Raw genomic sequence first — 88,364 nt, 5'->3', positions numbered from 1 at the left:
GATGGTGTCCCCTGGCGTGGTGTAGGTTGGTTTGGGCCGCCACGCATTTCCCGGCACTGCCGGTGTCGGATCAGCCGGCCAGGGGCGGCAGGCTGATGAGGGGATCATCGCTCATCTGGCTCATTGTTTCCAGTGTCATGTAGCGGGCGCGCTGGACGGCCCACTCATCGTTCTGTTCGAGCAGTAACGCGCCCACGAGGCGCACGATGGCGTCATCATTGGGAAAGATGCCCACGACATCGGTGCGCCGCTTGATTTCGCCGTTGAGACGCTCGATTGGGTTCGTGCTGTGCAATTTGGTCCGGTGTTCGCGTGGGAACGACATGTAGGCCAGAACATCAGGCTCGGCCTCATCGAGCAGGGTGGCCAGCTTGGGCACCTTGGGTCGGATCTGATCGGCGACGGCGCGCCATTGCGCACTGGCCGCCTTTGGTGTTTCCTGCGCAAAGGCCGTGGCGATGAAGGCAGAGACGACACGGCGCCCGCTCTTTCCGGCATGGGCAAGAACGTTGCGCATGAAGTGAACCCGGCATCGTTGCCAAGTGGCGCACAACACCTTGCTGACGGCCGCCTTGATCCCTTCGTGCGCATCGGAGATCACGAGCTTGACCCCACGTAGCCCCCGCCGGGTCAGCTTGCGCAGAAACGCTGTCCAGATCGGCTCGGCTTCCGAGGTCCCGATCTCCATGCCCAGAACCTCACGCCTGCCATCACTGTTGACGCCGATGGCGATAATGGCGGCGACCGAGACGATACGCCCACCGCGGCGCACCTTGAGGTAAGTGGCATCAATCCACAGATAGGGCCAGTCACCCTCGATGGGGCGATCGAGGAAGGCTTTGACCTTATCGTCGATCTCTTCGCACAGCCGGCTCACCTGACTTTTGGAGATGCCGCCCATCCCCATGGCCTTGACCAGATCATCGACTGATCGGGTGGAAATGCCCTGGATGTAAGCTTCCTGGATAACTGCGGTTAGAGCCTTCTCGGCCATGCGGCGCGGCTCCAGGAAGGTTGGGAAATAGGACCCTGTCCTCAGCTTGGGAATGCGCAGCTCGACAGTGCCGGCGCGTGTCTCCCAGTCTCTGTCGCGATACCCATTGCGCTGGGCCAGGCGATCGGAGCTCTTCGCTCCATAACCAGCGCCTGTGGCAGCGCCCACTTCCATCTCCATCAGGCGTTCAGCGGCAAAGCCGATCATCTCACGCAAAATATCGGCGTCGGGGGTCTGTTCGACCAGAGCGCGAAGGTTCATCATATCGGTGGTCATCGGTGGTCCTTTCGGATTGTGGCTTCAACAACCCGACATTACCGGAAAACCGCCGGTGACCACTCTCCTCAGAACCTACACCACCTCCAGGGACACCATCCGCTCAGGAGCCGGGATGCAGCAGATTGGGTCGTGGCAAGCGCCCGCGCAGCGGCAGTGATCTGCCCTGCATCCTCAAGCGCAACGATCAGGCGCAGATGCGACAACTTCAAACCGCGTCTGATCAGATAATCGGCCTCATGGCCGCGTGAAGCATCATGATCTTCCATACGGTGCCACGATATCAACTTTGCGATATCTCTAACAGCTAATATCGTTTGAACAGCATGTGAAATTTCAATTATCACCGTTCATGCTTTCAGCGATGGGGGAGGACCCGTGAGCACTATAAATTATCTGACCCGGATCGAATTTGGAGAGGGTGCAATCGGGCAGCTGCCAGCCCTGATCGATGATCTGGGCATCAGCCGGCCCATGATTGCCTCCGACCGGGGCCTTCTTGCCACGGGCATGGTCGAAAAGATTGCCGGGTTGCTCAAAGCGGACGCCGTCATTTTCTCCGATACGCCGGCAAACCCCACCGAAGAGGCCATCAACCAGGCCTATGCACTGTTCCAAAGTGCCGGCTGCGACGGCGTGATCGGGCTCGGGGGCGGGTCGTCGCTGGATCTTGCCAAGGCCGTGCGCCTTTTGTCGAGCCATGAGCCTCCGCTTGCCCAGTATGCTGTGGTCGAGGGCGGGCTGTCCCGCATCAAGCCAGGGATGTGCCCCATGATCGCCATCCCGACCACGTCCGGTACCGGTTCAGAGGTCGGCCGGGCGGCCATCGTCACCACTGCAGACGGGCGCAAGCTTGGTATTCTCTCCCCGCACATGCTCCCGACCATCGCCCTGTGCGATCCCCAGCTCACCTACGGGTTGCCTGCGGCCCTCACTGCGGCCACCGGCATGGATGCCATCTCCCATTGCCTCGAGACCTTCATGGCCTCGAGCTATAATCCTCCGGCGGACGCCATCGCCATCGATGGATTGGCGCGTGGAATTGGCACGATCGAGCGGGCGGTCGCCGATCCAGGCGATGTCGACGCGCGCCGGGACATGATGATGTGTGCGCTTGAGGGGGCCATGGCCTTCCAGAAGGGACTGGGCGCAGTCCACGCTCTGACCCATGCGTTGGGTGCCGTCAAATCCCTCAACCTGCATCACGGGACGCTCAACGCCGTCCTCATGCCGGCGGTCCTGCGGTTCAACAGGGGCGAGATCGGGGAAAAGTGGAGCCGGCTCGTGGACCTGCTCGGCGGCGACCCCGACGTCGCGATCAGCCAGCTCAACGCCCGACTGGACATGCCGTCCGGGCTTGGCGTCATGGGCGTCACCGAGGCGATGCTGGAGGTGGTCTCTCAGAACGCGATGAAGGACCATTGCCACCTCACCAATCCGCGCACCGCAACGCAGCAGGACTATATCGACCTGCTCGAGCAAGCTATGTGAGGCGACCGGCGCGGCGGATTTCAAGCCGCGCGTCGAGGGAAAATCGACGATCTGATGCTCTCCCGGTTCCATCAGAACAGGAGCTGCAGCCCAAGGCAGGCGCTCAGAGGGCCGGCGTCAGAAGCGGCTTACCCTCGAAGTGCGCCGAAAGGTTGTCGATGACGAGTTGCCCCATTGCCCGTCTCGTCTCGTGGGTCCCCGATCCGTGGTGCGGCTGCAACAGCACGTTTTCCAGCGCCAGGAACTGGGGATCGATTGTCGGCTCGTTCTGGAAAACGTCGAGCGCCGCCCATCCTAGCGTGCCTGACGTCAGTGCTGCGAGAAGGGCGGTTTCATCCACATTCGCGCCACGCGAGATGTTGATGAGCATGCCTTGGGGCCCAAGGGCTGAAATGACCTTCTCGTCGACGATGTGACGGGTCTGGGCCCCCGCGGCAACGCTCACGAACAGAAAGTCGCTGTGAGCGGCGAGCTTTTCGGGCGTATCGAAATAGGTCCAGGACGCGTCGGCCTGCGCTTTGGCGGCGCGGGAATAATATCCGATGTCCATGTCGAAACCCAATAGCCGGCGTCCGATGCTTTCACCGATCCGCCCCAGTCCCAGAATTCCGGCCTTGCGGCCCTGGACGCGGTTCGACAGAGGGAAGGGCCGCTCCGCCCATTTGCCCTCGGTCACCCAATGGTGGGCCGGAACCATGCTTCGGCCAAGGCAAAGCATCATGCCGACGGCCAGGTCGGCGACGTCAGCGGTCAGGACGTCTGGCGTGTTGGTCACCTTCACCTGATGGTCGCGACAAGCTTTGACGTCTACCGGATCATAGCCGACGCCGAAGACCGAAATCAGTTCCAGCGCCTGGCAAGCCTCTATCAGGCTGCGGCTGGCGCCCACTTCCCCATTGGTCGCAATCGCCCGGATCTTGGGACCGACGTCATCGAGCAGGGCGGATGGGTCCGCGGCATCGAAATAGCGATGCACCTTGAACCGCTGCTCGAGTTGGGCCTGTATCGCCTCAGGGTAACGGGAAACCTGCAGGATTTCTGGTGTCGACACGCCTGTTCTCCTCCTCCGAACTGTTGATGATATCGATATCAAATGGGGGGCGGACTGGCTAGAGACCGTGTATCGCTTCACTGGTCCCCAATCGGCGGAGAACGCGGGTTTGCTGCGGGCAAATTCTGCTCAAATTTGCTGATTTCAGGCATGGCGATCCGTGGGTGCGGGCTGGATGTTGATATCGATATCATGTTAGGTCTTTTCCAGCCGAGGGAGGGAGTTCCATGACAGCAGTGCAGCCGCAGGCAACCGAAGTTGAAATCGACGACGACAACGCGATCCACGCGATCCATCATCGTCCGCAGGCAAACCTGACCACATTCGTGTTCGCCAACTCGATGGGGGCGTCGACCGAGGTCTGGGAGCCGGTCATTGCGCCATTGCTGCGCGAGAAGGGATACGGCACGCTCAGCTTCGACTACCGCGGGCAGGGCAAGTCGAGATATGGCGCAACGGCCTTGCTTGAGCCCGATGAGATCATATCGGATATCGGGCTCGTCTGTGAACGCCTGCAGCCCCAGCGACCGGTCCTCGTCGGCCTCTCGATTGGAGGCATGTTCGCCGCACGGGCCTGGCTCGCCGGCACCCGCGCGGAAGGTCTTGTTCTGATCAACACCCTGCGCAAGCCCACTGCACAGACCGAATGGATCAACACCCTTGAGGACCGGCTGATCGCGATCGGCGGAACCGAGCTTTTGTTCGACGTGCTCCGCCCCGTCCTCTCGGGGCGCGATGAACTTGAGCGGATGCGCCCCAGCCATCTCCGTGAAGGGGGATATTATACTGCACCGCCGCCCGACAACCCGCGCCTGCGCCTCGCCCATGGCGTCCACAAGGCCGACTGGGCGCTGCCCTATGAGGCCCTTATGCTTCCGACGCTGGTCCTGACCGGCCTTCACGACCGGCTCTTTCGGATTCAGGAGGATGTCGACGAACTCGCTGCCCGGCTGCCCGACGCGACCGTCATCACGTTCCCCGATGGCGGGCACGGTCTGCAGGCAGAGCATCCCGAACGCTTCGTCTCTGCGCTCACTGCGTTCTCGGCGAGAAAGCTTGGGGCCTAGAGCGTTCCCAGGCAAAGGCGCAACACTTTTCCGGTTCGGAAACGCGACAGATCAAGAACTTGCAGCTCCTGTTCTGACTCGACCGGAACAGGAACTCTCGCAAAGCCACCAACAGGGAGACCAGCATGTTCATTCGCTGCGCCTTTTTCCGGGGCACGGTCAGACCCGGATGCGCCCAGGCGTTCGATGAGATCGTCGAGACGACCATGGTTCCGCTGTGGCGCCAGTTCCCGCGCGTTCGCGATGTGCGCGTGATGAGACAGGTGGAAACCGATGCGCAGGATCATCCGCTCCCGCTGGTGCTCGTGATGGAGTTCGAGACGCGCGAGGACATCGCCGCAGCGCTGGCCTCCGATGCCCGGGCCCGCAGCCGGGAGGCGTCAAAAGGGCTGCTGGAGCTGTTCGATGGCGAGGTCTTTCACACCGTCTTTTCTGCCGACCGCCACCAGCCCTCCTAGATCAGGCCTCGCGGCCTAACTCGAGTCGCGGATCACAAGGCGCGGCTTGAGCCTGATTTCCTGCTGCAGGCCCTCGGTCTTGAGCATGCGGACAATAACCTCGGCCGTCTGCGCGCCGATCTCAGCCGCGTTGACGTCGATCGTTGTGATCGAGGGCACGCACTGGGCCGATATGTCGTAGGCGCCGAACCCCGCGATCGCGATGTCCTGGGGGACCCTGATCCCCTTGCGCTGGCATTCTGTCAGGGCCCCGAAGGCCGCTAGGTCCGACACGCACATCACAGCCCGTGTGTCCGGCCATTGTTCAAGCAGCCGACGCATTGCCAGGGCGCCTTCCTGCATCGTGATCGGGGGGCGGGCGGGTATCGTGCGCTCAGCCGAGAGCCCCCACTGCTCGAGCGCCTGAACGAAACCGCGCTTGCGGTCGTGCCCCCGGGTGTCGCGCAACGTATCGCCGCCGATATACCCGATCTTGCGATAGCCACGGTCGATGAAATGGTCGACCACCAGCCGGGACGTCTCCGCGTTGGAAAACCCCACCACCGTGTCGATGGGGTCGGGGGGAAGGTCCCACGTCTCCACCACGGGTACGCCGGCATTGTTCAACAGCCGCCGCGCCCGGTCGGTATGGGTCCCCCCGGTCACAACCAGCGCTTCGGGCCGCCGGGTCAGCATCTGGGCGATCAGCTTCTCTTCCTGCTCGACCAGATAGTTGGTGTTGCCCAGCAGGATCTGAAGGTTGTGCACCTCGATCCGCTCGGACATCGCCCTGAACGTCGCGGCGAAATTGGCATTGTCGAGCGACGGGATGAGCATGGCGACGAAGCCCGATTTCCGCGACGACAGTCCCGCCGCAGTGCCATCGAGCACATAGCCCAGCTCTTCGGCCGCTGCCCTCACGCGAGCCCGGGTGACCCGGCTTACGGCACCATCGTCCTTGAGCGCCCGCGATACGGTCATGGGAGCGACATTCGCCAGCTTGGCCACGTCAACCATTGTGGGCGGTTTTCGCCGCATGAGGTCTCTGCGCAATCGAGTTCGTTCCGCTAGCAAGGCGTGACTCTTGCCAGATTATCGCCCCCCTGACCAGTGCTCTCGACGGTGCGGGCCGATGGCGCGACAGTTGTTCAGCGCCAACGACGACACACCAGCACCGCAGACCCTAATCCCCGATCGGATGCAGTGGGTCGGTAATCTCGGAGGTGGCAAGGCTCTGGCGTACGCGCCGGAGCGGTTCGAGGACGGCAGGGCCGATGGTCTGGGCTGCGGACATCGCCATCACGTCGAGCACGGCGAGCAGCGCATAGCGGCTCGAGGTGGGCTTGTAGAGGTTGCCGTCCTCGTGAAAATGGAAGGGCACGAGGATATCGGCGGTCTCGGCCAGCGGGCTCTCGGGCACCGTCACGGCGATCGTCGTCGCGCCGTACTGCTTGCCGATCGAGACGGCATCGTTGACCGACCTGATCCGCCCGGAAATCGAGAATGCGATGATCAGCGAGCCATGCGTCGCCACCGAGGCGCTCATGCGCTGGAGCTGGGGGTCGATATAGGGGCAGCAGTTGAGCCCCAGCCGGAACAGCCGGTTGTGCATTTCGGTCGCGGCCATCGAGGAGTTCCCGCCTGTCCCGTAGATCATGATCTGCTTGGCCCCGGCGATGGTCTTGCCCAGCGCGTCCACATCCACATTGGTCAGCGCCACGCTGATCAGGTCCAGCGCGGCATGGGCCCGGCTGCACACTTCGGACGTGATCTGGGTGGACGTGTCGGGCCTGCCGCCGGGCTCGACCTCGCGCAGATAGGCCCCGCCGATGGCCAGCGCCTGGGCCATGTGCACCTTCATCTGCCGCGTGCCTTCAAAGCCGAGCGCCCGCGCCAGCCGGGTCACGGTCGGCTCGCTCACCTCGGCCCGCCGCGCCAGCTCGGTCACCGAAGCATGGGTGGCAAAGTGCAGATCGCCCAGGATCGCATCGATCAGCCGGGTTTCGGCGCCATGCCCGTGGCCGCGCCGCGACTTGAGCCGCACGATGATGTCGACATGCCGCTCCGGCCTTCTGCCTTGGCTCATGGGCCCAGCCGCTCTCCCGAGTCAGCGGCAAAGACGTGCACGTGCTCGGGTGCGGCATGGAGCGTGAGCGTGTCCCCGGGCCTGGCCTCCAGCCGGTCACGGAACACGCAGCGGATCGGTTCGCCCTCCATGGTGCCGAAAACCAGCGTTTCGGGCCCTGTCGGCTCGATCACCTCGACGCGCAGCGAAAGCGCGCCATCCGGAGCCACCCGATAGTTCTCGGGCCGGATGCCGATCGAGACCTTTTGGTCATCCTCGGCCGCGATGGTGCCGAGAGCCAGTTCCGCGCCGCTCTCGAACACCGCCTTGCCGCTACCCTCGGCCTTGTACCGGGCCGGCAGAAAGCTCATCGCCGGCGAGCCGATGAACCCGGCAACGAACTTGTTGACCGGGCGGTCATAGAGATCGAGCGGCGCCCCGACCTGCTCGATCCGCCCTCCCTGCATCACCACGATTCGGTCGGCCATGGTCATGGCCTCGATCTGGTCGTGGGTCACATAGACCGTCGTCGTCCCCAGCTTCTGGTGCAGGGCCTTGATCTCGGTGCGCATGGCAATGCGCAGCTTGGCGTCGAGGTTCGAGAGCGGTTCGTCGAACAGGAATACCTTTGGATCGCGCACGATCGAACGCCCCATCGCCACCCGCTGGCGCTGGCCGCCCGAAAGCTGGCCCGGGGCCCGGTCGAGATAGGCGTCGAGGTTCAAAATCGACGCGGCGCGCTTGGTGCGCTCTTGGATGCGGTCGCGGCCCTCGCCCCTGATCCGGGGGCCGAAGGTGATGTTCTTGCGCGCCGACATATGCGGAAACAGCGCATAGGACTGGAACACCATCGAGATGTCGCGCCGCTGGGGCGGAAGGTCGTTGGCCAGTTGCCCGTCAAGCAGCATCTCGCCGCCGCTGATCTCCTCGAGCCCCGCGATCATGCGCAAAAGCGTGGACTTTCCGCAGCCCGAGGGGCCGACCAGCACCACGAACTCACCATCGGCCACGTCCAGCGACAATTCCGGTATGACCGTGACCTTGCCGAATTGCTTGTTGATGTTCTTGAGTTCAAGCTCAGCCATCATTCATCCTGTCTGGTGCGATCGCGTCTAGAAATCCAAGGTTCGATGCCATCAGCCCGCAATCGACCGGCAGGGTGATGCCGGTGATGGCACTGGCCAGCGGCGAGGCGAGAAAGGCTGCGGCATGGGCGACTTCCTCGGGCTCGACCATGCGTCCCATGGGGTAGAGCCGGGACACGGCTTTGCCCACGTCGGGATCCTTTTCGAACCTGTGGTCCCAGGCCATGGTGCGGATCGAGGCCGGTGCAATCACGTTCGAGCGGATCCCGTGAGCTCCGTACTCGGTTGCAATGCCGCGCGACCAGGCTTCCAGCCCCCCTTTTGCCGCCGCATAGGCGGGGTTGCCGAAATGGGCGTGGGCGTTGACCGAGGAAATGAAGATATAGGCGACCGGATCGGTCTTGGCCTTTTCGACAAGCGCAGGCAGCAGCAGGCGCGACAACCGCATGGAGGCTCCGAGGTTGATGTCGAGCTCGAAGGCCATGCTTTGGTCGTCAAGCTCATCGAACGTTTCCGCCCGCGTCCATCCCAGGTTGCTCAGCACGACGTCCGGAGCGCCATCGGCGAGGATCGCATTGATGGTCTCTCGCGTGGCGCCAAGATCGGTGAGATCGACCGTATGAATCTCACCGGCGCCGATGCCCGCGAGCGCCTTGCCGTCGATATCGAGTGCAATCACATGCCCGCCGGCCCGCGAAAACACGCGCGTCAGCGCCTTGCCCACGCCTCCCGCCGCGCCGGTCACCACGATCCGCTTACCCGAAAAATCAATCATGCAATGCGCCATCCATTGATTGGTCAGAGTGAGCGGAGCTTGTCAGGCGTTGTGAAAGAAATCAACACGGGTTTGGATTTTCACTTGCATTCCTGTGTCAGTATGAAAAAAAATGACAGGCATCGTCATGCAGGAGATTGCGTCTTCGGACGTGGCCCTTGCAACCTAAGGAGAAAACTCATGTCTCTCGATGCCATCAAGAAGGCGACGTTGGCCGGCGCGGCGCTCTCGCTCATGGCCGGCGCGGCGCAAGCCCAGAGCGTCCGGGTCACTGTCGCCGAGTACAGCTCGCTGACCGGTCCCTATTTCCAGGAAGCGGCTGCCGCGTTCGAGGAAGAAACCGGCACTGCGGTCGAAATTGAAGTCGTGCCGTGGGACGTGCTCCTCCAGAAGCTGACCACCGACATTTCCGGCGGTGTCAATGCCGACCTCTCGATCATCGGGACCCGCTGGCTGATCGACTTCGTGTCCGAGGGCATTGCCGCCCCGCTCGATGACATGATGGACGCGGATCTGACGGACCGGTTCATCCCCGCCTTCCTCGAACCTTCGGTTATGGACGGCCAGACCTATGGCCTTCCCATCGCCGCCTCGGCGCGCGCCATGTACTACAACACTGAGCTGATGGAAGAGGCCGGGGTCGAGGCTGTGCCCGAGACCTGGGAGGAGCTCGTCGCTGCCGCCGAACAGATCAGCGCGCTCGATGACGAGACCTTCGGCTTCGGCTTGCAGGGCAATGAGATCGAGACCGACGTCTATTTCTACTACGCGCTATGGTCCTATGGTGGCGAGCTGATCGAGGAAGACGGCACCTCGGGCCTCGACAGCGAGGCTGCCTACGAAGCCGCCGCGCTTTACAAGTCCATGATCGACGAGGGCCTGACCCAGCCGGGCGTAACGTCCTATTCGCGCGAGGACGTCCAGAACCTGTTCAAGCAGGGTCGCGTCGGCATGATGATCACCGCGCCGTTCCTGTCCAACCAGATCGCGGACGAAGTGCCCGATCTTCCCTATGGGGTTGCCGCCATCCCGGCCGGGCCCGACGGGGATCGCGGCACCTATGGAGTAACGGACTCGATCATCATGTTCGAGAATGCCCAGAACAAGGAAGGCGCGATGGAGTTCCTCAACTTCATCTTCTCGCCCGAATGGCGCGTCCGCTTCTCGGAGGGCGAGGGATTCCTGCCTGTGCTCACCGCCGTGGCTGAGGATCCCGCCTTTGCCGAGGATCCCGATCTGAGCCAGTTCACCGGCCTTCTGCCCGACGCCCGGTTCGCACCGGTCATCCCGGGTTGGGAGGAAATCGCGGCGATCACTTCAGACGCGCTCCAGACCATCTATCTCGGTGACGGCGAAATCGAGCCCACGCTCAATGAAGCCGCCGAGCGCATCAACGCCATTCTGCAGTAATGGCCGGTCCCCGGAGCAGCGGGCGTGTCCATCGGAGGTGAATTTCACCTCCGCAACGCAGCGCCCAATATGCCGGGGTCGATACCTTCCCGGGCAGGCTTAGCAAGGCTATGCCCGATCATGGATCCCCGCCTGAACGCGACGTTCGGGCGGGGGCACCCGACGCCACACCGGATATGATCAGATCTGCTGCACCACGCATCGAGACCGATACCCCGAGAGCAGCGCGATCAACAGCCAGGACCGCATGAACCGATCGATCCTCGTCAATCCCTATGTCCTCATTGCTCCAGGGTTTCTCCTCGCGGCATTCATCATCTTGTGGCCGCTCTACGAACTGGGAACGATCGCAACCCACGAGGTCAACCGCTTCGGCCAGTTGCGCGGCTTTTCCGGCCTCGACAATTTCATGTCGGTCATACGGGATCCCGAATTTCTCGGCGCCCTTGGCCGGACCGGCATCTGGACGCTGGCCATCGTCGGCGGCGCAATTGTGATCGGCCTGCCGGTCGCCATGATCCTCAATGAGGACTTCTATGGTCGCAGTGTCGCCCGCGTCATCGTCATGCTGCCCTGGGCGGTATCGCTCACCATGACCGCCATCGTCTGGCGATGGGCGCTCAATGGCGAAAGCGGCATGCTCAATTCCGGTCTGCGCGCTGTCGGGGTGCTGGACGCAAACGTTCAATGGCTCGCACAGGCCGCAACGGCCTTTCCGGTCCAGATCATGATCGGGATTCTCGTTACGCTTCCCTTCGCGATCACGATCTTTCTCGGTGGCCTCTCCTCGATTCCCGACGATCTTTACGAGGCGGCCAAGCTTGAGGGCGCCAACGGCTGGCAGATTTTCCGCGAGATCACGCTGCCGCTGCTCAAGCCCTTCATCAACATCGCCGTGGTCATGAACACGATCTACGTGTTCAACTCATTCCCCATCATCTGGGCCACTACCCAGGGCGGACCGGCCAATTCCACCGACATTCTGGTCACTTACCTCTATAAGCTGGGCTTCCGTTTCGGTCGGCTGGGCGATGCCTCGGCGCTTTCGATTATGATGTTCGCGCTGCTCTTGCTGTTCACCATCATCTATGTGCGGCTGGCCATGAGGGGAGAACGCTCATGAAGCTGACACGTAAGTGGAAGCGCACGATCGTATCCTGGGCCCTGCTCAGCCCGCTGATCGTCCTCGTCCTGTTTCCCTTTGCGGTAATGTTTTTCACCGCGGTCAAGCCGCCGGGAGAGGTTCTCCAGCCCACCTGGTGGCCCAGCGAATTCGTGTGGTCCAATTTCGTGACCATGTGGGACGCCACCAATTTCGGGCGCGCGCTCTGGAATTCGGTCTATGTGGCGTTTCTCTCCACGGCAATTGCGCTGGTGGTCTCCATTCCCGCCGCCTATGCCATGAGCCGGTTTCGCTTTGCCGGGCAGGGATTCTTCCGCCAGTTTCTCCTCGTTTCCCAGATGCTCAGCCCCATCGTTCTGGTGATTGGGCTCTTCCGGCTGGTGGTCTGGCTCGGGCTGCTCGACAACGTCAATTCGGTGGTGTTCGTTTATGCGGCCTTCGCCGTCGCGTTCAGCGTCTGGATGCTCCAGAGCTATTTCTCCACCATTCCCAAGGACCTCGAAGAGGCCGCTTGGATCGAGGGCGCAAGCCCCTGGCAGGCTCTGGTCACCGTATTCCTCCCGCTTGCCCTTCCGGCGATGACCGTCACAGCGCTCTTTGCGTTCATCAACGCCTGGAACGAGTTCGTCATCGCATTGACCATGCTGCGGTCCCAGGACAGCTACACGCTGCCCATCCAGGTGTTCTCGCTGGTCGCGGGCCGCTACACGGTCGAATGGCACCACGTCATGGCAGCCGCCTTCGTGGCGACCCTGCCGGTGGCACTCGTCTTCGCATGGCTCCAGCGCTATCTGGTGCGAGGTCTGGCGCTCGGCGCGGTCAAATAGCGCCGAGCGGAGAGAGAATGGATTGAAATGTGGGTCAGGCCTCGTCGCGCACTGCGTGGCAGGCCTGGCCGATCCAGTCCAGTCGCGGTTCCGGGATCAGTCCGTAATTGTAGAAATTCAGCCCGTTGCAGCCGGCGGCTTTCGCCGCGCGTGCCCGCCCTTCGAGCTGGTCGCCAGACCGGGTCTCGGGGTAAAACACCCGCAACCCGCCGATCAGCCACTTATCAGGCCCGATCAGCGCCCTCATGGCGTCGACCAGAGGGGTGATCTGGGCTGTTTCAAGGTCATAGAGCGACACCAGCAGCCCGTCGCAGGCCGCAGCGACCTCGCCATTGTCGATCCCCTCGCGCCACCCCTGCGCGCCCGAGATCACCACGATCGCGCTCTCGGGATGCGCCGCTGCCTTGATTTCGCGAACCAGTCCGGTCACTGGCGTTTTCCGCCATTCGAGGTAGGACACGAGAGCCTCATGGTCGGCGAAAGCCGCAATCCCCTTGGCTGGAAAACCGGGGAACTGCACCTCGGGCACCGCCCGGTCGCAGGCCGCTGAGATCATGGCCTTGGCCTCCCGCTTTGCCGCCTCCGCATCGACCCCGGCAGCGCCCGCCGCCGACACGCAGTGCGCGCAAAAGCAGATCGAGAGCAGGAATTCGTCTTCCGGGTTCAGCCCCATCCCGTCCTTCTCATGGTGATAGCCGTGGTCGAATCCCATGAACCCCGGCGTTTCCAGCTCCACGACCCGGGGAAGATACCGATGCGTCAGGTCCGCGACCAGGCCAGTCGCATAGGCGCGCACCGCGGGGCTCGAAGGGCAGAGGCTGAAATAGTTCGGGTCCCCGAAGGCGCTGCGCGTGACATGGCCAGGATGGGCCATGCCCAAACGCGTATTATGCAGGCACACCGTCCAGGACGAGGGCGCGATCCCGCTGGCTTCGCGCTGGCCATCGATCCGCGCCATCATGTCGCCGGCCTCCCCGACATGGTCGGCGACTAGGGGCGCGATCTCCTTGTCCGCCCAGATGGCCGCATCGGGTTTGAAATAGACGGTCCCATCCTGTGGGAAATAGGATTTGCGCTTCGGACTTCTGGGCTGCAGGAAATGGCCCGCATGGTAGGATGCGCTCAGGCTGACCGAATTGACCCCCAAGCGGTCCCGGGCTTCTTGGATGAAGCCATCGAAGCCCACATCGGCGATGTCCCAGGGATAGGTCCAGATCGAGAGGTGCATGGCGCCATCCTTTTCCAGTTTCGGTTAAGGCTCTCCCAGCCCCAGCGGGTCGGCGACCCTTGGCCAGATCGAGCGGGTCATTTTGCGGTAATCGGTTTTCGCCGGATCGGTAGGGTAGGTCGAGGGCGCCTCGAGATAAACGATCGCGCGCGACACCGGCTCGAACCCGGCGAAAAAGTGGTTGGTCGACTTGATGAGCAGGACGCGCTTGGCGGCGAAATCGATGCCCATATTGGAAAAGATGTCCGGCTCGTAGGTCTGGGTCCGGCTCGAGATCAGGATGATGTCGATCTCGGTGCCCACGATCCTCACCGTTGCCGCGCGCCCCAGCGTCACGCGCGAACCGCGAAAGCTCTGCCAGCCCTCCTGGCTCAGATGGGTGATCTCCACATACAGGTCGAGCGGGGCACCGGCCAGCGCGCTGGCCTTGCCGCCAATCCGCATCTCCAGGCGTCCGCCAAGCCCGGCCGCATGCGCGAACTGCACGGCGATCGGGTCCCAAATCGTCGCCACCCCAATGCTGTCGAAGCCGTTCTCGATCAACGCGCCGAGCACATGGGTGCCGTCGCCCGCACACCCGCCGCCCGGATTATCCCAGACATCGGCGATGGTCACGGGCTTGTCCCTGGCCGTCTCGATCAGCGCGGAGACCTTCTCCAGCCCCGGTGCGATCGGCAGGATGTCCATGGAGGTCTTGCCGCGCAGGCGATAGAGTTCTTCCCCGAGCCTCTGGGCCAGAGCGTCGCCTTTCTCCGGCGCATCGTCCGAAACCACCAGAATCCGCGTGCCCATCTCCGGAACATCGCCAGCCATGAAACCATGGATCACCGAGATCGAGAGGATGTCGTCCTCTCCCTCGAGCGCGCGAATGCGATCGACGAAAGACCGCATGGGCTCCTGGCTGGTCGGATAGATGCCGATCATCTGGCAGTCGAACACCGACATCTTCGGGCTGATCTCTCCGCGCATCGCCCTGAGGCTGAGCCCGACCACATGTTCGCCGCGCTCGAAAAAGTCCGTGTGCGGGAACTCCAGAAACGCCGCCGCAAGATCGAGAGCCTCGAGCCGCTTGGGCGTGAGATGACTGTGCGGATCAAATTCGGCGGAGACAAAAACGTCCCGGCCCACCAATGCGCGGATGCGCGTGAGCAGGTCACCCTCGCAGTCGTCGTAGCCCTGGGCCACCATCGCTCCGTGCAGGCCAAGGATAACTCCGTCCACCGGCAGCGCTGCCTTGAGTTGATCGAGGATTTCGTCGCGCAACTCCTCATAAGTCTCGTGCTTGACCAGCCCTGCGGGCTCCGCCCAGCTCGAGGAGCCTTCGATCACCTCGAGACCTTCTGCATCGGCGATGGTGCGCAGGATCAGGACCGGCGACGAACAGAGTGTCGGGGTCGCGGGGTGCTGGCCGGGTCCGGCATAGAACGCCGCCTCGAAGGCCGCACGATCTGTTGGCACCGGAGAAAACGTGTTGGTCTCGGTGGCCAGCGAGGCCGTGAAGATACGCATGCAACGCTCCGTTTGCGGGCCGTCCCCGGGATGAGTGGAGAGGGGATCCTGAGGCCGGGTCAGCCGCTGTCGTCCGGGGCGGGTTCGGCAGACCTGTGTTCAATGTAATATCTTGACACATAGGTGCCTTCAAGGCTGCCAGGGTGGCAAAAATGTATGTTTTTTACATAAGCGAATTCTGTCATTTCGCTCTTGGCGACGGTCCCCCGCGCCCAAAACTCGAGGACACGCAACGGCCGGTGCCCTTCGAGCGACTTCACCGCTTTTCCCCGCAGCCATTGCTCATGCACGGGAATGATGCGAAACCAAGGGATACACGATCAGAATATGAATGGAGCGGAGGCAGCGGGCGAGCATGCGCGCTGAGCGAGTGTTTGCATGCGCACTGAACGGACCGAAGAGATAACCGAAAGGAATACCAATGGCAGACAAGAACCCCGATAAGGGCTACGTAGCGATCCTTGGCTGGTCGCTGAACGCCATCGATGCGATCGATCGCTTTGACCGGCGCTATGTGATCGTGGCGCCGCCCTGGGCCGAAGAATACGCCAAGGCCAACGATATTCCTTTCATCGCCTGGGATTTCGACCGGCTCAACGAACGCTCCCATCAGATCGCGCAGATTCTCAAGGATGAGGGCTGCGATGTCGCCATTCCCCTCTATGAAGAGACCGTGGAATGGGCAGGGGCAATCAACTCGGTGCTGCTCGGCAACCCCCGGTTGCTGGGCCAGTCGATGCTGTTCCGCGACAAGTCGCTCATGAAGCGTCGCGCGCAGCTGGCCGGCATCCGGGTGGGCATTTTCGAGGAGGCCGACAACCACGCCGACGTCATCCGATTCCTCAAGCGGGTCAATCAGACGCTGCTCAAGCTCGATGGCGACGTGAACGACCCGATCCATTTCAAGGCGTTCGATAAGGCCGGTTGCCTGGGCCACCGTACGATCCGCACCGTCGAGGATGTCGATTCAATCTCCAGCGACGAGTTTCCCGCCCTGCTCGAAAGCCATCTGGACGGATGGGAGTTCGCGGTCGAGGCCTGGATCAAGAACGGCAAGATCCAGTTCCTCAACATCTCTGAATACGTGACGCTCGGCTATTCGGTGTTCGTGCCGGCCACGCCCGAACTGGAATCCTGGCGCACCAAGATCGAGGCGGAGATCAACAAGCTGATCGAGGCCTTCGAAATCGATTCCGGCTTCATCCACCCCGAGTACTTCGTGACCAGTGACGGCACCATGTACTTCGGTGAAGTGGCGTATCGTCCCCCGGGCTTCAATGCGCTGGAGTTGATCGAGCGAGCTTATGGGTTCAACGGCTACCAGGGAATTGTGCTCGCCTTCGATCCCAAGACGACGCAGGAAGAGCTGGACGCCTTCTTTCCCACGCCGGTAAAGGATGCCAAGGGCTATGCCGGTTGCTTTGGCGCCTATCCCCGCCGCCGTGTGGTCGAGCATATGCAGATTCCGGAAGAAACCGAGAAGCACCCGTATTTCGAGTTCCATGAACTCTCCCAGCCCATGGAGCAGAAGGTGACCAAACGAACCGCCTTTGGAACCCATTGGGGGCTGGTCTACTTCTTTGGGGATGACCCGCACCGTCTGCGTGATCTGCTCAAGGCGCAGGAGGAACTTGATTTCTATGTATAAACTGCGCGCTGGCCGGCACCTATGACCGGTGCCGAACACGGCGGTGAACCCGAGCGCCTGGCTGCCATTCTCGAAGGCGCGTTGTCCCGGCTCGAACAAGCGCGGCCGTTTGCCAAGGCCCGGTATCAGACCCAGGTGCTCGACGTGGCAGGCCGCCTGTTGGCGTGTCCCGATGGGATAGACCGGTTGCACGCTCTGGCGCCGCGGATCGACGCGGCCGGCATATTTGTCGGCTCCGACTGGGATGCGCCGGCCAATCTTCTGCCCGGCCTCGTCTCGGGGACACTGGAGTGGGGCACGCCCACAGCTGTCGCGGCCGAGGCCATCAGCCTGCTGCGGCTGCTGGCGGTTGCCGAGGGCCAGGCGCAGCACCCCACTATCCATGCCGCAGCAGCCCGGCGCTTCCTGACCCAGGTTCTTGCGCTCAATCTGCGCAGGTTCTTTGGGGCGACCGATGAGGCGACGCGCGCCACGGCCGGGCGGCAGGGCACGATAGAGGCGCTGTTGCGGTATCTCGTCGACCATGTGGGCTTTCAGGACGTTACGGGCGAACTGGTCACGGAGATCTGGCGCATCCTGCGCCAGCGCCCGATCCAGGTCGCCCACGTCAAGGACATGATCTCTCAGATCGCGATCACGCTAAGGGATCGCGGCAGCGACATCGGCGACAAGAGGCTTGGTGCGGATCGCCTCGTCTCGGCGCTTTTCGGACCGACGATTGCGTGCATGGACGACCCGGGACTGGGCCCCTATTGCGAGCGGCTGGCCGCCATGGACGAGAACGATCTTCGCCATGAAGCGCAGGGTCTTGCGCGGGCAATGCACGACACCGGCCTTGTCTCCGACTATCATGCCGCGTTCCTGCTCTGGGTGCTGGACACGGACCATGACGGACTGGCGCCGGAAGCGCTGGGTCTGGGCAATACGGGCCGCGACTGCTGGCGGTGCCATCGCGGCCTCGCCATCGAGCTGATCCGTCGTGCGGTGCGTCCTGAGACTGCGCAGGCGCTCTATGGCCTGTCGCTTTTGCTCGACCGCGGCATTCTGCATCATCCCCCTATCGTGCCGGCCCTCCGGCGCCAGCTCGCGCTCGTACCCTGCCCGCCGGTGGCCGAGCGGCTGTCTGCCGCTGCCCTCCATGCCGTGCCGCCCGCAGACCTGTTGCTCGCGGGCTGCATCATGGTGCTCGGCCAGCCGCTGGGCGTGGGCCAGGGCGCCAATCCCACCTGCCAGTCGGCGCGGGCCATCGCCATGTGGGCCCTCAATGATCCGGACTATCTGCTTCATCTGGTCGCCCAGGCCGCGCGGCTGGATACGGTGTCCATGCACTTCGAAGGACGCGCCATCGACTCTGCCGATCTGCCCGCCGGCCTTGCCGCCGGCGCACCGCTCGACGCCGATCCGGTGTCCGTGGTGCTGGTCCACCATCTCGATCGGATATACGCGGAGATGGGGCGCCTTTGCGCCGACCGGAGCGGCGATCCCCACATCTGGATCAACCCGGAGTTTCATGGCTGGTGGGTCGGCCGCGCCTGCGCGGTAGCTGTTGACGTGCCCACCGGCGCGCTGGCCGGAATCGAGGATTTCGTGGGCCGCTTTCACGCCGCATACCATCCTGCCTTCAATGGCGGCGAACCGGTGACGCACCCCCAGCCCGCAGGGATAGCTGCCACCGATGCCGGTGGGCGCTTCGTCGGCTGGCACGCGATCACCATACTGCGTGTCGCTCCGGACCAGGACGATGAGATGCGCGTGTACTTTTACAACCCCAACAACGATTCAGGTCAGGACTGGGGTCAGGGCGTCGTCGTTTCGACCCACGGATCGGGCGAGCGCCCCGGCGAAGCTTCACTGCCGTTCGAACTTTTCACCTCGCGTCTTTATCTGTTCCATGAGGACAGGCTGCGCCCGGATACGGCCAATCGGCCGCCCGCCGATGTTCTGGCGCGCACGGCAGATCTGGCCCGCCACAGCTGGAGCGCGGGACGCGATGAGATCGGCGGCGACGCCATCACGCGTCTGGCGTCGGTCGAGTCGACGTGAATTGATAGGGCTTTCCGGACGCGAAATACGTTTCCGGGCAGGAAACGCCAGAAAGCAAGAGCTTGGAGCTCCTGTTCCGATCCAATCAGAACAGGGTAGGCTCTGAACCGAATTTCTGGCATCGGGTCCGGAGCGGATGCACCTTTCGAGCGTTGCCTGCAGGGTACGCCGAAAGATCAACATCAGGAGCTTGTCTCGCATGCGCGTTTTCTCCAATCCCGTCGGGGCCGGTCTGCTTTGGTTCGATAACATCGCCACAGCCGACGGTACCCCGGTTGGCTATGACCCGCAGGCACGGGAATTCCTGCCAGCGCCGCCGTTCTGCGTGAACCGCAATGTGATCGGGTGCAACTGGATTGCGCCCGAACCGGGCGCGTTTTGCAGATCCTGTGCAATGACGGCGCTCGCGCCGGACACAACGATTGCCGATGCTGTAGGCAATTGGGCAAAGACCGAAGCCGCGAAGCGTTGGGTGCTCGACAATCTCGGCCGCTGGCACTGGTTCCGCCCCGAGGATCCGGGCGTCCGCCCGGTCTTTCACATGCTGGCCGAAGGCGTCACCCCGGTCGCGATGGGCCATGCCGATGGTGTGGTCACCATCAGCGTGGCCGAGGCCGATCCGGTGCTCAGCACAACGCGCCGCGAAGCCCTCGATGAGCCGTTCCGCACCATGATCGGTCACATGCGCCATGAGATCGCACATATGCTGTGGTGGCGTCTAAGCCTGCGGGACGATTTCCTCGATGCCTTCCGCGCCATGTTCGGCGACGAAAGAGAGGACTATGCGGCGGCCCTCCAGCATCACTATGGCGATGGACCGCCGCCCGATTGGAACCAGCGCTTCCTGACCGCCTACGCCTCCGCGCACCCCCACGAGGACTGGGCCGAAACCGCCGCCCATTTGCTGCATCTGACCGACATCACAGACAGCGTCGTCGCGGCAGGCTTCTCGATGCCGGAGCTGCCGTTTGCCGGCTGGGATCCTTATGCCGAGCCGGATGCAGACCGGCTGATCAGCATCGCGGTCTCCCTCGTTGCCGGGGTCAACCACGCCAATCGGTCCATGGGACTTTCAGACATCTACCCGTTCGTGCTCTCCGATACGGCAAGGCGCAAGCTTGCCTTCGTGCACGACTGGCTGCGCAGGGGGGCTCAAGGACGGTGAGCAAACCGAAGACCTGTTTCCGCCAGTCGTCTGAAGCTTGGCGCCACCCCGCAGCTACGAAAGGTTCGGGCTTGGTTTGGTAGTTTTCTATCCCGCGCTTGCGTTCGGGACCACACGTGTGAGGATATGCTCGATCTCGTCGGCGGCGGCTCTCAGCGGCACTTCGAGACCGGTGAGGGTGTCCAGCGGCGCGCGCTGAAGCGGTAGCGAAAAGCTGATATACATCGTGGGCAGACCCGGCGCGTTGATCCCCACCGCTATGCAGCGCACTCCGAGATAGGCTTCTTCGAGGTCGAGGGCATAGCCGTCGGACCGCACCTTCTCGACCCGCCTGACCAGATCCTCGCGCGAGGTGAGGGTATGGGGTGTGGTCGGTGGCAGGGTGTCGGGCAAGGTCTCAATAATGGCATCGTTGCCCGGCATCGCGAGCATCGCAAGACCACCGGCAGAGGCATGCAACGGATTGCGTCGGGTCGGGAGCGGCGCTAGTCTGACCATCTGGTCGACCGGGTCGACCCGGTCCAGGATCAGTTCTTCCTGTCCATCGAGAACTCCGAAATGGCAGGTTTCGCGCCAGTCTGCCACCAGCCGGCTCAGCGTGGGCTTCACCAGCCGGGTCAGGTCTTCGGCGCTCGCCGCTGCGGCCGCGGCGATCTCAAGGACTGCGAGCCCGATTGTATAGCGTCCGCTCGATGCATCGCGGCGTAGGAAGTGCATCGTCTCGAGTGTGCCGAGGATTTTGTGCAACGTGCCCTTGGGCAGGCCATGGGCACGCTGGAGCTCGGAAAAGCTGCGGGGTTCGGCGCTGTGGGTCACGTCAAGCAAAAGGCGCAGTGCGCGGCCCACGCTGCCGCCGAAATCGGCTTGCCGTGACATGTCGTCGTCCGTCGTGGGGCGCATGGGTCGGGGCTCGGATGGTGTAGCCATAGGCGGTCCTTAGCTTTTCTCAGCGGAGATGCCCGCAAGGGCGGCGCGGGCGAGCGAGATGTCCTCCTGGGTAGATGCGCCGCTCACACCGAGACCGGCGATAGGGCGGTCGCCCGACACCACGCAGACGCCGCCGCCGAGTGCCACGTATCGACCACCGGCAACGCTAGACAGGGTGTGCAGCGCACCGCCCGGCTGGTCAAGCGGGGTTATGGCCTCGGTGTCCATGCCGATAGCCGCAGCGGTGTAGGCCTTGCGCTGAGCCATCTCGAGCGAAATCAGGATCGCGCCGTCCATCCGGCGGAGCAAGACGATGTTGCCGTGCGCATCAATCACACAGGTCGTGACCAGCAGGCGGCGCGCTTGCGCCTGGGTTTCGATGATGGAGGCCAGCCGGTCGGCGAGCTCGAGCAGGGGCATGGCGGGGTCCTTGGAATGAATGCTGTCGCAGGGATTCGAGTTTGCTATTGCGAACATGGTTCGCATATGAGAACCTTGCATGCAAGGATGACATTCGGGCCCGACCCGGTGCGCAAGGAGTGAGGGAGGAGGACGTGATGAAATACGCGTTCAACACATGGTGCTACAGCAGTTTCCCCAGTTGGCTTCCGGCCTATCCGCTCGACACGGTGATCGATCGGTTGGCCGACATCGGATACGACGGAATCGAAATCGGGTGCGCGGCACCCCACGCCTGGCCCGACTATCTCGATGCCCCATCGCGTTCAGCGATACGCGAAAGGCTCGAGGCACGCCGGCTTGCGGCCGCTTCCCTGCTCCCTGCGCCTGGCGGCGGGCCGGGCGCCAACCCTGCCTCAATCCTGGAGCGGGAGCGCGACTGGACCCGCGAACATTACAAAGCGGTGGTGGATCTTGCGGCTGATCTCGGCGCGTCGAGGGTGCTCTATATCGCCGGCTGGCAGATTTCCGGGGTCACCCGCAGCCAGGCATGGGCCTGGAGCCTCGAAACCCTTAAGGCCGTGGCAGCCCATGCCGAGACCAAGGGCGTCACCATCTGCGTGGAGCCAACGCCAGCCGATTCCAATCTCATCGAAACGCCCGATCAGGCCCTCGAAATGATGGATGCGGCCGGACATTCCAATATCAAGGTGATGTTTGACACCTTTCATGCGCTCTACCGCAATGAAGACCCGGTAGATGCCGTCAGGCGCATGGGCAGCCATCTCGATCACGTGCACATGTCCGACCATGACCGGCTGGCGCCGGGAAGTGGGGGCATGGACTTTCGTCCGGTGATGGAAGCGCTGCTCGAAGCCGGGTTCGAGGGCTTTGTGACCATGGAAGTAGGCTTCACCGCTCGGTCGGCTCATCCCGACTCGATCGCGCGCCGGTCGTTCGAGCACCTGCGCGGGCTCGAAAGCCAGCTTCTCGGGCAGGGGAGGTGATCGCATGAAGATCGGCTGTCATTGCCAGACCTGGGGCGGCGTGCATGGGCATCCTGCGGGGGTGGGGTCCATCAAGGACATGGTTTACCGCGCAAGGCCTCCATTTGCCCGCGCAACCAAGGAGATTCGGCTGGTCGGCTTCGAAGGGATCGAGGCCTTCGACGGCGATGTGATCGAATGGCATCAGGCACGCTTGGATGTCGCGGCGACAGGGCTGACCCTGAGCGGAGTCTACACCGGAGGGCAGTTCATCTATCCGGACGCATGGGCCGATGAGCGCACCAAGTTCGAGCGGGTCATAGATGCCGCGCGGGCCTTGGGCGCGCGTAATCTCGTGGTCGGGGGCGGCGCGGTTCGTGCCAACGGCGTCGGGCCCGATGATTGCGCGATGATGGCCGACCGGCTCGACGAGCTCGCGGGGATAGCAGACCGGGCCGGGCTGGTAGCGCACTTCCATCCTCACCCCCATCCCGACGGATACAACCAGGATCAGGTCGAGAATATTCTCGGGCGGACAGCCATCGGGCTGTGCCCCGATCTGGGCGTACTTGCCAAGGGGGGAGTCGAGCCGGTCGACTTTTGCAGGAGGTACGCGAGCCGCATCAGCTATCTCCACCTCAAGGACAGTCGGAATGGGCAGGACATTGAAGTAGGGCAGGGCACCGTCGATATCGAAGGCGTCGTCTCGGCCCTTGTCGATGCCGGCTTCGATGGCTGGGTGGTCGCCGAACTCGATGCTTCAGAGAGCACGCCCTTTGCCAGTGCTCAAGCCATGCATCGGCACATAGAGACCAGACTGATTCCGATCGCGAGGGGGACAAGAGCATGAAAACGCTGCGTTTCGGGTTCATCGGTGCCGGCTTCATGGGCAAGGCCCACGCTCAAGCCATCCGCGCCTTGCCCATCTGCTTTCCCGATCTGGAGGTGGATCTTCAACTGCAGGCGGTCGCCGCATCGAGCGCCGCTACGGCCAAGGTGGCTGCACGGCGTTTCGGTTTTGCCGAAGTGGAAGAGGACTGGCGGACGCTGATCGCACGCGAGGACATCGACGTGGTCTCGATCCTTACGCCCAACCACCTTCACCATGAGATGGCGCTGGCCGCTGCTGCAGCCGGCAAGCACATCCTGCTCGAAAAGCCTATGGCGATGACCGTTGCCCAGTGCGAGGAGATGGAAGCCGCCGCACAAAAGGCGGGCGTGCGCACCATGCTGTGCTTCAACTACCGGCGGACGCCTGCCGTGATCCATGCCCGTGCGGTGATCGATCAGGGCTGGTTGGGACGACCCCGCGCCTTTCGGGGGCGCTACCTTCAGGACTGGCTGGCCGATCCGGACGCTCCGGTCAATTGGCGGCTTGCAGGCAGTTCCGCCGGCAGCGGCACGCTTGGGGACATCGGCTCCCATGTGGTCGATTTTGCCCATTATCTGCTGGGCGATATCGATCGGGTGAGCGCGATGCTGCGCACGTGGGTTGCCGAGCGCCCGAGCGATGGCGGCGGGCGTCAGGCGGTGGATGTGGACGACGAGGTCATGTGTATGCTCGAGTTTGCCAATGGCGCCATAGGCTCGATCGAGGCCACCCGCTTCGCGCCCGGCCGCAAGAATGATCTGGGGTTCGAGATCAATTTCGAGAACGGCTCGCTGGCGTTCGACTATGAGCGCATGAACGAGCTCAAGGTCTGCGATTTCCGCAGCGATGAGCCGGACTTCAAGACAATTCATCTGGGGCCGCGGCACCCCTACGGCGCCCATTTCTGGCCCATCCCGGCGCTGGGCATGGGGTACCATGAGGTAAAGATGATCGAGATCCATGATTTCGCGCGCGCCGTGGCCTTCGGGGAGGCAGTCCACCCCGATTTCGCGGACGGGGTGAGAAACCAGAAGGTGCTCGCCGCCATCCAAGCTTCGGCGGGCCATGGTGCCTGGCATGCGGCCTGAAAGGATAGATCAATGGACCTCAAAAAGATCGAACATGTCGGCGTCATGGTGTCGGACATGAACCGCTCCATAGACTTCTATACTCGAGTGCTGGGACTGTCGCTGCGCGAGCGCCGCCCGTTCCGGACCCTCGAGCTTGCCTTTCTCACCATTGGGGAAGCCGAGATCGAGTTGATTGCCGGTGAGGACCATCTGCAAGGAGATGCTCAGGTCAATCACATCGCCTTTTCCGTTTCCAGTCTCGAGGACGCGGTGGCGGCGGTCAGGCAGGAGGAGCCGGACGTGCCCTTCACCGATGCCATCGAGCTATGGCCCGGGGCGCGCTGCCTGTTCTTCCGGGGACCAGACGGGGAGCGCCTCGAATTCGTGGAGCGCCACTAGAACGGCATGATCCGAGTAAGGCAGGGGACGGGGAGGGACCGGTGAGCAAAACGCGTTTCGACATAGCGGTTCTGGGAGGAGACGGGATCGGACCGGAGGTGCTCCGATCGTCACTCGATATTATTGACGAGGCCGCGCGCCTCGCCGGTGGCTTTTCGCTCGACTACACTTGGCTTGAGGCTGGCGGGGGCTGCTACCAGAGGACGGGAGAGGCATTTCCAGGCGAGAGCCGCGCGGCCGCCCACGCCGCCGATGCCGTTCTGGTAGGGGCGATGGGGGTGCCTGGCGTCACCCATCCCGATGGAACGGAAATCGCGCCCCAGCTGGAGCTGCGCTTCGATCTCGATCTTTATGCGGGGCTGCGCCCGATCCGCTCGATCCCCGGTGTGCCGAGCGTTCTCGCCGATTCCCGGGCCAATAGCATCGACATCATGATCGTGCGGGAATCGACCGAAGGGCTGTTCGATTCAGCTGGCAAGGGCACGGTCACCGACGACACCGCTGCACGTGACTGGCTTACCGTAACCCGCCATACCTCGGAGCGACTTTTCGACCGCTGTTTCGAGCTGGCTCAGGCCCGGGCCGGCAGTGAGGGCAAGGGCAAGGTCACCTGCGTGGACAAGGCCAATCTCTTCACGGCACTTGCCTTCTTCCGCAAGATATTCGACGAGCGTGCCGCCCGCTTCACCGATATCCAAGCCGACCATGTCTACGTCGATGCAATGGCCCAAAGATTGGTTCTCGAGCCATGGGCGTTCGATGTAATGGTCATGGAAAACATGTTCGGCGACATCCTTGGCGATCTGGGTGTCGCGCTGATCGGAGGCGCCAATTATGCGCCCTCGGCCAATATCGGCGACCGCCATGGCGTCTTCCAGCCCTGTCACGGAAGCAGCACAGGGCATGCCGGAACAGGTAAGGCTAACCCTACAGCCATGATACTTTCAGGAGCCATGATGCTGGACTGGATCGGACTTGGACACGGCATGGCGGCACCCCGCGCAGCCGCAAACGCCATCGTGGGCGCGGTGGACAGTGCCTTTGCATCCGGAAATCTCACGCCGTTCGACCAGGGTGGCAGGGATGGGCTGGATGCGATCGCGCAAGCCATTGGCTCGCATCTGCGATAGCATCTTCCCGCCTTCACGTACGGGCTTGACGGACCCAGGGTGAGATGTAACAGTTATCAGTCAGCAGATGACTTATAAGTTTTGCGGTATCGGGTCAGGTAGGAGGGGCCCTTTACCGCGAAAACGGCGGCAGTCGGGACCGGGCCGGAGGGGCCCGCGGCTGCCACATTCGTAGAGACCAGAGGGAGGAGACCATGGCTCTAAGACATCTTCTAGCATCGGCGACTGCGCTCGGCACGGCACTGGCCATGTCCGGCGCCTGGGCACAGGACGAAACGGTAGATCTCGTCTACGCCACCCCCAACGCCGTGACCACACTCGAACCGACACAGGTTTCGGGATTTTCGGACCACACCGCGACTCTTGCGGTCTTCGGCACCCTGATGTTCAACTTCGACGGGCAGACCGGGGACGTCGGGTATTATCCCTATCTCGCGGAATCGGTCGAGGCTACGTCCGACACCACATGGCGCATCACGCTGCGCGAGGGCCAGACGTTCCACAATGGCGAGCCCTTGGATGCCGAAGCGGTCAAGTTCTCGCTCGACCGCATTCAGCATCCGGACTTTCCTTCGGGGCGGTATCTATCCAATGCGCCGATCGAGAGCGTGGAGGTCATCGACGAGCTAACCGTCGATGTGCACACCTCCGAGCCAATCGCAATCATGCCGGCCCGCCTGCTCAGGGCTGATGGCTACATCGTGGAGCCCGGACATTACGCCGACGAACCTCCATTTGAGAACATCAGCGAGACGGCCTTCGATCCTGTCGGTGCCGGCCCATTTCGCTTCGTCGAGCATATTCCCGACGATCGGCTGGTTCTCGAGGTCTTTGAGGATTTCGAAGATCCGCGGGGCTATGAGCGCCCCAATTACGATCGGCTCATCCTGCGGGTGATCCCCGAGACCTCCACCCTGATGGCCGAACTTCTTCAGGGCAATGTCGATATCGCGCCGATCCCGCCTGAGATGGTTCCTGTGGTCGAGAACGCCGAGAACCTGCGCGTGGTGGCCGGTCCCGATACCACACGGGCCACGTTCATCATCAATCAGGCTGCCCATCCTGCGCTCGCGGACAAGAGGGTGCGCCAGGCCATCAACTACGCCATCGATGTGGAGTCCCTGCGTCAGGCGCTCACCGGCGGCGAAGGCCAGCGCATCGCCACCCACGCCAACCCACCCAACAATCCCGACGACCTCGAACCTTACCCCTATGATCCGGACAGGGCTCGCGAACTGCTTGCCGAGGCGGGATATGAGGATGGCTTCCAGCTCGACATCGACTGGAGCACGCCGGCGGAAATCGGGCGTATAGCAGAGGCGATCGTCCCCTATCTCGAGGAGGTGGGTATCCAGGTCGGCGAGGTGCGCGAACTCGAATGGGGTTCGGTCTACATCCCGCGCCAAACCGAGGGCACGCTTGCTGCACTGCACGGCCATGGCCATGGCGGTGTGGAAATGACCGTGGAGACCGATCTGTGGACCTTCCATCCTGACCGAGCGACCAATTCCGCCAACTGGGAAGGCGAGGCCGAGGATCGGTTCGTCGAGCTCTATGATGATCTGCGCAATGCGGTCAATCCAGCAGAGCAGGAGGAGATCGGTCACGAGATCCAGCGGCTGATCCATGAAGAGGCGATTGCCGTCACCTTCTGGCAGATGCCGCGCTTCATGGCGGTATCTGACCGGGTGGGCCATTTCATTCCCTATCCCGGCAGCCACAACGAAGACTTCTGGACCATCCGGATGGCCGAGTAGCCAATTGTTGCGCGGGGGCGGCGCGGTTTGCCGCCGTCCCCGCGCACCCGGGCTCAACCTGCGGAGTCGATCGTGCACGCATTCATCATTCATCGCCTGGCTCAGGGAGCCCTCGTGCTGTTGATGGCGCTGACCGCGGCCTTCCTTCTGATGTACGTGATCGGTGACCCGGTCATAGCCATCGTGGGCGCCGAAGCGGACCGCGCCACGATAGAGAATGTGCGCCAGCTCTACGGGCTCGATCGCCCGCTTTACGTTCAGTACTTCTCGTTCCTCACAAATGCCCTGCAAGGCGATTTCGGCATGTCGGCCCGGTATCGGACCGAGGTGTTTCCCCTGATGCTCCAGCGTCTGGTCGTGTCCATCGAGATCGCGCTCCCCGCATTGGTGCTCGCCATTTGCCTCTCGATTCTACTGGGCGTGGTCAGCGCTGCCTACCGCAACAAGCTCCCCGATTACCTCGCGCGCATCGTTGCTCTGGTCGGGCAGGCGGCACCCATTTTCTGGGTGGCCATCATGCTCATCGTCATCTTTTCGCTGGCGCTGAACTGGCTGCCGGCATCCGGCAGGGGCACTTGGCAGCACATGGTTCTGCCAACCATCACCCTGGCGCTCTGGCCCACGGCCTACCTCACTCGCATCATGCGCGGCTCGATCCTCGATGTCCTGGGTTCGGACTTCATCCGCACGGCGCGCGGCAAGGGACTGGCGCCCATGGCGGTGCTGTTCAGGCACGCCCTTCGCAATGCGCTCATACCCTTCACCACCGTATCGGCCATGCAGTTCGCCACGCTCCTTGCCGGGTCGATGATCGTGGAGACGATCTTCAACTATCCCGGCCTCGGACTTCTCATGATCAACGCCATTCGCCAGCTCGATATCTCGCTGGTGGCCGGCTCAATTGCACTCACCGCCTCGATCGCGGTCGTGATGAACTTGGTCGCAGACATTCTCTACGCGGTAATCGATCCGCGAGTGAGCCGCTGATGAGCACCGCACCCATGACCCGAAAAGACACCCCCGTTTCCGGTTCCCCCAGTGCCGCCACCTCGATGGTGGACCGCGAGGACATGTCTCTCAAGCCTTCTCGCACCTGGATGCATGTCGCGCGTTCGCTCTACCGGTCCAAGCTGGCCTTCTTCAGCCTGATCGTCATTGGCATCCTGGCGCTCATTGCGATCCTTGGCGCGGCCATCGCGCCTTATCCCCCCTCCCAGCAGAACCTGCTCCACACCTATCTGCCCCCTGCATGGGTAGAAGGCGGCAGGCTCGAATTTCTTCTGGGCACCGACAATGTGGGCCGCGACATCCTTTCGCGGATGATCCCCGGCGCGCGGATCTCGCTGCTCGTCGGTGTCGCGGCCGTAGTGGTCGGCGGCTTCATCGGCACGGTGCTGGGGCTGATCGCCGGGTATTTCGGGGGCTGGGTGGAGGCACTGATCATGCGTCTCGTGGACCTGCAGATCGCCTTTCCCGCGATGTTCATCGGACTGATCGCCATGGCCCTGCTGGGAACCGGCATCGTGGAACTGATCTTCGTGATAGCGCTCGTGCAATGGGCTTATTACGCCCGGGTGGCGCGTGCCGAAACCATCAAGATCAAACGGATGGAATATTTCCACGCCGCCCGCGCGCTCGGGGTTCGCACGGTCCCCCTCATCGCCCGGCACGTGCTGCCCAACGCCATCGGTCCGCTCCTCGTGGTCGCGAGCTTCTCGCTGTCCACGGCAATCTTCTACGAGGCGGCGATGAGCTTTTTCGGGCTGGGCGTGCCGCCCAACATTCCCACCTGGGGCAACATGCTGGCCGAGTCGCGCAACACGCTCCTGCTCAACATGTGGGCGCCGGTTTTCCCCGGTCTCGCCATCACTATCACCGTCCTGGCCTTCAACCTGCTGGGCGACTGGATGCGCGATTATTTCGACGTCACCCAGCAGAACAACTGACCAACGAGAGAGACTTATGACCGAACGGCCCAACCGCGACCATCTGCCGAGGATTGAGGGAGACTGGCAAACCAGCGCTCCACTGCCCAAGGCCAGAAGCGAAATAACCGCAACCTATCTGGACGGCAGGATTTACAGCTTTGGCGGTGTCCACAAGGGCTATACGGTCGATAATGCCGAGGTGTTCGACATCAAAAGCGAGACATGGCAGCCCATCCGTCCGCTGCCCGTGCCGCTCGATCACACCATGGCCGTTGCGGTCGCTGACAAGATCTACATCCTGGGCGGATCGCTCTCGGCGACAAACGAGATTTCGGGTGACAGTGTCGAGGAGATGATGGCCGTCACCAACTGGGATTTCGCGCCCCGGACAGCCGTCTACTGCTACGACCCGGCGCTCGACCGGTATGAACGGCTCGGCCCGATGCCCCTTGCCCGGCTGGGGCACTCCGCGGTTCGCATGGGGCGTCACATCTACAGTGTTGGCGGCCAGGGGCCGAACCCGAGCGTCATGCTGCGCTATGACGTCGACGCCGATCGCTGGGACTTTCTGCCCGGCATGCCGAGCTTTCGTGAGCATCAGGCGATCGCGGCGATGGACGGCCGCATTTACGTGGTCGGCGGCCGCTGGCCCGATCCGCTGGATCCCGAGGCCACATTCATGATCGGGCAGGTCAATACCGGCGCCAACGAAGTCTACGATCCCGGCTCGATGAGTTGGGGCACGCTCGCGCCCCTGCCCACGCCGCGTGGCGCAGGATATGGCGCCGTGCTCGACGACCTGTTCTATGTCGCGGGCGGGGAGGTACTCGACAGCCCTGGCCGGCTGACCTTCGGGGAAGTCGAAGCGTTTGACCGCAACACCAATTCCTGGCTCGTTGCGCCCGATCTACCGACCCCGCGCCACGGCTTGGCTGTGGTGTCTGATGAGGACCGGCTGTTCGTGATTGGAGGCGGGCCCAAGGCTGCCTGGGACCAGACTGATGTGGTCGAGATATTCACGCCCCGCAACCGGAGGACCGCCCCATGATCGCGAAACGCCCTTTTGGACGCACCGGTTGGGATGTGACCGAGATCAGCCTGGGCTGCGGGACCCATGTCGAGGACTGGAACGCCGAGGAAGAGCGCAACTTCTCCAATACGGTGCACCACGCGCTTGATATGGGCATGAATTTCTTTGACACCGCGGACAGCTACAACACCGAGGAATGGCTAGGTAAGGCCCTCGGCGCGAGCCGCAGCGACGTACTTGTGTCTACCAAGGTCGGCAAGTTCGCTCAGGGAACGGGCCACGCGCTTTCCTATGCTATCCCCGAGCATGTTCTGCTGTGCTGCGACGCATCGCTGGGCCGGCTCAAGACCGACGTGATCGACCTCTATATATGTCACCTCGATCCCCCCGACGACGTGGATGTCTTTCTCGAGGCATTCTCCCGGCTCAAGCAGCAAGGCAAGATCCGCCATTTCGGAGCCTCGACCAACAAGCTAGACGTGCTCAAGGCAATGAACCGGGACGGTGACTGCGCCGCCTGCCAGTTGGACTACAACATGCTGGACCGCCAGCCCGAAGCCGACATCTTTCCCTACTGCAGGGAAAACGGCATCGCGACGATCATTCGCCGTCCCCTCGACAAGGGCATTCTCTCGGGTAGGCTGACCGCCGATCAGACCTTCACAGACTGGGTCCGCAAGCGCTGGAACCAAGGGGCCGAGCGCGAGGCCTACCAGCGCAAGATCGCGCAGGTTGAGGAGCTCAAGGACCTCGAGACGCCCGAGCGCACGCTTGTTCAGGCCGCGATCCAGTTCGTTCTCGCCAATTCCGATGTCAGTTGCACCATTCCCGGAGCGTCGAGGCCTGATCGGCTCGATGACTATATCGGCGCGCTCCAAACGTCACTTTCCGCCCAGGACCAGGCCCTGATCGACAGGGTTTCCGCTCCACGCGCGTTCTGATCCTTCCAATCGTCAAAGGTTGTATTCAATGCTCGATCTCAAATCCAAATCCGTCATCGATCTCTCGCACACGCTCGATCCGCGCACGGAAAAGCGCCACGTGCACGTCGAGTACGTGACGCTCGAGAACTACCCCAAGATCTTCCCCGGCTACGTGGTCACCGAGGCGGACAAGATCTACCCCATGCACACGGTGGAGTTCGCCAGCCATATCGGGACGCATCTGGAAACGCCCTATCACTGGAACAGACGTGGCCGCGATTGCGCGGACATCCCGGCCGAACGGCTGATCGGGGATGCTGTCGTGCTTGATTTACGCGACGTGGCGCCCGAAGACGAGATTACGGTCGAGCACGTCAAGGCCGCGGCCGAGAAGGTGGGCGGCATCAACAAGGGCGAGATGGTCTTCTGCCACACCGTGGACAAGACCAACCAGGAAAAGCGCGCCCCGTTCTTTTCCACCGAGGCGGTCAAATGGCTGGTCTCGCAGGGCATGAGCGTCTTTGCGGTCTGCGCGGAGATGGAAGACCTCGTGCGCTTCGGTCCCGATGGCGACTTCCCTAACCATGACGCCTTGTTTTCCCACGATTGTCTGCTGATCGAGTACGTGACCAATCTCGAGGCGCTCAAGGGCCCGCGGTTCACCGCCATCGCGCTCCCGATCAAGATCGTTGGCCTCGATTCCTGCCCGATCCGGCTGATCGCGGTCCAGTAGAATGAAAGAGGGTTCCATGCGCGCACGTTCGATCGTCGAGACCCCGGATGCCCCGGTCATGCCCATTCCTGCCTCCCAGGCGGTCGTCTTCGGGTCGACCCTTTATGCGGGGGGACAGGCCGGGTTCGACCCGGTAACCCGCATGCCGGTCTCCGACAGGTTCGACGATCAACTGCGCCAGGCCCTCACCAATTTGAGGGCGGTCGTCGAGGCAGGAGGCGGACGCCTCGAGAACGCGCTCAAGGTGACAGTCTATGTCACCCGCATCGAGGACTATTCCTCACTCAACGCCGTCTACGGGGAATTTTTTCCCGCCGAACCGCCGGCCCGCAAGGTCATCCAGTGCCAACTCCTGCCGGGGTTGCTTGCCGAAGTCGATGCTATCGTCGGGCTGCCGCCGGAATCGGGGCCCACCCAATGAACTCAGAGCAACAAGGAGGATGGTCATGACCGGATCTGGAAACGACGCTCTGATCGTCGACGCCGACTGCCACATATCATCGTCCCGTTTCGACGGGCTCGCGCTCACGGCCTCGGATCTGATTGGCCATATGGACCAGGCGGGCGTGGACAAGGCGCTGATCTGGCTCAAGCCGCCCTATGACAAGAACATCGACCCCGAGAACCGGGCCATCCACGATGCTGTAAAAGCACATCCAGGACGGTTCCTCGGCTTTGGCTGGGCCAACCCCCGGCTTGGTCTTGACCATGCCAAGGACATGGTCAAGCGCTGCTACGAGGAATACGGGCTGCTCGGAATAAAGTTCAACGGGGCGCAGGACGACTACGTTATCGACGACGAAGAGGTGGCGATGCCCGCCATCGAGTACGCCGCACGCTTTGGAAAACCGCTCGCCTTCCATATCGGAGGGGATTTTCCCGAAAATACCCACCCATACCGGCTTGGCCGGATCGCCCGGCGCTTCCCGGAAGTCAAGTTCATCCTCATCCACATTGGTGGCGCGTCTTTCCCGCCCCTGGACCGGTCCTCGATCGAGACGGCCAAGGCCAATCCCAACATTTCGGTGATTGGCAGCGCGGTCCACGAGCGCGCGATCATGGCCGCGATCGACGTCCTGGGGGCCGAGCGGGTCTGCTTTGGCAGCGACATGCCGTTCTTTCTCATGCACGCCCGCCTCGCCATGTACCGGGCCTTGCTGGAGGGCCGGCCGCAGGCCGAAATCAACGCCATACTGGGAGACAATATCCGACGGATTGCAGGCGACCTCCCCGCTGACGAGGCGAGCGCTGGCGCGTCGGCGGGGGCGAGATGACTGATCTCGTCTATGCAACGGCGCACGACGTCACCTCGCTCGAGCCGACCCAGGCCTCGGGATGGGCCGACCATACCGCGACCCTCGCGATCTTCGGCGCCCTGATGTTCAACTTCGACGGCAGCAACGGCAAGGTGGGCTACTGGCCATATCTCGCCAGTGAGGTGAGGGCGCGCGATCCGCTGAGCTGGGCGGTGCGCTTGCGGCCGGGCCTAACCTTCCACAACGGCGAGCCTCTCGATGCTCAAGCGCTGAAGTTCTCGATCGACCGCATCCAGAAGCCCGACTTCCCGTCGCGTCGATTTTTCCATTCCGCGCCGATCGAGCGCGTCGAGGTCGAGGACGAACTGACCTGCGTCATCCACACCAGCGAGCCAATCGCCATCCTGCCGGCCCGGCTGCTGCGGGCCGACGCATATCCGGTCGCGCCATCGGCTTACGGGCCTGACCCTGCGACCTCTGCCTTGACGCCCGTCGGGGCAGGGCCATTCCGGTTCGTCTCCTATGAAAAGGGCGACCGGCTCGTCCTCTCGGTCTTTGGCGGCTTTTCCGACCCGCGCGGGTTGGCGCGGCCCAATTTCGACCGTCTGGTTATGCGCGTGATCACCGATCCCAAAACGCTGGTGCACGAAATGGCGGCGGGACGGATCGATATCGCCCCACTCTCGGTCGACCAGGTCGAGGCCTTTTCCGCGATCGAGGGCGTGCGCGTCGTGTCGGCGCCCGATACCTCGCGCATGAGCTTCGAGATCAATCAGAAGGCCCATCCAGCGCTTGCCGACCGGAGGGTCCGGCAGGCCATCAATCTAGCTATCGATGTCGATGCGCTGTGCGAGCGGCTGACCGGTGGTGCCGGGCGACCGATCGCTACCCTCGTCAATCCGCCCAATGCCGATCCCGCGCTTACGCCCTATGGATACGATGTCAGGCGCGCACGAACGCTGCTTGCGGAAGCTGGCTATGGTGACGGCTTTGCCATCGAGATCGATTGGAGCACTTCGCCGGACCGCGGACAGATCGCCGAGGCGCTTGTGCCTTATCTCGAGGCCGTCGGGATCGCTGTCACAGCCGTCAACGACAAGGACTGGGCCGGCGCCTACCAGCCCCAGCAGGTCGAGGGCACCCTGGGCGGGTTGCATGCCCACGGGCATGCCGGCGTCGAGATGACTGCGGAAACCGACCTTTGGCCCATCCACCCGGGCCGGGAGGCAAACTCCACCAATTGGCAGGGGCGCGCGGCCGAGCGCTTCGTCGCGCTCTATACCGAGCTTCAAAAGGCCGTGGAGCCCGCCGAGCAGGAGCGCCTGGGCAACGCGCTTCAGGCGATTGTCCACGAGGAGGCGATCAGCGTCCCGCTCTGGCAATTGCCGCGTTATGTTGCTTTGGGCCCGCGCGTGGAAAGGTTCAATCCCTATCCGGGCGGCCACAATGAGGATTTCTGGGCCGTGAGGATGGTCGAGGGGTGAGGGGCCACATCAGGGCGTGGCCAAGAGCGGCGCGGCCCACTAGAGGAGGAACGGGCAATGGCGCAACGGCCCTTGCTGGAGGTCGAGGACCTCAAGGTGCACTTCGATACCGATGACGGCACGGTAAGAGCCGTTGACGGTGTCAGCTTCCACATCGACAAGGGCGAGACCCTGGGGGTCGTGGGCGAGTCCGGTTCGGGCAAATCTGTCACCAGCCTTGCTATCATGCGCCTTCTGTCCATGCCCCCGGCGCGGTTCGCAGGCGGCGCGATCCGGCTCGACGGGGAGGACCTGATCGCAAAGTCCGAGCCCGAGATGCGCAAAGTCCGCGGCAATGATGTCGCCATGATCTTCCAGGAACCGATGACCAGCCTCAATCCGGTGCACATGGTGGGCAATCAGATCGCCGAGGTCGTGATGCTCCATCGGCGCCAGTCGCGGGACGAGGCTTGGAGCCGGGCCATCGAAATGCTCGAACTGGTGGGCATTCCCGAGCCCGCGCGGCGCGCCCGGAACTATCCTCACGAGATGTCGGGCGGCATGCGCCAGCGGGTGATGATCGCCATGGCGCTGGCGTGCGACCCCAAGCTCCTGATTGCGGACGAGCCGACCACTGCGCTCGACGTGACGATCCAGGCCCAGATTCTCGATCTCATGCGCCGGCTCCAGAAGGAGATCGGCATGTCCATTCTGTTTATCACGCACGACCTGGGAGTGATCGCGGAGATCGCGGACCGCGTAGTGGTCATGTATGCGGGCAGGGCGGTCGAGGAAGCCGCCGTTGCCGATATCTTTGCCAGCCCGCGCATGCCCTACACGATGGGACTTCTCGACTCGATCCCGCGCCTGGGCGCCAGCGGGCTCGATCGCCAGCCTCTGCATGCCATTCCGGGTAACGTGCCCAATCCTTTGCGCCTGCCGCCGGGGTGCGCTTTCGACCCGCGCTGCCGGTACCGGGCCGAAATCTGCGCGGCGGGCGAGCCGCGCCTGGAGGATGCGGGCGGAGGACACATGGTGCGATGCGTGCGCTGGGTGCAGGTCCAGCAGGAAAGGAAGGCCGCCTCATGAGTGCAGCACAAATGACCGCTTCAGCGGACGGCCCGGCCCGCAATGCCCCGGTTCGCACCCTCCTCGAGGTCAAGAATCTCAGGAAGTACTTTCCCATCCGCGCCGGCGTACTCGGACGCACGGTCGCCAATGTCAAGGCGATTGAGGATGTGAGCTTCTCGATCGCCCGCGGAGAGGTAGTGGGACTGGTCGGGGAGTCGGGGTCGGGCAAGACCACGGTGGGCCGCACCATCCTGCGCCTGATCGAACCCACAAGTGGTGAGATCCGCTTTGACGGGGTGGACGTTGCGCGCCTGTCCAGCGAGCAGATGCGGGCCTACCGGCGCAAGATGCAGATCATCTTCCAGGACCCCTATGCCAGCCTGAACCCGCGGATGACGGTCGGCGCGATCATTGGGGAAGCGCTGTCTACCCACGGGCTCGCCAAGGGTCGCCAGCGCGAGGAGCGGGTCGCCGAACTGCTGGGGCAGGTGGGGCTGCCTGCGGCTCATATGCGGCGCTATCCGCACGAATTCTCAGGCGGCCAGCGCCAGCGCATCGGCATTGCACGGGCCCTGGCGGTTGACCCGCAGTTCATCGTGGCCGACGAGCCGGTTTCCGCGCTCGACGTCTCGATCCAGGCGCAGGTCGTCAACCTGATGAGCGACCTGCAGAGCCGGCTGTCGCTGACCATGTTGTTCATCGCGCACGATCTTGCCGTGGTGGAGTACATTTCCGACAGGGTCGTGGTCATGTATCTGGGCAGGGTGATGGAGGTCGCGCCCGCGCGCAAACTTTATTCGAACCCGGTCCATCCCTATACCGAAGCTCTTCTCGAAGCCGTGCCGGTACCCGATCCCACCCGCAAGCGCACCGGAACTCCCTTGCAAGGGGACATCCCCAGCCCGATCAACCCGCCCTCGGGGTGCGTATTCCGCACACGCTGCCCCATAGCGGTGGCGGAATGCAGCCAGCAGGTCCCTCCGCTCGAGGAGGTGTCGCCGGGACACTTCAAGGCCTGCATCCGGCGGTAAGAAACGCCTGCCGGACGTGTCACCTGCAGTCGGTCGTTGCGACACATCAAGGACTTGGAGCGCCAGTTCTGATCCCGTCCGAACCGGAAATACTCGCGCTCAGGCAGACCTGGGCTCTACCCAGTCGCCCAGTTCGCGCTCGGTCTCCTGGGCCTGCAGGCTCTGGGACCAGCCTTCGTAGCTGTTCTGGATGGCCGCGAGGAGCTTTTCCGCGTCGCGCGCCTTGAATGCTTCGAGAATGGCTCGATGATCGGTCGCAGCCACGTTCGGCCGGTCCTGCATCGATTTCTCGATCGATCCGCGGAACAATTCGAGGATCGTGTTGCCGATGCTGATCATATAGGGGTTGCGTGTTGCCGCGAGGATCACGCGGTGGAAGGCGAGGTCGTCATCGGCCGTCTGGCAACTGTTCCTGATGTTGCTTTCCAAGCGTTCTACAGCGGCCTCCAGGGCAGCAAGATCCTCCGGGCCAGCCTTTTCCATTGCACACAGGCTGTAGCTGGGCTCGACAAGCTTTCTGAACTCGATCAGTTCGGTCGGCGTGCCGTCTTTTAGGAGCAACTGGAAGATCAGGGGCGTGAGCATATCGGGGCCGGGCTCGGACCGAAGGACAGTCCCGTGCCCTTGCCGGATTTCAACGGCGCCGACGGCCTGCAACATTTTGAGCGCTTCGCGGATCGAGGTCTTGCCGACCCCAAGACTTGCCGTCATCTCGACTTCCGAGGGAAGGGTATCGCCCGGCGCGATCTCGCCGTTGATGATGGCCTGCTTGATGCGATCCAGCACGAAACTCACAACGGACTGGCGCTGCGGAGCTGCGGAAAGGGCCGGATACCTGGAGTCGATCTTGTTCATAGTGCTTTTCAATCGGTCGGTTGTGGCGAGCCTTCCATGCGCGCACCCTAGATCGGAGGCGATGCAGCCCACAGAGCCGCCCGGAATCATATAGCAGATATCTGCTCTGTTGAGGAATTGCAATCGGCCGGCATTGCAAGCCACCCTCCTTCACGGAGCAACCGGTCGCCAGGTCGATGCCGCTGCAATAAAGCTTTGGGGGACACTCTTGTATAGTGTTGAGTCGCAGTGATGGTGAATTGTCGGGCTGGCGCATGCTCCAAGGTGGCGGCCCCAGGCGACACCAGTTCGAAACCGAACGCCGGCTGCATTGACTGTATTGCGCAAGTGTTTTTTGATTGAGGCCCCGGCGCGAAACAGTCGACTTGAATTCGTCACCGGTCGTCGCCGCAATCCTTGATCTTCTCCGAAAGAGACCTTGCTGTGATCGCATGGATCGACTGTTCGGACAGCTAATTGTCCCCGTTCGGCCGCGCACTTTCCAATACTGGACTTGCAACCATTTGTCGCCAAAGCTGCGGGTATGCCTAGAACCCGCGCAACAAAATAAGAAACCGCTTTAAATTTTGAGCATTCTGTGCGCATATTAATTGCGTAACCAATCTGTATTGGGAGAGTGGCAATGACCATCTGGTTCGCCCGTCCAGTTCTGGTCGAGGCTTCTCTGGTCTCGGCCCAATACCAAGTGGAGGAGTTCGGCGTGTCCAGCGGGCCCGAAGCTTACCTCAGTGCGCGCGAGCGCAACGCCAATCTTGGATTACACAACCGGCAGATCCGCTATGTCGGCGTTTCCACAGGTTCGATTGAGGCATCGGAATTCGATATCGCCAGTTGTGCCGTCGGTCCCCGGTTTGGTACGCCCCATTGCGACGCGCTCTGTCGCCTCTTCGCCGCGTTCTGGGCCGAACGCCTTCATGAGGCGAAAGAGTGTTCTGTATTCATTGGCCGAGAGGGCTACTGCTACGCGGTAACACAAGAGGGGAGGGTGAAGTTGGCCCTCTGTGATGCAGACCGACACCTGCGTGCCCGCGTCGACAAGATGCTGACACCACTGCTGCAGTCCTTTTTTGATCAGCTCGTTTGCGAAGACGGCAGACCCGCAATACGGCGGCTGCCTCATTGACCGCGACATCAAACGGCAACGATCGTTGCCAAGGTCATTTGGGAGGCGCTGTCCCGGCGTCCCCAAGTTCGCCTCCGGTGGGAGCCTGACCAAAGCGCTGCTGGTTGAGATGCTTGCGTCCCCCTCTCAGGACCACAGTGCAGGAGCAAGGACGCCGAGGTTTTGGACGCCCTGTTCTGATGGAGCCAGGACAGGGGCTTGATATCGGTGCTCCGTCGCGCCTGCGCCGCTCGCGATTGGTAATACGGCGCCTCGCGCCAGGCCACTTCGGCGGCATAGGTGTGCCCTATAAGGACCAGCGATGTGCTGTTGAATTCAGCACGGCCAGATGCTCGCGCTTGACCACGAACGGAATCGTCCTGCCGTTCTTCCAGTTCAGCACCCGGGGCCCCTCGGAGCCTATGAGACAGCACGCAAGCCGTCCTACACTTGACGCTCAAGTGGTGGAGAGATCGAGCGACGAGTGGCCCATGGCGCTGTTGACGACAGCGGTGATCGCCATCAGCCAGTCGCGCAGTCAGAGCTTTCGATGTCGCGTTCGATCACGACCAACCACACCGATATCCCCGTCGAATCGATTGCCCGCATGGCCCCTGCGGTTTATTCGTGGCTCAGGGCGCCGAGCTCCGTTCGGATGGAGATGCCATCGCCAGAGCGGGTTAGGCTCAACGGCGCCGGGGCGAGCCAAGGGAGGACAGTATCATGGTCGCGATCACCTTGTTCGGAGCAAGCGGGCGGGTTGGCCGGGCGCTGGGCGCCGCCATTCTTGCCGCGGACGATCTGGAGCTGGCCGCGGTCTCAGGCAAGCGGCACGCCGGGCAGGATTATGGCACGCTGCTTGGCGATGCGCCCAGCGGGCTCACCATCGCGGGCGATGCCGGATCGGCCCTTGCGGCTCCCGGTTCGGTGGTGATCGATTACACCAAGCCCGGCGCAGTCAAGGCCAACGTCCTGGCCGCACTCGATGCAGGCCGCCATGTGGTCATCGGCACCTCGGGCCTGACCGCTGACGATTACGACGAGATCGACGGGTCCGCCAGGGCTGCTGGAAAGGGCGTGCTCGCGGCGGGCAATTTCTCGATCACCGCAACGCTTCTTCGGCGCTTCGCTCTGGAAGCGGCGCGCTATGTCGAGGATGTCGAGATCATCGACTATGGGCCCGGCACCAAGACCGACGTGCCCACCGGCACGGCGCGGGAGTTGGCCGAAATGCTCGGGCCGGTAGCCGGCCCCAGCTCGTCGGTGCCCGTCGAAGAGCTCACGGGCACCCCCGCAACGCGCGGTGCGGCCATGGGCTCGCCGCGCGCCGTGCAGGTCCATTCGGTGCGCGTGCCCTCCTACGCGCTCTCCTGTGAGGCGATCTTCGGGGCCGACAATGAGCGCCTGACCATCCGGCACGACGCCGGCGCCTCGACCGCCCCCTATGTTGCCGGAACGCTGCTGGCGGCCCGGAAGGTTCATCAATGGACCGGGCTCAGGCGCGGGCTGGACCACGTATTGTGACACCGGACGGGCAGGGCGAAGTCGCCGTCATCGGCGGGGGGATGGTCGGGCTTTCGGCAGCCCTTGCCCTTTTGCAGCGGGGCCGGCCCGTGACGCTGATCGACCCGGGCGATCCCATGGGGCAGGCGTCATATGGCAATGCAGGGGTTCTCAGCCGTGGGTCGATCTTTCCCATCGCCGGCCCGGGTCTCGTCGCCAAGCTGCCCGGATACGGCCTGGGCAAATGCGTCGCGGTGCGCGTCAATCGCCGGTCCCTGCACACGATGGTGCCCTGGGTGCGCCGCTTCCTCGCCGCTTGCAGCGAACCAGCATGGCGCGGCGCGGCAGAAGCGCTTGATCCTCTGGTGCGCACCGCAATCGATCATCACATGGCGCTGGCCGCCGAGCTGGGCATCACACAGCGTTACCGGCAGACCGGATTCCTGCGCCTTTACCGGCAGGCCGGCGGGCTCGCCGGGGCAGCGCGCGAGCGCGGGGTTCTGGAGCGTTTCGGCATCGAGGCACAACCGCTCGACGCCAGGGGCCTTGCCGACCTTGAGCCCGTGCTGGCCGAACGCTATGCCGAGGGGCTCCATTTCAACCAGTCCATGTCGGTGGACAATCCCGGCGCGATCGTCATGGCCATGCGCGACGCGTTCCGCGCCCGTGGGGGGCTGGATTTGCCAGGCCATGTCCGAGCCATATCCTCCCTGGGCGACGGCGTGGAACTGGTCGTCGATGGCCGCACGCTGCGCTTTGCCCAGGCCGTTGTCGCGGCGGGCGTGTCATCGTCAACGCTCACCCGGCCGTTGGGAGACCGGATTCCGCTCGTCGGCGAACGCGGCTATCACCGGCTTGTGCCCTGGAGCGGAAACGCAGCGCTTTCACGTCCGATTTATGACGTCGCGGGCGGGTTCGTGGCCTCGCCGATGGAGGGTGGTCTGCGTGTTCTCTCCGGCGTCGAGCTGGCGCTACCCGACGATCCGCCCGACCACACCCAGATCGATGCGGTTCTGGCCGACGCGGCCGGACGCCTTCCCATTGATGCGAATGGCGCCGGCCCGGTCTGGATGGGAAGCCGTCCGTCGACGCCAGACAGCCTGCCCGTGATCGGGTTTTCCAAAGCCAGCCGGGCGGTGGTCTATGCCTTCGGGCATGGCCATATCGGCTTTGCCAACGGCCCGGCGACGGGTCAGGCGGTGGCCGCGCTGTTGTCTGGCGATTTGCCCGATGTCCCGATCGAAGCCTTCTCACCCAGGCGTTTTTGAGAAGCGGTTCCGCCAGATCTTTGATGTCTCGCGTTTCCGAACCGGAAAAGTGTTCCGGCGTTTCCTGGAAACGCTTCAAGGCAGCAGCAGGCCGCCATCCACATGCAGCACCTGCCCGGTGACCTGACGGGCGCCGGGGCTGGCAAGGTAAGCCACGGCCTCGGCGATGTCGTCCGGCTCGGCGACCCGGCCCGTGGGCGTGATCCCCGCAGTCCGGTTCATGGCGTCCGGCGAGGTCGCGGTATGGGCGGCTGCATCCTTGCGGGTGAAGCCCGGTGCCACGCAGTTGACGGTGACCCCGTCCGGACCGAGCTGGACCGCAAGGCTCTTGGCCAGCGCTTCGAGCGCCGCCTTGGCCGCCGAGGAGGCGGGAAACAGCATGTCGCCGGTCCCGAACCCATGGGCCACGAACGAACTGATCGCGATGACGCGACCATTGCCGCCGGCTCGCAGGTCGGGCAGGGCCGCGTCCACCAGCCGGAAGAAGGCCAGCGGGATGATCTCGAGCGCGAACCGCAGCTCTGCCTCGGTGAGATCGCCGAAGCGCGATTTGTGCGCCACTCCTGCATTGCTCACGATGACGTCGATCGTCCCGAACGCGTCCCGGGCCGCCTCGATGATCGAACCGGCCACCTCGGGCGAGGCGAGATCACCGAGCGCAAGTGCAACCTCGGCCCCCCGGCTGCGGCAGTCCCTGGCCACGGCGTCGAGGCCCTCACGGTTGCCGCGCGTGTGCAGCACCAGCGCGGTGTCCGGGCCGGCAAGCCGGCGCGCCGTGGCCGCGCCGATGCCACTGGCGGCTCCCGTTATGACGATGACGGTTCGCAAGGCAGGCACGGCTGGAAAAACCTCCGCAATCAGAAAACGAATTCGCGCACGATCAGCAGCACGGCGCTCAGGGCCGAGACGCTCAGCACCACAATACGGACCTTGCCCTTGTCCACGAGCAGGCGACCCCAGTTCGAAAAGACAAAGCCGATCATGGCGAACGGCAGCAGCAGCAGGCCAAGCCCGATGCCGGTCCATGTCACCTGGCCGCCTATGGCCAGTGCAATCAGCGAGATGATGGCCCCGAACACGAAGAACGCGCTCAGCGTGGCGCGCATCACCGGTCCCTTGGCGTTCTGGTAGACCATGGCCATGGGCGGGGCGCCGATCGAGGTGAGCGTGCCCATGAACCCCGATACCCCGCCGGCTATGAACAGGTTTCGGGGATTGGCATCCACCTTGAGCCCCAGAAGGTTCAACGCCACGGCGATCAGCACCAGAACTGCAAAAAGGGTGGAATAGGCGGCCTGGTCGACCAGCCCCAGGCAGAGCACCGCCAGTATCGAGGCGGCCACCCGGCCCGAAAGGGATGCGGTGAGGCCCTTGCGGTCGATCTCGCTGCGCTCCCGGATCGCGCCGACAATGCATACGAAAAGCGCCAGCAGCAGCATGGGCACCGGCACGAAGGCCGGATCGATCAGCGCCAGCACCGGGGCGGCCACCATGTTGAACCCGAACCCCGTGGAACCCTGCACGGCACCAGCGGCGATGACGGCAAGGATGGCCAGAACGATAACGGGCCAGTCGATGGTGGAGATAAATGCCACGGAGATAACTCGAGAACGGTGATTCCGACCGCCATCATCGCGATCCCGGCGCGCCGTGGGAAGGTTTTATCTGTTCCCATATGGCTCCGGTGGCGAGAAATCGCGTGGGGCGGGCGCGCCGGACACTCGCGCGCGACCTTTCCCAGCGATCTGGGCATCGGTCATGCTGTTCTTCACGTTGACAATTGCCTGGTCTCTCCCAAGAGTAGCCGCGAGGGTGGCGCACCGTTGCGATGAGGCGCCGGACACTTGGTCACAAAGGGGTAGTTTGAACATGAACAGGCAATTTGGTCTCTTGCTGGCGAGCACGGCGCTTGCCGTCTCGCTCGGCGCTCTCGCTCCGGCGGTCTATGCGCAGTCGATCACCGTTGCGATCGGCTCGGAGCCGTCCACGCTCGACCCGCAGCTGCGCGACGACGGCGGCGAACGCCAGGTCAACGACAACATCTATGAAACGCTCATGGCCCGCACGCCCGATGCCCAGCTCGTCCCGGGTTTGGCCGCGTCCGAACCCGTCCAGATCGACGAGACGACCTGGGAGTTCAAACTGCGCGAGGACGTCAGCTTCCACAATGGCGAGCCGTTCAACGCCGATTCCGTGGTGGCCAGCCTCGAGCGTGTCATCGACCCGGAGAACAATTCCGAGCAGATGGCCTATTTCGGCACCATCGCCGGCGCAGAGAAGATCGACGACTACACCGTCCACATCCTCACCAACGGGCCCGACCCGATCCTTCCTTCGCGCATGTACTGGATGAAGATGATCCCGCCGGTTTACGCCCAGGAAGGCGACCTGGCGAGCGCGCCGGTCGGCACGGGTCCCTACGAGTTCGTCTCCTGGTCGCGTGGCGACACCATCACGCTCCAGGCCAATGAAGACTATTGGGACGGTGCGCCCGAGATCGACGAGGTGACCTATCGCTTCGTGGGTGAACCCGGCACGCGCCTTTCGGGCCTGATGGCGGGCGAGTTCGACATCATCACCAATCTGCTGCCCGAGTTCACGTCCACGGTGCCCAAATTCGCCGCCGTGGAAGGGCTCGAGACATCGGTGTTCGTAGTTGGCGCCGACAATGAGTTGACCTCAGATCCGCTGGTGCGCGAGGCCCTCAACCTGGCCATCGACCGCCAGGCCATGGTCGACAGCCTCTTTAGCGGCTACGCCACCGTCGCCCAGGGCCATCACGTCAACCCGCGCGCCTTCGGGTTCAACGATTCGCTCGAGAGCTACCCCTATGATCCCGAGCGGGCCCGCGAGCTGATCGAAGAGGCTGGTGCCAATGGCCAGACCCTTCAGGTCATCGGTGAATCGGGCCGCTGGCTCAAGGATCGCGAGCAGATCGAGGCGGTGGCCGGCTATTGGGCCGAAACGGGCCTTTCGGTGGACGTCCAGATCCAGGAATTCTCCCAGTACCTCGACAGCCTGATGGGTGACGGGCCGCGTCCCGACACCATCTTCATCGCCAACTCCAACGAGTTGCTCGATGCCGATCGCGAAGCCTCGTTCATCTACCACATGGACGGCGCTGCGGCCTCGAACTCCGACGAGGAGATGGCGGCGATGATCGACGAGGCCCGGATCACGACCGACGAGGGCGAGCGCCAGGCGCTCTACGACGAGATTTTCCAGCACGCCCATGATCTCCACTACACCGTGCCGCTGTTCAACCTGCAGGACATCTACGGCATGTCCGAGCGCATGGAATGGCAGCCGCGCACCGACGCCAAGCTGCTGATCAAGGAAATGTCGGTCGCCGAGTAACATCCGGCCGGTCCCCGACAGGCAAAGCCGTCTGCCCCAAACGGCAGGCGGCTTTCGCGTTTGAGGGCCCGCGCGAACCTTCCCTCCGCGCGTTGACAATCGCCCTGCCGGCCCCAGGACCCGGCTGACCGTCCTTGCCAGCAGGAAGGCCGACAGGAGAAACACGGGCGATCCGGCACGTGCAAGAAAAGCGCGCAATTTCCGGGACAGGGTTATATTTTGTGCTAAACGCGCACGAACTCTTTGACGCAGGGCCTCAGATGGTCTTTGCCTGTGGGTCACGGGCGTTGTGTCAGTATCGTCCGAGGCAAGGCGCATGGCTGCGGATCGCGGGCGGGGGGCACCGCTGGTGGGCCTTCAGCCGCGTGAGCACAGGACCGGACGGCGCATTGGTGTCTCTGGCCGAAAAGGGGTAATATGGGGTCATTCATCGTTTGCCGGTTGTGGCACGGCCTGCTTGTCGTCCTTGGCGTCAGCTTTACCGTCTTTGCGGTCACGCGCCTGTTCGGCGACCCCGTCAGCCTCATGCTGCCCCTCTCGGCCAGCGCCGAACAGCGCATGGCCTTCGCCCAGGAGATCGGGCTCGACCAGCCGCTTTTCGTTCAGTTCATCCGCTTCCTCGGTGATCTGGCCACCTTCGACTTTGGCGAAAGTCTCTGGCAGCGCCGCCCGGCGATCGAAGTGGTGTTCGAGCGGCTGCCCTTGACGCTGATGCTGATCGGCACGGGGTTGGGCTTTGCCATCCTCTTGTCGATCCCGCTTGGGATGATCGCGGCGCTTCGGCCCGGAGGGTTCCTCGACCGGTTCATCGTTAGCGCGGGATTGCTGGGGCTCTCGATGCCCCAGTTCTGGGTGGGCCTCCTGCTGATCGTGGTGTTTTCGGTCCAGCTCAAGCTGCTGCCCACTTCGGGCATGGGCACGCCGCTGCACCTCGTGCTGCCGGCCCTCACGCTTGCGCTCACGCCCCTGGCGCGGTTGACCATGCTGGTGCGCTCATCGATGATCGACGAGCTCAACCAGCACTATGTGCGCACGGTCAGGGCCAAGGGCCTGCCCTTCACCCGCATCCTGCGCGTTCATACCCTGCGCAATATCCTGATTTCCTATATGACCCTCGCCGGCTGGGAGCTGATCACGACGCTGGCCGGATACACGGTGGTTGTCGAAACGGTCTTTGCCTGGCCCGGGCTCGGGCTCACTGCGGTTCAGGCGATCCAGAGGGGCGATCTGTTCCTGATGCAGGCCATCGTGTTCGTCATCGCGCTGCTCATCGTCCTCATCAACATCGTGCTCGATATCGTCTTCAAGATGATCGACCCAAGGATCAACCTCAACTGATGGCCGACCGTCTTTCCTCAAAGCCGCAGACCCCGAAGAGACTGGCCATCCTGGGCGGCCTCGTCTCCGAGCTCTGGCATGACAAGGCCGGGTTCATCGGTTTCCTCGTCATCGCCCTGATCACGGCCATGGCGCTGCTTGCGCCCTGGATCGCGCCCTACGATCCGGCGGCCCAGAATGTGATGGCCCGGCTCCAGCCGCCCGTCTGGCTCGCCAATGGCGACTGGAACCATATCCTGGGCACCGACAATCTGGGCCGCGACGTGCTCTCCCGCGTCATCTGGGGCGCGCGCTCCACGCTGCTGATCGGGGCATCGGTGGTTCTGATCGCCGGCACCATCGGGGTGATCGTGGGGCTCGTCGCCGGCTATGCGGGCGGGCGCGTGGATGGCGTCCTGATGCGCATCGTCGATATCCAGGTCTCGTTCCCCGGCATCCTCATGATCCTTCTGATCGTCTCGGTTCTTGGGCCCAGCACGCTGACCATGATCATCGTGCTCTCGATCACCAACTGGATGATCTATGCCCGTCAGGTGCGCTCCATCGTCATGTCCGTGCGCCAGGTGCCCTATGTGGAAGCGGCCTCGGTCATGGGGTGCCGGCCGCGCCGCATCATATTCCGGCACATTCTGCCCAATCTGGTCACCCCGCTGCTCACGTTGGGTATTCTCGAATTCACCAACATCGTTCTGGCCGAAGCCGCGGTCTCGTTCCTCGGGCTGGGTGTCCAGCCGCCGGCCACGAGTTGGGGCCTCGATGTGGCCTCGGGACGCGATTACATTTTCATTGCATGGTGGCTCATCACCTTTCCCGGGCTCGGCATTGTCCTGACGGTGCTCTCGATCAACCTTTTCGCCAACTGGGTCCGGGTCACAACAGACCCTCAGGAGCGTGAAAAGCGGTTCGCATATTCGAGGGCCGCGCGGCGCATGGTGCGGCCCGCCGAGGACAGGGCGGTGGTGCGATGAGCGCGCAGACGGCACCTTTGCTCGAGGTCGATGGCTTGAGGGTGGATTTCGCCTCCCGGGCCGGACTCGTGCAGGCCATCAACGAGGTCTCGCTTGTCGTGCACAAGGGCGAAACGCTCGGGCTGGTGGGGGAGTCGGGGTCCGGCAAGAGCGTCTCGGCCCAGGCGGTGATGGGGCTGATCTCCCCGCCGGGCGCCATCACCGGGGGCGACGTGCGCTGGTGCGGCACTTCGCTGCTCGGGCGCAAGGGCGAGCGCTATGCCCGCAGCGTCCGCGGCAAGAACATCGCCATGATTTTCCAGGACCCCATGACCTCGCTCAATCCGCTCATGACCGTCGGCGACCAGATCGGCGAAGCCATGCGCTATCATCTGGGCTTCACTCACGTCCAGGCGCGCCGGCGGGCCGAGGAGCTGCTGGGCGCCGTGGGCCTTTCCGCCCCCGCGCGCCGGCTCGACCAGTACCCCCACGAGCTTTCGGGCGGCATGCGCCAGCGCGTCATGATAGCCATGGCCATTTCCTGCGAGCCCGAACTGCTGATCGCCGACGAGCCCACCACGGCGCTCGATGTCACGATTCAGGCGCAGATCCTTGAATTGCTGGCCAGACTGCAGAAAGAACTGGGCCTCGCCATCATCCTGATCACCCATGATCTGGGCGTGGTGGCCGGGATCTGCAACCGGGTTGCGGTGATGTATGCGGGCCGGATCGTCGAGACCGGAGACGTCGACACCATCTTTGAGGATCCCGGGCATCCCTATACGCAGGGGCTGCTGCGTTCGACCCCTAGTCTCGAAGGGACCGAGGACACGCTGATGTCCATCGATGGCATTCCCCCCCGGCTCATCGATCCGCAGCCGGGCTGCCCCTTCCTGCCGCGCTGTCCCATTGGTGTGGACGCGTGCCGGCAGGCGCCGCCGGCCGAGGCGTGGAAGGGAAGCGCCGTGCGCTGCTGGAAGGCAGGGGCCGACGCATGGTCCATGGGCGCAACCCGCGCGCAGGAGGCCGGGCTGTGAGCGAGCACGAGACCTCTCCAACGGTGCTGCCGACCCTGCGTGTGCGCAGCCTGGGGGTTAATTATCTGACCCGGTCCAAGGGATTCTGGTCCCGCCCGCGCCCGATCTCGGCCCTCGAGGGCGTCTCGTTCGACGTACGTCCCGGTGAAACGCTGGGCCTTGTAGGCGAATCCGGATCGGGCAAGACCACCGCCGGGCGTGCCATCCTGCGCCGGATCGATTCGGCCACCGGCCAGATCATCTTCAAGGGCACCGATATCACCACCCTCAAGGGCGAAAAGCTGCGCCGGCTGCGCGCGGGCATGCAACTCGTCCTGCAGGACCCCTATGCCAGCCTCAACCCGCGCATGCGCATTCTCGATGCGGTCGCCGAACCATTGATCGTGCATGGCGTGGTCAAATCGGCAGAGGCGGCGCGCGATCAGGTGGTCGAACTGCTCGATCTCGTGGGCCTGCCGGCCGATGCGGCGAGCCGGTATCCCCATGCCTTTTCGGGCGGCCAGCGCCAGCGCATCGGCATCGCGCGTGCGCTTGCGCTCAAGCCCGATCTCGTGGTCGCCGACGAGCCGGTCTCCGCGCTCGACGTCTCGGTGCGTGCCCAGGTGGTCAATCTGATGCAGAGCCTGCAGCGCCAGCTCAAGCTCAGCTACATCTTCATCGCCCACGATCTCTCCATCGTGCGCCACATCTCCCATCGGGTGGCCATTCTCTATGCCGGAAGGCTGGTCGAGATTGCCGACCGGGACGACATCTACGAGCGCCCAAGGCACCCCTATACCGAAGCGCTCCTGTCGGCGGTGCCGGTCGCCAACCCGGCCCTCCAGCGCGCCCGCGAGCGCATTGCCTGCGAGGGCGAGGTGCCCGATATCGCCAACCCTCAGCCCGGCTGCCGCTTCGCCTCCCGCTGCCCCCTCGCCACCCAGATGTGCCGCGAAAAATCACCGCCACTCGTGGAAGTGGCCCCCGGCCATTCCGTCGCCTGCTGGCACCGCAGTTAGAACATGCGAACTCCCTGGTTTGGTGGAATTAGATGGGGAACTCCAAGTCGTTGTTCTCTCGTGCTGGTGGCCCAAAAAGAGTACTTGTATTTTCCTCTTGGCCACCTGACCAGACCATTGTGCGCCTCAATGCCTTGCCGAAACGCTCGCGCAAGAAACCGAGCCAGTGCGCTTTCGTGACCCCTGGTTCTAAAACCTCCGGTCCTGTGGTCTGCAGGTGCGTGGGAACTGGCCCTGGCTACTGACATGCCCCCGCTCAACTGCGAGCCCCCCCCCCCGGGTTGGCGAGCGGTTCAAAGCAGGAACGCCGTGATTTGAGCCTTGCGCTTGCAATCGGGCAGGGCATCGGTACCAAAATGGAACCGCCTTGATGGTGACCGCTCGAGCAGATCGTCATAGCAGTTTGCCAAAGGCCGCTCGGGCTCAGCCGTGACGTCCACCCGGCGAGTGAAGTGACAGGTGGATTGCCCGGACTTGCGCGTTCACCAAGCTGCGGGTGTGTGCCAGTGTGCGCAGAATGTGGAGTCAGACAGAAGGAGCCAACGATGCCGGGAACCGCTTCCCCCGCGGCACCTGACCCCCAGCCTGTCTAGGACGCTCGAGGACGAAATGGTGCGCGCGTGTTCTGAGGTGGCCGCGCGGCGCGGTCTCGTGGCTGAGGGGCTGGGTGTGCAAGCGATGGACCTGCGCTGGAACTTCGAATTTGGCGCACGTGTTTCCATTGCCCTGCCCGATGGCTCGACGATGGACCCCGACCGCATGATGTTTGAAGCGCTTGCTGAAGAGTTTGGCCTCTCGCCAGACGATTTCGGTCGAGAGTTTTCGACGGGCCGGGACAGGTTTCGTGTCGCGGGCATCGATCCGCGCCGGCCCAAATACCCGATCTCGGCCAACCGGATCCCCGACGGGAAGGGATACAAATTCACCGCAGAGAATGTTGCGTTCTTGTTGCAGGCGGCAATCAAGGATGTGACGCCCAAAGGTGACAAGACCTGATCGGTCGGGTGCCGGGGCTTGGTGCTACCGGCAACATATGCAATTGTCTGGCAACGACACGCGGTCCTCGAGTGCCGATGTGCCTTCGAGCGTGTCTTGGCCCTCGCCCGGGGCGGCGGCGCCTTGCCAGAACTCCTCCTGACTGCTTATCGACGCACCGCTGCCGCCCCGGGTCGGTGGTCCCTGTCAGTGCTCATCGGGTGGATCGAAGTCGAAATCCTCCACGACACCGGGGACATCGTCATATCCATCCTCGGCATCGACATCCCAGCCGTCTGTCTCCTCACGCTCAAAGGCATCAAGATCGGGATCGTCGTCGATCTCAAGGGCGGGGTCCTCGACGTCGTCCCAGCGAGGATCGCCGTCCCAGGCCCAGGGCTCCGCGAAGGGCTGGTTTGCTGGTGTTCCAGATCCGTTTTCATGCCCACGAGGCGCACAAAGGGCCGCGAGGTCTGCGTCGAGCTCGTCGAGCGCATCGTTTCGGCCGGCCAGCAGCCTGCCGCGCGCATTGGAAACCATCGCGCCCAAGGCAACGAGGTCGGCATGGTCCGTGGCCGGGACGAGGTCGGGGTTCGCCCCAAGCCGTGCCACCAGCTGGGCCGTGATGGTCTCGGCGCGTTCAAGGAAGCGATCCTGGGCCTGGCGCATGAGCGCGACATCGCGCCGGAATCGCTTGCGGCGTGGTCCGATCCGGTCATGGCCTGCGGGGCGTGAAACCGCGGCGTGGAAATCGTGCTGCCAGGCGCGCATGCCATTGCGGTAAGCCCGCTCGCCGGCAAGCCGATCCGCGCCCTCCTCAAGCGCGGCCGCACGCGCTGCGTGGCCGGGATGAAGCCGATGATCGATGCGATGGCGCGGACAGACCGGCGGGATGACAAAGCCATGCAAATGCGGCTGACCCTCGTCGAGATGTTCAACGATCGTGGCAAGATGGTCGCCAAACTGTACAATGAGCCAGGCAATCACGCTTTCGCGCCATTGCTGGTAGTGGGCGAGAGGCTCACCTTCGGCAAGCTTGCGCCAGGGCCGGGGGTAGCTCGCGACAATCGCATAGAGCATGGTCGCATCCTCGCGCATACGTGCCCCGCGCCGGTCGCGAACGGTTTTTGCATATTCGGTCATCTGACTTTTGAGGCTGTCGAGCGGTGCCCCGTATCGATGCACCGGTGGTCTTGGCTTGCGCACATGGGGGGCGGCCCCGGGTGCCCGGGCAGCTTCATCAATGATATCGTAGATGTTTTCATGGGGCTTGCGCCGCGCGCCGGACCGCTTGCCATAACAGTTCAGTCGCAGAAATTGACTCGGCATTCTCGCACCTTTTTCTCCTGCAATTGTCGACGCCGATCATTCTAGTCTTTACCGACTAGATGTCCGGTCACTTGAAGTCACTTGAAGTCACCCGAAGTCACGGACAGTCACACCGAGTCACTTTGTTTCACGCCCTGGTCACACAGAGTCACTGACCGTCACTCGGAGTCACATTCATGGGGCCCAGGCAGAAAAGACGTCCGCCCGGCTCACGCCTCCACCCTCGACCCTGTTTCTCGCGCACCTGGGCAACAAAAAACCCGCGCCGGTGGCGCGGGTGAGGGTAGGGCGAGCTCAAGCTCATTTACGCGTTCTGTGTCGCAGGTTTTGCAAGGCCCTTTCGAGCTTGAGCCGGATCAACTCGGTAACCGCGAGATTGGTGAGGCCCGGGACAAGGTCCGGGGCAAACCGATTTGCGCGGTTGATCCGGCCGCGCCCGCCGATGACCTTGTTTGCCGCCGAGCGGACGGCCCGATGTTCGATCGTCCTGAGGATCGGATCAAGGGTCCTGTCATGACGCCCCTGATCGATCAGTTCCATCAACAGCCGCGCGCAGTGCTGGCTTGCCAGCGGACTGCGGCCCAGGACAAGGTCTTCTACCGCGTCCGGGGCGAGGTAGCGGACGATACCAAGGACCTGTCGCTCCTGTTCGGTCCTGTCGGCGAGCGCTGCGATCGTTGCAAGGGCCGCAGCGCTCTGCTGGCTGTGACTGGGCCCGCTCGCTACAGCCCGAGGATAAAACCCAGGCGGCGCATCTGCTCGTCGGTTTCGCTCAAAATGGTCCCGGCAGCCCGGCGCATCATCTGAACGAGGGTCGGATCCATGCCCATCTTTTTTGCCATCTCCGCGGTCTCAAGCGGGTTGCGTGAATCCCCGAGGCGGAAGAGCATGAGGCCCGACCGACGGATGCCATCGATGATTGTCATCGGCACCTGGGGCATCAGGAACGCGCCGTCCTCTGCAACCTTGAGGAGCTTGCGCAGATCGTGGCCTGCGGGGAGCGTGTGAATGTCTCCATCACGCTGACTGACAGCGGGCACAACCCGGTGCGGCGCCGGCAGAAGGTCACGCCAGACCTCGTACGTCTCGAGCGCGTCGCGCGCGATATCCTCACGCGCGGACGTCGGAACGACAATCAGGGCATGACGTTCCATCGCAACCAGCCGCAGCGCGACGTCAAGCTGATCCATCACGAAAGTGAGCCGATTGATCGATGCGGCTGACGTATCATAGATCAGGCAATCATTGGGACCTGCCTCAAGGAGCGCCCGGTCGAGGACGGAGTGGACACGCACGTCCGCGATGGGGTCATGAACGACCACGTCGGTAGGGGGGAAAAGGATATGCTGCACGCTGGCGTAGGGATCGTAAAAGCGCTGGCTGTCGTTTTCGAAGATCTTGAGGTCAAGGCCCGAGCGGTGGCCCGCGTCGACAAGGATCTGGCTCATGAACGACTTGGCTGAGCCGCCGAGACGATGGCTCGGAATGGTGAGGAGTGGTGACTGCGGGGCAGCCACGATTTCGGGGATATCAAGCATTGGCGAATTGTCCTTTCGGCCGGTTGGTTGGTTTTGTGTCACCACGCACAAAGCCTGAGCGTGATCGGCATGCCGGTCCAACGGGCCAATTGCGGATTTGGAGAAAACTTCGCTTTTTCCTGACCGGGACCGGCACCTTCCCCAAGAAAAGGAAAAGGCTAACCCCCGGAGATGAGGCGGCGGCGGCCCGGGCGTCGGTAGCAAGCCGCCAGCGCAGCCATGTCGCTGTGTTCGGGTGCCGTCCTCTCGGGCACCGCCCGCTTGGGGGGCGATGGCAAACCGGAGGAAGCCGGGTCATGAGCCAAAGGGCTCTCGGGCACGCCCGGTGCGGCCTGCTCAAGGCGTAGATCGGTCCGGTCCTCGACCCCATCGCTCTGATGGGGCGCGTGTGGGTCATCGGGCGCCCAGACCGAGCGTGTGGGGCTCGATGGAGAGCCCGGAGCGGTCCCTGTTGACCTCTGGTCGAGCGCGGCCCTTCGAACCCTCGTGCCCCCATCCAGACCCCGCGCGACAACAGGATCACCCAGTGCCTTGCGATACCTGTGGAAATAGGTTTTGACGCGCTCGGTGGTCTGGGAGAGATCGCGGTCCCCGCCGCGCGCCGCGTGGATGACCTCGGAGATGTAATAGAACGCATTGTCGTCGCCCTGCAGCGCACGAATGTCGCGATAAAGCCGGCGCACATGGCCGGCGAGCGGTCGCAGGCCCTGCGCATTGCGTGCTGTCTCCTGGGCGCGTGCAACGAACTCGTCGTGGGTCACGGTTTGTCTCCGCCAGATCTATTGCCAGAGCCAGCATCGCCTCGCGGTGCGCCCGCGCAAAAGCGGGCCAATTGCGGATTTGCCTGATTGTCGGAAAAACAAGGGCAGGGGTTTGCTAACCCTCCGCGTGCCAGAACAGATGCCCCTGGCCCCGGACGATGAGAGGACCGGCATGGTGAACCTTGAGGATTTTACAGTCATTGCCACGGTGCGTGCAGAGGGGGCCGGGGCCGCAAGCGTTGATGCCCGGGAGATGGCTTTCCTGCCACGCGGGCCCTTGAGCCTTGAAACCTTCCAGCCATTTGCCGCCCAGCTGACCGAACGCCAGCTGTTTGAGATCTTTGCCGGTGTGAGCGAGCTGCGGCGTGCGTTTTCAAGCGAGTTGATAGCCCCGATGATCGTGCGGCGGGTTGATGAGGCCACTTGCGCGCGCACCGATTTCGGCAGTGAAGCGACCAGAGCGCGTCTGGCGGCAGGCGGGGCGGTCACCTCCTTTGCCGCCCAGCTTGATTTCCGCGGCAGGCAGGCGCCCGGGCGCCCCGACGCAGCGCCCATCGACACCGCGTTCAAAACTGCCTTTGCCCAGGCGGTGGCCCGGTTCGATCGGCTCGGTGCGGTCATTGAGCCTTGCGACATCGAGACCTTCAAAGCCGAGCGCCGGGCGTTGGGCAGCCGGCTCGAGGATCATGGCGCGCTCTTTAATCTCAATGCCGACCACGCGCGCGAGGACCGGTTCCCGGTCCGTGGCTGGTGCCAGACCCATGGCCCCCGGCTGCTGGCCGAGGCTTACGGGCTCGAGGAACGTGCCCTTGAGGCCGCGCTTGATCGCGCCTTTATCGCCCGGATCAGGGCCAGGGGGTTTGCCGAGGTGCTTGCCGGGGAACTGGGACTGATCGACACGCTTTGCCTCTGGCATGAGGCGCACAAAGTGCGCAAGAAAGCCGAGATCGGTGTGCGCGACAGCGCCCGAAGAGTGATCAAGAAGCTCACAAAGGACCGGCAGGCGCCCATCTGGCTCCCAGAGCCACCGCGCCTCTATAGTTCGGTGCGCCAGAGACTGGTGGCCGAGAAGGCGCTGGCCGAACTGGGCCCGGAACGGATGATCGCGGCGGCGAGCCTTTTCGATCTCGCCCCGGCGTTCGGGGTGTTTTTGACCCGGATCTATCTTTTGCCCCTGCTCGAGAGTGCAGCTCTTGCCGGCTCCATGGCGTTGCGCGGGCGGCCCGGGACGATTGCGTCCCTGGTCGTTGCCGGGGGGCTTGTGGGCCTTGGGGAACGGGCGCGCACCAACGCCGAGCAGGACCCGGTTTTCCAAAGTGAGGTCGAGGGACTGCAGACAGGAATCGAGGCGCTCTTTGCGCGCGCGAGCCTGTCGGTGGCACAATTGGCCGGCCATGGCCGCGCGGTCCTTGAAACGGGCGTGCCCGTCACGATCCCGGCGCGAGAGGGGGCGCCGAGGTTTTTTCTCAACGATTGAGCCCGGGGGGGCAGGCCTTGAGGTCCGGGGTCCTGGCCGTGGGGGAGGACGCCGGCCCTGTGCGGGGGGGCTTTGGGGTCGGCCGGTCGGGCCGCGACAAGGGGCCGGCAGAACGCCGGCCCTTCTGGCCAGGCAATCGCCGGGTATTGGTTGCCATCGATGGGCAGGGGAGCCCGGTTCAATGTTCGATAACGGCCCTTGAAGAACATTGATGGCAGGTGGGAAATGGTCAATCACCGATCGTCGTGAGGCAGCTTCGCGCCCCCAATGGGGCCGATCAGGTATCCGACAACAACACCTGAAAGTCGCCATAGGCACGTGCGGTGATCGGCGGCAAATAGGATAAGCTGCTGCGGTCACCCGCTAGCGGGGAACCCGATCTCGGCGAGCAGTTCGGTATAGCCGGGTTTGTTGCGGATCGGCCAGAAGGCGGGATCGACCTTGATACCGATCAGGCGTTCCTCACGGCGATTGAGACTGATGCGAAGCCAGCGCAGGGCTTCATCACCGTCCCCGGTCAGCGCATAATGGCGGACAAGGTCCCATGCCAACGCTTCGCCGCGCTCATAGTACTCCTGCTCCACTGAAAACATGGCCATAGCCATCGCCTCGGGTCCCGCCTCGGTAAGTGCTCTCACACCGGCCTCGGCTGCGGCGCGGTAGCGCGGCACGGCGATCAGGTCGCCCAGCCGGCCATAATCGGTTAGATAACCTTCATAGTCATCTTGCGAGAGATAAATGAGCGAGCGGGTATAGTAGGCCCAGGCAAACCCCGGGTCCTGCGCGATCATGTCCGCGAGAAGGTCCCACGCCGGCTCGGTATCGCCGCTATAGAACAGCGCCTGTGCCCTGATATTGAGGACTGCGCTGTTGTGAGGGTCGAGTTGTTGCGCTCGATTGGCAATGGGCAGTGCCTCCTGCGGTCTGCCGGCCAGCAGGAGCGCACTGGCGTACCACATGTGATTGTTGGCCGAGTTCGGGTTGAGACGGATGGCCTCGGCAAACCGAGCCAGTCCGGCGTCCACCCGCCAGTGCCAGTGGAATTCGACAAAAGCGAGCGCGCCTTGTGCGAGATCGAGCGTCGGATCGAGTTCGACGGCCCGCCGCGCCGCCGTTTCCGCCTTCGGATAGGCCTCCCAGCCCGACATGCCGCTATATTGTACCCTGCGGTCTGGAAATTTGCATGAAGTGCGGGGCATGAGCCCGTGCCGGGGCGCGCCCCGGCACGGGCAGACGCAAGGATACGGCGGTTGAGGCCGTCCTGGAACAGCTGATCGAACACGGGCCTGACGGAAATCGGCTCGGTGTTCGCCCGAGCTTTCGAGCTGGCGATGCAGATCGAACGTGAGCGGTTTCTCGGTGCGGGCTTTTATGAGCGCACGCCCGAGCGGCACGGCTATGCCAACGGCTACAAGCCCAAGCGGATCGACACGCCTGCGGGCACCGTGAGCGTGCAGGTGCCCAAGACCGCCGGGCACGACGCAGAGCCATTCTACCCGCAATCGCTCGAGCGCGGACGGCGGTCGGTCCGGGCTGTCATGCTGGCGGTGGCCGAGATGTATGTCAAAGGCGTCTCCACACGCGATGCCGAGGCTGTCATGGGCGAGTTCGGGATCGAGAGCCTGTCGTCCTCACAGGTCAGCCGGGCGGCCAAGCTGCTCGACGAGGAGCTGGACGGCTGGCGCAACCGCCCTCTTGGCCAGGTAGAATACCTCATCGTCGACGCGCGCTATGAGAAGATGCGCCATGGCGGCGTGGTGCGCGATGTCACCGTGCTCTCGGCCATTGGCATCGGTCCGGACGAGCGGCGGCGCGTTCTTGGTGTGTCCGTGGCCCTCTCGGAGGCCGAGGTCCACTGGCGGAGCTCTCTGGAGAGCCTGGTCGCCCGTGGCCTGCGCGGTGTCGAGTTCATCGTATCGGACGACCCTGCCGGGCTGCGCGCTGCCCGGCGCGCCGTGCTCGGCGGTGCCACTTGGCAGCGCTGTCAGTTCCATCTCGCCCAGAACGCAATCCACCACGCCCCCAATGCCGAGATCCGCAAGCGCATCGGGGCCGAGCTGCGCGCCGTGTGGACCGCAAGCACGCTCGCCAAGGCTGAGACCGCGCTCGCCGAACTGGTCGCCAGCTACCACACCTGTGCGCCAAGGCTGACTGCATGGCTCGAGAAAAACGCACCTGAAGGGCTCGCCGTCTTCACCCTCCCAGAGCCACACCGCCGCCGACTGCGCACCTCGAACCCGATCGAGCGTGCCGTGCAGCAGGAGCTCAAGCGCCGCACGGCCAAGCTCAGGGTCTTCCCGAGCGAGGATTCCCTCCTGCGCATGGTCAGCGCAATCCTCGTCGAGATCGACGAGAAATGGGCCTCAGACACAAAGGCCTACATCAAGTGGGAATGCCAGGATGGGTGACCCGCTCTCAGCAGAATTTCCAGACAGCAGGTTGCGCAATCTTTTCAATCTGCTCAAGCGTGAGTGAATACACCGCAGAACATATCGAACGTGCCAAGAGGCAAGGCAGGACATGTTCGACTACATCGAAATGTTATACAACCCAAAACGCAATCACGTCAGGAACGGGATGCTGTCACCCGTCGAGTTTGAACGCCAGCAGGGAAACCAACCCGACGGCATCCACGAAACTCGGGGTTATTCATCCATCCCGATATCAAAGGCCACATGAGGATGGTCAGAGGCCGCACGTATCGCTCATAGCACTTGAACTCATACCAGAAATAAGATTATTATAAATGAAAATATGATAATCAGGATTATGGTATGAAGTTCATTGGTAGAGAGCGGGAACTGGGCCTTCTGAAAGCTGAGATCGATCTCGCCCGGCCCTCCCTCGTCATTGCCTATGGCAGACGCCGTATCGGCAAATCCTGGCTACTGAAGCAGGCCGCCGATGGGCGTCCCAACATCTATTTCCAGGCAACCATAGCCTCGTCTGCCCAGAACCTCGAGACGTTCAAGGCAGTGGCTGCTCTCGCCGTGGGAGATTCAGAGCTTTTGGCTGGTCTCGGGACTTGGGAAAGCGTATTTCACTACCTCGCGGAAGCCGCGAAAAAACAGCCCGGCCTCGTCGTGATCTTTGACGAATTCCCCTATCTACTGGCCGACGACAAATCATTGCCATCGGTCCTGCAGCGCTTCTGGGACACCGACGCCGCGGCGGCCGGTAATTTGAAGCTGATATTGTGCGGTTCGGCGATCTCGCAGATGGAAGATCTGCTGGCTGAGAAGAACCCCCTCTATGGGCGCAAGACGATGTCGATCGACGTCAAGCAGCTCTCGTTGCGGGAAGCGGCCGAGTTTTTCCCAGACTACTCCGCCGAGGCAATCATCGAGACATATGCGGTGTTCGGAGGCGTGCCACATTACCTCGCCCAATGCGACCCGTCCAAGGACCTGCGCGGCAACATTATCGATCTGCTTTTGACCGAGACCGGTGGATTGGTGAACGAGCCGGAGTTCTTGATGAGGAGCGAATTCGAGAAGCCTCGGACCTATGCTGCAATTCTCGCCGCCATTGCCGATGGTTGCGACGGCGCAGGAGCGATCGCTGATCGTATCAAGGCCAAGACATCGGACATCTCGCCCTACGTGGCCAGGCTGATCAGGCTTGACCTCATCACGTCCGAGAAGTCGCTCGACGCAGATGACAGGGGCCGCAATCGACGGTTGCGGCTAAACGATCAGCTACTGGCCTTCTGGTATCGCTTCCTTCCTCGCTACCTCGGCGCTATCAACAGCGGACACGGTAAAAAACTCTTCGACAGCATCATTGTTCACGAACTACCGGAGTTCATGGGTGGTGCGTTCGAGAAGATCTGTCGCGATTACGCCCGACTACATCTGGAGGAACAGACAGGTGTGCCGGCGGCCGAGGTCGGGTCCATCTGGGGCCATCGCGATATGGACGTCGATGTGGCAGGAATGCTGTTGAACGGCGAGGCCTTCTTCGGTGAAGCTAAATGGCGTGAACGCCGTGTGGACATGGCAATCATCGAAAAGCTGAAGGAGGCGCCCGAAAAAAGCGGCTACGGTGGCACCGATGGGCACCACTTCCTGTTGTTTAGCAAAACTGGCTTCAAGGAGGAAGTGCAGCAAATTGTCGACGCCTCTGTCCACCTCATCGATCCGGAGCTGCTCGTGTACGGGCCGGACCGGGGTTACCGGCACAACTTTCGCGGCCCCAAATAAGGTGTTCGGCGTGCAGCCCCTTCCGCTATCGAACCAAGCGATTGTAGCAGGCCGCTGCCGGCCCATTACGGCATCTAGAGCGTTTCCACCCAGGGCGTTCCAGGCCGAAGCCGCCAGACAATGCCATTGAGCACCTTGCGATCATCTGCGATGCCCGCCACGCAGCTTATTGGGCAAAAACGGCTTAATGATCGACCATTCAAAGTCAGTCAGGTCGCAACGGCGGCGCGTCATGCATTCCGCCTCAACGCCAAGCAGTCAGAGCGCGCCAAAAGATACGAACCCTTTGTCGGGTCTGAGCCATGCCTTGATCAAAACAGTTAGCACTGCCGCAAAGGGCTTACAGGCAAGTCTGCGTCTGCGAGCCTGAAAGTTCGATAACGGTCTTTGAAGAACATCTGGCAATAGGGGCGAGTGCCGAGGCAAGCGGACCGGAGATATTGGCTTGCGGCTCTCCGCGATTGAACTGATCGGCAATGGCGATCACCCGATCCTTCAGTTGCTGCACCCCAGGCACAATCGAGGTGTCACTGTGAGCTGAAAATCGTGTCAACGATTGGATCAATTGCCGATCGTCCAAGGCAGCTTCGCGCGCTCATTCCAGCCGTTCACGTTGGCAGCATGGCTCCTGTCGGCTGCTGTGCAGTCAGAACGGCCCGAACGAATTCCAGCCCGCCCATTTACACCCTTTACTCGCCACGGTGGAAAGTCCAAAATTTGCGCATCAACGCAGAAGGCGCAAGGATTAATCAAAAATCGTTCCGTGATATGAAATATGCAAGCCGCATTGTAGAATTCGAGTTGACCTTCCCGCGCCCCGGACTGATCATCGGGGAGCTCAGCCTGCAGGAGGGAATAATGCATAAGGGCGCTCTTTCTCGCCGTTCGGTCCTTGGTCTCGGCGCATCCGCCGCAGCCATGGGCGCCATTTCACCATTCGCATCTGCACTTGCGCAATCGGGGAACACCTCGCCAGTCCGTTTGCTGCTCGGCTCCCACATGGACTATCTGATAGCCCTCGCCGACAGGTATGCCGAGGACTACGGGACCGATGCGGCTATCGAGCTGGTGACCACGCCCGATCTTCCGGTCAAGCTCAGCTCCGCCTTTATCGCGCGCCGGTCAGTGGGCGATGCTGTCTTTGTCGACGCCGTCCAGATCGCGGGCCTTGCGGAAAACGGCTGGCTAACTGATCTGACCGATCTCGTGGAGAACGAATTCGTGCCAGCAGGCATGCTCCGCAACAGCCTCACCGCAGCCACCTACAATGACCGAATCTATGGGGTGCCGGTCACGATCGGCGCACCGATCATGCACTGGAACAAGGACCTGCTCGAGGGAGCCGGCCTCGATCCGGAGGCGCCTGCCGGCTGGCATTCGACGCCCAATTCCTGGAATGAATTTGTCGACTATGCCAAGGCGATCACCAATTCTGACGACAACGTCTACGGCCTCGTGGACAATTGGGGCGGAACAGGTAGCATCTTCACGTTCGGATCGCTGTTGCAGATGCATGGCGGGCACTTCCTTGACGATGATCGCAATCCCGTCATGAACAGCGAGGAAGGCGTGGAAGCGCTCTCGCGCATGGTGGAACTCCTCCACGAGCACCGGGCGATCGATCCGGCGTCCGTCACCTATACCTGGGTTTTCGATGCCTCGCCCAGCTATCTCGCCGGCACGCGTGGCTTCTTCTTCACTTGGCCTTTCATCGCCGGCATCGCCAATGGCTCGGAAGACTCCCAGATCCAGGGACGAAGCGGCTATGCGCCCAACCCTTCGGTGGTGACATCGGCGTCCGTCGACGGATCTGAGTATCTCACCGTACCCACATTCTCGGATAATCCCGAAGGTGGTCGGCAGTTCATCGAGATGGCCGTGGCGCTGGAGAACCAGATACTTCAGGGCTCGGAGACAGCCTGGGCGCCGGTGCTCGAACCGGCGCTGAGCGAACAGTCAGTGCTCGACAACCTCCCCGTGGCCGAGGTCATCCGCCAGTCCTACGAATACCCCGTCGACGGAGGCTACTCGGCCGATCGCCTGCGCTGGGTCGAAATACTGACGGGAGAGTTGTCCCAGGCCTTTGCCCAAAGCAAGGATCCTCGCACGGCCCTCAACGATGCGGTCAGCCAGATCGAGCAGAGCCGCACCTGACGACGAGGAGGCGGGCGGCCGGTTCGTCCGCCTCGACACCCTGATTGGTTGTTGGATGAAAATCAGACGCGAAACTGGCCTCGGCCTTGTGATGGTTGCGCCTGCATTGCTCCTCGTAGGCGGCGTATTCATGTACCCGGCACTTTTCACGCTGGCCCTCAGCTTTGCCGAATTCAACATGGTCCGGTTGAGCATCGAGCGCTTCGTGGGGTTCGGAAATTTCTCGAGCCTGCTTGCGAACCCGCAGTTCGTCGCAACAGCAGTGCGCACGATCTATTTCGGGCTCCTGGTTGCCTTTGCGACGGCGACCCTTGGCTTTCTGATCGCACTTTTGCTCAACGAGCCCTTCCGCGGTCGCGGCCTCGTGCGCGTCTTCGTGGTCCTGCCCTGGGCAGTCCCACCCGTGGTCGCGGGCGTGCTCTGGGGCCAGATGTTCCATGCCGATGTCGGCTTCATCAACGCCATTCTCTATCGTCTGGGCCTGATCGACAGCTACCGCATCTGGCTCGGGGATGCGACGACGGCGCTGCACGTCATCGCCCTCGCCGAAATCTGGAAGGCCATACCCTTCATGGTGCTGTTCTTCCTGGCCGGGCTGCAAAGTCTGCCTGGCCAGGTGTTCGAAGCCGCCGAGGTTGACGGGGCAAACGTGTTCCAGCGCTTCCGCTACATCCTGATGCCACTGATGGTGCCGGTGGCCATACCCCTCATGCTCATCCAGTTTGTCTGGGCGATGAAAGCCTTCGACACCATATTCGTGCTGACCCGAGGCGGGCCCGGCGGCGGCACCACGACCCTGAACTATTTCGTCTACCAGGAGGCGTTCCAGTCCTTCAATCTTGGCCGGGCCTCTGCATCGGCCTATGTGCTGCTGCTCATCACACTGGTCGTGGTCATCGTCATGTTGGCCATCAGGCGGCTTGTTTCTCGCCATTGGGAGGGTGCATCGTGACGCGCAGGCAAAGACGTGATCTCGCTCGCAACATCTTCATCTATGGATCGGCCCTGGTCGTTCTGGTGCTGATGGCGTTCCCGCTCTACGGCCTGCTTCTGACCAGCCTGCAACCGGAGTCCATCATCCGCTCCCGGGACGTGAGCTTCGTTCCCACCACAATCATTTTCGATCACTTTGCCGAGGTTCTTCGGCCCGGGCATATCGTGCCGCTGCGCGAGGGGATGATCAACAGCCTCATCGTTTCGACCAGCACGGCCCTGCTTTGCATTCTGCTTGCCCTGCCGGCAGCCTATGCCCTTTCGCGCCTGAAAGTGCCTGGGGGCGGACTGCTGCTTGGCGTGCTGATCTCGGTCTATTTTTTGCCCACCACCCTTTTCCTCATTCCCATGTTCGTGATCTTTGTGGAATGGGGGCTCGATGACACCATCTGGAGCCTGATGCTGGCCTATTCGGGCTTCATCCTTCCCTTCGCAATCTGGATCTTCAAGACATTCATCGACCAGTTGCCGATCGAGATAGAGGAAGCAGCGCGTATCGATGGATGCAGCTATCTCCAGATCCTTCATCTGATCGTGCTGCCGCTGATCCGACCGGGAATACTTGCAGCCTTCGTTTTTGCGTTCATCCTCTCCTGGATCGAATTCCTGACGCCGCTGATCTTCACCAACTCGTTGCGCATCAGCACCGTGGCTTTGGGCATGTTCCGTTCGACAATCGACATCCAGATCGGCCAGCAGGCCGCGGCGGCGGTTCTTACGCTCCTGCCCGTGGCCCTGCTCATGATCGTCTTCCAGCGCCTGATTACCCAGGTGGTGCTCACCGGTGCGGACAGGTAGGAGAACGCCAATGGAAAAGCTCAGGATCGGTGTTATCGGCACCGGCATGATCGGATCCTTGCATGCCGGCATCTATGCGGCAAACCCGCGTTGCGACTTGGTCGGCGTCTACGATCTGGATGCCGAGCGCGCCGCCGACGTCGCCGGGCGAACCGGAACAGAGCGCTTCGATGCAATGGAAGCGCTTCTCGACCCGGCGGTCGTGGATGCGATCGCCATTGCCACGCCGGAGACCCATCGCGCGGCTCCGGCGCTGCTCGCAGCAGATCGGGGCATTCCAATGCTGCTCGAAAAGCCGCTGGGCCGCTCGCTCTCTCAGGTCGACGATCTGGTCGGAAAGCTGACCGCAAAAAAAGCCTACGCTGCCGTCAACTTCATTCTGCACGCCGACCCGCGCTACGCGTCGATGGCAAAGCTCGTTGCCGAGGGCGGCATCGGGCGGACAGTTAGCTTTTACGCGCGGCGCAGAGGGTCCAATCTCGGGCTCGAGCACTACGCGAAATGGACGGACCTTTTGTCCTCCACGCTCATCCATGACATCGAGATGGTTCTGGCGGTGAACGGAACGTCGGTCGAGCGGGTTTTCTCCGAAGCGGTCGTGCGCGCCTGCGAGGGCCTCGACAGCCATGATGCGATCGTCGCCACCGTCCGCTTCGCCGATGGTGCCGTAGCGATCTTCGAGACGTCCTGGGTCCAGCCTCCGCTCCAACCAGAGCCTCTGGAGCCGGCTTTCCATGTCATCGGAGATGGCGGCTCGGTCATTATCGAGGGCTCGTCGCAAGGCATGAAAGTCCTGACCGCCCAAAGGTACACCCACCCCGACATGACCCATTGGCCAGCGCTGCCGGGCGGGACCGGCGGAGCACTCAAGGCGTCGCTCGACATGTTCGTCGACAATTTGCTTGCGGAACGTCCGCCACTGGTGGGTCTTAAAGCGGCGAGAGCCGCCGAGGCCGTAGTCCAGGCAATGAAGACCTCGATCGCGACGGGCATGCCCGTCAACGTCGAACCGGATGGCGCACCATGACCTCCACCGTCCAACTTGGCGAGATGAGCTGGCCCCAGGTGCGGACCTTGCTCGAAAAGGACCCCCTCGTCGCCGTTCCTGTCGGCGCCTTCGAGCAGCACGGGCATCACCTTCCGCTCCAGGTGGATGCCCATCTCTCGCAAGCCGTCACCACAAGGGCAGCGGAAAAGGCATCATTGCAGGGCAGGGCAATTGCCGTCACGCCGGCCGTGTGGACCGGCTATTCGCCACATCATCGCGATTTCCCCGGCACGGTAACGCTTGACGACACGGCGTTTTCGGCCATCGTCGGACAGATCGCACGGAGCCTTTGGCACAGTGGCTTCAGACGGATCGTGCTCGTCAACGGTCACGGTGGCAATGCGCACCTGCTGCGCAACCTCACCCAAACCCTGCGCTATGATCACGGAATATCGGTCGCCGCCGCGTCGTATTGGGATTTCGCCGTCCCCGACATCGCCGATTGGCGCCAATCCCCTATCGGTGGGATCAACCACGCCTGCGAAATGGAGACGGCGCTCGTGCTGGCCACCCGGCCCGATCTCGTCGACATGGACAAGGCCCGGGACCACTATCTCGACCGATCGCGATATCTGGGCGCAGACCTTGTCGCCGGCGGGTCGGTGACGACAGCCGCGAGCTTTGCGGAGCTGAGCGAGACGGGCGTCATCGGCGCCCCCACGCTGGCTGACGCCGATCGTGGCGCGGCCCTACTCGAAATCCTTACAGACAGGCTGGCCGCCTTTTTCGCGGACTATGCCGCCTGGCCGAAACCCGAAGACTTGGGAGATCGCTCATGACCGACACCCCGCTAGGCCTGTTTGCCTATCCTTGGGACGTCCTGGACGAGGGCGCAGACGCCGTCCTAGATGCCGTCGAGCGCGCGCGCCTCAATACGCTCTACATCACCGCCTGGTATCATTCCGGCATGTTCCTGTTGCCGCACAATCCAAGGCGACGGATCCATTTCCCCGAACCGGGTGCCCTGTATTTCAAGCCGGGGCCGTGGCACGCGAGCGGCGCACAGCGGCCGGTGATCAGTACCCTGTCCAACGACTGGGACAGATTCTGGAACGAGCTGTCCGAAAAGGCTTCGCGTCGGGGCATCTCGCTCGCCGCATGGATGCCGGTCCTCCACAACTCCGGTCTCGGCACCGCCCATTCCGAGCTTGCCATCCGTAACGCTTGGGGCGATGTGATCACCCATTCCCTGTGTCCGCATGCCGAGCCCGTCAAAGCGATCGTGGCCAACGTCGTGGCCGACGTGGCAGCGTTGGGGATTTTCGAACGCGTCCTGCTCGAATCCATCGAATACCTTCCTCTCCGCCACGGCCACCATCATGAGGTCATCGGCATTCCGCTCGATACCGATGTGGACTTCCTGGCCTCCCTGTCCTTTTCCGAGGGACTGTGCCAGGCATTGGCGGCGGATGGAGGCGACCCCGAGGCCGTCCGCGCATTTGTCCGGAGCGTGTGTGATCCGGCGATGGCCGGCGAGCCGCGCACGCCCATGGACTGGGCCGGTCTGGAAGCGGCCGGCGGCGAGAGTTTCATTCACTATCTGAGAGTCCGTGAAAGAGGCCTCACCGAACTTCTCAAAGCAGCTGTCGCGCCGGCACGCGAGCGGGGCATCGCCACCGCGATCCTGGATTTCGGCCCGCTTTATGGATTGGGAGCCAATGGCCGGCGCTGGCAGAATGGCGTCGATCTCGACGCCCAGCTTCCGCTCGTCGACGAGATTCATCCCACCTTCTACTTCTCCGATCCCGACGTCCTCGCCGCAAAGATCGATGCCTACAGGAAAGTGGTGGGTCCAGAGCCGAAACAGGTTCCCGCCATAAGGGCGATCGTGCCGCAGATCGAGGATTCGGAGGGCTTGGCCGCGCAGGTGAGCGCCGTTCGCCCCTTTGCCTCTGGCGCCACCTTCTACAATTACAGCTTCATGCAGCTCGGGACACTCGACTGGATCGCAAACGCCGTCAGCGGCTGGGAGAACTGAGCGCGATGAGCATGCATCCCACTGTTGAAGTTATCATTCACCCGATCTGCCTGCGTTTCCGGTATGACCACGACGAGCTGGTCTACATGTTCGCAGCCCACCCCCAGCAGCAGCTCGACCGCATGGAGACCATGATCGGCATCGACCCCGAAAAGGATGGTCCGATCTTCGACACCAATCTCGGTTTTCTGCCCGTGGCGAGCACGGTCCTGATCCGCGGCGAGAAGACGCTCCTCGTAGACCCCGGCAACACCCATATCGGGGCGTACGGCGTTCTGCGGCGCGCGCTCGCTGCGCGGGGTCTCGGCTACGAGGATATCGATGCCGTGGTGACCACTCACTGCCATGTCGATCATGCCGCGTCCGTCGTCCAGCTCAAGGGCAAACCCTGGATCATCGGCGCTGGCGAGTTCGCCGACATGGAGATCATCGAAGGCAAGCCCATCGTCGAGGCCAAAAAGCAGATGATGGGCGAAATCACCGAGATCAGAGGCCTCGACCCTGTCGAGATCATGGCCGGTGTCAGCGCGATCGCGACGCCCGGCCATTCGTCGGGCCACATCTCGCTGATCGTCGATACCGCAGACGAACGCGTGCTCGTGGCCGGCGATCTCACCATGGTGCGCCCGGAATACGAAGAACGCACCTTCTCGCACTGGTATGGCCCCCCCCAACTCGAGCAGCTCCACGCTTCGCTCGATCGCGTGCAGGCGTTCTCGCCAGACCTGGTCATCCCCGGTCACGACAGGCCGTTCCGGCCAGCAAAGGATTGAGTGAACCCGATGGCACCCGTCACCATTTCGTCGGTCCGCAAATCCTACGGCAGTTCGCCTGCGATCAAGGGCATATCCTTCGACATCTCCGATGGAGAGTTCATCACGCTCGTTGGCCCATCGGGCTGCGGCAAGTCGACCCTTTTGCGCATGATCGCCGGGCTGGAAGACATCACCTCTGGCGACATCAGCATCGATGGCGCGGTGGTCAACGACCTCACGCCTCGCGAGCGCAATATCGCGATGGTCTTCCAGAATTATGCGCTCTACCCGCACATGACCGTACGCGACAACATGGGCTTCTCGCTCAAGATCGCGAAGGCTCCGGCATCCGAGATCGCGTCGGCCGTGGAACGAGCCTCACGCATCCTCGGGCTCGAGCCCCTGCTCGACCGGTATCCCCGACAGTTGTCGGGCGGTCAGCGACAACGTGTGGCCATGGGCCGGGCGATCGTGCGCAACCCGAAGGTCTTCCTGTTCGATGAGCCCCTCTCCAATCTGGACGCACAATTGCGCGTCCAGATGAGGGCCGAGATCAAGCAGCTCCATCATAACGTCGGCACGACGATGATCTACGTAACCCATGATCAGATCGAAGCCATGACCATGGCCGACCGGATCGTCGTCATGCGCGACGGGATCATCGAGCAGATCGGCACCCCGCTTGATCTTTACGACCGACCTGCCAACGTGTTCGTGGCACGGTTCATCGGCTCGCCGGCAATGAACCATCTCGAGGGCCGGATACGGCAAGGCCCCGGTGGACCCGAATTTGCCACTGGAGATATGCGCCTCCCACTGCCCGGCGGTACCCCACCTGCGGAGACGGCCATTCTCGGCTTCAGGCCCGAACACGTCACCATCGATCCTGATGGCCTGCCGGTGACCGTGGAGGTGGTCGAGCCGACCGGCGCGGAAACGCAAGTGGTCGGCCGCCTTGCCGGCCAGCCTGTGATCTGCGCCTTCCGTGACCGTCTCTCGCTGAAAACCGGCGATACCCTGCACATCCGGCCAGATCCTGAACGTCTGCATCTCTTCGAAGCAGACACGGGCAACCGCCTCAACACCTGACCGAAGTGATGAACACCCGGGCTGCCGTTCGCGGTCGGCCAGCCATACCCGAAAAACGGCACGAAACGGCTATGCCGCAATACGAAACGCCATTACGACACAGGACGTCTCCATGACCGATGCGACCCAGAAATACCTGCGATCCGCCGACTACAACACCGAATCGTCAGCGGTCATAGCAGGCAGCGTCAATTCCAATGTCCGGCTGGGCGGCGCCTCGATTCCACTGTGCTTCGAGCGTGCGGAGGGTCCCCATCTCTATGACATTGATGGCAACACCTTCATCGACTATGCCCTTGGCATGGGCCCGACCATCCTCGGACATGCACCCAAAGTCGTTTCCGACGCGGTCGCACAGTCGCTGTCCATGGGCCAGATGTTCGCCGGCCAGCACAGGGCTGAACTGGAACTGGGCAAGCTTCTCGTAGAGCATATTCCCAGCGCCGAACGCGTCCGCATCGGGATGACCGGTTCGGAGGTCGTGCAGGCCGCGTTGCGGGTCTCGCGCGCCCACACGGGCCGGAAGAAGTTCATCAAGTTCGAAGGCCAGTATCATGGCTGGTTCGACAACGTCCTGATCAGCCACAGTCCGCACCCTGCCGAGCCGGGCGAGAAATTGCCGGTCCCCCGTGAAGCCCACCTCGAGACGCGAGGCCAATCCCGGTCGGTGCTCGATGACGTCATCGTCCTGCCCTGGAACGACCTCGATGCCGTGCGGCACACGCTCGAGGAGCACGGGGACAACATCGCCGCCCTCATCACAGAGCCCGTCATGTGCAACACTGGCGCGATCCTGCCCAGGAAAGGTTATCTGGAGGGCCTTCGCGAGCTGACCCGCGAGCATGGCGTCGTGCTCATCTTCGACGAGGTCATCACGGGTTTCCGGCTCGGTTTGGGTGGAGCGCAGGGGCGGTACGGGATTACCCCGGACCTGTCCACCTTCGCCAAGGCCATGGCCAACGGCTTCCCGATCGCCGCATTGGCCGGCAGACGCGACCTTATGGATATGTTCGGGACCGGCGCGGTGAACCACTCGGGAACCTACAATTCGAACGTTCCCAGCGTCGTGGCATCCATCGCGACGATCCGCGCCCTGGCGGCAGACAATGGCGCCGCCCTCGCCCGAGCCGAGGACATGGGCAAGGCACTGATGGCGGGCCTGGCAGAGATCGGAGGGGCGTCCGGACTTCAGGTTTCCGGCGTCGGCACCTGCTTTAACACCTATTTCGGTGAGTCCGGTTCCGTTATCGACTACCAGAGCTACCGGAAGACGGATCAGGCGCGCCAGAAAGAGTTCCTCGTCGCGCTGCTTGCCAACGGCATCAGGCCTACGGCCAGGGGGACCTGGTTTGTCTCGACCGCTCACGACCAGACAACGATCGACAGCACCCTGGACGCAGCGCGCAAGGCGCTTTGACCGAGGCGGCCTCCCCGGAACACCGCAACGAAAAAGGGCCGGCAGCACGCTGCCGGCCCTTTCCGTCTGGTATGCCAAAAAGGCGCTACGCGGCGGGTGCCACCACGGCGATGCAGTCGATCTCGTATTTCAGACTCCCCGAGAGGCACTCGCTAATCGTGGTCCGCGCCGGGAACGGTGCCTTGAAAAACTCGGGGTAGAGCCGATTGTATTCGGCAAGGTCCTCGGGCCGCCGGACGTAGTTCCGGGTCTGGACGACATGTTCGAGACCGCTTCCCGCCGCCTTCAGGATGGCCTCGAGATTGGCGATCGAACGCCGCATTTCGCCTTCGAAGCTGTCATCGACGATCTTGCCGGTCCCATCGACTGACGCCTGACCGGAGACAAAGAGCAGATCGCCAACGCGTACCACCGGACTGAACGGCAGGTGCGAACGGGGCATTTCGGGCGCGTCGGGGTAGGAAATCATGAGCTTCTCGCTTCTGGTCATTGAGGGTCGAGTGGGTAAATTGGTCGCCGGATGTTCTGGTACGGCAGCAAGCGCGGATCGCTGGTGCATGCTCCGGGCGTCCTGACTGTGAAGCTGGCAGCGGCGATCGGATCGTAGGCGCGCCGGTGTGCGACCGCCGCCTTCACGCCAATTATCGCGAGCCGCTCGGGATCAATGCCCTGGCTGCGCCACTGGCCCAGATCGAATGGCGGGGTCGGCTTGGACGTCAGCAAAATGGTGATGCCGCGATGCCTGACCACGGCGCATGGCCCCATCTCTATGTTGCGCCCCCGTGATGCGGCGAGGTGGCTGTTGATGTCCTCGAGCGAGAAGCGCCCGTCGCTGCGAGAAACGAGCGTCGCCTGTATGCGCACCGGCCCCGGGTCGTAACGGTTGCCATTGCCGCCGACTTCAAGCTTCACCTCCTCGCCCAGTGCCCGCGCGATCAGCGCCTCCACCGCTTCGGGATCGCAAATTGCCACGCCGGCATCGCGAGCATCTGCGGCCATGAGCGCGCGAAGAACGCCGGTGCCGTTTCCCGGAGCGCCGCCCCCGATGTTGTCCGAAGGTTCGACCAGAAGGGCCGGGCCATCCGGCGCCAGCCGGACGATCTCCGCCAGTGCCTCCTCCGGCGCGACCTCCTGAGCCTCACCGCGCTCTTTGAGCGCGAGCGCCAATCCGCAAAGCTGGTCCAGTATCGCGGCATTGCGGGCGGAGTCGGCGGTGCCAACGAGGTTTACATTCACGCCTGTCCATGGCGTGTCGCCGAAAGAATATCCCCCCACGATGTTCACCGCCCATATGTCCGGATCTTCGGCCTCCATGGCGCGCGCCGCAGCTTCGAGCGCAGCCATTGGTGCGTCTGCCGTCCCTGTTCCGGGCGGCGACCAGAGTATGCCAGCGGCCCGTTCCGTCATCCGGGGGATGACACCGGTCTCCAGGCACCGGGCGAGCAGCCGTGCAGCGCGCACGGCGGTATCGCGCGCATCGATATGCGGGTTCTCCCGATAGCAGACCAGACCATTGGCGTGCCGGGCCATGCGGTCGCTGAAATTGGCGTGAAGATCGTAGACGCCGAACAAGGGCACGTCCTGCAACCCCGGCGTGCTGCGGAGCCGCGCGAGAACCTCCCCCTCCACGTCGTTCTCGGATTGTGTAACCATCGCGCCATGTAGGGATACAAAGATCGCATCGACCCCGTCAGTTCCTGCCTGACGCGCGACCGGCTCCAGTTCGGACCAGAACTGCTCGAAGACGGCATGTTCGACCGTCGCTGATGGTGTGGCGGCATAGGCGCAGGCCGGAACAATCTCCCAGCCCCTCTCTTGGGCGACCTCGAGAAACCCGTCGATCTGCGAACCATCCCCCCTGCAGCGCAGGATTTCGGCGCCGCGAAGTACGGAGAAGTCCGCGAGTCTGGTCAAGGAATCGATGAAACAATGGGTCTCATGGAAAAGGCCCGCAAAAAGTACTCGGGCCATGGTCAGCCCCCTCCATAATCGCCGTCGATGCGGCCTTCGCGTACGGCCAGAAGCGCCGAAATGATCTCTTCGCGCAGCTCGGGCGTCAGTCGGCTTTCGGGTATCGACAGACTGATCGCTGCCGTCGGCTCGCCATCGAGCATCAACGGCACGCCGAAGCACGAGACCCCGATATCGTTTTCCTCGGCGTCGCAGGCCCAGCCATTTGCCGCCGTCTCGGCGAGCAGCCGACGCACCGTCACCGCGTCGCGCGGCGTGTGTGGCGTGCGCTCCTCGAACTTGATCCGCTCGATCAGTTGTTTTTGACGCGCTTTGGGCAGATGGGCCACCATCGCCCGGCCAAGGGAGGTGCAGTAGAACGGATCCTGCGTTCCCGGTCGGACCTGCCAGCGCAAATTGCGCGTGGTTTCAATAAAGTGGACGTAAAAGACCGAGCCCCCCTCAAGAACGCCCAGATTGATGGTCTCGTTGAACCGGCGGTGCAAAGGTTCCATGAACGGCATGGCGCGCTGCCTGACATCTTCGAAACTGTCCCCGCGGCCGAGGTGAAAAAGGCGCAGACTCAGGCCGTAACGGCTGCGCGCACTATCCTGGTCCACATAGCCAAGCTCGACCAAAGTCTGGAGGATGCGGAACAGCGTAGGCTTGGGCAGGTCTGTTATCGCCGCGAGCTCCTTGAGCGAGGCCGGACGCGCCAGCTTGTTCATCGCTTCGAGCGCGACGAATGCCTTTTCGATTACCGCAATCTGGGCAGCCATGGTGATCCTGCAAAATCCATATATCGTACTGCAGAATAACGATTTCGTATCGAGAGACAAGGCTGTCGTGGGAAACACCTCAGGAAACAGGCGCTGTGCGCGCTCGCTCTTCGCAAGGGTTAGGTCACCGGCAGACAATGGTTGACGCAGATATGCACGCGACGACGAAGATGGGCTGTGGCCATCATTCGTTGTCTATGGTGTCCAATGCTTCTCGCACGGCCGCCGCCAGATGATTGCGCCTGTATGGCTTGGTGAGTAGCTTGATGCCGGATCCAATCGCCAGTTGTGTACAATCGAGTTCTCGGTGTATCCAGAAGTAAACAGAATTTTGATATTCGGTCTGATTTTACGCGCGGCATCAGCAAGATCCCGCCCGCCCATTCCGCCAGGCATCACCACGTCGGTGAACAACAGGTCGAGCTCAGCTCTCTGGTTCAGTACTTCCGCTGCTGCGGCGCCAGATGAGGCCTGCAAGACATTATGATCTAGCGCCTGAAGTTGGGTCGTGTCTCGGATTTGGTGGAAATTTGAAGGCGGCGTAATCTCCGGGTGACCTGACACCCACCCAACCGGCGGCGCCAACCGCCAGGGAGATCACGCCATGACCCAGATTACCGACACTTCAAGCTTTTCGCTACTGTCCCATGATGCCGGGTTTGACCCGATCGAGGAGCAGTTGCGGATGAATGTCCGCACGACCGTTCGAGGAGGAGCTTGCCAGCTTTCTCGGCCGCCTGCGCTACGACCGGGGCGATGGAGCCGCGAAAGGGTATCGCCACGGGCACCGCGAACGGCAGCTCACCGGCACCTTCGGGACCGAGACGGTCCGCGTGCCCCGCGCCCGCGTCGCAGATGAGACGGGCAAGGTAACGGAGTGGCGATCGAAAGCGCTGCCCCGATACCAGGGGCTGACAAAGAAAGCCGAGGGCCTCATCGCCGCTGTCTATCTCGCCGGCACCAACACCCGGCGCGTCAAGCGAGCGCTGTTCGGGTTGTTCGAAGGTGCCGTGAGCAAGGACGTGGTCAGCCGTGCCTGGCGCAAGGTGAAGGTCGACTGGGACGCTTGGTGCGCCCGCAGCCTTGCCGATGAGGATATCGTCCGCCTGATCCTCGATGGGACCGTGATCAAGTCCCGTCTGGACCGGAAAGCCACGAACATCTCGGTGCTGGCCGCAATCGGGGTGCGGCGGGATGGGCAGAAGGTTCTGCTTTCCATCAGGAATATGGGCGGGGAGAGCACGGCCGCCTGGCGCCAGTTCCTCGACGATCTCGACGCCCGCGGCCTGAAGCGGCCTGAATTGGTGATCGTCGACGGCGCCCCGGGGCTGGAGGCCGCGCTCGTGGCGCTGTGGGGAGAGGAATTGCCCATCCAGCGCTGCACGGTTCACAAGCATCGTAACCTTCTGGGTCATGCCCCCAAACACATGCAGGACGAGCTGACCGAGGACTACCGCGACATGATCTGCGCCGACACCGCGGCCGAGATCGACAAGAGGCGCAAGGCGTTCCTGCGCAAGTGGCGCCTGAAGTGTCGGGCGGTCGCCGACAGCCTCGAGGACGCGGGCGACCGGCTCTTTTTCACCTTCACCCGCCTCGATCCCTCGCAATGGAAATCTGCGCGCACGACCAACGCCATCGAACGTGTGAACGAGGAGTCCCGCCGCCGCATCAAGACCCAGACCGTGCTGCCCTGCGCCCAGACCGTGCGATGTTGCTCTGGGCGCTACTCGCCTCCGGTCAGATCCAGATGCGCAAGGTCGATGGCTGGGAGACCCTGTCGAACCAATGCCCCTTGACCTCGCAGCCTGAAAGGCCCATCCATCACATGCTTGGAGCACGCCGCCAGGGAATTTCCACAGTATTCGCGACACGACCCCCGCCGAGATTATCGCTCTGTTCGTGCGTCGCTGGCAGGTCGAGGTTACCTTTGCAGAAACGAGGGCCCATCTGGGTGTCGAAACCCAGCGGCAATGGTCCGACAAAGCCATCGAACGGACTACGCCTGTATTGCTCGGCCTCTACAGTCTCGTCTCGTTGTGGGCTTGTGATCTGCTAACCACCTCCAGCATACCCTATGCCGCCGCGTGGTACCGAAAGAGCAATCTCACCTTCACCGACGCAATCGGCGCAGTCCGCCTCGCTTTATGGGTCGGAGACATTTACCAACACTCCCGCCAAACCGGGAACGACATAAAATCCCACCAGACCGTCTCGTCCGAATGGCCGCGGCCCTCTGCTTCGCGGCATAATGTACAAAGTCGAGCTCAGTTATGTCGACCACGTTTCCCGTCTCGGGTCCGCTGAAAGCTTCAGCGAAATGACCGGTGAGCGTTCCCAATTCTTCGTCTTGTCTCGTCATCAACGCCGGCGTCCTGCGCATATTGCGGCCAGTTCGCAACGACCTCGCTGACATTGGAAATGAGTGTCTTTGCTTTGGTTGGCTTTATCGATGTGGTTTCCGCGAAGGCCAACAGGTCGTCCATCTCGAAGCCGTCGCGTTTGCCGTTCAGGCTCATCTGATGTTGACCGGTCCAGTCGCCGCTCGGATTGTAGGAGTAGTTCACGTCGAATGCTGGCGACAGCGTCCACTCACCAGCCTGGTCCATGAGGAAGGCGATGTTTTTGACGTGATCATCCTGATTTCTGGCGATGATGTTGAAGATTGCCCGGAGAAACTGCTGCTCAAGCGCGGGGGCGCCGAGGCCAAGTTCGCGGATGGTCAGGATGGCCTGCTCGTAGGAGTAGCCGCGCGGATCGTTGAAGTCGTAGTGCTGCAGGGCGCAGAGCGACTGCATGTGGAGTTTTTGTGTCACTCCATTCTCATCGAGGGGACGATCGAACCGCCGTGTCATGAAGTGGCTGCGTCCGCCCTCATGATGCAAACGGCATGGCGTCATGTCGATGCCCGCGGCCGTTGCCATCAGGTAGTAACCGTACTCGATCAGGCCGAATCCCTGCGGGTCGGGTTCTTCCTTGTCGCGGTTATCGTCGATGCCATCGAACTTCATCAACCAGTGTTCGAAGCCGTCTCCGGCGTCGATCTGGCCATGGCGGAATTCGCCCGTATTCTGGTTCCACGCCAAAATCGCCTTCGCGCGCGCTCCACCGGCTGATGTGCCAACTCTGAGAATATCGTCGATCGCGGTAATGTCGTTCTCGCCCTCGAGTGCGCCTTCCAGACCGGCTTTCTCGTTCAGGACCAGATTGGCCAGGCGCACAAGGTTGGCAACCTCGACTTTTCGAGCTCTCCGGTTCGAGCCCATCAGCGCCGGCTTGAACTCAAGAGCTCCCATGCCGCGGGTTCCGACATAGCAAAGGCGCTCCACCGGATTGAAGCTTTCAGGTCTGCGGCCCTGTTCTGCCAGCCAGGCGTTGATCAGCCGATCACCATATTTGTCGGGAAGGGCATCCGCCAGCATTCCCGGGAGTCCTTTGAACGTTGTCCGGGGCAGGGCAGGAAAGGAATAAGGGTCCGGAGTTAAGGGCATTACGAGCGGCGACAGCTCTATGCCAGATTTGGCGAATTCGGGGTCATACTGGAAGACGGCAAAGCCATCCTCCGGCAACCACGAAACGGCCGCGACCTCTCGCCCCCAGAGATTGATTGATGCATCGGTTGAAGGTTCAGCCATGGTCTACTTCTTTGCACCCCATTCCCATTGCTTGGTTTTCTTTGTTGGCTTGGTCGAACTCGATCGTTGTCGCTCGCCCCCTTTTGTCCGCACCCGCTCAATCGGCCTGACACGCGGATCGGGAACAAGGAGGTCGACGTTTTGCTGGACTTTCAGAGAAATCAGCACGCGGATGAGCGAGTCGAGTGTCGGATTATCTCCGGATTCGAGGCGTCTCAATGTGCGCTCGGAAATGCCTGCGTCCTGGGCGAGCTCGGCCTGCGTAATGTTTCGGGAGAGACGCAGCCGCTCGAGCTTTTCGCCGATGTCCCGCGAAATTGTTGCTGGTGTTTTGACGCTCGTGTGTCTATTGTCGGCCATATATGACCTCATAGTCCGATTTAATCCGGTTTGTAGGCCGCATATGGCCGTTTGTTACGCATCCATTGAAATCCGTTAAGCGGTCATATAAGGCCGTTTATGACGAAAATCAATCGCTATCGGTCGCATACGGCCGCGAAGATCCTCGTCCTCATGGATGCGGTGCGGTGTCCGCCCAAACTGGTATCCTCGAAGCTTAACCGCATCATCGGATGGTTCTACGACCATCTCGCGCGCCTCATCTACGCCGATGCGGTCAGGAAACGCTCGAACCGAAAGCAGCTCAATCGAGCCATGACGCCAGGGATCAGGCGCCTACCTCACCGCGCACACCCATCCCGCGCCAGCGGGTTCTCGTTCAACGACCTCCATTGCGCCCTTCAGTCACTCGGGCCAGTCGGCTTCCAGCCCCGTCAAGGTATCGGAGAGATTGCAAAGCGGGACGGCGCGCGAAAAATGCCATCCCTGCAACCAATCACACCCCATTTGCACAAGACACCTGGCTTGTGCCTCGGTTTCAACGCCCTCAGCGATGACTTCCTTATTGAGACTGGCTGCGATGTTGACCACGCTTTGCACAATCGTCGCATCTCCGGTGCTGGTCGTAAGCTCCGTGACAAAACTCTTGTCGATCTTGATCTTATCGAACTTTAGAGATCTGAGGTGGGAGAGAGAGGCATAGCCAGTGCCGAAATCATCAAGGGCAATTTGCACTCCTTTCCGCCGAAGGTGGGTGAGGGCCGTTGTCACGTTTTGAGTCTCCGCACCCAGAACCAGGTTTTCGGTCACCTCGACGATGAGCCTTTCGAGGGGCACGTTATGTGCCTCACACCGATCGATCAGCCGCGCGACGAAGCTCGTATCTCTAAAGTCAGCATTCGCCACATTGAATGCTATTCTTTCGAAGGACACTCCTTGATCGGCGAGCTTCCGTGCCGCATGAACCGTCTGGTCCATGACATAGTTTCCAATTTTCCAGGCCGTGTTGGCATCGTTGAACACGGTGGAGAACGCCAGTGGAGTCACTAATCCATCAGTCGGATGGTGCCAGCGAAGCAATGCTTCCAGAACGGGCGGTTTGCCTGGTGCAGCAGCAGCAATCGGCTGAAAATACAACTCGAACTGGTTGTTATCCAACCCCCTCTCCACGGCTTCACGCAACTGGATAGCTTTGTCGAAGCTGCGTCGCATCTCGGGACGGAAAACTTGAAACTGGTCCTTGCCCGAGAACTTTGCGCAGTAGAGCGCTAGGCTGTGTTGACAAAAGGGTTTCCCAAATCGCCGCGTGACTGATTCAAGGCTTCCTTTCAGAGGAGGCAGTTTTGGCTCGGGGCGATTTGACTGATGAAGAGTGGGCGCTGGTAGGGGAATTGTTGCCGGCCGAGCGTGGTCGGTGGTCTCGGCCAGCCCTGGACAACCGGCGCTTTCTGAACGGAATGCTCTATGTGTTGCGGGTCGGTTGCCCCTGGCGCGACATGCATGAGCGCTATGGCAAGTGGAATTCCGTCTATGTCCGGTTCCGGCGCTGGGCCGAGCAAGGGGTCTGGGACGCTTTGCTGGAAACGCTGGTCGAGCTTGGGCTCACCGACGACTGGCAACACATGATCGACAGCACCACGGTGCGCGGCCACTCTCAGGCAGCGGGCGCAAAAGGGGACTCATAAGGAGGGTTTTGGTCGAAGCCGCGGCGGCTTTACGAGCAAAATCCACGCCCGCGCAGACGGTCAGGGACGCCCTCTTGGCTTCGTCCTCACGGGCGGCGAAGCCTCCGACTATAAGGCCGTCGATGACCTGATCGCCTTGCCTGTCGCCAAGCCCAGGCTGATGCTGGCCGACAAGGGCTACGACAGCGATGATGTCCGCGCCAGCCTGCTGCTCAAGGGGATTATGCCGGTCATCCCGCCCAAGGCCAACCGCAAAGAGGCCATCGCCTGCGACTACCGTGCCTACAAGGACCGCAATCGGGTCGAGCGCATGTTCAACAAGCTCAAGCAGTTCCGGCGCATCGCAACCCGATACGACAAGACCGCCGTCTCGTTCCTTGGCTTCCTGGCACTCGCCGCCGCAAAGCTATGGATGCCGACTTATGTCAACAGCGCCTAGATCTGCGGCCTTCATCAGCGTCTTTCCCGTCTTGCCATGACGCGGCGCCAGCACCAGTCCAACGCTTACGGTGCACTGAAGGGTCCCGCGCGGTAAACGCATGGGTTGCCGGATCGATCTCATCAAGTCCGTGAGTTGGGCTGCCGCTGCGGCTTGAGATGTGCACGGGAGCAGGGCCGCGAATTCGTCTCCACCCAAGCGCGCGACGAGCCCCTGGCCTCCTGCGAACGTCTCGAGGCGTTGCGCCAACGTTCGCAACACCGCATCGCCGGCGTCATGCCTATAAGAGTCATTGATGAATTTGAAGTTGTCCACGTCGACAAAGGCGAGCGCAAACCGACCACCATCGAGTTGGGACTGCTTGAGATATGCACCAAGCGTTGCGGTGAAGTGGGCCCGGTTGGAAACCCCCGTAAGAGCGTCTCGCCGAACAGCATCGCGCAAACGGCGGCGGTTCTCCCGAAGCTTCGTCTGAACCAGCTTTGACTCGGTGATATCGAATCGGATTGCGACATAGGAGGTTGCGTTCCCGTTGGTTCCGATGCGCGGCACGATGGTAGTGTGCACCCAATAGTGCGATCCGTCTTTTCTCGCATTGCAGATCTCGCCACTCCAGATGGTCCCGCGGGCAATGGTGCGGTACATGTTGCGGAAAAACTGCTTGCTGTGCCTGCCCGAGTTCAGGATTCTGTGGTTTTGGCCGATAAGTTCGTTGGTACAATAGCCGCTGATCTCGCTGAACTTTCGGTTCACGTAGATAATCGTACCTTTGACATCGGTGATTGCGACGATGGCAGACTCGTCGAGCGCGTCGAGAATGAAGTCTCTCTCCGCCCCAGTTCGCAGGCTGACGAGGCGATCCACGTGTTCCGGATTCGCCGGCGGACGAGCCGCACTGCGCGATTCATCGCCGCCCGTGCTGAGCTTACGTGAACGCCTTGTATTTTCTTGACTCATGCGTGGTGTACCGCGTGCTTTCGGGCAAAAAGCCGGAACCTGTATCGCGCCGGTTAAAAAAGGATTTGCCGAAGAAAGGACATGCGCCAAAAATGTGGCCGGAGAATCAGCCTGGGTTCTGCTGCCTGGTAGCTGGAGGAGTGGCTGGAGCGTTGGCGCAACGATATTTTGGGGGGGTGGACGGCGGACGCAGCGCTGTGCCCCTCATTCCGATCCTTGACGAAAGTTCTGAACGTTCTGACTGTCGTCAGCAACTGCAGCCTTGAACAGGTCGATCCGGAGGGGCTGAACACATCGATCCGCGCGGGTACTGTTCCCTGGGGTCTGGAAATTTGCATGAAGTGCGGGGCATGAGCCCGTGCCGGGGCGCGCCCCGTCACGGGCTGCCCATTCTGGTATTCCATGGAGTTTGAACACAACCATGGACAGGAGCGAATGGACAGACGCAAGGATACGGCGGTTGAGGCCGTCCTGGAGCAGCTGCGAACACGGGCCTGACGAAATCGGCTCGGTGTTCGCTCGCCTGCACAAGAAGGTGCTGGCGTCCGCCGAGGAGGATGCGACCTGCAAGCTCTTGATGACGATCCCTGGTGTCGGTGCCGTCACGGCGCTGGCCTATACCGCGACCATCGACATACCGCAGCGCTTCAGAATCTCCAAGGCAGTGGGTCCACCCTCGGGCTGACGCCGAAGCTCAACGAGTCCGGCGAAAGCAAGCGCGTGGGCCGCATTTCTCTGTGTGGGGACGGCATGATGAGAACCCTGCTCTATGAGGTCGCACAGACGCTGCTGACGCGCGTGACGAAATGGTCATGGTTGAGAGTCTGGGCAATGAACGTCGCCAAGCGGCGCGGGATGCGCAAAGCCATTGTCGCGCTCGCACGTCGCCTTGCGGTCATCATGCATCGCATGTGGCTGGATGGCGCCGAGTTCCGCTGGACACGGGAAGCCACGGCCCCGATCATCTGATCCGGACGGCCAGGAAGGAGAGAGACAGAAAGTTCCGCCCCGGCGGACAAGCGTCCTTAGCAGGACGATGGATGAGGTAAGTTCGAACTCAACTCCGTGCCGACCGCACTCGATGTCGGTCAGGACGCTAAAAAGATGGGACTGCCTCATTCTCCTGATCCTATGCTGGGAGGGCAATGCGCCGATCCCGTAGAGAAGCAAGGGCCTGCGAAAGACGTCGACGCTGGGCACATGGAAAGGCTTGAAGCGCTTGACCTGAACACGCCGAATAGAGAAGGGTCGGGTCGTGGGAACGCGGTTGGAAAATGAGCCGGACCGCGTATTGCTACGCCCCGCTTTTGCCAGTGCTGCTGCCCGAGAACAGGATGAAGGCGAACAGCAGGACGCTGGCAAAGACAACAAGCGAGCCGACGGCGACCAGCGGTTCGAGCGCACGATTGCCTTGGAGCATGAAATAGAGCGACGGCATCATCACCACCACGCCGATTGTGTAGACGCCATACTGGATTTGCGCGAGGCGGGTCCGCGCCTTATCCGGCTCGAACGCGTAATATGTCCCGAACAGCGCCATGGTAACCCAGCCGAGCAGGTTGATATGCGCATGCGCCCCAAGGGACTGTGGTCGCCCGAGATCGACATGTGAATGCCGAGCCCAATCCCAATGACAAGGAAGACGATGGCAGTTTTGAAATAGAGCTTTGGCAGTGTGGGCATAGTGTTTCTCCCGTTCGCGGACTTTCCCGCTTGGCCCCGTGCGCAACGGATTGTGACAGGAGTCTCGGTGCTTATGCCGGTGCAAGCGGCGGGCCGGTGACTCGAGCGCGTGGCGACGCGCAATCTCGACGACTCGCTCCATGTCCGTTGGAATGGTGAGCCCCAAGCGGCTCATCTCCTCGAAGAAGGCTTCGATACCGCCGGGCGTCGTCGTCACCAGATGGCGCGACCAGTCCTCGCCGGGGCCACGAATAAACCGGTTGCCTTCCAGCCAGAACTCCACCTGACCGGTGAGCACGACGAAGGTTTCATCCTGATTATGATGGATATGGCGAGGTGGACCGAAGCCTGGCAATATGGATGACGCGCTGCGCTGACTCAGCGGTGCAACCCCATGAGCCGAATGGCTCGGCCCCACGCCCCAGCAGGACGTCTCAGGCTCTCCGAGCTTGAGCGCTATTCGAACTGGCTCAAGTTGCAGTTCCTGCGTTTGGGTCAAAGAACGAACCGGTCTTAAGCATTGCGTGCATTATAACTGCCAGTTTGCGCGCCACGGCTACGGCGGCTCTTTTGAAGCCGATCCTCTCCCTGAGTTTGAGACCCCATGTCCGCAAGCGGTTGGCAGACTGGTCGATACCTTCACGCCCAAAGAGTGCGCCAACTACTTCGCCGCCGCTGGATACGATGCAGACTGATGGGGTTCTGCTTGTCTTATGACTTTTCCTGCCGAATGGGCGAAAAAGGGTCCGCTGGGAGAGGGTAACCGCCCTCCCTCAGCGGCGAGGGTCGGATCGTTGACATGCTGACCGTTGACGGGTCGAGCTAGAGTTTGATCGCCCTCGTCTTTCCCATCGGCCTGAACGGATACAGGGGCTTTGAGGCCCGCATGACAAGCAGAGGCAGTAAAGATGACAGACTTTACCATCGGCGTTGACGTTTCGAAAGATACGCTGGACGTTCATATTCATCCAGCGGGTGGGCATCGCCAGTTCCCCAATACACCAACAGGCTTCAGAACCATCGTGAGATGGATCGCGGACCGGCCCGTCGCCCGCCTCGTCTTCGAGGCGACGGGCCCTTATCACCGCGCCGTCGAGCGCGCGATGGGCGAGGCGGGCCTGTCGCTGTGCAAGGTCAATCCGCGCCAGGCCAAGCGCTTTGGCGAGGCGCTCGGTCAGCTGGCGAAGACAGACCGCATGGACGCAGAGATGCTCGCCCGCTTCGGGGCCTTGATCGAACCGGACGTGCGCCCGGCGCCCTCGAAGATCATCAGTGATCTCAAGGACCTGCATGTGGCCCGCACGGCCCGCATCAAGGACCGCACCGCAGCCAGGAACCGGGAGAAATCGCTACAAAGCCCGTTGCTGAAACACCAGTCACGCGAACGCCTCGCCCAGATCGAGCGCCATCTGGAGGCCATCGAAGCCGGGATGCTGGCCCTTGTTGAAAGCGATCAGGACCTTGCCAGAAGGCTTGCCATCCTGACCTCTATCCCCGGCCTCGCCACACGCTCAGCCTTCGCCCTGATCGCCGACATGCCAGAGCTCGGAGCCCTCGACAGACAGGCCACAGCCGCCCTCTCAGGAACTGCTCCCATGACCCGCCAGTCCGGCAAGCGAACGGGCAAGGCCTTCGTTACCGGAGGCGGGGTGAATGTCCGTCAGGCCCTTTACATGCCAGCTCTCGTTGCTGCCCGGTTCAATCCGGACTTCTCTGCCATTTACCAAGCCATGACCGCGCGCGGCAAACCGCCCAAAGTCGCCCTCACCGCCATCATGCGAAAACTCATCATCCTCGCAAATGCCCTCATCAAGGCTGACCGGAAATGGGAACAAAGACCGGCTTGACCAACACGGATACTCTAGCCTTAGCCCGAGTGGGCAAGTCGGTCCGTTATGCGCTGCAGGGCCAGAAGCGAAGCGCGACCGTTGGCGCCATTCCGCACTATCGGTCGACCCGGCACTGCCCTCACGGTCTATCGGGCCCTTACTGGCCCATCGTCCTGCCAGAAAGCCCGTCGATGATGGGGCATTCCGGCCGTGCGTCGCCATGGCAATTGTTCACCAAATGGGCCAGTAGGTCGCGCAGTTCAGTCAAGTCCACGATCTTTCGTTCGATTTGACCGAGCTTTTCCGCAGCGATCGCTTTTACGTCCGCGCTTGCGCGTTGGCGATCAGAATAAAGTGAGAGCAATTGCCGGCACTCCTCGACTGAAAAGCCAAGGCTTCTGGCCCGTTGCACAAAACGGAGGCGGTGCACATCGTCTTTGGAGTAGTCGCGATATCCGTTCGCGGCGCGATCGGCCTTCAACAGCCCGATGTCCTCATAATAGCGGATAGTCTTGGCCGGAAGACCTGACTGGCGGGCGGCAGTTCCAATGTTCATGGCAATGTCTCCAATGCTAACCCGGCCTTCATAAGGGTTCCTGCGACTGGAAGCGCAAGGGTCAATTGCGAAAGACGACCGCGCGGCACGGACCGCGCGGCCGGGTATTTTTAGTTGGCGTTTGCAACCAGCCAGGTCGTCATCTGCTCTATCTCGGCGACCTGTGCTTCGATGATCTCTTCGGCGAGGGCTCGCATCTGCGGATCGTCACCATGATCGAGCAGTACCTGGGCCATGTCGATGGCGCCCTGATGATGAGCGATCATCCCGCATGCGAAAGCCACATCGGCGTCTTCGTTCATCATGCCTTCGTGCATGGCGGGCATGGTGACCATCATCTTGGCCATGTTTTCCTGGACATGCTCGGGCATGGCCTCGAGGTCCATGTCCATTCCCATCATGTCCATCATCGCTGCGCCCATGTCGTCATCTTGATCGCCGTGCATGGTGCCGTGCCCCATGGACGAATGATCCATATCCCCCATCCCGGTAGTGGTCGTGCACTGGTCGGGCAGCTGGAAGTCGGCCCCCTGCGCGAGAGCGGGGACGGAAAGCGCAGCGGCTGCAAGGGCCGCCATAAAGACTATACTTGCGAAGTTCATCGAAATTCTCCTGTCAAAACTGGTTCATATTCAATCAGATCAGCAGGATGCGCGGAGGAGGAACGGCAACATCGGGCGAACCGCTGAGCGCGCCCGCCCCAATGGCGCTGATTACCTTGTCGCCTGGTTCCGAAAACAAGGAGCCATGGGGCTCGGTCGCCAAACCGGGATGGCACTGGGTCATCATGCAGCAATCGGCGCCGCAGGGTTTACAGGGGTGCTGGGCGCCCGCCATCTCGCCAGGGTCGGTATCGTGATATGCCGGATCGTGCGCCTCCTCGATCCCACTACCATGCATTTGGGCATGACGCTCGAAAGCGCCCGCGCCAGCCGGCAGCCAGACCAGGGAAACGGCCAGTGCGAGCAACGCGGCAATCATCAGCGGTAGTGTCCGGTCGGCAAGCTTCAACGAACGGCGCCTTTCGCATGCATCGGGATTGGAACTCGCGTTGAACCGAACAATTCCCCAAAATATGGCGGTTTCGAGAACGAGGGCACACCTGTCGGGATCAACTGATCTGACCGAGCTTGCCCGAAGAAAGGATCGACGATGAGCAAATACCTGCGCTTTGCTGCAATGATTGCAACGTCCACGGTGATCATGTTTGGGCTCATGTATCTCAACACTTATGCCCTCGAGCACGTCTATTGGAGCGAGACTCGGGCCTATATGGCGCTGGTCATGGGCGCGGCGATGGCCATCGTGATGATGGCCTTCATGTTGGGCATGTACGACCGTAAGGGGATCAATGCAGCGATCTTTGCTGTTGCCGCACTCATATTTGCGGGATCTCTGTATCTGGTGCGCTCGCAGGCTACGATCGATCAGGTCGACTGGTTGAAGGCCATGGTCCCACATCATTCCATTGCCATTCTGACGAGCGAGAGGGCGGAGTTGACCGACCCACGGGTTCGCGAACTTGCCGACGAAATCATCCAGGCCCAGCGCCGGGAGATCGATGAGATGGAAACCCTCATTGCCGAACTCGAACGGTGAGACTCCGGGCGCTGGCTATGCCGCACGCCGCGGTGGATAGCCCACATCGTCGAGTTCAGCCGCAATGGTGGCCTGTTCAGCGCTCGAGGTGACACGCACCACCTTGGCACCAAGATCGATATCGACTTTGGCTTCAGGATCGATCGTTTGGATCGCTTTGGTGACGCTCCTGGCGCAGCCGCCGCACGTCATGTTGTCGATCTGAAATTCCATGTGGCTCTCCTACGATTTGTTTTCTTGGACGATGGGGGTTCCAGCAGGAGGAAGGTCAAGGGAATTCGGCACGGGAGAAATTGTTGCCTGTCAGCATTGACCTTCCATCGACTGGAAGGCGCAGAGAAGGTTTCTCAGAGCTTGCCAACGGGAGCGACCAATGACCGCCCATACGAACCTCGAAACCGAAGATGGTCCGGCTGCGGGGCCAACCAAGATCACGCTTCCTGTGGTTGGAATGACCTGCGCGTCCTGCGTTGGTCGCGTTGAACGGGCTTTGGTGGGCGTGCGAGGCGTCTCTGGAGCCAACGTCAATCCTGCGACCGAGCGCGCCGAGATTACAATCGATGAGGCTGCAGACCGTGATGCTCTGGTCAAGGCAATCGAGGATGCAGGCTATGAGGTTCCTGGCCAGAAGCTGCAGCTCGCAGTCGAAGGGATGACCTGCGCTTCTTGTGTCGGTCGAGTGGAAAAGGCGTTGCTTTCGGTTCCCGGGGTGACCAGCGCTTCGGTGAACCTTGCGTCCGAACGAGCTTCTATCTGGGGAAGCGCATATCTCACTCAGGCCGCACTGATCGCTGCCATTGCTTCGACCGGTTATCAGGCGCACGCAATAAGCGCCGGCGCGGATGGGCAGGCGCAAGCCGCTCGCAAGCAGCTCGATCAGTCGGCGCTGGCCCGGGACGTATCCATTGCTGCGTTGCTCACCTTGCCGGTTTTCGTTCTGGAGATGGGCTCGCACCTTATCCCTGCGATCCACGATCTGGTAATGAACAGCATCGGGATGCAAGAGAGCTGGTATGTCCAGTTTGCTCTTACCACACTGGTGCTGTTCTGGCCCGGACTGCGCTTTTACAGGACCGGGTTGCCGGCACTCGCCAAGGGCGCGCCAGACATGAACTCGCTGGTGGCCGTGGGCACGCTCGCTGCCTGGTCGTATTCGGTGGTGGCAACCTTCACGCCGCAGGTTTTGCCCGCGGGGACCGTGAACGTCTACTTCGAGGCGGCCGCCGTGATCGTGACGCTGATCCTGATTGGCCGGCATCTGGAGGCCCGCGCCAAGGGGCGAACATCGGATGCGATCAAGCACCTTGTCGGCCTCCAGCCCAGGACAGCACGTGTTCAACGCGACGGCAAAAGTGTGGAGCTCTCGCTCGCCGAAATCGTCACTGGCGATCTGGTGGACGTCCGGCCCGGCGAACGCGTTGCGGTAGACGGCGAAGTCGTGGAGGGGTCCTCCTTTGTTGACCAATCCATGATCACAGGTGAGCCGGTGCCCGTCGAAAAGACAACGGGCGACACGATTGTCGGTGGTACGGTCAATCAGACTGGTGCCCTAACTTTCCGTGCGACCGCAGTAGGCGCCGACACCGCGCTTTCCCGGATCATCCGCATGGTCGAGGAAGCGCAGGGCTCCAAGCTCCCCATTCAGGCGCTGGTCGATAGGGTGACGCTGTGGTTCGTTCCCGCCGTCATGGGAATTGCCGCATTGACCTTTGTTGTCTGGGCGATCTTTGGTCCTGATCCGGCGATCACCTTTGCCCTTGTCAATGCCGTAGCCGTGCTCATCATCGCCTGTCCATGTGCCATGGGGCTGGCAACACCCACATCCATCATGGTTGGAACCGGTCGTGGCGCCGAGATGGGCGTTTTGTTCCGCAAGGGCGAGGCGCTCCAGTCCTTGATGGGCGCCCGCGTTGTCGCGTTCGACAAGACCGGTACGCTGACCGCGGGCCGACCCGTGCTGACAGACTTTGAAACCGTTGACGGGGTTGCCAGCAACGATGTGTTGGCTCTCCTTGCCGCAGTTGAATCCCGATCCGAACATCCCATCGCGCGGGCCATTGTCCAGGCAGCTCAAGAACAGCGTCTGGCGCTCCCAGATGTCACCGATTTCGAGGGCATTACCGGTTTCGGCATCCGCGCCCTGGCAGACGGGCGTCGCGTCGAGATCGGTGCTGACCGGTACATGGAACGTCTCGGGCTCGACGTCTCGCCATTCGCCACCACTGCAGCGCATTTGGCCCAAGACGGCAAGTCCCCGCTCTATGCCGCCATCGACGGCCGGCTCACGGCAATCATTGCTGTTGCCGATCCGATCAAACAAACGACACCGGATGCCATCAAGGCCCTTCATGATCTTGGTCTCAAGGTCGCGATGATCACCGGTGACAATCGCCACACAGCCGAGGCGATTGCCCGGCGTCTGAACATCGACCACGTAGTGTCCGAGGTGCTGCCTGATGGCAAGGTCGCTGCGGTAAGAGAGATGAAACTGGCGCACGGTCGGCTCGCCTTCGTCGGAGACGGGATCAACGACGCGCCCGCACTGGCCGAAGCCGATGTCGGCATCGCCATTGGAACAGGCACCGACATCGCCATCGAGGCCGCCGACGTGGTGCTGATGTCGGGCAGTCTCATGGGCGTCCCCACTGCGATCGCGCTCTCGAAGGCAACGATCGGCAATATCCGGCAAAACCTGTTCTGGGCCTTTGCGTACAATACCGCTCTCATTCCGGTCGCTGCCGGCGTGCTCTATCCCACATTTGGGCTGCTTTTGTCGCCGGTCTTGGCTGCAGGGGCGATGGCGATGTCGAGCGTCTTCGTGCTTGG

The 88,364-nt window shown here is 62.4% G+C and carries 79 protein-coding genes and 9 pseudogenes; 53 read left to right on the top strand and 35 right to left on the bottom strand.

What is annotated here, in order from left to right; all coding sequences use genetic code 11:
* Window positions 1–70: 70 nt before the first annotated feature.
* Window positions 71–1,270 (bottom strand): IS256 family transposase, encoded by a 1,200-nt coding sequence (locus EO136_RS08055; protein WP_127143937.1) that lies wholly within the window; start codon window positions 1,268–1,270, stop codon window positions 71–73.
* A 101-nt stretch (window positions 1,271–1,371) separates the two neighbouring features.
* Window positions 1,372–1,539, bottom strand: a pseudogene (locus EO136_RS08050) (LysR family transcriptional regulator); the annotation flags it as partial.
* A gap of 109 nt (window positions 1,540–1,648) precedes the next feature.
* Between EO136_RS08050 and EO136_RS08045 the strand changes: the two are divergent.
* Complete coding sequence (locus EO136_RS08045; RefSeq protein WP_127143935.1) at window positions 1,649–2,761, top strand: iron-containing alcohol dehydrogenase; 1,113 nt, start codon at window positions 1,649–1,651, stop codon at window positions 2,759–2,761.
* A gap of 103 nt (window positions 2,762–2,864) precedes the next feature.
* On the opposite strand, the gene EO136_RS08040 is transcribed toward EO136_RS08045, so the two are convergent.
* Entirely contained in the window at window positions 2,865–3,812 is a 948-nt protein-coding gene (locus EO136_RS08040; protein ID WP_127143934.1) for a 2-hydroxyacid dehydrogenase, read from the bottom strand.
* A gap of 227 nt (window positions 3,813–4,039) precedes the next feature.
* Here EO136_RS08040 and EO136_RS08035 point away from each other — a divergent pair, with 227 nt between their 5' ends.
* Window positions 4,040–4,879, top strand: coding sequence for an alpha/beta fold hydrolase (locus EO136_RS08035; RefSeq protein WP_127143933.1), 840 nt, complete (start codon window positions 4,040–4,042; stop codon window positions 4,877–4,879).
* A gap of 125 nt (window positions 4,880–5,004) precedes the next feature.
* Window positions 5,005–5,337 carry a hypothetical protein gene (locus tag EO136_RS08030; RefSeq protein WP_127143932.1) on the top strand — a complete coding sequence of 111 codons (333 nt, stop codon included), beginning with the start codon at window positions 5,005–5,007 and terminating at the stop codon, window positions 5,335–5,337.
* A gap of 15 nt (window positions 5,338–5,352) precedes the next feature.
* On the opposite strand, the gene EO136_RS08025 is transcribed toward EO136_RS08030, so the two are convergent.
* The 4 genes from EO136_RS08025 to EO136_RS08010 form a co-directional block, all read right to left on the bottom strand.
* Window positions 5,353–6,354, bottom strand: coding sequence for a LacI family DNA-binding transcriptional regulator (locus tag EO136_RS08025; RefSeq protein WP_246018300.1), 1,002 nt, complete (start codon window positions 6,352–6,354; stop codon window positions 5,353–5,355).
* A gap of 145 nt (window positions 6,355–6,499) precedes the next feature.
* Entirely contained in the window at window positions 6,500–7,402 is a 903-nt protein-coding gene (locus EO136_RS08020; RefSeq protein ID WP_127143930.1) for a MurR/RpiR family transcriptional regulator, read from the bottom strand.
* Window positions 7,399–8,466: an ABC transporter ATP-binding protein gene (locus EO136_RS08015; RefSeq protein ID WP_127143929.1), complete on the bottom strand. Its 1,068-nt coding sequence runs from the start codon at window positions 8,464–8,466 to the stop codon at window positions 7,399–7,401. The genes EO136_RS08020 and EO136_RS08015 overlap by 4 nt, the downstream gene beginning before the upstream one ends.
* Window positions 8,459–9,241: an SDR family oxidoreductase gene (locus EO136_RS08010; protein ID WP_127143928.1), complete on the bottom strand. Its 783-nt coding sequence runs from the start codon at window positions 9,239–9,241 to the stop codon at window positions 8,459–8,461. The genes EO136_RS08015 and EO136_RS08010 overlap by 8 nt, the downstream gene beginning before the upstream one ends.
* Window positions 9,242–9,421: 180 nt before the next feature.
* Here EO136_RS08010 and EO136_RS08005 point away from each other — a divergent pair, with 180 nt between their 5' ends.
* From EO136_RS08005 to EO136_RS07995, 3 genes are all read left to right on the top strand, one after another.
* On the top strand, window positions 9,422–10,651 hold the full coding sequence (locus EO136_RS08005; protein WP_127143927.1) for an ABC transporter substrate-binding protein: 1,230 nt from the start codon (window positions 9,422–9,424) through the stop codon (window positions 10,649–10,651).
* 247 nt (window positions 10,652–10,898) lie between these two features.
* On the top strand, window positions 10,899–11,774 hold the full coding sequence (locus EO136_RS08000; RefSeq protein ID WP_127143926.1) for a carbohydrate ABC transporter permease: 876 nt from the start codon (window positions 10,899–10,901) through the stop codon (window positions 11,772–11,774).
* Window positions 11,771–12,601 carry a carbohydrate ABC transporter permease gene (locus tag EO136_RS07995; RefSeq protein ID WP_164730495.1) on the top strand — a complete coding sequence of 277 codons (831 nt, stop codon included), beginning with the start codon at window positions 11,771–11,773 and terminating at the stop codon, window positions 12,599–12,601. Before EO136_RS08000 ends, EO136_RS07995 begins: the two co-directional genes overlap by 4 nt.
* Window positions 12,602–12,635: 34 nt before the next feature.
* Here EO136_RS07995 and EO136_RS07990 read toward each other — a convergent pair whose 3' ends face one another.
* Both EO136_RS07990 and EO136_RS07985 read right to left on the bottom strand, forming a co-directional pair.
* Complete coding sequence (locus tag EO136_RS07990; RefSeq protein WP_127143925.1) at window positions 12,636–13,829, bottom strand: hypothetical protein; 1,194 nt, start codon at window positions 13,827–13,829, stop codon at window positions 12,636–12,638.
* A 24-nt stretch (window positions 13,830–13,853) separates the two neighbouring features.
* Window positions 13,854–15,338: a M81 family metallopeptidase gene (locus EO136_RS07985; RefSeq protein WP_127143924.1), complete on the bottom strand. Its 1,485-nt coding sequence runs from the start codon at window positions 15,336–15,338 to the stop codon at window positions 13,854–13,856.
* 421 nt (window positions 15,339–15,759) lie between these two features.
* On the opposite strand from EO136_RS07985, the gene EO136_RS07980 reads away from it, so the two are divergent.
* The 3 genes from EO136_RS07980 (at window position 15,760) to EO136_RS07970 (ending at window position 20,194) form a co-directional block, all read left to right on the top strand.
* A complete protein-coding gene (locus EO136_RS07980) occupies window positions 15,760–16,986 on the top strand; it encodes an ATP-grasp domain-containing protein (RefSeq protein WP_127143923.1) in 1,227 nt (408 codons plus the stop codon).
* A gap of 21 nt (window positions 16,987–17,007) precedes the next feature.
* Complete coding sequence (locus tag EO136_RS07975) at window positions 17,008–19,029, top strand: hypothetical protein (RefSeq protein WP_127143922.1); 2,022 nt, start codon at window positions 17,008–17,010, stop codon at window positions 19,027–19,029.
* 199 nt (window positions 19,030–19,228) lie between these two features.
* Window positions 19,229–20,194 carry a zinc-binding metallopeptidase family protein gene (locus EO136_RS07970; RefSeq protein ID WP_127143921.1) on the top strand — a complete coding sequence of 322 codons (966 nt, stop codon included), beginning with the start codon at window positions 19,229–19,231 and terminating at the stop codon, window positions 20,192–20,194.
* A gap of 87 nt (window positions 20,195–20,281) precedes the next feature.
* Here EO136_RS07970 and EO136_RS07965 read toward each other — a convergent pair whose 3' ends face one another.
* Window positions 20,282–21,070 (bottom strand): IclR family transcriptional regulator, encoded by a 789-nt coding sequence (locus EO136_RS07965; protein WP_164730494.1) that lies wholly within the window; start codon window positions 21,068–21,070, stop codon window positions 20,282–20,284.
* Window positions 21,071–21,130: 60 nt separating this feature from the next.
* Complete coding sequence (locus tag EO136_RS07960; RefSeq protein ID WP_164730493.1) at window positions 21,131–21,541, bottom strand: GlcG/HbpS family heme-binding protein; 411 nt, start codon at window positions 21,539–21,541, stop codon at window positions 21,131–21,133.
* Window positions 21,542–21,678: 137 nt separating this feature from the next.
* On the opposite strand from EO136_RS07960, the gene EO136_RS07955 reads away from it, so the two are divergent.
* The 16 genes from EO136_RS07955 to EO136_RS07880 all read left to right on the top strand — a co-directional run bounded on the left by EO136_RS07955 (window position 21,679) and on the right by EO136_RS07880 (window position 37,168).
* Window positions 21,679–22,527: a sugar phosphate isomerase/epimerase family protein gene (locus EO136_RS07955; RefSeq protein WP_127143918.1), complete on the top strand. Its 849-nt coding sequence runs from the start codon at window positions 21,679–21,681 to the stop codon at window positions 22,525–22,527.
* A gap of 4 nt (window positions 22,528–22,531) precedes the next feature.
* Window positions 22,532–23,356 carry a sugar phosphate isomerase/epimerase family protein gene (locus EO136_RS07950; RefSeq protein ID WP_127143917.1) on the top strand — a complete coding sequence of 275 codons (825 nt, stop codon included), beginning with the start codon at window positions 22,532–22,534 and terminating at the stop codon, window positions 23,354–23,356.
* The gene (locus EO136_RS07945) at window positions 23,353–24,465 is read left to right on the top strand and encodes a Gfo/Idh/MocA family protein (RefSeq protein ID WP_127143916.1); all 1,113 of its coding nucleotides are present in this window, start codon (window positions 23,353–23,355) and stop codon (window positions 24,463–24,465) included. The genes EO136_RS07950 and EO136_RS07945 overlap by 4 nt, the downstream gene beginning before the upstream one ends.
* A gap of 12 nt (window positions 24,466–24,477) precedes the next feature.
* Complete coding sequence (locus tag EO136_RS07940; protein ID WP_127143915.1) at window positions 24,478–24,846, top strand: VOC family protein; 369 nt, start codon at window positions 24,478–24,480, stop codon at window positions 24,844–24,846.
* Window positions 24,847–24,887: 41 nt separating this feature from the next.
* A complete protein-coding gene (locus tag EO136_RS07935) occupies window positions 24,888–25,976 on the top strand; it encodes an isocitrate/isopropylmalate dehydrogenase family protein (RefSeq protein WP_246018299.1) in 1,089 nt (362 codons plus the stop codon).
* Between the two features lie 194 nt (window positions 25,977–26,170).
* Window positions 26,171–27,733, top strand: coding sequence for an ABC transporter substrate-binding protein (locus tag EO136_RS07930; protein ID WP_127143913.1), 1,563 nt, complete (start codon window positions 26,171–26,173; stop codon window positions 27,731–27,733).
* 72 nt (window positions 27,734–27,805) lie between these two features.
* The gene (locus EO136_RS07925; protein ID WP_127143912.1) at window positions 27,806–28,720 is read left to right on the top strand and encodes an ABC transporter permease; all 915 of its coding nucleotides are present in this window, start codon (window positions 27,806–27,808) and stop codon (window positions 28,718–28,720) included.
* Window positions 28,720–29,679: an ABC transporter permease gene (locus tag EO136_RS07920; protein ID WP_127143911.1), complete on the top strand. Its 960-nt coding sequence runs from the start codon at window positions 28,720–28,722 to the stop codon at window positions 29,677–29,679. The genes EO136_RS07925 and EO136_RS07920 overlap by 1 nt, the downstream gene beginning before the upstream one ends.
* A gap of 16 nt (window positions 29,680–29,695) precedes the next feature.
* A complete protein-coding gene (locus EO136_RS07915) occupies window positions 29,696–30,709 on the top strand; it encodes a Kelch repeat-containing protein (RefSeq protein ID WP_127143910.1) in 1,014 nt (337 codons plus the stop codon).
* Entirely contained in the window at window positions 30,706–31,632 is a 927-nt protein-coding gene (locus EO136_RS07910) for an aldo/keto reductase (protein ID WP_127143909.1), read from the top strand. The genes EO136_RS07915 and EO136_RS07910 overlap by 4 nt, the downstream gene beginning before the upstream one ends.
* Window positions 31,633–31,660: 28 nt before the next feature.
* A complete protein-coding gene (locus tag EO136_RS07905; RefSeq protein WP_127143908.1) occupies window positions 31,661–32,347 on the top strand; it encodes a cyclase family protein in 687 nt (228 codons plus the stop codon).
* A gap of 16 nt (window positions 32,348–32,363) precedes the next feature.
* Window positions 32,364–32,768 carry a Rid family hydrolase gene (locus EO136_RS07900; RefSeq protein ID WP_164730492.1) on the top strand — a complete coding sequence of 135 codons (405 nt, stop codon included), beginning with the start codon at window positions 32,364–32,366 and terminating at the stop codon, window positions 32,766–32,768.
* 25 nt (window positions 32,769–32,793) lie between these two features.
* A complete protein-coding gene (locus EO136_RS07895; protein ID WP_164730491.1) occupies window positions 32,794–33,621 on the top strand; it encodes an amidohydrolase family protein in 828 nt (275 codons plus the stop codon).
* Complete coding sequence (locus EO136_RS07890) at window positions 33,618–35,087, top strand: ABC transporter substrate-binding protein (RefSeq protein WP_127143905.1); 1,470 nt, start codon at window positions 33,618–33,620, stop codon at window positions 35,085–35,087. The genes EO136_RS07895 and EO136_RS07890 overlap by 4 nt, the downstream gene beginning before the upstream one ends.
* Window positions 35,088–35,144: 57 nt before the next feature.
* Window positions 35,145–36,155: an ABC transporter ATP-binding protein gene (locus EO136_RS07885; RefSeq protein ID WP_127143904.1), complete on the top strand. Its 1,011-nt coding sequence runs from the start codon at window positions 35,145–35,147 to the stop codon at window positions 36,153–36,155.
* Window positions 36,156–36,166: 11 nt separating this feature from the next.
* On the top strand, window positions 36,167–37,168 hold the full coding sequence (locus EO136_RS07880) for an ABC transporter ATP-binding protein (protein WP_206513292.1): 1,002 nt from the start codon (window positions 36,167–36,169) through the stop codon (window positions 37,166–37,168).
* A gap of 99 nt (window positions 37,169–37,267) precedes the next feature.
* Here EO136_RS07880 and EO136_RS07875 read toward each other — a convergent pair whose 3' ends face one another.
* Window positions 37,268–38,113: a FadR/GntR family transcriptional regulator gene (locus EO136_RS07875; RefSeq protein ID WP_206513291.1), complete on the bottom strand. Its 846-nt coding sequence runs from the start codon at window positions 38,111–38,113 to the stop codon at window positions 37,268–37,270.
* 532 nt (window positions 38,114–38,645) lie between these two features.
* On the opposite strand from EO136_RS07875, the gene EO136_RS07870 reads away from it, so the two are divergent.
* The 3 genes from EO136_RS07870 to EO136_RS07860 all read left to right on the top strand — a co-directional run bounded on the left by EO136_RS07870 (window position 38,646) and on the right by EO136_RS07860 (window position 41,896).
* Window positions 38,646–39,146, top strand: a complete 501-nt coding sequence (locus EO136_RS07870) for a hypothetical protein (RefSeq protein WP_127143902.1) — start codon at window positions 38,646–38,648, stop codon at window positions 39,144–39,146.
* A gap of 702 nt (window positions 39,147–39,848) precedes the next feature.
* Window positions 39,849–40,649 carry a 4-hydroxy-tetrahydrodipicolinate reductase gene (gene dapB, locus EO136_RS07865; protein WP_342773405.1) on the top strand — a complete coding sequence of 267 codons (801 nt, stop codon included), beginning with the start codon at window positions 39,849–39,851 and terminating at the stop codon, window positions 40,647–40,649.
* Entirely contained in the window at window positions 40,610–41,896 is a 1,287-nt protein-coding gene (locus EO136_RS07860) for an NAD(P)/FAD-dependent oxidoreductase (protein ID WP_127143900.1), read from the top strand. The genes dapB and EO136_RS07860 overlap by 40 nt, the downstream gene beginning before the upstream one ends.
* A gap of 75 nt (window positions 41,897–41,971) precedes the next feature.
* Here the strand turns inward: EO136_RS07860 and EO136_RS07855 are convergent, their stop codons facing one another.
* Window positions 41,972–42,724: an SDR family NAD(P)-dependent oxidoreductase gene (locus tag EO136_RS07855; RefSeq protein WP_127143942.1), complete on the bottom strand. Its 753-nt coding sequence runs from the start codon at window positions 42,722–42,724 to the stop codon at window positions 41,972–41,974.
* A gap of 29 nt (window positions 42,725–42,753) precedes the next feature.
* Window positions 42,754–43,491 carry a sulfite exporter TauE/SafE family protein gene (locus tag EO136_RS07850; RefSeq protein ID WP_246018298.1) on the bottom strand — a complete coding sequence of 246 codons (738 nt, stop codon included), beginning with the start codon at window positions 43,489–43,491 and terminating at the stop codon, window positions 42,754–42,756.
* Window positions 43,492–43,765: 274 nt separating this feature from the next.
* On the opposite strand from EO136_RS07850, the gene EO136_RS07845 reads away from it, so the two are divergent.
* From EO136_RS07845 to EO136_RS07820, 6 genes are all read left to right on the top strand, one after another.
* A complete protein-coding gene (locus EO136_RS07845) occupies window positions 43,766–45,253 on the top strand; it encodes an ABC transporter substrate-binding protein (RefSeq protein WP_127143899.1) in 1,488 nt (495 codons plus the stop codon).
* A 417-nt stretch (window positions 45,254–45,670) separates the two neighbouring features.
* On the top strand, window positions 45,671–46,591 hold the full coding sequence (locus EO136_RS07840; RefSeq protein WP_127143898.1) for an ABC transporter permease: 921 nt from the start codon (window positions 45,671–45,673) through the stop codon (window positions 46,589–46,591).
* On the top strand, window positions 46,591–47,559 hold the full coding sequence (locus EO136_RS07835) for an ABC transporter permease (protein ID WP_127143897.1): 969 nt from the start codon (window positions 46,591–46,593) through the stop codon (window positions 47,557–47,559). The genes EO136_RS07840 and EO136_RS07835 overlap by 1 nt, the downstream gene beginning before the upstream one ends.
* Window positions 47,556–48,575: an ABC transporter ATP-binding protein gene (locus tag EO136_RS07830; RefSeq protein WP_127143896.1), complete on the top strand. Its 1,020-nt coding sequence runs from the start codon at window positions 47,556–47,558 to the stop codon at window positions 48,573–48,575. The genes EO136_RS07835 and EO136_RS07830 overlap by 4 nt, the downstream gene beginning before the upstream one ends.
* Window positions 48,572–49,573, top strand: a complete 1,002-nt coding sequence (locus EO136_RS07825) for an ABC transporter ATP-binding protein (protein ID WP_246018297.1) — start codon at window positions 48,572–48,574, stop codon at window positions 49,571–49,573. Before EO136_RS07830 ends, EO136_RS07825 begins: the two co-directional genes overlap by 4 nt.
* Window positions 49,574–50,224: 651 nt before the next feature.
* Window positions 50,225–50,569, top strand: a complete 345-nt coding sequence (locus tag EO136_RS07820; protein WP_246018296.1) for a hypothetical protein — start codon at window positions 50,225–50,227, stop codon at window positions 50,567–50,569.
* Between the two features lie 186 nt (window positions 50,570–50,755).
* Here EO136_RS07820 and EO136_RS07815 read toward each other — a convergent pair whose 3' ends face one another.
* The 3 genes from EO136_RS07815 to EO136_RS07805 form a co-directional block, all read right to left on the bottom strand.
* A complete protein-coding gene (locus EO136_RS07815) occupies window positions 50,756–51,877 on the bottom strand; it encodes a plasmid recombination protein (protein ID WP_127143894.1) in 1,122 nt (373 codons plus the stop codon).
* A gap of 722 nt (window positions 51,878–52,599) precedes the next feature.
* Window positions 52,600–53,415, bottom strand: coding sequence for a hypothetical protein (locus EO136_RS07810; RefSeq protein ID WP_127143893.1), 816 nt, complete (start codon window positions 53,413–53,415; stop codon window positions 52,600–52,602).
* 158 nt (window positions 53,416–53,573) lie between these two features.
* Window positions 53,574–54,176 carry a hypothetical protein gene (locus tag EO136_RS07805; protein WP_127143892.1) on the bottom strand — a complete coding sequence of 201 codons (603 nt, stop codon included), beginning with the start codon at window positions 54,174–54,176 and terminating at the stop codon, window positions 53,574–53,576.
* Between the two features lie 172 nt (window positions 54,177–54,348).
* Between EO136_RS07805 and EO136_RS07800 the strand changes: the two genes are divergently transcribed.
* On the top strand, window positions 54,349–55,653 hold the full coding sequence (locus tag EO136_RS07800) for a hypothetical protein (RefSeq protein ID WP_127143891.1): 1,305 nt from the start codon (window positions 54,349–54,351) through the stop codon (window positions 55,651–55,653).
* 356 nt (window positions 55,654–56,009) lie between these two features.
* Here EO136_RS07800 and EO136_RS07795 read toward each other — a convergent pair whose 3' ends face one another.
* Window positions 56,010–56,801, bottom strand: coding sequence for a tetratricopeptide repeat protein (locus EO136_RS07795; protein ID WP_164730490.1), 792 nt, complete (start codon window positions 56,799–56,801; stop codon window positions 56,010–56,012).
* A gap of 156 nt (window positions 56,802–56,957) precedes the next feature.
* On the opposite strand from EO136_RS07795, the gene EO136_RS07790 reads away from it, so the two are divergent.
* The 3 genes and pseudogenes from EO136_RS07790 (at window position 56,958) to EO136_RS07780 (ending at window position 59,855) form a co-directional block, all read left to right on the top strand.
* Window positions 56,958–58,061: an IS256 family transposase gene (locus EO136_RS07790; RefSeq protein ID WP_206513290.1), complete on the top strand. Its 1,104-nt coding sequence runs from the start codon at window positions 56,958–56,960 to the stop codon at window positions 58,059–58,061.
* Window positions 58,062–58,098: 37 nt separating this feature from the next.
* Window positions 58,099–58,332: pseudogene (locus tag EO136_RS07785) on the top strand (IS3 family transposase); the annotation flags it as partial.
* 95 nt (window positions 58,333–58,427) lie between these two features.
* Window positions 58,428–59,855 (top strand): ATP-binding protein, encoded by a 1,428-nt coding sequence (locus EO136_RS07780; protein WP_127143888.1) that lies wholly within the window; start codon window positions 58,428–58,430, stop codon window positions 59,853–59,855.
* Window positions 59,856–59,883: 28 nt separating this feature from the next.
* On the opposite strand, the pseudogene EO136_RS18715 reads toward EO136_RS07780, so the two are convergent.
* Window positions 59,884–60,089: pseudogene (locus EO136_RS18715) on the bottom strand (transposase); the annotation flags it as partial.
* A 327-nt stretch (window positions 60,090–60,416) separates the two neighbouring features.
* Entirely contained in the window at window positions 60,417–60,719 is a 303-nt protein-coding gene (locus EO136_RS18560) for a hypothetical protein (RefSeq protein ID WP_164730489.1), read from the bottom strand.
* A gap of 135 nt (window positions 60,720–60,854) precedes the next feature.
* Between EO136_RS18560 and EO136_RS07765 the strand changes: the two genes are divergently transcribed.
* From EO136_RS07765 to EO136_RS07725, 9 genes are all read left to right on the top strand, one after another.
* Entirely contained in the window at window positions 60,855–62,009 is a 1,155-nt protein-coding gene (locus EO136_RS07765; RefSeq protein ID WP_164730488.1) for an extracellular solute-binding protein, read from the top strand.
* A gap of 130 nt (window positions 62,010–62,139) precedes the next feature.
* The gene (locus tag EO136_RS07760; RefSeq protein WP_164730487.1) at window positions 62,140–62,961 is read left to right on the top strand and encodes a carbohydrate ABC transporter permease; all 822 of its coding nucleotides are present in this window, start codon (window positions 62,140–62,142) and stop codon (window positions 62,959–62,961) included.
* On the top strand, window positions 62,958–63,800 hold the full coding sequence (locus EO136_RS07755; protein ID WP_127143884.1) for a carbohydrate ABC transporter permease: 843 nt from the start codon (window positions 62,958–62,960) through the stop codon (window positions 63,798–63,800). The genes EO136_RS07760 and EO136_RS07755 overlap by 4 nt, the downstream gene beginning before the upstream one ends.
* A gap of 10 nt (window positions 63,801–63,810) precedes the next feature.
* On the top strand, window positions 63,811–64,827 hold the full coding sequence (locus EO136_RS07750) for a Gfo/Idh/MocA family protein (protein WP_127143883.1): 1,017 nt from the start codon (window positions 63,811–63,813) through the stop codon (window positions 64,825–64,827).
* Complete coding sequence (locus tag EO136_RS07745) at window positions 64,824–65,627, top strand: creatininase family protein (protein WP_127143882.1); 804 nt, start codon at window positions 64,824–64,826, stop codon at window positions 65,625–65,627. Before EO136_RS07750 ends, EO136_RS07745 begins: the two co-directional genes overlap by 4 nt.
* Complete coding sequence (locus tag EO136_RS07740) at window positions 65,624–66,826, top strand: hypothetical protein (RefSeq protein WP_127143881.1); 1,203 nt, start codon at window positions 65,624–65,626, stop codon at window positions 66,824–66,826. Before EO136_RS07745 ends, EO136_RS07740 begins: the two co-directional genes overlap by 4 nt.
* Before the next feature lie 5 nt (window positions 66,827–66,831).
* Entirely contained in the window at window positions 66,832–67,599 is a 768-nt protein-coding gene (locus EO136_RS07735; protein WP_127143880.1) for an MBL fold metallo-hydrolase, read from the top strand.
* A 9-nt stretch (window positions 67,600–67,608) separates the two neighbouring features.
* Window positions 67,609–68,670, top strand: coding sequence for an ABC transporter ATP-binding protein (locus EO136_RS07730; protein WP_127143879.1), 1,062 nt, complete (start codon window positions 67,609–67,611; stop codon window positions 68,668–68,670).
* A gap of 112 nt (window positions 68,671–68,782) precedes the next feature.
* Window positions 68,783–70,087 (top strand): aspartate aminotransferase family protein, encoded by a 1,305-nt coding sequence (locus EO136_RS07725; protein WP_127143878.1) that lies wholly within the window; start codon window positions 68,783–68,785, stop codon window positions 70,085–70,087.
* Window positions 70,088–70,172: 85 nt separating this feature from the next.
* Here the strand turns inward: EO136_RS07725 and EO136_RS07720 are convergent, their stop codons facing one another.
* The 4 genes from EO136_RS07720 to EO136_RS07705 all read right to left on the bottom strand — a co-directional run bounded on the left by EO136_RS07720 (window position 70,173) and on the right by EO136_RS07705 (window position 73,380).
* Window positions 70,173–70,577, bottom strand: a complete 405-nt coding sequence (locus EO136_RS07720; RefSeq protein ID WP_246018295.1) for a RidA family protein — start codon at window positions 70,575–70,577, stop codon at window positions 70,173–70,175.
* Window positions 70,574–72,058, bottom strand: a complete 1,485-nt coding sequence (locus tag EO136_RS07715) for a M81 family metallopeptidase (RefSeq protein ID WP_246018294.1) — start codon at window positions 72,056–72,058, stop codon at window positions 70,574–70,576. Before EO136_RS07715 ends, EO136_RS07720 begins: the two co-directional genes overlap by 4 nt.
* A 2-nt stretch (window positions 72,059–72,060) precedes the next feature.
* Window positions 72,061–72,816, bottom strand: coding sequence for an IclR family transcriptional regulator (locus EO136_RS07710; RefSeq protein WP_127143877.1), 756 nt, complete (start codon window positions 72,814–72,816; stop codon window positions 72,061–72,063).
* A 195-nt stretch (window positions 72,817–73,011) separates the two neighbouring features.
* Window positions 73,012–73,380, bottom strand: a complete 369-nt coding sequence (locus EO136_RS07705; protein ID WP_246018293.1) for a response regulator — start codon at window positions 73,378–73,380, stop codon at window positions 73,012–73,014.
* Window positions 73,381–73,420: 40 nt separating this feature from the next.
* Here EO136_RS07705 and EO136_RS07700 point away from each other — a divergent pair.
* Window positions 73,421–74,602, top strand: a pseudogene (locus EO136_RS07700) (IS256 family transposase); the annotation flags it as partial.
* Window positions 74,603–75,128: 526 nt separating this feature from the next.
* Here the strand turns inward: EO136_RS07700 and EO136_RS07690 are convergent.
* The 3 genes from EO136_RS07690 to EO136_RS07680 all read right to left on the bottom strand — a co-directional run bounded on the left by EO136_RS07690 (window position 75,129) and on the right by EO136_RS07680 (window position 78,002).
* Window positions 75,129–76,451: a type II toxin-antitoxin system HipA family toxin gene (locus tag EO136_RS07690; RefSeq protein WP_127143875.1), complete on the bottom strand. Its 1,323-nt coding sequence runs from the start codon at window positions 76,449–76,451 to the stop codon at window positions 75,129–75,131.
* Between the two features lie 3 nt (window positions 76,452–76,454).
* Window positions 76,455–76,811: a helix-turn-helix domain-containing protein gene (locus EO136_RS07685; RefSeq protein WP_127143874.1), complete on the bottom strand. Its 357-nt coding sequence runs from the start codon at window positions 76,809–76,811 to the stop codon at window positions 76,455–76,457.
* Between the two features lie 384 nt (window positions 76,812–77,195).
* Entirely contained in the window at window positions 77,196–78,002 is an 807-nt protein-coding gene (locus EO136_RS07680) for an EAL domain-containing protein (protein WP_127143873.1), read from the bottom strand.
* A gap of 131 nt (window positions 78,003–78,133) precedes the next feature.
* Between EO136_RS07680 and EO136_RS19090 the strand changes: the two are divergent.
* Window positions 78,134–78,914: pseudogene (locus EO136_RS19090) on the top strand (IS5 family transposase).
* Here the strand turns inward: EO136_RS19090 and EO136_RS07670 are convergent.
* Window positions 78,882–79,871 (bottom strand): GGDEF domain-containing protein, encoded by a 990-nt coding sequence (locus EO136_RS07670; protein ID WP_127143872.1) that lies wholly within the window; start codon window positions 79,869–79,871, stop codon window positions 78,882–78,884. The pseudogene EO136_RS19090 and the gene EO136_RS07670 sit on opposite strands and share 33 nt — an antisense overlap.
* Before the next feature lie 514 nt (window positions 79,872–80,385).
* On the opposite strand from EO136_RS07670, the pseudogene EO136_RS07665 reads away from it, so the two are divergent.
* A pseudogene (locus EO136_RS07665) lies at window positions 80,386–80,840 on the top strand (transposase); the annotation flags it as partial.
* A 325-nt stretch (window positions 80,841–81,165) separates the two neighbouring features.
* Here the strand turns inward: EO136_RS07665 and EO136_RS07660 are convergent.
* The 3 pseudogenes from EO136_RS07660 to EO136_RS07650 all read right to left on the bottom strand — a co-directional run.
* A pseudogene (locus tag EO136_RS07660) lies at window positions 81,166–81,554 on the bottom strand (hypothetical protein).
* 247 nt (window positions 81,555–81,801) lie between these two features.
* Window positions 81,802–81,972, bottom strand: a pseudogene (locus EO136_RS18810) (cupin domain-containing protein); the annotation flags it as partial.
* 52 nt (window positions 81,973–82,024) lie between these two features.
* Window positions 82,025–82,222 (bottom strand): annotated as a pseudogene (locus EO136_RS07650) (IS110 family transposase); the annotation flags it as partial.
* A gap of 240 nt (window positions 82,223–82,462) precedes the next feature.
* Here EO136_RS07650 and EO136_RS07645 point away from each other — a divergent pair.
* Window positions 82,463–83,401, top strand: a complete 939-nt coding sequence (locus EO136_RS07645; protein ID WP_127143871.1) for an IS110 family RNA-guided transposase — start codon at window positions 82,463–82,465, stop codon at window positions 83,399–83,401.
* A gap of 139 nt (window positions 83,402–83,540) precedes the next feature.
* On the opposite strand, the gene cueR is transcribed toward EO136_RS07645, so the two are convergent.
* From cueR to EO136_RS07630, 3 genes are all read right to left on the bottom strand, one after another.
* Window positions 83,541–83,939, bottom strand: a complete 399-nt coding sequence (gene cueR / locus EO136_RS07640) for a Cu(I)-responsive transcriptional regulator (protein WP_127143870.1) — start codon at window positions 83,937–83,939, stop codon at window positions 83,541–83,543.
* 110 nt (window positions 83,940–84,049) lie between these two features.
* The gene (copM, locus tag EO136_RS07635; protein ID WP_127142819.1) at window positions 84,050–84,541 is read right to left on the bottom strand and encodes a CopM family metallochaperone; all 492 of its coding nucleotides are present in this window, start codon (window positions 84,539–84,541) and stop codon (window positions 84,050–84,052) included.
* Window positions 84,542–84,575: 34 nt separating this feature from the next.
* Window positions 84,576–84,950 (bottom strand): hypothetical protein, encoded by a 375-nt coding sequence (locus EO136_RS07630; RefSeq protein ID WP_127142818.1) that lies wholly within the window; start codon window positions 84,948–84,950, stop codon window positions 84,576–84,578.
* 141 nt (window positions 84,951–85,091) lie between these two features.
* On the opposite strand from EO136_RS07630, the gene EO136_RS07625 reads away from it, so the two are divergent.
* A complete protein-coding gene (locus EO136_RS07625; protein WP_127142817.1) occupies window positions 85,092–85,538 on the top strand; it encodes a DUF305 domain-containing protein in 447 nt (148 codons plus the stop codon).
* Window positions 85,539–85,553: 15 nt separating this feature from the next.
* Here EO136_RS07625 and EO136_RS07620 read toward each other — a convergent pair whose 3' ends face one another.
* Window positions 85,554–85,751: a heavy-metal-associated domain-containing protein gene (locus EO136_RS07620; RefSeq protein ID WP_127142816.1), complete on the bottom strand. Its 198-nt coding sequence runs from the start codon at window positions 85,749–85,751 to the stop codon at window positions 85,554–85,556.
* A gap of 160 nt (window positions 85,752–85,911) precedes the next feature.
* On the opposite strand from EO136_RS07620, the gene EO136_RS07615 reads away from it, so the two are divergent.
* On the top strand, window positions 85,912–88,364 hold a 2,453-nt coding region (locus EO136_RS07615), incomplete at its 3' end, for a heavy metal translocating P-type ATPase (RefSeq protein WP_127143869.1).

Origin of the sequence: Pelagibacterium montanilacus (genome assembly GCF_003992665.1) — a bacterium.
GTDB lineage: Bacteria > Pseudomonadota > Alphaproteobacteria > Rhizobiales > Devosiaceae > Pelagibacterium > Pelagibacterium montanilacus.
The sequence above is the reverse complement of the archived record's forward strand: the minus strand, read 5'-3'. Positions and strand labels throughout refer to the sequence as shown.

Excerpts from the sequence above, each read along its gene's own strand:
- EO136_RS08055 (WP_127143937.1), bottom strand. The coding sequence starts at position 1,270 with ATGACCACCGATATGATGAACCTTCGCGCTCTGGTCGAACAGACCCCC.
- EO136_RS08035 (WP_127143933.1), top strand. The coding sequence starts at position 4,040 with ATGACAGCAGTGCAGCCGCAGGCAACCGAAGTTGAAATCGACGACGAC.
- EO136_RS08030 (WP_127143932.1), top strand. The coding sequence starts at position 5,005 with ATGTTCATTCGCTGCGCCTTTTTCCGGGGCACGGTCAGACCCGGATGC.
- EO136_RS08025 (WP_246018300.1), bottom strand. The coding sequence starts at position 6,354 with ATGCGGCGAAAACCGCCCACAATGGTTGACGTGGCCAAGCTGGCGAAT.
- EO136_RS08020 (WP_127143930.1), bottom strand. The coding sequence starts at position 7,402 with ATGAGCCAAGGCAGAAGGCCGGAGCGGCATGTCGACATCATCGTGCGG.
- EO136_RS08015 (WP_127143929.1), bottom strand. The coding sequence starts at position 8,466 with ATGGCTGAGCTTGAACTCAAGAACATCAACAAGCAATTCGGCAAGGTC.
- EO136_RS08010 (WP_127143928.1), bottom strand. The coding sequence starts at position 9,241 with ATGATTGATTTTTCGGGTAAGCGGATCGTGGTGACCGGCGCGGCGGGA.
- EO136_RS08005 (WP_127143927.1), top strand. The coding sequence starts at position 9,422 with ATGTCTCTCGATGCCATCAAGAAGGCGACGTTGGCCGGCGCGGCGCTC.
- EO136_RS08000 (WP_127143926.1), top strand. The coding sequence starts at position 10,899 with ATGAACCGATCGATCCTCGTCAATCCCTATGTCCTCATTGCTCCAGGG.
- EO136_RS07995 (WP_164730495.1), top strand. The coding sequence starts at position 11,771 with ATGAAGCTGACACGTAAGTGGAAGCGCACGATCGTATCCTGGGCCCTG.
- EO136_RS07990 (WP_127143925.1), bottom strand. The coding sequence starts at position 13,829 with ATGCACCTCTCGATCTGGACCTATCCCTGGGACATCGCCGATGTGGGC.
- EO136_RS07985 (WP_127143924.1), bottom strand. The coding sequence starts at position 15,338 with ATGCGTATCTTCACGGCCTCGCTGGCCACCGAGACCAACACGTTTTCT.
- EO136_RS07980 (WP_127143923.1), top strand. The coding sequence starts at position 15,760 with ATGGCAGACAAGAACCCCGATAAGGGCTACGTAGCGATCCTTGGCTGG.
- EO136_RS07975 (WP_127143922.1), top strand. The coding sequence starts at position 17,008 with ATGACCGGTGCCGAACACGGCGGTGAACCCGAGCGCCTGGCTGCCATT.
- EO136_RS07970 (WP_127143921.1), top strand. The coding sequence starts at position 19,229 with ATGCGCGTTTTCTCCAATCCCGTCGGGGCCGGTCTGCTTTGGTTCGAT.
- EO136_RS07965 (WP_164730494.1), bottom strand. The coding sequence starts at position 21,070 with ATGTCACGGCAAGCCGATTTCGGCGGCAGCGTGGGCCGCGCACTGCGC.
- EO136_RS07960 (WP_164730493.1), bottom strand. The coding sequence starts at position 21,541 with ATGCCCCTGCTCGAGCTCGCCGACCGGCTGGCCTCCATCATCGAAACC.
- EO136_RS07955 (WP_127143918.1), top strand. The coding sequence starts at position 21,679 with ATGAAATACGCGTTCAACACATGGTGCTACAGCAGTTTCCCCAGTTGG.
- EO136_RS07950 (WP_127143917.1), top strand. The coding sequence starts at position 22,532 with ATGAAGATCGGCTGTCATTGCCAGACCTGGGGCGGCGTGCATGGGCAT.
- EO136_RS07945 (WP_127143916.1), top strand. The coding sequence starts at position 23,353 with ATGAAAACGCTGCGTTTCGGGTTCATCGGTGCCGGCTTCATGGGCAAG.
- EO136_RS07940 (WP_127143915.1), top strand. The coding sequence starts at position 24,478 with ATGGACCTCAAAAAGATCGAACATGTCGGCGTCATGGTGTCGGACATG.
- EO136_RS07930 (WP_127143913.1), top strand. The coding sequence starts at position 26,171 with ATGGCTCTAAGACATCTTCTAGCATCGGCGACTGCGCTCGGCACGGCA.
- EO136_RS07920 (WP_127143911.1), top strand. The coding sequence starts at position 28,720 with ATGAGCACCGCACCCATGACCCGAAAAGACACCCCCGTTTCCGGTTCC.
- EO136_RS07915 (WP_127143910.1), top strand. The coding sequence starts at position 29,696 with ATGACCGAACGGCCCAACCGCGACCATCTGCCGAGGATTGAGGGAGAC.
- EO136_RS07910 (WP_127143909.1), top strand. The coding sequence starts at position 30,706 with ATGATCGCGAAACGCCCTTTTGGACGCACCGGTTGGGATGTGACCGAG.
- EO136_RS07905 (WP_127143908.1), top strand. The coding sequence starts at position 31,661 with ATGCTCGATCTCAAATCCAAATCCGTCATCGATCTCTCGCACACGCTC.
- EO136_RS07900 (WP_164730492.1), top strand. The coding sequence starts at position 32,364 with ATGCGCGCACGTTCGATCGTCGAGACCCCGGATGCCCCGGTCATGCCC.
- EO136_RS07895 (WP_164730491.1), top strand. The coding sequence starts at position 32,794 with ATGACCGGATCTGGAAACGACGCTCTGATCGTCGACGCCGACTGCCAC.
- EO136_RS07890 (WP_127143905.1), top strand. The coding sequence starts at position 33,618 with ATGACTGATCTCGTCTATGCAACGGCGCACGACGTCACCTCGCTCGAG.
- EO136_RS07885 (WP_127143904.1), top strand. The coding sequence starts at position 35,145 with ATGGCGCAACGGCCCTTGCTGGAGGTCGAGGACCTCAAGGTGCACTTC.
- EO136_RS07880 (WP_206513292.1), top strand. The coding sequence starts at position 36,167 with ATGACCGCTTCAGCGGACGGCCCGGCCCGCAATGCCCCGGTTCGCACC.
- EO136_RS07875 (WP_206513291.1), bottom strand. The coding sequence starts at position 38,113 with ATGATTCCGGGCGGCTCTGTGGGCTGCATCGCCTCCGATCTAGGGTGC.
- EO136_RS07870 (WP_127143902.1), top strand. The coding sequence starts at position 38,646 with ATGACCATCTGGTTCGCCCGTCCAGTTCTGGTCGAGGCTTCTCTGGTC.
- dapB (WP_342773405.1), top strand. The coding sequence starts at position 39,849 with ATGGTCGCGATCACCTTGTTCGGAGCAAGCGGGCGGGTTGGCCGGGCG.
- EO136_RS07860 (WP_127143900.1), top strand. The coding sequence starts at position 40,610 with ATGGACCGGGCTCAGGCGCGGGCTGGACCACGTATTGTGACACCGGAC.
- EO136_RS07845 (WP_127143899.1), top strand. The coding sequence starts at position 43,766 with ATGAACAGGCAATTTGGTCTCTTGCTGGCGAGCACGGCGCTTGCCGTC.
- EO136_RS07840 (WP_127143898.1), top strand. The coding sequence starts at position 45,671 with ATGGGGTCATTCATCGTTTGCCGGTTGTGGCACGGCCTGCTTGTCGTC.
- EO136_RS07835 (WP_127143897.1), top strand. The coding sequence starts at position 46,591 with ATGGCCGACCGTCTTTCCTCAAAGCCGCAGACCCCGAAGAGACTGGCC.
- EO136_RS07830 (WP_127143896.1), top strand. The coding sequence starts at position 47,556 with ATGAGCGCGCAGACGGCACCTTTGCTCGAGGTCGATGGCTTGAGGGTG.
- EO136_RS07815 (WP_127143894.1), bottom strand. The coding sequence starts at position 51,877 with ATGCCGAGTCAATTTCTGCGACTGAACTGTTATGGCAAGCGGTCCGGC.
- EO136_RS07810 (WP_127143893.1), bottom strand. The coding sequence starts at position 53,415 with ATGCTTGATATCCCCGAAATCGTGGCTGCCCCGCAGTCACCACTCCTC.
- EO136_RS07800 (WP_127143891.1), top strand. The coding sequence starts at position 54,349 with ATGGTGAACCTTGAGGATTTTACAGTCATTGCCACGGTGCGTGCAGAG.
- EO136_RS07795 (WP_164730490.1), bottom strand. The coding sequence starts at position 56,801 with ATGTCGGGCTGGGAGGCCTATCCGAAGGCGGAAACGGCGGCGCGGCGG.
- EO136_RS07780 (WP_127143888.1), top strand. The coding sequence starts at position 58,428 with ATGAAGTTCATTGGTAGAGAGCGGGAACTGGGCCTTCTGAAAGCTGAG.
- EO136_RS18560 (WP_164730489.1), bottom strand. The coding sequence starts at position 60,719 with ATGCATTATTCCCTCCTGCAGGCTGAGCTCCCCGATGATCAGTCCGGG.
- EO136_RS07765 (WP_164730488.1), top strand. The coding sequence starts at position 60,855 with ATGGACTATCTGATAGCCCTCGCCGACAGGTATGCCGAGGACTACGGG.
- EO136_RS07760 (WP_164730487.1), top strand. The coding sequence starts at position 62,140 with ATGTACCCGGCACTTTTCACGCTGGCCCTCAGCTTTGCCGAATTCAAC.
- EO136_RS07750 (WP_127143883.1), top strand. The coding sequence starts at position 63,811 with ATGGAAAAGCTCAGGATCGGTGTTATCGGCACCGGCATGATCGGATCC.
- EO136_RS07745 (WP_127143882.1), top strand. The coding sequence starts at position 64,824 with ATGACCTCCACCGTCCAACTTGGCGAGATGAGCTGGCCCCAGGTGCGG.
- EO136_RS07740 (WP_127143881.1), top strand. The coding sequence starts at position 65,624 with ATGACCGACACCCCGCTAGGCCTGTTTGCCTATCCTTGGGACGTCCTG.
- EO136_RS07735 (WP_127143880.1), top strand. The coding sequence starts at position 66,832 with ATGAGCATGCATCCCACTGTTGAAGTTATCATTCACCCGATCTGCCTG.
- EO136_RS07730 (WP_127143879.1), top strand. The coding sequence starts at position 67,609 with ATGGCACCCGTCACCATTTCGTCGGTCCGCAAATCCTACGGCAGTTCG.
- EO136_RS07725 (WP_127143878.1), top strand. The coding sequence starts at position 68,783 with ATGACCGATGCGACCCAGAAATACCTGCGATCCGCCGACTACAACACC.
- EO136_RS07720 (WP_246018295.1), bottom strand. The coding sequence starts at position 70,577 with ATGACCAGAAGCGAGAAGCTCATGATTTCCTACCCCGACGCGCCCGAA.
- EO136_RS07715 (WP_246018294.1), bottom strand. The coding sequence starts at position 72,058 with ATGGCCCGAGTACTTTTTGCGGGCCTTTTCCATGAGACCCATTGTTTC.
- EO136_RS07710 (WP_127143877.1), bottom strand. The coding sequence starts at position 72,816 with ATGGCTGCCCAGATTGCGGTAATCGAAAAGGCATTCGTCGCGCTCGAA.
- EO136_RS07690 (WP_127143875.1), bottom strand. The coding sequence starts at position 76,451 with ATGGCTGAACCTTCAACCGATGCATCAATCAATCTCTGGGGGCGAGAG.
- EO136_RS07685 (WP_127143874.1), bottom strand. The coding sequence starts at position 76,811 with ATGGCCGACAATAGACACACGAGCGTCAAAACACCAGCAACAATTTCG.
- EO136_RS07680 (WP_127143873.1), bottom strand. The coding sequence starts at position 78,002 with ATGCGACGCAGCTTCGACAAAGCTATCCAGTTGCGTGAAGCCGTGGAG.
- EO136_RS07670 (WP_127143872.1), bottom strand. The coding sequence starts at position 79,871 with ATGAGTCAAGAAAATACAAGGCGTTCACGTAAGCTCAGCACGGGCGGC.
- EO136_RS07645 (WP_127143871.1), top strand. The coding sequence starts at position 82,463 with ATGACAGACTTTACCATCGGCGTTGACGTTTCGAAAGATACGCTGGAC.
- cueR (WP_127143870.1), bottom strand. The coding sequence starts at position 83,939 with ATGAACATTGGAACTGCCGCCCGCCAGTCAGGTCTTCCGGCCAAGACT.
- copM (WP_127142819.1), bottom strand. The coding sequence starts at position 84,541 with ATGAACTTCGCAAGTATAGTCTTTATGGCGGCCCTTGCAGCCGCTGCG.
- EO136_RS07625 (WP_127142817.1), top strand. The coding sequence starts at position 85,092 with ATGAGCAAATACCTGCGCTTTGCTGCAATGATTGCAACGTCCACGGTG.
- EO136_RS07620 (WP_127142816.1), bottom strand. The coding sequence starts at position 85,751 with ATGGAATTTCAGATCGACAACATGACGTGCGGCGGCTGCGCCAGGAGC.